Consider the following 113,188-nt stretch of genomic DNA (forward strand, 5'->3'; position numbering starts at 1 on the left):
ACACCACCGCCACCGCATCCGGACACACAGCCACCCGCGCCTCGAACAACTCATGCAGGCACACGTCCGGGAAATCCACCGACGTCGCGTTCCAGGCACTCATTTCCACGGGTACACCTCGTTCCGCATTGCCAGGAAACCCTCTTCGGCCGCCTTTCGGCGTTCCTCGGTGAAGTCGCGCCGACGGAAGTCCGGGCCGTGCCAGGGTGAAGGTGCCGGCGCGGTCCCGACCGGCACGGCGGGGTGCGATATGAAGCGGTCGGCTACGTCTATCAGCAGGTCGAAGGCGAGTTGGAACGAGCGTGCCTTGCATTCCCAGATGGAAGCGGAAGCGAAAGGATCCGCGACTCGGGAGGCCTGGATGATCGGCCCGGTGTCGACCCCCTCGTCCACGTAGTGGACGGTTGCCCCGAGGGATGCACGGAACCGCTCAATGTCCCTTTCGGCGCCGACGTTCTCGATGGCGAAGGTGCCGCGGGCGTGCGGGAGAACCGCGGAATGCGAATTCAGTACGGCTGAGGCGGATTTCATCCACCATGGGGCAAGCATGCGGTCCAGGAAAACGAAGATGAGCGGCTTCTCGTCCGCCGCGACGGTGCTCAGCCAGGAGGCAGCGCGCGGGCCGTTGATCTGGGGACCCAGCCAGACGTGGTCCTCTCGAAAGTCGCCGTCGAGCGGCCCGAAGAGGCGTTCCATGGCGTCGTCGGTGGGCCCGTGGTCGAGCCAGCCGCTCGCGGGAGTGGAGTTGTCGACGGCGGAGGACCGGTCCGCGCGGACCGCGATCCCGCCGTATCCGGGACGATCGGCGAACGTCCTCTCCCAAGCGGCCCGGAGATGGGCAGCGTGATAGGTGGCCTCGGTCACCAGGAAAAAGCCAGCAGACATCAAGTCTCCACTTCGGCCGCGTCTGAGTACACAGATGTGCGAACGGTCACCCGAAATGCGAAAAACGGATTGCCGGAACGAGAAGGCGCGACGCGCCTGCGAAAGGGTGGATCAGACGGTTTCCGCGCGGGGGAACGGTCCTGATGTGCCGGATTCCTCGCGGTAACAGCGAGCGGGATGTCACGCTCGCCGCGGAACGGGGTGAACCCGCTAATGCCGGAAGAGAGACCTGGCAGCCATCACCGCACGAAGAGAACGCCCTTCGAGCGAACCGTACCGAGAACTGCACGCGACTCCCCCCGTCTGCGGCATCCGGCTCTGACGCCCGATACCCGAACAGCACTCGTCAAAGGCTCTGATCCGCCTCTGCGGGTGCTTCCAACGACAGACCCACAGGCACCGGCTACCCGTCGCACCCACGAGCCGAACCTATGAATTACTCACACCTATTCCGCAGCGGACAAGCGGCCAACTACCCCGGCACACGGGACAAATCATCAGTGCAGGATTCTCCGATGTACGGCGATTCCGGACAGCGGCAATGGTTGTGGGCGCGGATGGACCCGGTCCTGTCACGCGCCTCGTGGGGCCGGTGCGGAGAGGCGCGATAACTTCCGTGAGCTGAGGATGCGTCAGCGGTCGGTGCCCACCCGGCGCTTGCGTCGGCCCGCAGGCCTCGTTGAGTGTCCAGTCGGTGAGGTGGAGTCATGGGACTCCCTCGCCGTAGCCGGTAGGTGCCGACCGCGATCACCTGACGGGTGAACCGCCCCGACCGAGCGAGTATGAGCCCCTGAATTCGGGCACCGCCGAGCGAGCGGCACGTCACCATGTTCACGGGGGCGGTCCGTTGGTCTGCGCTTTGTGCGGCTGGGGCACCTAAGAGAGCATCTGATCAGTGTTCACGCTGATGTGAGTGGGATGTCCATTTCGATTCGCCAGGTTGGTGCGGATTCTCCGGTCAGTTCGCGGGACATTTTGTTAGCCATCGCCCAGTGGATCATCGCCCGCGATCTCTGGGGGAGGGCTTCGTAGTCCCGTGCCAGGCGGCGGTGCTGCATCAGCCAGCCGAAGGTCCGCTCGATCACCCACCGCTTGGGCAGAGGCTCGAACCCCTTCGTCCGCGGTCGCTGCACCACCTCGACATCGATGCCCAACCGGGCGCCGTGGTTGAAGATGCTGTTCTGGTAACCGCCGTCGGCCCAGACCTTGGTGACGCTGGGATGGGCCGCGGCCAGGTCGTCGAGCAGAAGCTTGCCGCCGGTGGTGTCGTGCACGTTCGCGGCGGTGACGAGGACGGCCAGCACCAGACCGAGCGTGTCCGTGATCAGATGGCGCTTGCGTCCTTTGATCTTCTTGCCGGCGTCGATGCCCTGACTGGCCTCGGCGACGTTTGCCGAGGTCTTCACGCTCTGCGCGTCGACCACCGCCGCGGTGGGCTCCCCACTGCGGCCATGGAATCGGCGGGTCTTGTCGCGTAACAGGTCGTGGACCTGCTGGGTGGTGCCGTCGGCTTCCCATTTCGCGTAATAGTCGTAGACGGTCTTGTAGGGCGGGAAGTCGTGCGGCAGGTACTCCCACGGGATGCCGGTGCGGTTGACGTAGAGGATCGCGTTGACGATCTCTCGCAAATCGTGCAGCCGGGCCGCCGTCCCGGGGCCTGTCCGGCTCGCCCGCCAAGCGGTGAAGACCGGTTCGATCAAGGCCCAGCGGGCGTCGGACACGTCACTGCGGTACGGACGACGAGCACTCACGCCTCATCCGACGACCGCCACCGACACCAGTCACAAAAACATCCCAGAACACCAACTACCTAGACCAGATGCCCTCTAAGCCCCAGCGGCAACCAACAGTGAGCTGCCTGCGCCCGGCCCCTAGCTACCCCAAGTGGGCCGCCGCCACCAGCGGGGGGTGGTGACCCGGGCCTCCGCCAGGACGGTGCGGTCGCCGGGTCGCGGTGCACCGGGACGTACAGGCCCCAGTCTGCGTCACCGGCCGTGAGCCAGCCTCCGGTCCACGGGGCATCGGCGATCGTGAATTCGCGACCGGCGAGCGGGCCGTCCAGGAGTCGGACGATCACAGCGGTACCTCCATCCGGCGGGACTCTCCCGCCTCACCCCTTGGTGGGGCTCGGCACGGGAAGGACAGCACCGGGACGCCGGCGACTTCCGTCCCGGCCTCCGCCGCCGGGCTGACGGCGGCGCGGCGCGGCGGCCCGGCCGACGCGCACGGGGCGGCGAACCCCACGCTCGTGCGTGCGGCGCTCGAAGCCGGCGGGGACGTGCCGGCCGAGGCCGAGGGGCCGGACTTCAGGAGCATGGTGCACGTGGCCGCCGCGATCTGCCTGGGAGCGCAGGAGGTCGGGGCGGACGCGCTGGCCGAGGGGCCGCCGGTGGACTGGGGGCTGCTCCAGCAGAACGCGGACATGGTGGCTCAGGTCCTGCGGGCGAGTGACGCTGAGCTGATGCGCGCACGAGAGGTGCTGGTCGGCCTGCGGATGTTCTACGGGCTGTACGTGCTGCACGGACTGCTCCTGCCGGACACCCCCGCGCAGGCCGCGCTACGGCAGCGGATCGACGAGTGGGGCATGTTCCCGTTCCTGGACCAGGTCATCGCCATCAACCCCTCCCCCAGGCAGTTCGCCGAGAACCCGGACACCTTCAGCATCCCCGGCGACGAGACGGGAGCCGTCGGCTTCGAGGAGAGGTGGATGCGCTCCATGGAGGAGCCGACGAAGGGCTGGCGCGGGGTGGGTGAAGATGCGGATGACGGCCCCGGTGGGTCTGTCTGAAGTTCTCGGCGTCCGCCAGGCACTGCCCGCCTGCCTCTGCGACGCCCTCACCTGACGTCGGGCCCACGACGACCACATCGCCCGTCCTGCCCGCTCGAATCACCCCTACCCGCCCTCAGAGGCTGGCGCGCCCACGCCGAGGCGCGGACTCCGGGGCAGTGACGGGGCTGGCCGCTGAAGGCCACGGCCCTGCGCGCCAGAAGGCATCACTCGTCGTCCATGATCGACCGGAGGTGTTCGGTGAATGCCTCGTCCTCTGCGACGTCCGGGGTGCGGATGTAGGTGCACACCAGGCACTGGCCGTACCCGACCCGGCCGAAGACAGGGGCAAGGCCCTCCACGCAGAACGTTTCGTGCCCGCAGACGGGGCAGGTGTCGAGGTCGCGTCCATCCGGGTTGCGCTTCGGGTGGTGGGCGTTGGGGTTGGCCACGTTCTCTGCGCGGCGCGCGGCTTCTTCCTCACCGATCCGTTCGAGGTACTCGGCAGCTCGTTTCTGGGAAGCCGCGTCCTGTGCCTGCGCGATCTGCTGGATCCGGTCCTGCTGTTCCTCTCCCATCGCTCCAAGGCTCCGGTGGCCGTCGAGGGCCAGCAGGGCCTCGATGTGGCGATGCTGCAGACCTCCGACACCGCGACCGTGACGGGCCGCCTGACTGGACTCGATCCCGTTCTGGAGCGTGCGCACATCAATGCGGGTGTGCGACGAGCGACGAGGTGCCTGGAAGAGCGAGTCCGTGTCGTCTTGCGGGATCTCCTGCATCGGGTGCTGGTCAGGAACAAGGACGACGCCGTCCGTAGCAGGGATGTGTTCCTCGATCACTTTGAGCAGCGTGCTGGCCGACTGGACTCGTCCGTTGCGATTCAACTCTTTGCCCGGCCACTCGGAAGCGACAATCGCAGCCAGTCCGTTGGACAGTGCCTGCTCGAAGACGCCCTCCCGGCCCGCCATGGACGGAGCAAAGGGGTCCTCGCCTGTTGGGGCAGGAACAGCGAAAGGGTCTGTTTGTTCCTCGGGGTCGGCGGCTACCGCGCCGTCTCGCCGTGTCTGGCGCAACTCCGCGGCCAGCACGACGGCACACCGGGCGAATTCTTCAGCTCTCTGCTTCCTCATGGACAGCATGGTGCCGTGCGCCATCCGACTCAGGTAGGCCACCTTCAGGGGGCGGAGCAGGCCCGTTCCCGGCGCCGAGCATCAGGTCGCCTCAAGCCACACGTCCGCGGTTGACGGACGCCTCCCGGCGGGATTGGCCGAAAGTGGCTGCACGAAGAGGATTGCCGTGCGTGTATAAGGGAGACATATTCAGTGATGCGCAAAGCGTGCAGCACTTGAAGTGAGATGAGGAATCAGCCTTGAGTCACGTTCTTCCGCTCGCCAACGGGCTGCGCACCGACCACCCGGTGCCGGGCCTGCCGTTCGTCGACGACTCCCACCTCCCGCTCGACGAGGGGCCGGAGGCCATCGAGGCCGTCGGCCGCAACAAGGGCGAGGGCATGTGGGGCCGCTTCGACAAGGACCGCTCCGACCAGAGCTGGCGGGCCTTCACCACCGATCCCCTCGACCACGCGCTCGGCTGGGCGGTGCGCTACCACCCCGAGCACGGCCGGACCGTACTGCTCGTGCGCGACGGCGAGACCTCCGGCCTGCACATGGAATGGGACGGCGAGGTGCTGCTGTTCCGCGCCGGCGGCTACTGGTGGAACGGCGAGACGTGGTTCCGGCCCGGCCAGGTCTGGGACCCCGTCGCGCAGGGCTACGAGCGTCGCAAGGCCCGCATGGCCGTCACCGTCACCGCCGTCGACCTGCTCGACGGCCGCGCCGACGCGGCCAGGGCGCACGTCGGCAAGGTGGCCTCCTTCGACCCGGACGCCGCCCGGCCGGACAACTGGCCCGACCACCTGGCGCGGTGGGCCGAGCACCACCAAGAGCAGCACGACGCCTTGCCGCTACAGCGGTGCGTGGTCGACGTCTCCTGCCCCGAGCTGACCGGGGCGCAGCTCATCGGCGCCCCGGAGATGGCGGAGCTCGGCGGCATCAGCGCCTCGACCCTGCGCGCCTACATCTCGCGCGGCAACAGCGAGGTTCCGCGCCCGCAGGCCGTCGTCGGCGGCCGTGACCAGTGGGCCCGCGCGGTGGCCGACGACTGGGTGGAGGCCCGCAAGCGCTCCTACACGGGCGTCGGGGAGGCGATGTCCGCCGGCGACCGCGACGCCCTCTCGCCGGGCGCGGCAGAGGTGCGCGACCGGTTCGCCGCCGACTTCCAGCACGCGCTGTTCGACCGGCCCGACGTGCGCAAGCGGTGGGTGCTGCGCCACCGCAACAAGGAGTCCGTCACCCAGATCGCGGGCGAGCTCGCCTGGTCGGTGGCGGCGGCCCTCGACCAGATCGTCCCCACCGAGCACCTCGGGCGCACCGTGCGGGCCGCGGTACTGCACGACTTCGCCGAGACCGTCGAGATGTTCGCCGGCACCGAGGACGGCCGCACGGACGCCGAACAGTCCCCGAAGTGGTGGCACTTCAACCTGACACCGTCGGTGGGCAAGGTGCTCGACTGGTACATCCGGTGCTTCCCCGGCGAGGCGTACGCCACGATCGGGGAGATTCAACGCCAGGTCCACGCGACGTGGCAGGCCCCGGCGGCGGACACGCTGGCCGCGCTGCGCTCGGCGCTGTCGCTCGACGGCGAGCTGACCGAGCAGCAGCGCGAGACGTACTTCGCGCTGCTCGAACCGCACACGGACACCGACTGACCGTCCGCGTCGCCGGGTGAGGGGGGCAGGAGCCAATGCCAGTGGCTCCGGCCCCTGTCGCATGGACTGTAACCGCAGCCACGCCCCGGGCTCGCCCTCGTCCGGGCGGCGTTCCACAGGAGCCGCCCGGCTCCTGTTCCGCACGGGATGTGCCGGCAGCAGGCGGAGTTCGTTCATAGGGTGGTGACGTGGGAGACCTTGAGACTGTGCGGGCGGCATTGCGCGCCAACGATCCGACGGCGCTGCTGGAGTTGCCGGAGGGGCAGTGGCTGGACGCCAAGAAGATGCCATACGAGCTGCGTGAGCCTGGTGCGGTCGAGGAGCTCGCCAAGGACGTCGCGGCGTTCGCCAACGGAGGCGGCGGCATCATCGTCGCCGGGATCGCCACGCGTCTTGAAGGAGGCGGAGAGATCCTGGACAAGGTCCACTCCGTCGAGCGGCCGTCCGTCGATCTCGACCAGTGGCGCAAGCTGATCCGCGAGCACATCACCCCGGCCCCGCGGCGGACGAGCGTGGAATGGTCCGACGACGGTCAGGGCGCGTGCGTGGTCTACATCGACGTCCCCGCGCAGGATCCCGGCTGCCTGTTCGTGGTGGCCGCGCCGAACGGCAGGCAAGGCAAGCCCCGTGCGGACACCGTCGCGGTGCCCGTGCGTGAGGCGGATGGCACGCACTGGCTGCCGCGCACCGAGCTCCAGCGGCTTCTGTCGAACGCCGTCGTTGCTTCGGGCATGCCCACAGCACAGGCCCTCGCCGAGCTTCTGCGCGAGGCCGTGACCAGGGCGCGGCCACAGTCCCCTGCGGGGCCGCAGGTCGGGCAGGGGCTGCCCAGTCGGCAGCAGGAGATGCGCGAGGCTTACGAGCAGCTCCGCGACGCGGGGCTGGGCCGGCCGCTCGGCGAGGCGTACGTCCACGACAGCGCTGCAATGCAGGAGTTCGCAGGCGAAGAGGGCAAGGCTGGGTGGGTGCTGTGTGCGGTGGAGGGCCGGGCGCCGGTCGCGATGGCCCAGCCTGTGTGGCAGGCCATCAGGGCCGCCGGGCGGGACGGTGCGGGCAGCGACCCGCTCGACCTGGTCGGCTTTCCCGTTGCGGGCGCTGACCGCGGCGACGGGCCGTGGGTGGTGCCGCCGGATGCCATGCGTGTCGATCTCGACGGCGGCAGGTGGGGGCCGGGCCGGCTCGTAGGCTCCGGGCGAGGTGAGTGGCGGTGGGAGCCCGCCGAGCGGTTCGGCTTCGCCCTGTCCCGGAGCTCCCGCAACTGGACGGCGCAGCAGCCGGCTCCGCAGCTGCGCCTGCGGGCACTCGTGACATGGCCCTGGGCGGACGGAGCCGACCTGCAGGTCACGCCGGGCCGGCGCCGGGACCTCGAGCGGGCTCTGCCCTACAGCGCACTGGCAGGTGCGGTGACCCTCCTGTCCCGGCGCCGGGACGCCGAACTCCCCGCCGGGCGTTGGGACGCGGGTGCCTGGCGCAACACCCCCACCGCCGTGAGCTATTCCAGCTCCATCCTCGCGCCGGGCGAGCGCCGGGCCCTGTCGGCGGCGGCCATGCTGGCGGTGCAGGACGGCACCGTGGTGACGTGTGCCGACGTCCTCCTGGAGGAGGCCGCCGCCTGGGCTGCCGTGCTCCCGGACAGCGCGAGCACCCAGCTGGGCCTCGATGAGGTGCAGGCGCTGCTGCTCGCCGCTTGGGAGACCGCCGCTGAGCTGTTGCCCGACGCGGTCGCGGACCCGGCCCGGATGCGGTGGTGCGCACCGCCCACCACGGAGCTGTGGCTGAGCGCTGAAGGCGCCCACGATCGGCCCTCGCCCGGCCTGGGGGCGCTGATCGATCTGGAGGCCCTGGGCCCCGGGGCGGACGGCATCCGGCCGGAGATGGCCATCACGATCGCTGGATCGCCCACCATGCAGCGCCAGAAGCGCAAGGCCGTCCTGCGCCGGGCACTGGTGCACATGGCACAGCACTTCGGCCACGTGTGGGCGGAGGAAGAGAGGCTGTAGGGGCGGGCGGGGGGCGTGGTGTCGTCCTCCTGTCCGGCGGCGCGCCGTGCGCGGTGCTTGTCGGTAGGGCCGGGGCCCCCGTGCGACCCGGGTGGCCACCGGGCTGCCTGCGCGTCAGGGAGCAGTCCCTGCCCCAGTCACCGCGGCCATTGCACCAAGCTGGCCACAGGACGCCAGCGCGGCCTACCGGGCCCGCTACGACGAAGCCGGATTCCTGCTTCCCTCCGAGGCCCCGCAGCCTGCCCCCGAACCGGCATACGCCGACCGGGCCGAGGACATCCGTGCCATGGCCGAACGGCTCCTGGACAGCCAGGCCGAGCGCTCCCGCCCCGCGCGCCCGCCGCGCCGCCCCCGCCGCGGCAACCGCAGCAGCAGACCTCGCCACCGCCCACGCCAGGCCAGGGCCTGCGGTAGCACGGGGCCGCCCGGCGCCGCCGGCCTGGGCTGGGCTGGATGGGCGCATGCTCGGCGCGGGGTTCACCGGGACGGCCCCCTCCGTGTGCCACGAACGGCGGCGCCGGTGCGGCGGCCGACCTGCCCAGAAGCACCGGCCGCGCCCTGACCTGCGGTTCGTTTGCGCAGGTCAGGGCACATGACAACGGTATTCACCGCCGCGTTGCCCGATGCCTCCCGCCCGTAGTTGACTGTGGTCCCGGGCGGAACACAGGAGGGCGGTCATTGCCATGGGGGCCGGTCACGACCACGGGCACGCACACGCACACGGCGCCGCCGGCACGGCGACGGCGCGGCACCGCGGCACCCTGCGCACAGCCCTGTGCATCACGCTGACCGTGATGGCGGTGGAGATCGTCGGCGGGGTGCTCGCGGACTCCCTCGCGCTGATCGCGGACGCCGCCCACATGGCGACGGACGCGCTCGGCCTCGGCATGGCGCTGCTCGCGATCCACTTCGCCAGCCGCCCGCCGAGCGACTCGCGCACCTTCGGCTACGCCCGCGCCGAGATCCTCGCCGCGCTCGCCAACTGCCTGCTGCTGCTCGGCGTCGGCGGCTACGTCCTGTACGAGGCCCTCCAGCGGTTCTTCACGCCCGAGGGCGCGCACGGCGGCCTGATGATCGTCTTCGGTCTGTTCGGCCTGGCGGCGAACTCGGTCTCGCTGACGCTGCTGATGCGCGGCCGGCAGGACAGTCTGAACGTCCGCGGCGCGTTCCTGGAGGTGGCCGCGGACGCGCTCGGCTCGCTGGCGGTGATGATCTCGGCGGCGGTGATCCTGCTCACCGGCTGGCGGGCCGCCGACCCGATCGCCTCCCTCGCCATCGCGCTGCTGATCGTGCCGCGCACCCTGAAGCTGCTGCGCGAGACGCTGGACGTGCTGCTGGAGGCGGCCCCGAAGAACGTCGACATGGCCGAGGTGCGGGCGCACATCCTCGCCCTGGACGGCGTCGAGGACGTGCACGACCTGCACGCCTGGACGATCACCTCCGGGCTTCCGGTGCTGTCCGCGCACGTGGTCGTCACCTCCGAGGTGCTCGGCGCGGTGGGCAACGAGAAGCTGCTGCACGAACTCCAGGGGTGTCTGGGCGACCACTTCGACGTGGAGCACTGCACGTTCCAGTTGGAGCCGGGCGGGCACGCCGAGCACGAGGCGCGCCTCTGCCACTGAGCCCGCGCCCGGGGCGCGGCCGCCTCCGCGGGCACAGTCGGCGGCCGGGACATGCGGGCGCCGGGTAGTGCCCGGAGTGCCGCTTTCGTGCGGCAGACTTGGGGCCCGAGGACCGATGCGAAGGATGGGTATGCCGATCACACCTGCCACCGCGGCGCACAGCTCGTCGAACGGGACCGCGGACGCGATCCTGCTGGAACTCGTCGACGAGGACGGCGTGACGATCGGCACAGCGGAGAAGCTGGCCGCCCACCAGCCGCCGGGGCGGCTGCACCGCGCCTTCTCGGTGTTCCTCTTCGACGCGCACGGCCGGCTGCTCCTCCAGCGGCGGGCGGCGGGCAAGTACCACTCCCCCGGTGTCTGGTCGAACACCTGCTGCGGGCACCCCTACCCCGGTGAGGCGCCTTTCGCGGCGGCGGCCCGGCGGACCTACGAGGAGCTGGACGTCTCGCCGTCCCTGCTGGCCGAGGCGGGCACGGTCCGCTACAACCACCCGGACCCCGCCTCGGGCCTGGTGGAGCAGGAGTACAACCACCTCTTCGTCGGCCTGGTGCAGTCGTCGCCGCGCCCGGACCCGCGGGAGGTCGGCGAGACGGCGTTCGTGTCGGCGGCGGAGCTGGCGGAGCGGCACGCCCGGGACCCGTTCTCGGCCTGGTTCATGACCGTGCTGGACGCGGCGCGCCCGGCGATCAGGGAGCTGACCGGCCCGGCGGGCTGGTGACCGGCCCCGCGGGCTGCTGACCGGCGGCCGCCGGGAGCGGCCGGTTCAGAAGGCGGGCTTGAGCGGCAGGGCGGCCCAGATCACCTTGCCGCCGCTCGCGGTGTGCGCCACCTCGCAGACCCCGCCCGCCTCCCGGGCGATCTCGCGGACCAGCAGCAGGCCGCGGCCGCCGGTGCGCCCGTGATCCGTCTCCAGCGCGGTCGGCCGGTAGGGGTGGTCGTCCTCGACCGACACCTGCAGCCACTCGGCGCCGACCGCGATCTCGACGGCCAGCGTCGGGGAGAGCACGGCCGCGTGCCGTACGGCGTTGGTGACCAGCTCGGACACGATGAGCAGCAGTCCGTGGACCAGATCGTCCGGGACCGGCACGCCCTGGCGGCGCAGCAGGTCCCGCACGGCGTGCCGGGCCTGCGGCACGGAGGCGTCGACGGCGGGCGCGGTGAAGCGCCAGACCTCCTCGTACGGCGGCGGATCCGGAGGAGCGGCGGCCGCGAGGGGCTCCGCGCACCCCGTCGGACGCGAGCCGTCGCCGCGCCCGTGGCCGTCCATCGTCCAGTCGCCGCCCTCGCGCTCGGTTGTCACCACACCACGAGTGTTCGCGCCGCGGGGCTCCGATCCGCGCACTGACCGCAAGTGACCTGGATTCCGGCGCTTTCCGGCTGTTTCCTTGTGCCTTCGCCCCGCGCAGGACCGCTTCCGCCCGGTCCGGACCCGCTTCGGCCCTCGCCCGGGACCGCCCGGTCCGCGGAAGGCCGCACGGGGCGCCGCAGGCGGCCGGTCCCCGGACCCGACCCGCCGGGCGGCGCGGCCGGGCGGATACCATCCGGCGCATGGAGCCGCAGTTGTCGCACCGGGTCGCCGACTCGGTCGCCACCGTCGTCATCCGTCACCCGGCGAAGCGCAACGCCATGACGGCCGCGATGTGGCGGGCGCTGCCGCCCCTGCTCGACACGCTGGCCGCGGACCGCTCGGTTCGGGTCCTCGTGCTGACCGGCGAGGGCGGCGCCTTCTGCGCGGGCGCGGACATCTCCACCCTCCAGGGATCGCCGCAGGAGGCGCAGGGGCTGGCGGTGGCGGCCGAGGAGGCGCTCGCCGCCTTCCCCAAGCCGACGCTGGCCGCCGTGCGGGGGCACTGCGTCGGCGGGGGCTGCCAGCTCGCGGCGGCCTGCGATCTGCGGCTGGCCGAGGAGGGGGCGCTGTTCGGGGTGACGCCCGCCCGGCTCGGCATCGTCTATCCGGCCTCCTCCACCCGGCGGCTGGTGTCGCTGGTCGGGCCGTCCGCCGCCAAGTACCTGCTGTTCTCCGGCGAGCTGATCGACACCGAGCGGGCGCTGCGCACCGGCCTCGTCGACGAGGCGCTGCCCGCGGGCGGCCTGGACGGGCGGGTGGCCGAGCTGGCCCGGATCCTGGTCTCCCGCTCCCAGCTCACCCAGGCCGCGGCGAAGGAGTTCGCGGGCGGCCGGACCGACCGGGACGCCCACTGGGCCGCGCAGGCGGCGGGCAGCGGCGACACCGCCGAGGGCGTCGCCGCGTTCCTGGAGCGCCGGCCGGCCCGATTCACCTGGAGCGCGCCCGCGTCGCCTAGCTCATGACGAAGCGGCTGGCGGAGCGGAGCCGGTCGACGACCTGCTCGGGGGCCTTCGCGGGAGAGCCGGCGTCGTAGGGCGGCTGCGGGTCGTACTCGGTGAGCAACTGGACGGCCTGGGCCTCTTCGTCTCCCGCGATGGCCCCGAGCAGCGTCAGGCCCATGTCGATGCCGGAGGAGACGCCCGCCGCGGTGACGTACTTGCCGTCCGTCACCACCCGCTGACCCGTCGGCTCGGCCCCGAAGCGCCGCAACTGCTCCAGCGTGAGCCAGTGCGAGGTGGCGCGCCGCCCCTGGAGCAGACCGGCGGCGGCCAGCAGCAGGGAGCCGGTGCACACCGACGTGGTCCAGGTCGTCGTGGCGTCGGCCGCGCGCAGCCAGTCCAGCAGGACGGTGTTCTCCATCTGCGCGATCTGGCCGGGGCCGCCGGGCACCACCGTGATGTCCGGCGACGGCACGTCGGCGAGCGTCCGGTCGGCGGTGAGCGCCAGCCTCCCGGTGTCCGCCCGCACGGGTCCGGTCCGCTCGGCGACGAACACGGTGTCCGCGCCGGGCAGCCGGCCCAGGGTCTCGTAGGGACCGACGGCGTCGAGGGCGGTGAAGCGGTCGTAGAGGACGATGGCGATCTGCATGACGGGTCCTTCCGTTCGGACGAGACTGCATGGGAGGGGCGGGCGAGGGCGGCGGACGGAACCGGCGGCGGTACTCGACCGGGGACGCGCTGAGCGCCCTGGCGCACGCGCGTCGCATGGCCTCCGGGGCGCCGTGACCGCCGGCACGGGAGACCGTCTCGATGCCGTCGGCGGTGTCCTCCTAGATTCTCAGCCGCCCCGCGGAAGGCCGCAACGACGCGCTTCCCGCGTTTCCTGCCGTGCGGCGGTGGGGGCGAGGACGCCGGTGCGGCGCCGCGCCGGGTCGTCCGCCCCGCCGGGGGCGCCGCCCTGTCCGCTGGTTGGGGGCTTCGCCTGCCACAATTGCCGCGCACCCCGAAGTGGAGAAGGCGGTACGGCAACGTGACGACACCCGGGTCCCTCGGAGCAGGGTCCATCGAAGGCAGGATCGCCGAAGAGCTCGGCGTACGGGAGCGGCAGGTAAAGGCCGCCGTGGAACTGCTCGACGGCGGTTCGACGGTGCCCTTCATCGCCCGCTACCGCAAGGAAGCGACCGAGATGCTCGACGACGCGCAACTGCGCACGCTCGAGGAGCGGCTGCGGTATCTGCGGGAGCTGGAGGACCGGCGGGCGGCGATCCTGGAGTCGGTGCGCGAGCAGGGCAAGCTCACCGACGAGTTGGAGGCGCGGATCCGGGGCGCGGAGACCAAGGCCCGCCTGGAGGACGTCTACCTGCCGTACAAGCAGAAGCGGCGCACCAAGGCGCAGATCGCGCGGGAGGCCGGCCTGGAGCCGCTGGCGGACGGCCTGCTGGGCGACCCGGGCGCCGAACCGCTCGCCGCGGCCGCCGCGTTCGTAGCGCCGGACAAGGGGGTGGCGCATGCGCAGGCCGCGCTGGACGGGGCGCGCGCGATCCTCACCGAGCGGTTCTCGGAGGACGCCGACCTGATCGGCGAGCTGCGTGAGCGCATGTGGGGGCGCGGGCGGCTGGTCGCGAAGGTCCGCGAGGGCAAGGAGGAGGCGGGCGCGAAGTTCGCCGACTACTTCGACTTCACGGAGCCGTTCACCCGGCTCCCCTCGCACCGGATCCTCGCGATGCTGCGCGGCGAGAAGGAGGAGGTCCTCGACCTCGTCCTGGAGCCCGAGGAGCCCACGGACGGTCCGTCCTCGTACGAGACGGCCGTGGCGCACCGCTTCGGCGTCGTCGACCGCGGCCGGCCCGCCGACGCCTGGCTGAAGGACACGGTCCGCTGGGCCTGGCGCACCCGGATCCTGGTGCATCTCGGCATCGACCTGCGGCTGCGGCTGCGCACGGCCGCCGAGGACGAGGCGGTGAACGTGTTCGCCGCCAACCTGCGCGACTTGCTGCTGGCCGCGCCGGCCGGCACCCGCGCGACGCTGGGCCTGGACCCCGGTTTCCGCACCGGCGTGAAGGTGGCCGTGGTCGACGCCACGGGCAAGGCGGTGGCCACCGACGTGATCCGTCCGCACGTCCCGGCCAACCGGTGGGACGAGGCGATCGAGACGCTGGCCCGGCTGGCGAAGGAGCACGCGGTCGACCTGGTCGCCGTCGGCAACGGCACGGCCTCCCGGGAGACCGACAAGCTCGCCGGTGAGCTGATCTCCCGCCACCCCGAGTTGCGGCTCACCAAAGTGATGGTGTCGGAGGCGGGCGCGTCGGTGTACTCGGCCTCGCCGTACGCCTCCCGGGAGTTCCCGGACATGGACGTGTCGCTGCGCGGCGCGGTGTCCATCGCGCGCCGGTTGCAGGACCCGCTGGCCGAACTGGTCAAGATCGACCCGAAGTCGATCGGGGTCGGGCAGTACCAGCACGACCTGTCCGAGGTGAAGCTGTCCCGCTCGCTCGACGCCGTGGTCGAGGACTGCGTGAACGGGGTGGGCGTCGACGTCAACACGGCTTCCGTGCCGCTGCTCGCCCGGGTCTCCGGCATCACGTCGGGGCTCGCGGAGAACATCGTGGCGCACCGGGACGCGAACGGGCCGTTCACCTCGCGCGTCCAGTTGAAGAAGGTCTCCCGGCTCGGTCCGAAGGCGTTCGAGCAGTGCGCGGGCTTCCTGCGCATCCGCGGCGGCGACGACCCGCTGGACGCGTCCAGCGTGCACCCCGAGGCGTATCCGGTGGTCCGGCGCATGGTGAAGACGACCGGCCAGGACGTGGCCGCGCTGATCGGCGACACCGCGGTGCTGCGCTCGCTGCGGCCGGGCGACTTCGTGGACGACGCCTTCGGTCTGCCGACGGTCACCGACATCCTCAAGGAGCTGGAGAAGCCGGGGCGCGACCCGCGGCCCGCGTTCAGGACGGCCGCCTTCAAGGAGGGCGTGGAGAGGATCTCCGACCTGGCCTCCGGGATGGTGCTGGAGGGCGTGGTGACGAACGTGGCCGCGTTCGGCGCGTTCGTGGACGTCGGCGTCCACCAGGACGGTCTGGTGCACGTGTCGGCGATGTCGCGGACGTTCGTCAAGGATCCGCGGGACGTGGTCAAGCCCGGCGACATCGTGCAGGTCAAGGTGCTGGACGTCGACATTCCGCGCAAGCGGATCTCGCTGACGCTGCGGCTGGAGGACGAGGCGGCGCCGCAGGAGCGGCAGAGCGGCGGCGGTGAGCGGGGCCGGCGCGGCGGACGGCCGCCGCAGCAGCGCCAGGGCCGAGGTGGCGGCGGTGGTGGCGGTGCGGGAGGAGCCGGCACCGGCGGTGCGCGTCCGGCCCCGGCGCCCGCGAACAGCGCGATGGCCGACGCCCTGCGCCGTGCGGGTCTGCTGGACACGGGCAACGGCCGCCGCTGACGGTCTCCGGCCTGCCGAGCGGGCCCGGACCCGCCGCTGTGCGCGGCGGGTCCGGGCCCGCTCGGTCGACGGGGACGCGCTGGGCCGGTTGGGCCTCAGCGCTGATGTGGGCCCGGACGGAGCGCGGAGTGGGGCCACTGGCCGTTGCCGGTCGCGGGACCGGGCGGGAAGGCGCCCGACGGCCGTCCCGTGCGCATCACCGCGTCCAGCTCCGTGCGTATGCTCGTGGCCGCGTCCCGCACGCGTGCGGGCACGTCGCCGCGCTCGGCGACGAGTTGGTGGTAGATCGGGGCGTCTTGGAACATGGGCAACCAGGCCTTTCGGTCGGGAATCTCGTTGCACCAGGCAACGGTTGCCGAGTGTAAAGCCCTGCCCGAAAAAAGCTGACGGCCGGTCCGGATGCCGGATCGGCCGTCAGGCTAACGCTCCGTCACTTTGCCGTCGGCGACGTCCAGATGGCGGTTGGTGCGCACCGCGCGGAGCATGCGCCGGTCGTGCGTGACCAGGAGCAGGGTGCCCTCGTAGGAGTCGAGGGCGGACTCCAACTGCTCGATGGCGGGCAGGTCGAGGTGGTTGGTGGGCTCGTCCAGGACCAGCAGGTTGACGCCCCGGCCCTGGAGCAGGGCGAGGGCGGCGCGGGTGCGTTCGCCCGGGGACAGGGTGGCCGCGGGACGCAGCACGTGGTCGCTCTTCAGCGCGAACTTGGCGAGCAGGGTGCGCACGTCGGCCGGTTCGCTGTCCGGCACGGCCGCGCGGAAGGCGTCCAGCAGGGTCTCGGGGCCGTGGAAGAGGCGGCGGGCCTGGTCGACCTCGCCGACCAGGACGCCGGCGCCGAGCGCCGCGTGGCCCGCGTCGAGCGGGACGCGGCCCAGCAGGGCGGCCAGCAGCGTGGACTTGCCCGCGCCGTTCGCGCCGGTGACCGCCACCCGGTCCGCCCAGTCGATCTGCGCGGACACCGGTCCGAGCACGAAGCCGGGACGGCGCACCTCGGCGTCGCGCAGGGTGGCGACGACCGCGCCGGAGCGCGGGGCGGCCGCGATCTCCATGCGCAGATCCCACTCCTTGCGGGGCTCCTCGACGACGTCCAGCCGCTCGATCATGCGCTGGGTCTGGCGGGCCTTCGCGGCCTGCTTCTCGCTGGCCTCGCTGCGGAACTTGCGGCCGATCTTGTCGTTGTCGTCGCCCGCCTTGCGCCGGGCGTTGCGCACGCCCTTGTCCATCCAGGCGCGCTGCGTCTGCGCCCGGTCCTGGAGGGCGGCCCGCTTGTCGGCGTACTCCTCGTAGTTCTCGCGGGCGTGCCGGCGGGACACCTCGCGCTCCTCCAGATAGGCCCCGTAGCCGCCGCCGTAGAGGGTGACCTGCCCCTGGGCGAGGTCGAGTTCGAGGACTTTCGTGACGGTGCGGACGAGGAACTCGCGGTCGTGGCTGACGACGACCGTGCCGGCGCGCAGGCCGGTGACGAAGCGTTCGAGGCGCTCCAGGCCGTCCAGGTCGAGGTCGTTGGTGGGCTCGTCGAGCAGGAAGACGTCGTAGCGGGACAGCAGCAGCGAGGCGAGGCCCGCGCGGGCGGCCTGGCCGCCGGACAGCGACGTCATGGGCCGGTCCAGGTCGACGGCCAGGCGGAGGGCGTCGGCGGTCTCCTCGGCGCGTTCGTCGAGGTCGGCGCCGCCGAGGGAGAGCCAGCGCTCCAGGGCGGTGGCGTAGGCGTCGTCCGCGCCGGGGGCGGAGTCGACGAGCGCCTGAGCGGCCTCGTCCATGGCGCGCTGGGCGTCGGCGACCCCGGTGCGGCGGGCCAGGAACTCCCGCACGGTCTCCCCCGGGCGCCGCTCCGGTTCCTGCGGCAGGTGCCCGACGGTCGCCGCGGGCGGGGAGAGGGAGAGTTCGCCCTGCTCCGGGGCGTTCAGCCCGGCGAGCAGCCGCAGCAGGGTGGACTTGCCCGCGCCGTTGGCGCCGACCAGCCCGATCACGTCCCCGGGCGCGACGACGAGGTCGAGTCCGGCGAACAGGGCGCGGTCGCCGTGTCCGGCGGCGAGGTTCTTGGCGACGAGGGTGGCAGTCATCTCGGGGCGATCCTAGCGGTGCGGCCTCAGAGGTCTGCCGTCGTCCGCTTTCCGGTCGGACGCGGGCGGCGCGGGGCGGCCCGGTACGGTCGTCGGATGGACGGTGCGGGGACGGGCGACGCGGTGGTGGCGGGCGGCGGCGTGATCGGGCTGACGACGGCTCTGGCGCTGGCCGAGGCGGGGCGCCGGGTGCGGGTGTGGACCCGGGAGCCGGCCGAGCGGACGACCTCGGCGGTGGCGGGCGGCCTGTGGTGGCCGTACCGGATCGAGCCGGAGGCGCTGGTCGGCGACTGGGCGCTCCAGACGCTGGACGTGTACCGGCGGTGGGCGGACCGGCCCGACGAGACGGGCGTGCGGCTGGTCGAGGGGATGCTCGGCGAGACGCGGCTGGACTCGCTGGGCCCGTGGGCCGCACGGGTTCCCGGGCTGCGCCCGGCGGGCCCGCAGGAGTACGCGGGGACGGCGCTGTGGGCGCGGCTGCCGCTGATCGACATGTCGACTCATCTCCCGTGGCTGCGGCGACGGCTGCTGGCGGCGGGAGGCGCGGTTGAGGAGCGGACGGTGACGGACCTGGCGGCCGTGGACGCGCCGGTGGTGGTGAACTGCACCGGCCTGGGCGCCCGCGAGCTGGTGCCCGATCCGGCGGTGCGCCCGGTGCGCGGTCAGCTCGTCGTCGTACGGAACCCGGGCATCACCACCTGGCTGACCTCGGTGGACACCGCCTCGGAGGAGTCGACCTACATCTTCCCGCAGCCGGGCGGTCTGGTGCTGGGCGGCACGGCCGAGGAGGGCGCCTGGTCGCTGGCGCCCGACCCGGCGACGGCCGAGCGGATCGTGGCCCGGTGCGCCGCCCTGCGACCGGAGATCGCCGGGGCGCGGGTGCTGGAGCACCGGGTCGGCCTGCGTCCGGCGCGGCACGCGGTGCGGCTGGAGCGGGAGGAGCTGCCCGGGGGACGGGTGCTCGTGCACAACTACGGGCACGGCGGCGCGGGGGTGACCGTGGCGTGGGGGTGCGCGCGGCAGGCGGCCGGGCTAGTGCGGTGACCGGAAGGGTTCACCGGCTCGCGACGCCCGGCACGACGCCTCGCCGCGTCGTCGCACCGCCCGCGTACGTCCCGTACGCGGGCAGTGCTCCGCCTTGCGAGGCGCCGCCTTGTGATGCACCGCACCGGACGCCACGAGCTTTCCGGCGAACCTCTCCGGCCACAGCACTGGCGTTCCCGGCCGCCCGAGCCGTCGCCGCGTCAGGTGCGCGGCGACGGCTGGCGCGTCACCTTCCGGGGAGCCGGTGCACGGCGTGCGGGGCCCGGACTCCGGCCGTGCGCCCGGCCGCCGGGGCGGCCGTCGCGGCGCCGGCCGTGGCCCGGACGAACGCCGCCGCGCCGCCGACCAGCGGGAGACTGGCCGAGGTGCGGGCCAGGTCCAGGGTGAGCGTCGGGGTGGTGGACGCGGGGTCGATGAGGTCCTTGTCGGTGCCCGCGACGATCAGCGCCAGCCGGTGCCCGCGCGGGACGACGTGGTCGGTCGCGGCCAGGTCCAGCGTCATCGTGTAGGCGCGGCCCGGGGTGAGCGCGACGCCCTCGCGGAGGGAGGCGTAGTGGCCGAGGTCGGCCCAGCCGCGGCTGACGACGGTCTGCCGCACCGCGGTGGTGTCGGCCTTCGTCTCCAGGTAGCAGGCGCTGTCCCCGGCGGTGCTCGCGCCCCAGCAGGTGCGGTCGGTGAGCGTGCTGATCCCCTCGCCGGCGCCTGCGTAGTCGCGGATGACGTCCGGACCGAGATCGACCAGCACGGCGGACAGGTGGGCCGAGGTCGTGGTGGGGGTCGCGGTGACGGTGACCCGCGAGGAGCCGGACAGCCGCAGGTCGTGGACGAGCGGCCGGGTGACGAAGCCGGCCTTGGCCGGGGTGGGCCGGTCGGCGTCGGCGGCCCAGTCGGTCTCGCTCAGCGTCGGGTCGTCGGTGAAGGTCTCGGCGCCGCGGGCGGTGCGCAGACCGAGGGTTCCCACGCCCGGCTGACCGCCCGGAGCCGGGTGCACGACGGTGGCCGCGGCGCCGGCCGGGGGCCAGAGCCGGGAGGTGACCCACTGGTCGGGGTGGCGCTCGACGTCCGCCATGGGCTCGCGGTCGACGCCGTTGCGGTACCCGAGCAGTTCGTGGTCGAACCAGCGGTGCAGGGTGTCGACCCAGGCGCCGCGGCGGTAGTCGAACGGGTCGACGTGGCCGGTCTGGGAGAGCCAGATCTTGCGCCGCACGTGGTTCTTGGCCAGGGCGTCCCACCACTGGCCGAAGTGCTTGGTGCGCACGTTGAGGTCCTGCATGCCGTGCACCAGGAAGACGCTGGCCCGCACCTGGTCGGCGTGCCTGACGTAGTCGCGCGCGGCCCACAGGCCGGTCCAGTCGCCGGTGCGCGGGGCGCCGTCGACGAGCTTCTTCTGCTCGGCGGCGCAGTGGGCGCGGGCGGCGTCGCTCTCGACGTAGTCGGACAGCCAGTCGGGCCCGGAGTCGTACAGCGCGGCGCCCTGGGCGAAGTAGTAGTCGTACCAGGAGGAGATGGCGCTGATCGGCACGACGGTCTTCAGGCCGCGGACGCCGGTGGCGGCGACGCCGTTGGCGATGGTCCCGTCCCAGCTCTTGCCGATCATGCCGGTGCGACCGTCGGTCCAGTCGGCCCTGACCCGGGCGCCGCCGGTGCGGCTGGTGTAGGCGCGTGCGCGGCCGTTCAGCCAGTCCACGACGGCCTTGGCGGACTGCACGTCGGAGCGGCCGCCGACGTCGACGCAGCCGTCGGAGCGGTTGGTACCGGCGAGGTCGACGCCGACGACGGCGTAGCCGCGGGGCACGAAGTAGTTGTCGTAGAACAGCGGCATCCCGACGAGGTCGCCGTGCGCGTCGTACGTCTTCTTCTGGCTCTCGTTGCCGCGCCCGCAGCAGGAGTAGTACGGGCTGGCGTCCATGATCACGGGCACCTTGCGGCCCTGCCGCGCGGGCTCGGCGGGCCGCACGATGTCGGCGGCGACGCGGTCGGTCCGCCCGTCGCCGTCGCCGTCGAGTCCGGTGTCGACCCAGACGGACTCGCGCACGGCGTGCGCGTAGGAGTAGACGGGGCGGCTTTCGGGAGGTCCCTGGGGCTCGCGTGGGACGGCGTGCGCCACCGGAGTCAGCAGGGCCGCCGCCAGAAGGGCGGTGACCGCCACGACCAACGATCTCCATGTCGTCATGCACATGCTTTTCGGCATGGGCGGGACGGTACAGGGGGGCGACGGCCGCGCAGAAGGGGGGAGCCGATGTGTCGCGAGACGACGCCCTCCGCCCCGGCCGCGGCCGCGCGCCCTGCGCCCCCTTACGGACTCGTGCGGCGGTCCTGAGCCGCTACTGCTGCTCGCTGAGCCGCCGCTGCTCGGCGTCGCCGTGCTGGGCGACCCGGCGGCGCACGCCGAACCAGCCCGCGACCAGCAGGATCGCGATCAGCGGGATCAGCAGCAGGGTCTTGCGGCCCACCGCGGGGTCGTCCCCCATCAGGCCCAGGCAGACCACCAGCGACAGCACGGTGACGAAGGGGCTCTGGTCGGCGGAGTAGACCGAGCCGGGCAGCAGCAGGGCGAGCAGCACGACCGAGCCGCCGTAGAACAGGCTCACCCGCTGCATGCGCAGACCAGACCAGCAGCCTCCTCAAGAGATCACTTCTCATGCGATGGCCCGTGTCACAAGGCGGCATTTCTCACACGATCCGTATGATCCGCACTTAACGCCCTTCCGCTTTCACAGTGCCGGTGAGACAGCGATACTGCTGCGCATGACGACGACCGACGCCGGCGGGCCGACCCTCACGATCGACGAGCTGGCCGCGCGGGCCGGCGTCACGGTGCGCACGGTCCGCTTCTACAGCAGCCGGGGCCTGCTGCCGCCGCCCGTGCTCGGCCCCCGCCGGGTGGGCCGCTACGGGCCCGATCACCTCGCGCGCCTGGCGCTGATCGAGGAGATGCAGCAGCAGGGCATGACGCTCGCGGCGATCGAGCGCCATCTGCGGCAGCTTCCGGACGACCTCAGCCCGCACGACCTGGCCGTGCATCGCGCGGTCGTCGCCTCCTGGGCGCCGGAGAGCGTGGAGAGCGTCTCCGGGCCGGAGCTGGCGCGGCGGGCAGGCCGGGCGCTGACGGACGAGGACGTGGAGCGGCTGGCCGCGATGAACGTGCTCTCCCGCGAGGGGGACTCCTTCCGGGTGGACACCGGGCTGTTCCGGCTCGGGGTGCGGCTGCTGGACGTGCCGCTGTCCCAGGAGACGATCCTCGCCGCGCGCACCGCGTTGATCGAGCACGCGCGCGCCGCGGCCCGCGAGCTGTCCGAGCTGCTGCGCGACGCCGTGGCCGAGCGGGACGCCGAGGCGGTGAAGTCCCTGTCGGCCCATATGCATCCGCTCGTGGTGCAGGCCCTGCTGACCACCTTCCAGCGCTCCCTGAAGGAGGAGCTGCGGGAGTGGGTGGACGCCGGCCGGGCGGAGGACGCGGACGCGGCGCCGTCCTCTTGACCGCCGTGCCGCCTGCCTGAGCGCGGCCCTCGGCGGCTGAGCCGGAGGCCCCGCTGCCCGATCCAGGGCCCCCCGACGCTTGAGCCGGAGCCCTTGGTGCCCGAGCCGGGGCCCTTGGTGCCCGAGCCTGGGGCCCCCGCTGCCCGAGCCGAGACCCCCGACGCCTGAGTCGGGGCCCTTGCCGCCCGAGCAGGGGCCCTCGCCGCCCGAGCAGGGGCCCTTGGTGCCTGAGCCTGGGGCCCTCGCTGCCCGAGCCGAGACCCCCGACGCCTGAGTCGGGGACCTCGGTACCCGCTCCAAGGCCCCCGACGCCTCAGCCGGGGCCTCGGCGCCCGAGCCGGGGGCCGGGGGCCGGGCCCCGGGGGCCGGGTGTCAGCGTGCGTCGGTGAAGGTCTCGCCCTTCTCGGCCTTCTCGATCAGCAGGGCGGGCGGCGTGAAGCGCTCGCCGTAACGCTCGGCGAGTTCCCGCGCGCGGGCGAGGAAGCCGGGCAGCCCGGTCCCCGTCCCGTCGCCGCCCTCGTAGCCGTTGACGTACTGGAGCACGCCGCCGGTCCAGCCCGGGAAGCCGATGCCGAGGATGGAGCCGATGTTGGCGTCGGCGACCGAGGTCAGCACGCCCTCCTCCAGCAGCCGGATCGTGTCGAGGGCCTCGGCGAAGAGCATGCGCTCCTGCATGTCCCGGAACGGGATCTCGTGGTCCGGCTTCGTGAAGTGCTCGCGCAGCCCCGGCCAGAGTCCCGTCCGGGCGCCGTCCTCCGCGTAGTCGTAGAAGCCCGCTCCGCCGCTGCGGCCGGTGCGGCCGAACTCGTCGATCATGCGGTCGATGACCGCCTCGGCGGGGTGCGCCGCCCAGGCGCCGCCGGCCTCCTCGACGGCCCGCTTCGACTCGTTGCGGATCTTCCGGGGCAGGGTGAGGGTCAGCTCGTCCATCAGGGACAGCACCTTGGCGGGGTAGCCCGCCTGGGCCGCCGCCTGCTCCACCGACGCGGGCTCGACGCCCTCGCCGACCATGGCGACGCCCTCGTTGATGAAGTGGGCGATCACCCGGGAGGTGAAGAAGCCGCGGCTGTCGTTGACGACGATCGGCGTCTTGTTGATCTGGCGGACCAGGTCGAAGGCGCGGGCCAGCGTCTCCTCGCCGGTGCGCTCGCCCTTGATGATCTCCACCAGCGGCATCTTGTCGACCGGCGAGAAGAAGTGCAGCCCGATGAAGTCGCCCTGGCGCTGCACGCCCTCGGCGAGCGCGGTGATGGGCAGGGTGGAGGTGTTGGAGCACAGCAGGGCGTCCGGCGCGACGACCTGCTCGACCTCCTGGAACACCTTTTGCTTGAGCGCCGGGTCCTCGAAGACGGCCTCGATCACCGCGTCGCAGCCGGCGAGGTCGGCCGCCTCCGCGGTGGGGGTGATCCGGGCGAGCAGGGCGTCGGCCTTCTCCTGGCTGACGCGGCCCCGGGCGACGGCCTTGGCGCACAGCTTCTCGGAGTAGGCCTTGCCCTTGACGGCGGCCTCCAGGGAGACGTCTTTGAGGACGACCTCGATCCCCGCGCGGGCGCAGGAGTAGGCGATGCCCGCGCCCATCATCCCGGCGCCGAGCACGGCGGCCCGGCGGACCGGGCGGGGCTCGACGCCCTGGGGCCGGTTGGCGCCCGAGTTGACGGCCTGGAGGTCGAAGAAGAACGCCTGGATCATGTTCTTCGCCGTCTGCCCGGCGGCCAGCTCCACGAAGTAGCGGGCCTCGATGACCTGCGCGGTCTCGAAGTCGACCTGGGCGCCCTCGACGGCGGCGGCCAGGATGTTGCGCGGGGCCGGGTAGGGAGCGCCGTTCGTCTGCTTGCGCAGGCTGGCCGGGAAGGCGGGCAGGTTGGCCGCGAACTTGGGGTTCGCCGGGGTGCCGCCGGGGATCCGGTAGCCGGGCTCGTCCCAGGGCTGGGCGGACTCGGGATGGGCGTCGATGAACGCGCGGGCCTTGGCCAGCAGCTCCTCCGGGGTCGCGGCGACCTCGTGGACGAGGCCGTTCTCCTGGGCGCGGCGGGCGTCGTACTGGGTCCCCTGGAGGAGGACCTTCAGCAGGGCGTCGGTGATCCCCAGCAGGCGCACGGTGCGCACGACGCCGCCGCCCCCGGGGAGCAGGCCGAGGGTCACCTCGGGGCAGCCGATCTTCGTGCCGCGGGCGTCGAGGGCCACGCGGTGGTGGCAGGCGAGGGCGAGTTCGAAGCCGCCGCCCAGCGCGGCGCCGTTGATCGCCGCGACGACCGGCTTGCCCAGGGTCTCGATGCGGCGCAGGTTCCGCTTGATCGCGAGGCCGCCGTCGAAGAGGTCCTGGGCGGTCTCGGGGGTGGTCCGGATGAGGTCGCGCAGGTCGCCGCCCGCGAAGAAGGTCTTCTTGGCGGAGGTGAAGACGACGCCGCGGACCGAGTCCTTCTCGGCCTCCAGCCGGTCGGCGACCGCGGCGAGGGACTCGCGGAACGCCTGGTTCATGGTGTTCGCGGACTGGCGGGGGTCGTCCAGGACGAGCGTGACGACGCCGGTGGCGTCCTGTTCCCAGCGGATGGCAGTGCTCTCGGTCATGTCAGGGGTCTCCGTAGAAGTCCGGTGTCCGGGGGGCCGCGGGAAGTCAGACGCGCTCGACGACGGTGGCGATGCCCATGCCGCCGCCGACGCAGAGGGTGGCGAGGCCGTAGCGCTTGTCCTGGCGTTCCAGCTCGTCGACGAGGGTGCCGAGGATCATCGCGCCGGTGGCGCCGAGCGGGTGGCCCAGCGCGATGGCGCCGCCGTTGACGTTGACCTTGTCCAGGGACAGACCCATGTCCTTGGCGAAGCGCAGCACGACGGCCGCGAACGCCTCGTTGATCTCGACGAGGTCGATGTCGTCGATGGTCAGGCCGGCCTTGGCGAGGGCCTTGCGGGTCGCGGGCGCGGGCCCGGTCAGCATGATGGTGGGCTCGGACCCGGAGACGGCCGCGGAGACGATCCGCGCGCGCGGGACGAGTCCGTGGCGCTCGCCGACCTCCCGGGAGCCGATGGCGACCAGCGAGGCGCCGTCGACGATGCCGGAGGAGTTGCCCGCGTGGTGGACGTGGTCGATCTTCTCCACCCAGTGGTACTTCTGGAGCGCGACGGCGTCGAAGCCGCCCAGGTCGCCGATGTCCGCGAAGGACGGCTTCAGCCCGGCCAGGGAGTCGGCGGTGGTGCCGGGGCGCAGGTGCTCGTCGTGGTCGAGGACGACGAGGCCGCTGCGGTCGCGGACCGGGACGACCGAGCGCTCGAAGCGGCCTTCCTTCCAGGCGGCGGCGGCGCGCTCCTGGGACAGGGCCGCGTACTCGTCGACGTCCCGCCGGGTGAAGCCCTCAAGGGTGGCGATGAGGTCGGCCCCGATGCCCTGCGGCACGAAGTTCGTGGCCAGGTTGGTCATCGGGTCGTTGAACCAGGCGCCGCCGTCGGAGGCCATGGGCACCCGGGACATCGACTCCACGCCGCCGGCGAGGACCAGGTCCTCCCAGCCGGAGCGCACCTTGGCCGCCGCCATGTTGACGGCTTCCAGACCCGAGGCGCAGAAGCGGTTCTCCTGCACGCCGGCCACGGTGTCCGGCAGTCCGGCCGCCACGGCGGCGATGCGGGCGATGTCGGAGCCCTGGTCGCCGACGGGGCCGACGACGCCGAGCACGACGTCGTCGATCGCGGCCGGGTCCAGGCCGGGGAAGCGGTCGCGGATCTCGTGGATGAGGCCGACGACCAGGTCGACGGGCTTCGTGCCGTGCAGGGAGCCGTTGGCCTTGCCGCGCCCGCGCGGGGTGCGGATCGCGTCGTATACGTACGCTTCGGTGCTCACTGACAAGCCTTTCGATGAGGGTGGCGTCCTGGGGGCGGGGCGGGGCGGATCGGCGGCTGGGCGGGGACTGGAGCGCGGTCCGTGTCGGCGTAGGCGCCGGTGCAGGCGTCGGTGTCGGTGTCGGTGTCGGTGTCGGTCAGGCGCCGTCCTCCAGGAGGGCGGGCAGGTCCCAGTCGCGGGCCACGTCCGCCGTGTCGGCGCCCGGCTGCGCGGGACCGGTGCGGACGGCGGAGGGGGTGGCGGAGAAGCGGGGAGCGGGGGCGGGCTGGGTGAGGCCGCCGTGGTCGGTGAAGACGCCCCGGGCCGCGAGGTGGGGGTGGCGCGGGGCCTCGCGCAGCGAGAGCACGGGGGCCACGCAGGCGTCGGAGCCCTCGAAGACGGCCGTCCACTCCGCTTGGGTGCGGGACTTGAAGCGGGCGGCGACGGCTTGGCGAAGGTCGTCCCAGCGGGTGATGTCCCGGTGCGCCCCGGCGTGCTCGGGCAGGCCGAGCAGGCGCAGGAACTCGTCGTAGAAGCGCTGCTCCAGGGCGCCGACCGCCATGTGCCTGCCGTCGGCGGTCTCGTAGGCGCCGTAATAGGGGCAGCCGCCGTCCAGGAGGTTGGCGCCGCGGCGGTCCTGCCAGGCGCCCGCCGCGAGCATGCCGTGGATCATGGCGGTCAGATGGGCGGCGCCGTCGACGATGGCGGCGTCCACGACCTGGCCGGCCCCGGTCGCGCGGGCGTGGTGCAGGGCGGCGAGGACGCCGACGACGAGGTAGAGGGCGCCGCCCGCGTAGTCGCCGAGGAGGTTGGCGGGGACGGCCGGGGGCCGGTCGGGGTCGCCGATCATGCCGAGGGCGCCGGTCACGGCGAGGTAGGCGATGTCGTGTCCGGCGGTCGGGGCGAGCGGGCCGTCCTGGCCCCAGCCGGTCATCCGGCCGTAGACGAGCCGGGGGTTGCGGGCGTGGCAGGCGTCGGGGCCGACGCCGAGGCGCTCGGCGACGCCGGGGCGGTAGCCCTCGATGAGGACGTCGGCGCGGGCGGCGAGGTCGAGCACCCGCGCGGTCCCGTCGGCGGACTTCAGGTCGACGAGCACCGAGCGCTTGTTGCGGTTGGTGACGTCGCGGGCGGGGTCGATGCCGAGTCCGGCGCCTCCGGGGCGGTCCACCCGCACCACGTCGGCCCCGAGGTCGGCCAGGAGCATGGCGGCGAACGGTCCGGGTCCGATGCCCGCCAGCTCCACCGCGCGCACGCCGGTCAGCGGTCCGTGCGCGCCTGCCGCCTGTGCCGTTGCCATCGGGCCCCCTCGCTGCGACCGCTGTGACACCACTGATGTGACACCGACGATGCTATGAACGTCCTCCGCCGGGCACAAGCCCGAACGAGCAAGCGCTTAGCCGCGTCGCGGTGGCAATGTACCCGCCGCGGCGACGGCCGTACCGCTCGCGGTCCTGCGGAGTCGGCGGCGCCGCTGACAGCCCCTCGGCTCCGCCCTCTCACGCTCGGGTCCGCCCTCTCACGCTAGCCTCGGCCGTCGACGGCGGCGCGGGCTGCGACGACGGAAGCCAGGGGTGCCATGAGCAAGCTGAAGCCAGAGCACGAACGTCCGTACGACATCGTCCTCTTCGGAGCCACCGGCTTCGTGGGGGCGCTCACCGCCCGGTATCTGGCCGCGCACGCCCCGGAGGGCCTGCGCTGGGCCGTCGCCGGGCGCGACGGACAGCGGCTGGAGAAGCTGCGCGAGGGCCTGCCGGGCGGTGCGTCCGTCGGAGTGCTGCGGGCGGACGTCTCCGATCCGGCCTCGCTGCGGGAACTGGCCCGGCAAGCCCGGGTGGTGGCCACCACGGTGGGCCCGTACGTGACCTACGGGGAGGAACTGGTCGCGGCCTGCGCGGCGAGCGGCACGGACTACCTGGACCTGACCGGCGAGCCCGAGTTCGTCGACCTGATGTACGTGCGCCACGACGCCCGCGCTCGGGAGAGCGGGGCGCGGCTGGTGCACGCGTGCGGCTTCGACTCGGTGCCGCAGGACCTCGGCGCGTACTTCACCGTGCGGCAGTTGCCGAAGGGGGCGCCGCTGACGGTGGACGCGTTCGTCCGGGTGGACGCGGCCTTCTCCGGCGGCACGCTGGCCTCGGCGCTGAACCAGTTCGCGCGGCCGCGGCGGATGCGGGCCGCCGCCCGTGACCGGGCGGGGCACGAGCCGCGACTGGTGGGGCGGCGCGCGTACGCGCCGGTGGCGGCGCCTCGGTTCGCCGGGGAGGTCGGGGCGTGGGCGCTGCCGCTGCCGACCGTCGATCCGCAGATCGTGGTGCGCTCCGCGCGGGCGCTGGAGTGCTACGGCCCCGACTTCCGCTACCGCCCCTACGCGGCCGTCCGCCGCCTGCCGGTGGCGCTGGGCGCGGTGGCCGGCGTCGGCGCGCTCGCGGCGGCCGCCCAGGCGCCGCCCGTCCGGCGGTGGCTGTCCGACCGGGTCAGGCCCGGGGAGGGGCCGAGCGAGGAGAAGCGGGCGCGGAGCTGGTTCTCGGTGCGCTTCGTGGGCGAGGGCGGCGGGCGGCGCGTGCTGACCGAGGTGTCCGGCGGCGACCCCGGGTACGACGAGACGGCGAAGATGTTCGCCGAGTCGGCGCTGTCCCTCGCCCTCGACGACCTGCCCGAGACGGCCGGACAGGTGACGACGGCCGTGGCGATGGGCGACGCGCTGACCGACCGTCTGCGCGCGGCGGGGCTGGTGTTCCGGACGGTGGCGATCCGCTGAGACGGGGGGATCCGCTGGAGCGCGGAGATCCGCCGGGGCGGGGAGACCCGCTGGGGCGGGAGGATCCGCCGGGGCGGGGGGACCCGCTGGGGCGGGGGGACCCGCCGGGGCGGGGGGACCCGCCGGGGCGGGGGGACCCGCCGGGGCGGGGGGACCCGCCGGGGCGGGGGGACCCGCCGGGGCGGGGAGATCCGCCGGGGCAGGGGGATCCGCCGAGGCGGGAGGATCCGCTGAGGCGGGGAGATCCGCCAGGGCGGGGAGACCCGCTGGGCGAGGGGGCGGGGCGCGGCGCCCGGGGCGGTCCGCGACGAGGGGCGGCTGCCTGGGGCGAGGAAAGGCGGCGCGTGGCGGCCAGGGCGCTTCCCCGAGGGCTGGCGGCGGCCTGCGGCAGGGGGCGACGGCAGGGGCGGGTCACCCGGGCCCCGTCGCCTCGCTGAGCGCGCGTCGGCAAAGGGCGTCGGCTCCGCGGATCGTCCCGCCGGTCGTCCCGCCGGAGGGCCGAACGGGGGCGCCTGGGGGCCGGGCGGGGTGCGGGGCGGGCTCGCGGACGGTGCGGGCGGGCCCGTCCCGCGCGGGCGGGGTCAGTTCTGGCCCAGGGCCTGCTCGAGCTGCTGCTTGTTCATGTCCGAGCGGCCGTGGATGTTGCGCCGCTTGGCCTCTTCGTAGAGCTGGTCGTAGGTGGGGCTCCCGGAGCCGCGGTCCGACCGCTGCCCGCCGCGGCGGCCCGAGGACATGTCCTGGGTCGAGGCGCGGCTCGCCGTCTTCGACTCGCCCGAGCGGGCGCGCTCCTTGTTCACCGTGCGCGCGGCGATCTCCTCCGCGCGGCCGGCGCTCTCACCCCGGTCCTCGGCGCTCTTCTTGATGTGCTCGTACTGGCGTTCCCGCTTAGGACTGGAACCGCGTGGCATGCCGTTCACTTCCTCTCTGTCACGGAACGGATACACGCATCCTGCAACGTATCGCCCTATCAGGCGATTTCACTCCGCCAGTCGAGCGAACCCTGACCCGCCCCCATCAAGCACGCGGGGCCGCGCGATGCGCCGGGGCGCCTTCGGCCGCCGCGCCGACGCGGCGGCCGACGCGTTCGCCGCCCGCGAGCGACCGACGCGCGACGCGTGTCACGCCTGTGAAGCACGCGGTGACAGAGGTCACTCCTCCCTCACGGGCACGGAGTGGCGGATTCCGTCGTCTCCTCAAGTGCCCGGTCTCGTTCGCCCGGACGTGCGTTCAGTCGTCATATGTGATCGTCATACGTCGTAAGGGAGCAAGGCGTTGTCCACCGACATCGAGCAGCCTGTGGAGGCGCGCCTGGTCGCCGCCGCTCCGCGGGTGCCCAGCATTCCCGCCACGCTGCACTACGACCGGAGCGACCCGTTCGCCGTCCGCATGACCTTCCCCGGCCCGGCCACCCTCGAAGGCGTGGAGGTCTGCTGGACCTTCGCCCGCGACCTGCTCGCGGCGGGCCTGCGGGAGCCGCGGGGAGACGGCGACGTCCGGGTGCGGCCGTACGGGTACGACCGCACCGTGATGGAGTTCCACGCGCCGGAGGGCATCGCCGTGGTGCATGTCCGCAGCGGCGAGATCCGGCGGTTCCTGCGGGACGCGAGCGCGCTGGTGCCCGTGGGGCGGGAGCATCTGCAACTGGACCTGGACCACGACCTCGCGGAGCTGATGCGCGACGCCCGCTGAGCCGGGAGCGGGACACCGGACCCGGGCCGCCGCGCCGCGCGACTCAGCCGGCCGCCGGGGCCGAGGCGGCCGCCGCCGCCACGACCACCGCCGTGCGGACCTCGCGGACCACGCCGTGCAGGGCGGGCGCCGCCGCCCCGCTGCGCTCGGTCAGCTCCTCGATCCGCCGCCGGTGGCGTCGGCGGTCCCGGGCGGACGCCAGGGTGCGCAGTTCGGCGGCGGCCGCGAGGGCCACGACCGCCGCGTCCAGCTCGGCGACCTCCGCCGCGGGCTGCGGGCCCTCGAGAACCCGCCGTGCCCGCGCGCGCAGCGCGTCCGCCGCGGCGACGCGCTCCAGGACGTACTCGACCGAGGGGAACACCCCGAGCACCCGCCGCTTCTCCGCGCGCAGGAACCCCTCGGCGGCCAACTGCTCGCGTACGGCCACGAGGGTGTACCGGGCCCGCAGGGTCACCCAGGTCTTCCAGCGGCGGGGCCGGGACTCCCGCACGAGGTCCAGGAGGCCGTCGAGCACCGGGTCGCCGGTGCGGGCGTCGAGGTCGACGGGGGCGGCGATCCCGTCGTCGTCGACGAGCAGTCCGCGCTGGGCCAGTTCGGTGAGGGCGCCGGCCCGCACCAGGTGGTGCAGGTGGCCGGCGCCGGTGAGACGCGGGCGGCCGGTGTCCCAGGCCAGCAGGTACAGCCGGGCGGGCAGCGACAGGCGGCCCGGCGGCGGCACGGCCGGGGACGGGAGCGGATCGTCGGGCACGGGCGGACCTCCCTCGCGGTGGGCCGGGGCCCACACCGGCGTGCGCCAGGCGTCAGCGGCCGCACCGGCCTCCCCCTCGGCGGGCGGCGGTCGTGTCGCCTCGGCGGGAGAGGAGCGCTGCTCGTCTGACGGCTCGGAGACACCGGGTCGCCCCGAGCGGGTGGGCGCGTCGCGTGCGCCCTCGGCGCCCGAGCCGCCCGCCGGGACGTCCGGACGTCCGGCTCAGGGATGTCCTCTTGCCCCGGCGGCCCGTTCCTACACGGCGGCCCCCGCCCTCACGGCGCGTCGGGGCCCCGGCGCCGCGTCACGGCGCGGGGAGCGGCGGGCTGCTGATGGCGGCCAGCGCGCCGAGAACGGCGGAACTGCTGGGCGGGCTCGGCTTCGAGCCGGTCGTGGTCGACATCGGCGAGTTCGAGAAGCTGGAGGGGTGTGTGACGTGCCTCTCGGTACGGCTGCGGGAGCTGTACGCCTGACGGAGCGTCCGGCCCTTGCCGTCCGCCCCGGGACCTGCGGGCTCTACGGCGGACGCGCGCCCGGTCGGCGGCAGATCCGCAAGCCTGATCAGTGATCTTTACGACGGTCTTAACCTACGGTTTCGTAACCTACGGCTTCGTAGCCTACGATCCCGTAGGTTCTCGGGGTCGGACCGTCGTCCGGTTCCTCCGCCCCGCCCCGCTGGTCCCTGCTCGCGCGTTTCCTGGAGTTCCCGTGACGATCACCTCTCCGCACCTCGGCAGCCCGTCCGCATGGACCGACGCGCGGCTGCTGTACGCACTGGAGGAGGTGGTCGAGAAAGAGCTCGACCGGCATCTGAAGGTAGCCAAGGACTGGATGCCGCACGAGTACGTGCCCTGGGGCGACGGCCGCAACTTCCCCGGCCTGTTCGAGGACGGCGAGCCCTGGGCCAAGGAGCAGTCGAAGGTCACCGAGGTGGGGCGGACCGCCCTCGTCGTCAACCTGCTGACCGAGGACAACCTGCCCAGCTACCACCACGAGATCGCCACCCTGTTCGGCCGCGACGGCGCCTGGGGGACCTGGGTGCACCGCTGGACCGCCGAGGAGGGCCGGCATGGCATCGTGATGCGCGACTACCTGCTCGCCTCGCGCGCGGTCGACCCGGACCAGCTCGAACGGTTCCGCATGGCGCACATGAGCGAGGGCTTCGAGTCCGACAACCGGCACTCGATGCTGCACTCGGTCGCCTACGTCGCCTTCCAGGAGCTGGCCACCCGCATCTCGCACCGCAACACCGGCCACCAGTCGGGCGATCCGGTCTGCGACCGGATGCTGGCGCGCATCGCCACCGACGAGAACCTGCACATGGTCTTCTACCGCAACCTGCTGAAGGCCGCCTTCTCCCTCGCCCCCGACCTCACCATGCGGGCGGTGCGGGACGTGGTGGTCGAGTTCCGCATGCCGGGCCACAGCATCCCCGGCTTCGAGCGGGCGGCCGCCCAGATGGCCATCGGCGAGGTCTACAACCTGCGCATCCACCACGACGACGTGCTCCAGCCGGTGCTGCGCTTCCTGAAGGTCATGGAGATCGACGGACTCGGCCCCGAGGGCCGCCAGGCGCAGGAGGAACTGGGCCTGTTCCTGGGGGGCTTGGACGACGAGGCGAGCAGGTTCGACGAGAAGCTGGCGGCACGCAAGGCCCGGATGGCGGCCCGACGCGCATAGGGGCCCGCTGCCGCTACGGGCGCTCCGGGCAGGCGGATGCCCCTCCCCCGGGGGGGCCGATGACCTCCCCGGGCGCCCCGGGCGGCTGGAGTGCGTGTTCGCGCTAGTGGGCGGTGGGGCGCAGGCTCTGGCGTTCTTTTTCGGACAGGCCGCCCCAGACGCCGAAGCGTTCGTCGTGCGCGAGCGCGTACTCCAGGCAGGCGGAGCGCGTTTCGCACAGGGCGCAGATGCGCTTGGCCTCGCGCACGGAACCGCCCGGCTCGGGGAAGAAGAAGTCGGCGCCCGTCTGCGCGCAGAGGGCCTGCGCCTGCCAGGCGGGGCCGTCCGGCGTGATGGTCTCGGTGTGCATGGGCGCGATCATGCCGGGCGGCGGAAAACGTTCGATCAACGCGACGTCAACGCCGCGGCGGGCCGGGCGCGGCGGCGTCGGCACACCCGATGATGGACCCGCGCCCGGGGCCCGCGCACGGCGGCGCGCCCGCTGGCGCGTCTCGGCGGCGGATGTCAGTGGGCGGTGCGAGACTCGGCGCAGCGGACATGGGCCCCTGTGAAGGAGGGCGAGGATGCTCACCACCCGATTCGTCGACGGCGCTCCGAACTGGATCGACGTCGGCGCCCCGGACCTCGACCGCGCCCGTGCCTTCTACGGCGGCCTCTTCGGCTGGCAGTTCCAGTCGGCCGGCCCGGAAGCCGGCGGCTACGGGTTCTTCCAACTGGACGGCAGGACGGTCGCCGGCGGGATGCCGACCGCGCCCGAGCAGGGACCGCCCTCGTGGACCGTGTACTTCCAGAGCGCGGACGCGGCGGCGACCGCGCGCGCCGCCGAACAGGCGCACGGCGCCGTGGTGGTCCCGCCCCAGGACGTGATGGACGCGGGCCGCATGGCGGTCCTCGCGGACCGGGCGGGCGCGCCGTTCGGGATCTGGGAGCCGGGGCGGGTCAAGGGCGTGGACGCGGCCAACGAGCCGGGCACGCTGTGCTGGGTCGAGCTGTACACGCCGGACATCGCGTCCGCCGCCGCGTTCTATCACAGGACGCTGGGGCTGGAGACCTCGGCGGCGGCCTTCCCCGGAGGCGCCTACACGTGCGTCAACCCCGCGGACGGCGGCGAGGACGCGATGTTCGGCGGCTTCGTCCCGCTGGCGAGCTGCCCGACCGAGGCGGACGCCGGCCCGTACTGGCTGCCGTACTTCGAAGTCCCGGACACCGACGCCGCGGTCTCCGCCGCCCTGGACCTCGGCGGTGACGTGCGCATGGACGCCACCGACCTTCCGGGCGTCGGGCGCGTCGCCCGCCTCGCCGACCCCTCCGGCGCCCGGTTCACGGTGATCACCAGCGTCGCGCCGCAGCAGCCCTGAGCGTCCCGCGCCGGACGTCGGCACGGGGCGGAGGCGGGCGCCGAGCGCACTCCACCCGTCAGGCGGAGGCCCGGCGGACCAGGGTGGTCGGCAGGACGACGGCGGCCAGCGCGTCGGCGTCCCGGTCGGCGCCGGAGGAGCGGCGGTCGAGGTCGCGGAGCAGCAGCCGGGTCATCAGGCGGCCCATCTCCTCTATGTTCTGACGGACGGTGGTCAGCGGCGGATCGGTCTGCTCGGCGACGGGCAGCATGTCGTCGAAGCCGACCACGGCGACGTCCTCGGGCACCCGCAGCGCACGCTCGCGCAGCGCCCGCAGGGCGCCCGCGGCGGCCAGGTCGTTGGCGGCGAACACCGCGTCGAGGGCGGGGCAGCGGTCGAGGAGCGCGTGCATGGCGCGCTCGCCGCCCGCCGGGGTGAAGTCGCCCTCCACGATCAGCCGCGGATCGCCGTCGGCCATGGCGTCGCGGAAGCCGTCGAGCCGGTCCGCCGCCGAGGTCTGGTCCAGCGGGCCGGCGATGTGCCCGATGCGGGTGCGGCCCAGGTCCATGAGGTGGCGTACGGCGTCGCGGGCGCCGCCCCGGTTGTCGCTGTCGACGTACACGACGTCCCGGATGCTCTCGCCCCAGCCGGGGCGGCCGCCGAACACGGTCGGCACGTCCGCGCGCCGGATGAGGCCCGGCAGCGGGTCGTCCAGGTGGAGGGAGAAGACGAGCGCGCCGTCGACGTGGCCGCTCGCCAGGTAGCGGCCGACCCGCGCGTGGTCGTCGCGCCCCTCGGTCAGCAGCAGTACCAGTTGGGAGTCGTGGGCGGTCAGCTCCTTGCTGATGCCGCGCAGTTGGAGGGCGAAGAAGGGGTCGGCGAAGACGCGGGTCTCCGGTTCGGCGATGACCACGGCGACCGCGTCGTGCCGCCGGGTCACCAGGCTGCGGGCGGCCCGGTTGGGCACGTAGCCCAGTTCGTCCACGGCCTGCCGGACCCGCTCGGCCAGCGGCTCCCGGACGCCCGCCGCGCCGTTCACCACCCGGGAGACGGTGGCCCGGGACACACCCGCCCGCGCGGCCACGGCCTCCAGGGTCGGGCGCGGCGCTGTCTGGGTCACGTCGGAACTCCTCTGGGACGGGCGGGTGCGGCTCACAATAGCCGCCGCTATGGGCGGAAAACACGCCGCACCCGGCGAGCGCCGCCGACGGCCCCTGGCGGGCGCGGAGGCGCGGCGGGCGGCGCCCGCGGCAGGGGTCCGCAGCCGGACGTCGCGGAGCCGGGCACCGGTCCCCGGCCGTCCCGGGCGCCATGCCCCGGCCGTCCCAGGTGCTGGTCCCCGGCCGTCCCGAGCGCCATGCCCCGGCCGTCCCGAGCACCGTGCCCGGCCGTCCCGAGCGCCATGCCCCGGCCGTCCCGAGCGCCGTGCCCGGCCGTCCGGCGATGTGGCCCGCACCCGCCGCGCGGTCACCCGTCCGGGGCCCTCATCCTCCGTACGGACGCCCGTCCCGGGGCCCCGCCCTGCGCACTGACACCCGTTCCGGGGGCACCCCCTGCGTGCGGACTCCCGTTCTGCAACCCGTACATCCGACACGGTCGCCGCCTCGCGACCCGTATCCCTCCGCAGGGCGGCCCATTCGGCGCACCCCGCTCCCCCGCTCGCCGCACGGCGGCTCGCTCCGGCGCCGAACACCGCTCCTCAGAGCACGGATACGACGTACGTCAGGGAGCCGCCGGACCCTCCCTCTCCTTCGGCCTTCTCGCCCGGCTCGGCTGCACCCGTTTGGGCTCGCCCGGCATCTTCGGGTATTCGGGCGGGTAGGGCAGATCGCCGAGTTCGTGCTCGCGCTCGTCCCGCGCGGCGAGGTCCAGCAGGGCGTCCAGCGAGTAGGCGTGGTCGTCCATGTCGGCGTGCACGTCGCCTGCTTCGGCGAACCGGGCGGGCATGGTGGCGATGGTGAAGTCCTGCGGGCGCACGTCGCCTGCCTCGTCCCAGCGCAGCGGCGCCGAGACAGGGGCGTCGGGGCGCGGGCGCACGGAGTACGCGGAGGCGATGGTGCGGTCCCGGGCGGTCTGGTTGTAGTCCACGAAGATCCGGGCGCCGCGCTCCTCCTTCCACCACTTGATCGTCACCTGCTCCGGCATCCGGCGCTCCAGCTCCCGGCCCGCGGCGATGGCGGCCCGCCGCACCTGGGTGAAGGTCCAGCGGGGCTCGATGGGCACGAAGACGTGCAGACCGCGTCCGCCGGAGGTCTTGGGCCAGCCGCGCAACCCGCCGAACTCCTCCAGCACCGCCCGCAGTTCGTAGGCGGCGCGGACCGCGTCGGCGTAACCGGTGCCGGGCTGGGGGTCGAGGTCGAGGCGCAGTTCGTCGGGGTGGTCGACGTCGTCGCGCCGTACCGGCCAGGGATGGAAGGTGAGCGTGCCGTACTGGGCCGCCCACACCACGGCGGCCTCCTCGGTCGGGCACATCTCGTCGGCGCTGCGGCCGCTGGGGAAGGTGATGTGCGCGGTGGGGATCCAGTCGGGCATGCCCTTGGGGGCCCGCTTCTGGTAGAACCACTCGCCGGTGACGCCGTCCGGGTAGCGCTCCAGCGTGGTGGGGCGGTTGCGCAGGGCGCGCAGGATGCCGGGGGCGACCGCCTGGTAGTAGCGGGCGACGTCCAGCTTGGTGTATCCGTGCTCCGGAAAGAAGACCTTGTCCGGACTGGACAGCCGCACGGTCCGGCCCGCCACGTCCAGCTCCACCGCATCGCCCATGCGAGCCACGGTAAGCGTCCCCCGCACACCTCGCATACCGGGCGAACCCGGGCGTGCACGCGCACAATCACAGGCATGGATCTGCCGGTGATGCCGCCCGTGAAGCCGATGCTCGCCAAGTCGGCCCCGACCATCCCGCCGGGCATGCAGTACGAGGCGAAGTGGGACGGCTTCCGGGCGATCGTGTTCCGCGACGGCGAGGAAGTCGAACTGGGCAGCCGTACCGGCAAGCCGCTCACCCGGTACTTCCCCGAGCTGGTCGAGGCGCTGAAGGAGCGGCTGCCCGAGCGGTGCGTGCTGGACGGGGAGATCGTGATCGCCCGGGAGGGCCGGCTGGACTTCGACGCGCTGACCGAGCGGATCCACCCGGCCGCGTCGCGGGTGCGGACGCTCGCCGAGCGGACCCCGGCGTCGTTCGTGGCCTTCGACCTGCTCGCGCTGGACGACGAATCGCTGCTGGACGTGCCGCAGTCGGATCGCCGGGCGCTGCTGGAGCGTGCGCTGGCGGCGGTGACCGCGCCGGTGCACGTGGCCCCGGCGACGACCGACGCCGACGTGGCGCGGCACTGGTTCGAGCAGTACGAGGGCGCGGGCCTGGACGGCGTGATCGCCAAGCCGCTGGGGCTGCCCTATCTCCAGGACCAGCGGGCCATGGTCAAGGTGAAGCACGAGCGGACGGCGGACGTGGTGGTCGCCGGGTACCGGCTGCACAAGAGCGGCCCGGTCGTCGGCTCGCTGCTGCTCGGCCTGTACGACGACCGGGGCGGGCTCCAGCACGTGGGCGTGTCGGCCGCGTTCCCGATGAAGCGGCGGGCCGAGCTGATCGAGGAGTTGGCCCCGCTGCGGATGGACGACGTCTCCGCGCATCCGTGGGCGGCCTGGGGGGACGAGGCGGCGCACGCGTCGGCCCGGCTGCCGGGCGGGCCGAGCCGCTGGACGGGCGGCAAGGACCTGTCGTGGGTGCCGGTGCGGCCCGAGCGGGTGGCGGAGGTGGCGTACGACCATATGGAGAACGGGGCGCGGTTCCGGCACACGGCGCGCTTCCGCCGCTGGCGCCCCGACCGCACCCCAGAGAGCTGCACCTACGCCCAGTTGGAGGAGCCGGTGCGCTACGACCTGGACGAGATCCTGGGCCAAGCGCCCTGAACGGGGTTCCTCTTCCCGCTGGCTGAGCGTCAGCGGGCGCGCGCCGGGGGGTGAGGGCGCCCGTTCAGCGAGCGGTGGGCGCTGCCGGGTCAGGGGGTCATCAGGATCTTGATCGCGCCGTCCTGCTTGTGCTGGAACATGTCGTAGGCGTGCGGCGCGTCCGCCAGCGGCACCCGGTGGGTGGCGAAGTCGTCGACGCCCAGCGGATCCGCGTCGGTGAGGTAGGGCATGATCGCGCCGGCCCAGCGGCGGACGTTGGCCTGGCCCATCCGGATCTGGAGCTGCTTGTCGAACAGGGTGAGCATCGGCAGCGGGTCGGCCGCGCCGCCGTAGACCCCGGACAGGGAGAGGGTGCCTCCGCGGCGCACCAGGTCGATGGCGGTGTGCAGGGCGGTGAGCCGGTCCACGCTGAAGCGCTCCGCGAGGGGCCCGCTCAGGGCGCGCGGCATCGACGCGGCGGCCTGCTGGACGAAGCGGGCGACGTGGCTGCCGTGCGCCTCGGTGCCGACCGCGTCGATCACGGCGTCCGGGCCGCGTCCATGGGTCACGTCATGGATCGCGGCGACCAGCGCCTTCTCGTCGTCGAAGTCGCGCAGGTCGTACGTCTCCACGCCGCGCAGACGGGCCCGTTCCAGCCGTTCCGGCACCAGGTCGACGCCGATCACCCGTCCGGCGCCGCGGGCCAGGGCGATCCGGCAGGCCATCTCGCCGATCGGGCCGAGGCCCAGCACGGCGACGGCGCCCCCCTGGGGCACGTCCGCGTAGGCGACGGCCTGCCAGGCGGTGGGGAGCACGTCGGAGAGGTAGACGAAGCGGTCGTCGGCCGGTCCCTCGGGGACCTTGATCGGGCCGTACTGCGCCTGGGGGACGCGCAGGTACTCGGCCTGGGCGCCGGGCACCGCCCCGTAGAGGCGGGTGTAGCCGAACAGCGCGGCGCCCATGTGCTCGCCGGTGACCTGGGTGGTCTCACACTGTGTCTGCAGGCCCTCGGAGCACATGAAGCAGCGGCCGCAGGAGATCTGGAACGGCACCACGACCCGGTCGCCCGGCCTGAGGTTGCGCACCTCGGGGCCGACCTCCTCGACGATGCCCATCGGTTCGTGGCCGAGGATGTCGCCCGGCGTCATGAACGGGGTGAGCACCTCGTACAGATGCAGGTCGGAGCCGCACAGGCCGGTCGAGGTGATGCGGATGACGGCGTCCGTCGGTTCCTGGATCGTCGGATCCGGTACCTCCTCCACCCGGACGTCGCGTTTCCCCTGCCAGGTGACTGCCTTCATCAGCCGCGCTCCTTCCCTCGCGCACGGTCGCGCCGCGTCGTGATGGCGCTCAGCCGGGTACCCGGGGCCGAACGGGTGAATCACGCGCGCCGGCCGCGAGCGAGCGGTCGTGTCCGCGGCGGCAGGGGTTCAGCGCAGCTCTCCGTCGGGGTCCAGTAGCTGTTGCGCCCGTGCCACCAGGCCGTCGGCGCCGCAGGAGCGGGCCAGGTCCAGGCCGCGCGCCAGTTCGACGGCCGAGCGGGAGACGATGCCGTACTCGACGCGGGCCGCCGCGTGTTCGTACTGGCAGGGCGACGCCTCCAGGTAGGTCACGGCCTGGGCGGCCAGTCGGACGGCGCGCTGGCCGGTCTCCAGAGCGGCGGCGCAGCGCAGGGCCTCCCCTATGGCGGTGTCGGTGCCGAACCGCTCGGCCTGGAGCCGGACGTCGGCGGCGAGACGCGCGGCCCGCGCCGGGTCCTCGGCGGCCAGGGCGCGCGCCAGGTCGGTCGCCCACGGCACCGTGACCGGGTTGTGGTGGCCGCGCGCGGCGGCCGCCTTCTCGGCGGCCTCCAACTCGTTGACGCCGTCCTTGACGCGGCCGGCGGCGAGCAGCAGCCGCCCGCGTACGCTGCGCGGGTCCGGGATCACGATGGTGGACGGGTAGGGCGGGGCGAAGCCGTAGCGCTCGGCGACCTCCCATGCCTGCGCGACGTGGCCGCGGGCGAGCAGCGTGTCGACGAGGTTGCAGGTCGCCGTCCAGTACAGGGGCAGTCCGCGGCCGACCCGCTCGGCCAGCCGCAGCGACTCGCGCAGTGACGCCTCCGCCTCCCGCAGCCGGCCGCGCCTGCGGTGGCCGAGACCGACGTAGGCGTGCGCGAGAGCGAGGTGGCCGCCGCTCCAGCCCGCGGTCTCGTAGGCGCGCAGCGCCTCGGTGTAGAGGGTCTCGGCCCGGTCGAGACGGTCGCAGTAGGCGTAGGCGCTGGCCAGCATCAGCAGCAGTTCGATGCCCCATTCGGGGTCGGTCCAGCCGAGTCCCGGAGCGAGGCGGCCGTTGACGAGGGCGCGGTCGCACAGTTCGACGACCTCTTCGGCGCTCTCGCCGCGGGTCATGGCGTCGAAGCCGCGCAGGATCAGCAGGGCCCGCTCGGCGTTGTCGCGTCCGGTGCAGCGGGCGGCGAGTCCGGCGAGCCGTTCGGAGCGGTCCGGCGAGATCGTCTCGCCCGCGTGCAGTCCCTCCCACATGTACTGCACGGCCTGCAACCGCAGCCGGATCGGCCCGGGTTCGTGCCGGGCCGCCTCGGCGCCGACCGTGCGGACCGCCTCTTCGAGCTGGTTGTTGTGCAACAGGGCCTGGGACAGCCGCCAGACGGCGTCCACCCGCTTCGCGCCGTCCAGACCGTCCATGCCCAGGGCGGTCTTGAGGTGCTCGATGGTGGTGGCGGGGGCGGTCAGGAGGGTGGCGCAGCCGAGTTCGTAGAGGACGCTCGCCCTGACCTCCGGGATGGGCGGCTCCAGCAGGGCGCGTTCGAGGCAGCGGCGGGCCGCTTCCGGGGCGCCGACGGCGAGGTGTTCGCGGGCGGCTTGGCGCAGTTGCTCGACGAGGTCCTCGTCTTCGTCCGGGTGGACCTTGAGCAGATGCCGGGAGGCGGCCGCGGGGCCGAAGCCGGAGTCGGCGACGACCTGTGCGGCGATGCCGTGCATGGCGGTGCGCAGGGCCTCCGGGATGGACTCGTAGACGGCGGTGGCGATCAGCGGGTGGACGAACTCCAGCTCCGCCTCGCCGCCGCGCGCCGTCGCCGGGTCGGGCTCGGTGAGGATGCGTGCGCCGCGCAGCATTTCGGCGCAGCGCGCGGCCTCCTCGACCCGCATGGTGGCGAGCCGGGCCACGAGCCGGACGGAGATCCCGGCGCCCAGGATGGCGGCGGCCCACGCGAACCGGGTGGCGTCGACGCCGAGTTCCTCCAGGCGGGCGACGAGGCCGCCGCCGCGGGCCGCGCGGTTCAGGTCGCGCAGCTCCCCGGCGCGGGCCTCGACCGGTTCGAGTCCGCTCTCGCGGACGCGGGCGAGCAGTTCGACGGTCTCGTAGGGGTTGCCGCCGGTGACCGCCCAGACCTCGCGGCAGAACGGGTCGTCGGCGAGCGGGCCGAGGGAGCCGCGGGTGAGGTCGGCGGTGGCCTGCGGGGACAGGCCGGCGAGGTCGCTGACGCCGGCGGCCGCGGCGACCGCGTCCAGCAGCCGGGCGCCCTCGCCGCTCGCCTCGCCGGGCCTGCGGGTCACCACCACGAGCACCGAGAGGTCCGCGAGGTGCTCGGCGAAGGCGGCGAGCCAGCGCACGCTCTCGTCGTCGGCCCAGTGGACGTCGTCGATGAGCAGGACCAGCGGCCACTCCCGCTCCGCCAGCCTGTGCACGGCGTGCACCAGGCCGTCGCACACGCCCTGCGGGTCGGCCTGGCGGTCGCCGGGCTCCGCGATGCCGAGCGCGGGTCCGGCGATGCCGTACCAGTCGCCGAGGTAGTCGCGGGCCTCGTCCGGCAGCATCGACAGGAGCGCGGGCTGAAGCAACTGCCGTACCACGTGGAACGGGACGGAGCGCAGGATCTCGCCGCCGCGGGCCGCCCACACGGTGCAGCCGCGTTCCTCGGCGATCCGGCGGGTCTCGGTCAGCAGGGCCGTCTTGCCGAGTCCCGCGTCGCCCTGGAGGACCAGCAGTCCTCCGGGGGAGGCGACGTCGGCGCGCAGCGCGTCCACCGCTCGCACGACGGCGGTGATCTCCTCGTCGCGCTCCCGCAGGGAAGCCGAGGCGGCCGCATCCGGCCGTCCCTCCGTCATCCCGCTCCTCCCCAAGTCGCCCGAACGACGCATGGATACGAGCCTAGTCCCCGCGCAGGCGCGACGGGGCCCGGTCCCGGCGGCTCGCACCGTGCCGCACGGCGCGCGCCGAGAAAGGGCGACATGTCAACAGACGTGTCGCCGACGGGTGTTCGGGCACGGGTCCGCTCCTCTCATCCGCCTTTCACGGACTGCTCCTAGGGTGGGGGCATGACGCAGGCGACTCCTCCCGGGTGGTACCCCGATCCGGGGCAGACAAGTGACGGCCCCGCCACCGAGCGCTGGTGGGACGGCGGGGCGTGGACGGACCGGACCCGTCCGGCGGGTTCGGGCGCCGTGTGGGGTCCGCCGGGACCGCCGCCGTCCGCCGGCGCGCCCGCCGACGCGCGGGGAGGCACGGGGGCGCAGGCGCCCGCGGGGACTTTCGGCGGCCCCGCGGGCGAGTCCGTGTACGAATACGGCGCCGCCGCTTCGGAGCAGCCGTGGCGGGCCGGAGGCCCGGATGTGCCGCCGGGCGGCGCGCGGCGCGGACTGCGCACCGGCGTCGCCGTCGCGCTGGCCGCCGCGGTGCTGGCGAGCATCGGCGTGGGGGTGTACGCGCTGACCGCGGGCGACGGCGGGAAAGGCGCACGCGCGGACGCCCGGCAGGGGCAGGCGCGGGGCGGACCCGGCGGCCGGAACGGGACCGGCGGGCAGGGCGGCCCGTTCGGCGGCCGGGGCGGCGGCGGCCAGGGGTCGGGGGGCGCGGGCGGCGACGACAGCCCTCCCGGATCCGGGGGTTCGGACGGTTCCGGCGGCGCCGAGGGCGGCGGGCAGTCGCCGGAGATCCGCAGCGGGTCGGTTCCCGACTCGCTGGACGGGATCAGCCTGCCGATACCGAAGGGCTGGCACGGCCAGCGGGGCGCCATGGGGGCCCAAGTCACCTCGGACGAGGGCTACAAGTGCCCCGGCGCCCCTTCCCAGTCATGCTCCAAGGGCGGCGCGTACTCGGCGCCCGCCTGGGCGCTCGGCACGAAGGGCGAGACCCCCGAGGAGGTCGCGAAGGCCGACATCGCGGCGAACGCCGAGGAGTCCTACGGCGGCGCGTCCTACGGCGGGATCACCTCGCACCGAGTGCGGCTCTCCGGGGCGGTGACCGTGGCCGGCCAGCGGGGCTACCGGGTGCTCTGGACGGTGGCGACGCGCAAGGGCGCCGAGGCGTCGTCGAGTCGCTGGTCTTCCCGTCCCCGGCGGACCCCCGGCGGCTGACCGTGGTCCGCTTCGGAGTGGACGTCGACTACTACCAGTCCGTGATCGACGACATCACCCGGGGCATCGCGGTCGCCTCGGGCGGCGACAGCGGGCAGAACGCCTGATCCGCCTCTACACGGTCCGGCCGGGCGGGGTCCCTCTCCGCTCCAGAGGGGCCCCGTCCAGCCGGGGTGCGCGCCGCGCCCGTCCCCACGGTGCGGCGCGAGCAGGCCCCCGTCCCGTCATCCCGGGGACGGCGGCCTGAGTCGTCGGCGCGGTGCGTTACCGAGCGAGGCCGAGCGCGGGCAGCACCGCGGCCTCCACGAAGCGGACCATGTACGCCGGGTCGGCGTACTCCCCCTCCACCACGGGCCGGATGCGCAGGACGCCGAACATCTGCGCGGGCACGTACTCCAGCGCCGGGTTGCCGGCGGCGACCTCGCCGCGCTCCACCCCGCGGCGCAGGATCTCCCGCAGCGCGGCGATCTCCGGCTCGACGAGCGTCTCGCGCAGCGCCTGCCGCAGTTCCACGTCCTGCGTCATCGCGTGCCCGAGCGCCTGGAGCAGCCGGGTGTCCATGCCCGCCCACTCGCCCGCGGCCCGCGCGGTCCGCCGCAGGTCCTCGGCGAGCGACCCGGTGTCGATGCCGGCGAACCGCGCACGGCTGTTGGCGCGCAGGGCGGCGACCACGAACTGCGGCTTGGTCTTCCACTGCCGGTAGAGCGTGGACTTGCTGCACCGCGCGCTGGCGGCGACGCCGTCCATGGTGACGGACTCGTAGCCGCACTCGCGGATCTGGTCGAGGACGGCGTCGAAGAACTCCCGCTCACGCTCTGGCGTGATCTTGGAGCGGCGCGCGGCGGCGACCGTCTCCGGTCCGTCCGTGTCCTGCGACGTCATCGCTGTCATCGCTCTTCTCCTCGCTCGTGCGTCCGGCGCCCAGCGTCCGCCGATGCTCCGTCCGCCTCCAGTGTGGCGCGGAGGGCGGCGCTCCAGCGCCCCTCGAGCGGCATTCTAGCGGTACTGGACCGTATCGGTACCCAATCGTATCGGTACATTGGCGTATCGGTACGCTACCGTATCGATGACTGCCGACGCCGTGGGGCGAGCCGCCCGCTCAGTTCAGGGCCGGCAGGCGCACGCACACCGAGAGGGAGGGGGCCGGGCATGACATCCCGCACCGAGGCCGCCGCCGGTACGGACCGGTCGGTCCGGCCGCCGCTCCTGCGCGAGCTGCTGCTCGTCGCGGGACTGTTCCTCGTCTACAAGGCGGGGCGGCAGCTCGCCGCGCACCACACCGGCGAGGCCTTCCGCAACGCCCACCGCGTGTGGGACCTGGAGCGGGCGGCCCATCTCCCGGGCGAGGGGGCGGTGCAGTCCCCGCTGCTGCACCACGACCTCCTGGCGCACACCGCCGACGCCTACTACGCGACCGTGCACTTCCCGGCCACCGTCGGCCTGCTGGTCTGGCTCTACCTGCGCCGTCCGGCGCACTACGTGTGGACCCGCCGCGTGCTGGCCGCGCTGACCGCGGCGGCCCTGCTGCTGCACCTGGTCTTCCCGCTCGCCCCGCCCCGGATGCTCGGCGAGGCCCATCTCATCGACACCGGGCGCGTGTTCGGGCCGTCGGTCTACGGACCGCCCCGGACCGACCACCTCTCGAACCAGTTCGCGGCGATGCCCTCGCTGCACTTCGGCTGGGCCCTCATGGCGGCCGTCGCCCTGATCGCCGCCACCCGGTCGCGTCTGCGCTGGCTGTGGCTGCTGCACCCGCTGCTCACCCTGACGGTGATCATCGGCACCGCCAACCACTACTGGCTGGACGCGGCAGCGGCGACGGCACTGCTCGGGCTGGCCCTCGCGGTGACGCCGCGGCCGCACCGGCCCGCGGCGGTCGCAGCCGTCCGGCCGCGGGAGACGCCCCGACCGGCCGAGCGGCCCGCGCTGGCGCACGTCTCCGCGGCGGGAGCGGGCCGATGAGCGCCGCCGCCCTCGCCGTGGTCCTGTCGCTGTTCTCGGCCGTCGCCTACGCCGCCGCGGCGGTCGCCCAGGAACGACTGGCCTCCCGCGAGGCGGGCGGTGCGCGGCGGCTGCTGCGCAACGGCGCGTGGTGGGGAGCGGTCGGGCTGAACGGGTCGGCGGCCCTGCTGCACACGGTGGCCCTGCGCTTCGGACCGCTCGCCCTCGTCCAGCCGCTCGGCGCGCTCACGCTGGTGGCCGCCGTGCCGATGGGCGCGCGGATGGCGGGCCGACGGGTCAGGGCGGCCGAGTGGCGGGGCACGGCGTGCACGCTGCTGGGCCTGGGCGTGCTGCTCGCGGCGGCGTCGGGGCCCGCGCCCCGGCAGGTGCTGAGCCCCGCGCAGGCGCTGGCCGTGGCGGGGATCACTGCCGCCCTCATCGGGGCGCTGTCCCGGCCGGGGGCGCGTCCGGGGCTGCGGCACGCGACCGCCTCGGGGGTCGCCTCCGGCGTGGCCTCCGCGCTCACCCAGACCGTCACGGTGGCCGCGACGGACCACTCCGGACCGCTGCTCAGCGCCCGGGTGATCGTCGTGACGCTGCTGGTCGCCGCCCTGGCGACGGGCGGGCTGCTGCTGTCGCAGACCGCCTACCGGGGCGGCCTGGGCGCCCCGCTCGCGGTGGTGACGCTGGCAAACCCGATGGCGGCGGCGGTGATCGGGCTGACCCTGCTCGGGCAGGGACTCCAGGGCGGCGCCCTGGGCGCGGTCCTGGCGCTGACGGGCGCGGCGCTCGCCGCCGGCGGCGTCGTGGAGCTGACGCGGGCGGCGCCCCGCCCGGCGGGGGCGGACGCGGGACGCTCGACGCCTGCCGCTTCGGCGCACGCTGCGAACCCCGTGACCGCGCACGGCGCCCTGAACGCTGCGGATCCCATCGACGCGCACGCCGTCCTGCACGCCGAGGGCCCCACGGCCGCATACGGCGCCCTGCACGCTGAGGGCCCCGTGGCCGCGCACGCCGCCCTGGACGCCGAGGGTCTCGCGAACGCGCACGCCGCCCCGCACGCCGAGGGTCCCGTGGAGGCGCACGCCGCCGTGCTCGCCGTGAGCCGCACGGATGCCGGAGGCGCCAGGCTTATGGGGACCCCCGAGGCGCCGGAGGAATCCGGCGGGGAGACGCACCCCGTGGCCGCCGTGCTGGCGCTGGGAGCGGGGTCGGCGGCCCCGGAGCCCGCGCTTGTCCCCCAGCGCTCGGGGCCGGGGCGGCTCACCCCGCTGTGACGCCCCGGCCCGACGCGGGGCCGCCCGGGGAGCGCCCCCGCGAGCGGTCCGCGCGGGCCGCCGCCCGGCCGTCAGGCGGTCGCGACGACCGGGTCCCTCAAGCCGAGGCATGGGTGCGCCGGTCGCGCGGGGCGGACGAGCCCCCGCGCGACCGGCGCGGCCGGTGGGGTCACGGCGCCAGATATGCCTCCACCTCACTGAACTGTCCCGCCGGCCAACCCGTGTTGGCGCTGACGGAGAGCCGCAGCCAGCGCAGGTTCGCGCCGGACGGGAGCGGCACGGTGACGGTGTTGCCGGTCGCCGGGTCGAAGCGGTAGCCCGTCGCGCCGACCACCGTCGAGTAGTTCGCGCCGTCGGTGCTGCCGAGCACCGTGACCGTCTGGGTGCGCGCGCCCCAGGCCGAGGAGGGCGGCAGCTTCAGCACCAGCCTGCGCACGGCCTGGCTGGCGCCGAGGTCGACCGTCCAGGACTGCGGGAAGGCGTTGTTGGTGGACTCCCAGTAGCTGTTCGGGTCGCCGTCGGCCGCCTTGCCGGGGGTGTAGACGTCCTGCGAGCCGGTGGCGGTGGCCGGTTGCCCCTTGGCGAGGTTGCGGGTCGGATCGGGGGCCGGGTTGCCCTTGCCGGGCTGGGGCCAGGTCGAGCAGTCGGACCAGGTGCTGTTCCAGCCGGAGTTGCCGCCGCCGTCGGTCAGCGTGAAGCTTCCCGAGCCGGACGGGTAGGGGCAGTTGTAGATCCCGGCGGAGCCCACGCCGGTGGCGGTGACGTTGCGGAACGTGGCCGCGCCCTGGGCTTCGGCCTGGACGACGACGGTGCCGGTGTTCTTCACGGTGGCGCCGGTGACGTTGACGCCCTGGACCGGGTAGCCCTTGCCGCCGCCGGAGACGAACTCGAAGGCGCTGTACGGGCTGTCGGTGATCGTGGTGTTGGTGATGTTGACGGTGGCGTTGATCGCGCTGTCGTAGGAGTCGACGCGCAGGGCGCCCATCGGGTGGTTCCAGTTGGGGTTCATCGCGCCCGCGCGCACCAGCGTGTTGCCGTCGACCGTGATGGTGCCGGCCAGCGGGAAGAAGGGGTCGAGGAACTTCTGGTTGGAGATCGCGATGCCGCTGCCGAGGGCGTTGGTGTCGGAGACCAGGTTGTTCGTCACCGCGATGTCCGTGCCGCCGTAGATCGCGATGCCGTTGGCGAGGTTGGGCTGCGAGATGGTGTTGCCGTCGAAGCTGCTGTTGCTGTCCGCCGCGTTGAGCGACCACATGGCCAGGGAGTCGTCGCCCTGGTTGCGCAGGAAGTTGTTGCGGACGCGGACGCCCCTGGCGTTGCCGTTGAGGTTGATGCCGTCGGCGGTGGTGTCGAGGATGCGGTTGTTCTCCACGACGAGGTTGTCGTTGTTCCCCGTCAGCCACAGGCCGACCTTGAGGTGCTGGATCCACATCCCGGAGACCGAGGAGTTCGGTCCGAGGGAGCCGTTGACGAAGTTGTCGGGGTTGGAGTCGACGCGCTCGGTGACCTCGCCGATCACCGCGAAGTCCTTGAGGTGGACGCCGCCGGAGGAGCTGGACTGGTCGATGAAGCGGGAGGTGTGCAGGACCGAGTACCAGCCGCCCGCGCCCTGGAGGGTGACGTTCTGCACGCCGCTGAGGGACGAGGTGAGCCGGTAGTCGCCCGGCGGGATCCACACCGTCCCGCCCTGGGCCGCGGCGATGGCGTCGCGGAACGCCTGGGTGGAGTCGCCCTGGCCGCTGGGGTCGGCGCCCCTGGAGGTGACGGACACCGATCCGGCGGGCTGCGCGGCGGCGGCCGCGACCTGCTCGAAGTCGGCCACGTCCACGGTGACCTGCACGTTGGCCGCCTCCACGGCGACCTTGTCGCCCGCCTGGACGGTGCGGCCGAGCAGCAGCCGGGCGTTGTCGTAGAAGTGGTGGGTCTTGGCGCCGGCGATCCAGCCGGTGTCGACGTAGGAGTACTTGGAGGTGACGGCGATGGTCTGGGCGAGCTTGGCGCCGTTGACGTAGACGTTGAGGGCGCCGGACTGGCCGTCGGGGACGCTGTAGGAGACGTTCAGCGCGTTGGCGGCACGCGGCGCGGTGAACTCCACGCGCTGGCCGGGGGCGAGCTGGACGGCCTGGCGGCCGGACGCCTCGGAGGCGAGGGTTCCCTGCGTGTAGTCGGGGCCGATCTTCGTGCCGGTCGTGGCGCCGGACTCGGCCTCGACGGAGGTGAAGGGCAGGCTGGCGCCCGCGGCGGCGTGCGCCGCGGGCGCGCTGAGCGTGACGAGCATGCCGGCCGCGAGGGCGACGGTCGCGCCGATGGCCGGGAGGCGCCGGACGGGTCTGGCGTTGCTGGTGCCGTGCATGTGCTGATCCCTTCGAGTGGGGGTGCGGGGATAGCCGGTGCGGGGAGAGCGGGTGCGGTCGGCGGGCTGACGGGGCGGGCTCAGCCGCGCAGCCAGACCGCCGTGTCCTGCGGGAGGCGGCCGTCGTCGTCCAGGGGGCCGCTGGCCAGCAGGAGCCGGGTGTGGTGGGGCAGTTCGGCGGGCTGCGCGCGGAGGTTGACCACGCAGCACACGCCGTCGGCGCGGGTGAACGCGAGGACGCCGTCGGGGGCGGGCAGCCAGTTCAGCGGCGCGTCGCCGAACACCGGCCGCATGCGGACGGCGCGGCGGTAGAGGGAGAGCATGGAGTCCGGGTCCCGCTCTTGGCGGTCGACGGCGTGGCTCGCCCAGTCGGCGGGCTGCGGCAGCCACGGCGCCGCGGTCCCGAAGCCCGCGTGCGGGGCGGTGGACGACCAGGGCAGCGGGACCCGGCAGCCGTCGCGGCCCGGGTCGGCGCCGCCGGAGCGGAAGTGCATCGGGTCCTCGATGCGGTCGACGGGGATGTCGGCCTCGGGGAGCCCGAGTTCCTCCCCCTGGTAGAGGTAGACGGCGCCGGGCAGGGCGAGGGAGAGCAGGGCGGCGGCGCGCGCGCGGCGGGCGCCGAGGGCGAGGTCGGTGGGGGTGCCGAATGCCTTGGCGGCGAAGTCGAAGCCGGTGTCGGCGCGCCCGTAGCGGGTGACCGTGCGGGTCACGTCGTGGTTGCTCAGCACCCAGGTGGCGGGGGCGCCCACCGGGGCGTGCTCGGCGAGGGTGTCGTCGATCGACTGGCGCAGCCGTTGGGCGTCCCAGGGGCAGGACAGGAAGGCGAAGTTGAAGGCGGTGTGCAGTTCGTCGGGGCGCAGGTAGCGGGCGAAGCGCTCGCTGTCCGGGAGCCACACCTCGCCGACGAAGACGCCGCCGTACTCGTCGGCGAGGCGGCGCCAGGAGCGGTAGACGTCGTGGAGTTCGTCGAGGTCGACGTAAGGGTGCGGGTCGCGGTCCGGGGTGAAGTCGGGCAGCAGCGGGTCCTTGACGAGGAGGGCGGCGGAGTCGATGCGGATGCCGGCGACGCCGCGCTCGAACCAGAACCGCAGGACGTCCTCGTGCTCCTGGCGGACCGCCGGGTGGGCCCAGTTGAGGTCGGGCTGCTCGGGGGCGAACAGGTGCAGGTACCAGTCGCCGTCGGGCAGCCGGGTCCAGGCGGGGCCGCCGAACTCCGACGTCCAGTCGTTGGGCGGCAGTTCGCCGTGCGCGCCGCGTCCGGCCCGGAGGTGGAACAGCTCCCGTTCGGCTCCGCCGGCGAGGGCGGCGCGGAACCACGGGTGCTGGTCGGAGACGTGGTTGGGCACGATGTCGACGATGGTGCGGATGCCCAGCTCGCGGGCCTCGGCGATCAGTTTCTCCGCCTCGGCGAGGGTGCCGAAGGCGGGGTCGATCGCGCGGTAGTCGGCGACGTCGTAGCCGCCGTCCTTCATCGGGGAGAGGTACCAGGGGCTGAACCACAGGGCGTCGACGCCGAGTTCGGCCAGGTAGGGCAGCCGGGAGCGGACTCCGGCGAGGTCGCCGGTGCCGTCGCCGTCGGCGTCGGCGAAGCTGCGGACGTACACCTGGTAGATGACGGCGGAGCGCCACCAGTCGGCGCCGTCGCGGCCGTTTCGGGCAGGGGTGGGCTGTCCCACGGTGCGTGCCTTTCTGTCTCGGTGCCGAAGGGCCGGGGTCAGCCCTTGGTGCTGCCCGCGCTGATCCCGGCGATGATGTGCCGCTGGAAGACGAGGAAGAGCGCGACCATGGGAATGCTGGCGATCACCATGGCGGCGACGAGCACGGTCAGTTGGATGTTCTGCGACAGTTGGACCAGGGCGACGCTGATCGGCTGCTTGTCGGTGTCGGAGAAGACCATCAGCGGCCACAGGAAGTCCTGCCACACGGCGACCAGCGCGAAGATCGACACCACGCCGAGCACGGGCCGCGACATCGGCAGCACGATCGACCACAGGACGCGCAGCTTCCCGGCGCCGTCGATCTCGGCGGCCTCCAGCACGTCCCTCGGCATCTGGTCGAAGAACCGCTTGAGCAGGTAGAGGTTGAAGGCGTTGGCGACGGCCGGCAGCCAGATCGCGAGAGGGTCGTTGAGCAGGCTGGTGTGCAGCAGCGGCAGGTCGGCGACGGTCAGGTACTTCGGGACGACCAGGGCCTGCGCGGGGACCATCAGGGTGGCGAGGATGCCGCCGAGGATCACCTTGCCGAAGACGGGCCTCAGTTTGGACAGGGCGTAGGCGGCGGCGGTGCAGAACACGAGCTGGCAGGCCCAGGCGCCGGCCGCCTGGACGACGGTGTTCCACAGGTGCTCGGGGAGCTGCATCAGGTCCCAGGCGTCGGTGTAGGCGGACAGCCGCCAGTGGGCCGGGACGAGGGTGGGCGGAGTCTGGGCCACCTCGTCCGGGGACTTCATGGCGCCGGTGGCCATCCAGTAGACGGGGAAGAGGAAGGCGAGGGTGAACAGCAGCAGCACGCCGGTGAAGACGGTCCAGTAGGCGGCCTTGCCGCGCGGGCGGCCCAGCGCCGCCGGGGAGAGCAGGGTGCGGGCGTCGCTCATGCGTCCTCCTCGCCGGCGCCGGACCGGGTCAGCCGCAGGTATCCGGCGGAGAAGAGCCCGAGCAGCACGAGCAGCATGACGCTGAGCGCGCAGGCGCCGCCGAAGTCGTTGTAGAGGAAGGCGTACTTGTAGATCAGGTACAGCACGGTGACGGTGGCGTCCTCCGGGCCGCCGCCGGTGATGACGAACGGCTCGGTGAAGACCTGCATGGTGGCGATCACCTGGAGCAGCATCAGCATGAGGATCGCGAACCGGGTCTGCGGCACGGTGACGTGCCGGACCCGTTGCAGCAGGTTCGCTCCGTCGAGTTCGGCGGCCTCGTACAGCTCGCCGGGGATGGACTGGAGAGCGGCCAGGTAGATCAGGACGGTGCCGCCCATGTTGGCCCAGGTGGCGACGAGGACCAGGGAGACGAGGGCGGTGTCGGCGCCGTTGGTCCAGTCGGAGGTGGGCAGGTGCAGGGCGCGCAGGGTCTCGTTGGCGAGGCCCGCGCCGGGGTCGTAGAACCACTTCCACAGCAGGGCGCTGACCACGGGCGGGATCATCACCGGCAGGTAGACCACGACCCGGAAGAAGGCTTTGGCGTGCCGGAGTTCGTTGAGCACCAGGGCCAGGACGAAGGGGACGGCGAAGCCGATGAGCAGGGCGAGCAGGGTGAAGACGAGGGTGTTGCGCCAGGCGTCGGCGAACTCGGGGTCGTGCAGGACGTGGGTGAAGTTGGCGGCGCCGACCCACTGGGGCGGGTTGCCGGGCGTGTACTTCTGGAAGGCGATCACGACGGCGCGGATCGCCGGGTACCAGGAGAACAGCGCGAAGCAGATCAGGCCGCCGAGGAGGAAGGCGTAGGCGCGGGCCTGTTCGGCCAGGCGGCGCCGTCTGCGGTCCGCTGCCGGGGGCGGGGCCGGCGCCGGATGGACGGCGACCGCCTGGGCGGGCCGCCGTTCGGCCGTCTCGGTCATCGGTCAGCTCCGGGCGAGGATGCCGTCGATCTTGCCGTCGGCGTCCTTGAGGAGCTGGTCGATGTCCGCGTCCTTCTTGGTGAGGACGGCGGAGACCACGCCGTCGAGGACGGAGTAGATCTGCTGGGCGTTCGGCGGCTCGATCCTCATCTGGAGCTTCTGGTTGCCGTCCAGGAACGACTGGTAGTTCTGCACCGGGACGTTGGCGTTGGCCTTCTTGGCCTGCTGGTCCGCGGCGTCGGCGGCGCCGGTGAACAGGCGGGGCTCGGGCAGGCCGACCGGGGCGTTGTTCTGCTTGGCGCGGGCGTAGTCGCCGAGGAAGCCCTTGCCGGGGGTGAGGAACATGTGGTCGAGCCACTTGAGGCCGGCCCGGATCTGGGCGGGCGAGTCCTTCTTGCTGAACATGTAGCCGTCGCCGCCGACGAGCGTGCCCTTGCCGCCCGGCATCGGGGCGAGCGCCAGGTCGTTGTAGTCGCCGCCCTTCTCCTTGACCAGGATCGGGATGTTGTCGGGGGCGGAGAGGTACATGCCGAGCTTGCCCGAACCCATCATCTGCTGCACGTCGTTGATGACGAGGAGCTGCTTGCTGCCCATGGAGTCGTCGCTCCAGCGCATGTCGTGCAGGTTCTGGAGGACGGCGCGGCCCTCGGAGGTGTCGACGGCGGCCTTCTTGCCGTCGGGGCCGACGACGTCGCCGCCTTGGGAGTACAGCTCGGCGGTGAAGTGCCAACCGCCCTGGTTCTGGGCGCTGTAGTCGGCGTAGCCGACCGTGCCGCCGCCGAGCGCCGCGATCCGCTTCGCGTCGGCGCGCACCTCGTCCCAGGTGGCGGGCGGCTTCTCCGGGTCGAGGCCGGCCTTCTGGAACAGCTTCTTGTTGTAGATCAGGCCCATCGAGTAGCCGGTGCGCGGCACTCCGTAGACCTTGCCGTCCACGGTGTAGATGTCGCGCAACTGCTTCTGGAGGGTGCCGTAGCTCTTCAACTCCTTGACGTACGGGGTGAGGTCGGCCGCCTGGCCGGTGCCGACGACGTGGTGGACGTCGGTGAAGTAGGTGTAGAAGACGTTCTCCATCTGGCCGCCGGCGAGCTTGGCGTCGAACGTCTTGGGGTCCTCGCAGGGGAAGGCGTCGTGCGTGACGACGTCGACGCCCGGGTTCTGCTTCTCGAAGGCGGCCACGTCCTGGTCGAAGAACCGCCGGTCGACCTTGGCGCTCTTGGGCGGCTCGCAGTTGACCGTGATGCGGGTCTTGCCGTTCGCCGAGTCGTCGTCGTTCGACCCGCACGACGTCACGGCGAGGGCAAGGGAGCAGACGCCGATCGCGGCGACGGTGTGGCGGAACCCGGTGCTTCTCATCGGTGGACCCCTCTGGACAACAGCGGTGGGCGCCGCATACTCAAGCACCGGGAACGGCTGGCCGCAATATCTCGCGCAGAATCTGCAATTATTTGACAGACCAAGGGATCTGTTGGACTTCAGTCGCGCGGGGCTTGCGCGGTGGAACCGCGGACCACCAGCTCCGGCTCGAACAGCAGTTCGTCGGCCGGCACCGCGCTGCCGGCGATCTGCGCGCTGAGCAGTTCCACGGCCGCCTTGCCCATGGACTCGATGGGCTGGCGCACGGTGGTCAGCGGCGGCTCGGTGCAGTTCATCAGCGCCGAGTCGTCGTAGCCGACGACCGAGATCCGGGACGGGACGTCCAGACCGCGCCGGCGCGCGGCCCGGACGACGCCCAGCGCGAGCGGGTCGCTGGCGCAGATGAAGCCGGTGACCCCCCGGTCGATGAGCTTGCTCGCCGCCGCCTGACCGCCCTCGATGGAGAAGATGGCGCGTGCCGCGAACTCCTCGGGCAGGCCGCCGGCGACCGCGCGCGCCGCCGCGAGCTTGCGGGCGGAGGGCACGTGGTCGGACGGCCCGAGGACGAGGCCGATCCGCTCGTGCCCGAGGGAGGCCAGATGCCGCCACGCCTGCTCCATCGCGACCGCGTCGTCGCAGGAGACGCTCGGGAACCCCAGGTGCGCGATGCCCGCGTTGACCAGCACGACCGGGATGTTGCGGTCGGCCAGTCGCCGGTAGTGTTCGTGCGGCGCGTCCGCCTGAGCGTAGAGGCCGCCCGCGAAGACGACCCCGGAGACCTGCTGCTGGAGCAGCAGCTCCACGTAGTCCGCCTCGGACACCCCGCCCTTGGTCTGGGTGCACAGCACGGAGGTGAGGCCGAGCTGGGCCAGGGCCCCGCCGATCACCTCGGCGAAGGCGGGGAAGATGGGGTTCTGCAGCTCGGGCAGGACCAGGCCGACCAGCCGGGCGCGCTCTCCGCGGAGCTGCGTGGGCCGCTCGTAGCCGAGGACGTCCAGCGCGGACAGCACGGCCTGGCGAGTGGCTTCGGAGACTCCGGGCTTGCCGTTGAGCACCCGGCTGACCGTGGCCTCGCTGACCCCGACCTTCTTCGCCACTTCCGCAAGTCGTCGCGTCATACGCGCAAGAATAGCGCAATTGATGCAAGCTGTTTGCGTAAAGGTGAGCCGGTCGCGGCGGTCGCCCCGCCGGCGCCGGCACAGCCGGGCGGGCGGGCGGTCGGGCGGTCGGGCGGTCGGGCGGTCGGGCGGTCGGGCGGTCGGGCGGTCGGGCGGTCGGGCGGTCGGGCGGTCGGCTACACCCTGCTCGACGTCGCCGTGTCCGCGGACAGCCGCTGAGCCGCGTAGATCGGCACGACCGACAGCAGGACGAGGACGGCCGCCACCACGTTGACGACCGGGGCCTGTTGCGGCCGGGTCATGTTGCCGAAGATCCACACGGGCAGCGTCTCGACGCCGGGCCCGGCGGTGAAGGTGGTCACCACGATCTCGTCGAAGGACAGGGCGAAGGCGAGCAGACCGCCCGCGACCAGGGCCGGGCGCACCAGCGGGAAGGTGATGTCGGCGAAGGCGCGGAAGGTGTGCGCACCGAGGTCGGCCGCCGCATCCTCCAAGGCGCCCGAGGTGCGCCGCAGCCGGGCGGCGACGTTGTTGAAGACGACCACGATGCAGAAGGTGGCGTGCCCGACGATCACGGTGAACAGGCCGAGCCCGACGCCGAGGGGAGCCAGCACCGCGGAGAACGCGGAGTTGAGGGCGATGCCGGTGACGATGCCGGGCAGCGCGATCGGCAGCACGACCACGAAGGAGACCGCGTCGCGGCCGAAGAAGCGGCGCCGGGCCACCGCGAACGCGATGAGCGTGCCGAGCACCAGGGCGACGGCGGTGGCGCCCAGGCCCGCCTTCACCGACACCCACAGCGCCGCACGGGCGCCGGAGTTGTGCCAGGCCACGGTCCACCAGTGGGCGGTCAGACCGGGCGGCGGCCAGCTCGCGCTGCGGTCCGGGTTGAGGGAATTGACGACGACCAGCACCAGCGGGACGTAGATCACCGCGAAGCCGGTCGCGGCGGCGACGCGCAGCCAGAGACGCGCGGAACGGGTGAGATGCACGGCCGGGCTCCTCTAGAGGTTGCTCAGGGCGCCGGTGCGGCGCATCGCCAGCAGGTACAGCACGATCACCGCGACCGGCACGGTGCCCAGCGCGGCGGCCATGGGCTGGTTGAGTGCGATGTCGGCGTAGACGAGGTTCCCGATCAACTGGGTCTTCCCGCCGACGATCTGCACGGTGATGTAGTCGCCCAGGCTGAGCGAGAAGGTGAAGACCGACCCGGCGGCCACGGACGGCAGCACCAGCGGCAGCACCACGGAGCGGAAGGTGCGCCCGGGGCGCGCGCCGAGGTCGGCGGAGGCGTCGAGGAGGCCCTCGGGCAGCCGTTCCAGGGCGGTGTGGATCGGCAGGATCATGTACGGCAGCCACAGGTAGGTCAGGGTGAGCACGGCGGCCGGGAGTCCGAACCCGGGGCCGCTCAGCCCGAAGGGCCGCAACATCCAGTCGGCGAGGCCGCCCTGGGACAAGATCAGCCGCCAGGCGTACACCTTGACCAGGTAACTCGCCCACAGCGGGGTGAGGACGGCGACGACGAGCAGCGGACGGCGCCGGGGGCGGGCGACCCGGGCGGTGTAGAAGGCGAGCGGGAAGGCGATCACAGCGCACAGGACGGTGACCGCGAGGGCCACGGCGACGCTGCGCAGGGCCACTTGCCGGTACACGGGCACGGTGAGCAGTTCGCGGAAGTTGTCGGTGGACCAGACCCGCACCACCTGGGAGGTGAAGGAGTCCGTCGTCCAGAACGCGGACACGAACAGCGCGGCCAGGGAGCCGAGGTAGAGCACGGTCAGCCACAGCAGCGGCGCGGTGAGGAGCAGGGCGAGCCGGAGGCGGGGGCGGCGGTGCAGCGCTCCGGCGAGCCGCCGGGCGGCGCCGCCGCCGGTCGACCGCCCGGGACGCCGCACGAGGGCGGTCATCGCCTCAGCCCTTGATCTCGGTCCACGCCCGCACCCAGGCGGCGTAGGGCACGCACTTGACGTCGGTGCGGCCGTCCAGGCACTGCTGGATGGGCGTGTTCCAGAAGGCGATCCGCTTCCAGTAGGCGGTGTCCGCGGCGTGGTAGGCGGCGCAGAAGCCCTTGTCGGCGGTCTGCTCGCAAGCCTCGGCGTTGGCGGGCGCCTCGCCGAAGTACTCGGCGACCTGGGCGTTGACCTTCGGCGAGACGATCCAGTTCAGCCACTTGTAGGCGCAGGCGGGGTGCTTGGCCTTGGCCGAGACCATCCAGGTGTCGGACCAGCCGGTCGAGCCCTCCTTCGGCACGAACGCCTTGACGTCGGCGCCCTCGGAAGCGGCGAGGCTGGCGATCACCTGCCAGGTGGTGCCGATCACGGAGTCGCCGCTCTTGAAGGCGGAGACCTCCTTGAGGTAGTCGCTCCAGTACTCGCCGACGTCCGCGTTCTGCTTCTTCAGCAGGGCCACGGCGGCGTCGAACTGCCTCTGGTCCAGCGCGTAGGGATCCTTGATCTTCAACTCCGGCCGGGCGGACCTGAGATACAGGGCCGCGTCGGCGATGTAGATGGGCGAGTCGTAGGCCGTGACGTGGCCCTTGTACCGTGCCGCGCCGTCGAAGACGGCTGACCAGGAGGTGGGCGCGGGCTTCACCGTCTTCGCGTTGTACATCAGCAGGTTGGCGCCGCGGCCGTGCGGGATGCCGTAGGGCGTGCCCTTGACGGAGTTCCAGGGCTGCTTCTTCAGGTCGGGGAAGACGTCCTTGTAGTTCGGTACGAGGCCGGTGTTGACGGGGGCGGCGTCGCCGGAGGCGATCAGCCGCAGGGACGCGTCCCCGGAGGCGGACACGGCGTCGTACTCGCCGGTCTTCATGAGTGTGACCATCTCGTCGGAGCTGGCGGCGACTTTGGAGCGCACCTGGCATCCGGTCTGCTTCTCGAAGGCGCTGACCCAGTCGGCCTTCGGGTCGTTGGAGCCGTCCTCGACGTAGCCGGCCCAGGCGATCAGGTCGACCTCGCCCTCGGGCCGCCCGAGCCGGGAAGGCGCCGTCAGATGGGGCGGGTTGAGGCCGCCGGCCCGGGAGTCGCCGCCGTCGCCGGAGGATCCGCAGGCGGTGGCGGCCAGGAGCAGTGCGGCGGCGGCTGCCGCCTTGAGGGCTACGGGAAGGCGCACGGCGTGACTCCTGAGAGGCGGGGGCGGTTCAGCGGGCGTCGGGGACCTGGACGGCGTGGCGGCGGTGCCAGGTCAGGCGGACCCTGGCGCCGCGGTAGGCGGCGACGTCCTCGGCGGTGGCGTCGAGGTTCTGCTGGAGGGCGGTGAGCCGGCCGCCGGCGTCGAGGTCGACCAGGAAGCGCGTGGCGCCGCCGAGGTAGACGACCTCGGCGACGGTGCCCGTGGCGGAGGCGCAGCCGGTCTCGTCCGGGAGCGCGGACTCCTTCAGCACGCGGATCTTCTCCGGGCGGACGCTGTGGGCCCCGCCGACGCCGAGGACGCGCCGGGCGGTCTCGTCCCGCAGCAGGTTGGAGGCGCCGACGAAGGAGGCGACGAAGCCGGTGGCGGGGCGTTCGTAGATCTCGGCGGGAGCGCCCACCTGTTCGACGCGGCCCCGGTCGAAGACGGCGATCCGGTCGCTCATCGTCAGGGCCTCCTCCTGGTCGTGGGTGACGAAGACGAAGGTGATGCCCACCTCGCGCTGGATCGCCTTGAGTTCGAGCTGCATCTGCTCGCGCAGCCGCAGGTCGAGGGCGCCGAGCGGTTCGTCGAGCAGCAACAGGCGGGGGCGGCCGACGAGGGCGCGGGCGAGGGCGACTCGCTGGCGCTGGCCGCCGGAGAGCTGGTCGGGGCGGCGCCCGCCGTAGCCGTCGAGGCGGACGCCGGCGAGCGCCTCACGGGCACGGGCCAGCCGCTCGGCCCGGGGGACCTTGCGGATCTTCAGCGAGTAGGCGACGTTCTGCTCGACGGTCATGTGCGGGAAGAGGGCGTAGTCCTGGAAGACGGTGTGCACGTCGCGTTCGAAGGGCGGGCGGTCGGTGACGTCCCGCCCGGCGAGTTCGACGCGGCCCGCGTCAGGGGTCTCGAATCCGGCGATCAGGCGTAAGACGGTGGTCTTGCCCGACCCGGACGGGCCGAGCATCGAGAAGAACTCCCCGTCCCGGACCTCCAGATCGACCCCGTCGACCGCGGCGGTCTCTGCGAACGTCTTGCGCAGACCGCGCAGCCGGACCGCGATTCCCTCCATGCAGGCGCCTTCCCGACGATCAGAAACGTCGGACGGCAACATAGGGAGCCGCAGCCGGAAGCTCAAGACCGCCTGCGGGGGCGCGGGGACGGACGCGCAGGCCGGTCCGGCGGATTTGGCCGGATCCGGGCGGACGCCGCAGGGGGCGGTCGCCGCCGCAGGGCGCCGAGCGGGCGGTCGCACCTGGGCGGACGCTGAGGGCGTGGTCGTCGCAGGGCGGGTGCCTACGGAGTCACCGCCGCCGGGCGCACGCCGAGCGGACGCACGCCGACCGAGGGAACGCTGAGCGGGGGAACGCCGATTCAGCGCTCGCGCAGGCGCGGGCGGCGGGCGAGCGCGGCGCCGTCGGCGACCTGAACGCCGACGGTGCCGGCTCAGGTCTCGGTGACCGGCACCACGCTGAGGTGCCCCGCCGGACGGCGGGTGCCCCGCGGCCTGCGCGGGACCGGTGCGGGACGGCGTGCCTCGCGCAGCACCAGGGTGAGCCGGGTGTAGCCCAGCTCCTGGAGGACGGCCGGGGTCTCCTCGATGAGCCGGCAGTCGGTCGCGCCCCAGCGCGGGTCGGGGTGCACCAACGGCCGGACGGCGCCGTCGGACTGTACGGCCGACTCCCCGACCGCGCGGATCCAGTGCGGCAGCCCCTGCCGGTAAGCGGCGTCCATCAGGGGGTCTTGGGCGATGTCCCGGCGGATGGCCTGCAACTCGCGGTCGGGGCCGAAGCGCTCCACGGCGGCCGCGAACTGCGCCAGCATCGGCAGGCACCACCGGGCCTCGTGGTCCCCGAGGACCGTGCCCGCCTCGGGGTGGAACAGCACGAAGCGCAGGAAGTTCTCGTCCGGCATGGCCGTCGGGTGCGGGCCCACGTCCTGGAAGAGCGACGCGAAGGCGCTGTTGGCGAGGACGACGTCCCAGCGGTGGTCCAGGACGAGTGAGGGAAAGGAGACGGCCTCCAGAAGCGCGGCGTAGTCCTGTAGGTAGGCCTGCGCCTCGGTGCTGACGGGAACGGGCCGCGGCGCCGGCCGCTGCCCTCCTGCCTGAAATGCCATCGGGAGGTCACCCCTCTTGCCTATGCGGCCTTCACGCGGCTCGTTGATCCTCCTGCCCGGACGCGAGTCGTGTCAACTATCGTGGCATTTCGTGCCGGTCGACGGCTCAAATTGGCCACAGTTGTGGCGAGACCTGGATGCGGGTTCTCAGCACGGGCTACTCTCCGGGAAGTTCACGGCACCCGCCTTGTGAGAAGCGTGTGAGAGACGTAGGAGATCTGTCGGTGACGGACGGCATCGGGGATCCGGGCAGCACGGCGTCGGCTGTGCTGTCGGCGGCCGTCGCGCGGGTCACCACGCTCGCCGACCGCCTCGGCGTGCCCCACGCAGAGGTCTTCGACGCCGGCCGCCTCTCCGTCGCCTGCGGCGTGCCGGAATCCGTGGTCAGGGCGCTGCTCAGCGGCCGCCCCGCCGGAGAGCCGGACGTGCAGGCGCGGTTCCTCCAGCGGCTGGACCTGCTGCGCCGCACCCGGCTCAAACCGAACGGGCGCCGTCGCACCCAGCAGGAGATCGCAGACGGCGCGGGCATGTCCCGGCAGCAGGCGGGCGCCCTCATCAACGGCGACCGGCGCCCCACCATGGAGCACTGCGACGCCCTCCAGCGGTTCTTCCGAGTGCACGCCGGATTCCTGACCGCCGAGGACCCCGAGGCGGTCGCGAGCGCCCTGCAACGCACCGAGCAGGACCTGCTGCAACGGCTCGCCGACCGGGGGAGCGGGAGGCCGCCGCCGAGGCCGCCGACCCGCTGGACCGGCTGCTTCTGGACCACGGTGTGCGGGGCATCGCCTGGCGCGCGGCGCAACTGCCCACCGACCAGCACCGGGACAAGGTCGCCGAGTGGCTGGACATGCTCCTGGAAAGCGTCAAGCGCCCGGAGGCGTGAGGGCGCGCGGCCGGGTGGACCGCGGACTTCGCCAGGGTGCTGGGGCGCCGGATCGACAGGGCGCCGCGAAACGTTTCGCCCTCCCCTGAGCGGGCGAACCGGAGCGCGGAACGGGGGGATTGTCAGTGGGGGGCGGCAAGCTGGGGGTGCGTCGTCGCGGTGCGGGGGCGCGGCGCGCCGTCCGGGCGGACCGGGCCGGTGCGTGACCGTGTGACGCCGAAACCGGGGAGCGCACCATGCCGACCGCCGTACTGACCGACCGCGAGCGTAGCGCCGTCCAGGCTTACCTGCGGCTGCTGCACACCGTGCGCGCCGCCTTCGACGGCCCCCCGGGCGCCGGGCCGCCGCGCGTGGCCCCGGCGGTCCTGGCAGAGGCGGACCAGGCCCTGACCGGGGCGGGGCTGGCGGGCAACGAACAGGCGTTCTTCCGGCTCGTCGGCGCGTGGCAGTCCCGGCCGTGACGCGGGGCCGAGCGCTCCGGGCTCGGCAGTGCGGAACCGGCGCCGCACTGCCCGGCCGGGGGTCGGACGCGCCCGGCGAGGCGGACAGCGCGGACGGCGCGGACGGCGCGGACGGCGGACGATGCGGCGGCGGTCTCGGACGACTCCGGGGCGCCTGCTCCCGGCTCAGGGGTGCGGGGACTGGCACCGCCGTGCCCGACGGACCGCGCGGCGGCTGCCTCGGACGACTCCGGAGCGGCCGACCCCGGCTCGGCGGCACGGGACTGGCGCCGCCGTGCCCGACGGACCGCGCGGCGGCTGTCTCGGGGGACTCCGGGGCGCCCGCCGCCGGCTCAGGGGTGCGGGATCGACACCGCCGTGGCGACCAGGCCGTCGGCGACGCGCCAGCGGCCCTCGAAGCGGGTGATCCGGCGGCCGCCCAGCAGGGGCCCGGGGACGAGGAGTTCGGCCTCGAAGGTCCCGGCGCGCGGGTCGCCGGAACCGGTGTCGGCCCGGACGTAGATGTCCGCCTCCAGGAAGTCGAGCCACCGGCCGGTCAGCGGGAACCACGCCTTGTAGACGGACTCCTTCGCGCTGAACAGCAGCCGGTCCCAGTGGACGGCCGGGCGCCGCGCCGCCAGTTCCGCGAGCCGTCGCCGTTCGGCGGGCAGGGCGACGGCGTCGATGACGTCGTCGGGCAGGGCGCCGTGGGGTTCGGCGTCGATGCCGAGCGAGGCCAGGTCGACGCTGCGGACCAGCGCGGCGGCGCAGTAGCCGTCGCAGTGCGTCATGCTGCCGGTCAGGCCCTCGGGCCAGCGCGGCGCCCCGCGCTCCCCCGGCAGGACGGGCTGCGGCGGCACGCCGAGCTTCTCCATGGCGCGGCGCGCGCAGGCCCGCACCGCGGCGAACTCGCGGCGCCGCTTGGCGATGGCCCGCGCCACGATCGCCTCCTCCTCCGGGTGGAGCGGGGCGTGGCCGAGCCCGTCGCGCTCGTACGCCTCGACGGTCACCACGGTGGCCGGAAGCAGCTCATCGATCACCGGTCTCGCCCTTCCACGGCAGGATGCGGCGCGGGCCGCCCGGCGGCTGCGGGCGCTTTCGCCATTCGCGGGGGTAGCCCACGGACACCTCCTCGAAGCGGACGCCTTCGTGCCAGGTGGTCCGCGGGATGTGGAGATGGCCGTAGACCACGGCGGCGGCCCGGAACCTGCGGTGCCAGTCGGCGGTCAGCCGCGTGCCGCACCACATGGCGAACTCGGGGTACCACAGGACCTCGGTCGGGTGCCGGTCCAGCGGGTAGTGGTTGACGAGCACGGTCGGCAGGTCGGCGGGCAGTTCGGCGAGCCGCCGCCCGGTCTCCTCCACCCTGGCCCGGCACCACGCGTCGCGGCTCGGATAGGGGTCGGGGTGCAGCAGGTACTCGTCGTTGCAGACGATGCCGGTGCCGTGCGCGTAGGCCAGGCCCTCGTCCTTGGACGCGCAGCCGGGCGGCAGGAAGGAGTAGTCGTAGAGGAGGAACAGCGGGGCGACCGCCACCGGGCCGCCGGGGCCGTGCCAGACCGGGTAGGGGTCCTCGGGCGTGCTGACGCCCAGTTCGCGGCACAGCTCGACCAGGTGGGCGTAGCGGGCGGCGCCGCGCAAGGTGACGGTGTCGCGCGGGTGCGTCCACAGTTCGTGGTTGCCGGGCGCCCAGAGCACCTTGCGGAACCGGCCCGCCAGGGTCTTCAGCGCCCAGCGGATGTCGGCCGCGGTCTCCGCGACGTCGCCCGCCACGATCAGCCAGTCGTCCTCGGAGCCGGGGGCCATCGCCTCCACCAGGGCCCGGTTCTCGCTGTAGCCGATGTGCAGGTCGCTGATGGCCAGCAGCGCTCCGGCCCCGCCGGCCGTCCCCGTCACCTCTCGCCCCCCGTCGCGCGCACGATGGTCTCCACAAGACCACAACCGACGGCGCGCCGACAAGGGCGGCCCGGGAAGTCGCCCGCCGCGTGGCCCCATCCGTCGCACCGCGCAGGATGACGCGGTCCGGAGAAGCTTTTCGCCCCGGGGTGTATCAGGTCCGGGGTCAGCGACTCTCAGGAGTGGGGGACGCGGGCAGACGGGGGCCCGCGGCACGGGGGAAGCGGGGGGCGGGGCGGCCGGTCGCTTTACGGGGGAGCGACCGGCCGCCCCGGCGACGGCCTCCCGGCAGCAGTCGCCCTGACGAGATGGGGCGCCCACGGTCGCGTCAAGCGGATCGGACGGTGCTCACAGATCTGCCGGATGGCGCTCACAGAGTCGGATGGCGCTCACAGATCTGACGGATCGGACGACTGCCGGGCATCCGCCGTCGCGTCAGCCGGTCGGACGACTGCCGCGCGCCGCGCTCACACCGGGCGGGTCGGACAGCAGCCGGGCTGCCCGTGACCGCCCCGAGCACAGCCGAACCGCTCGCCACGCCGTCACCTCAGATAGGCCAGGCCGGGGTGCACCTGGAGATACCCGTCCACCAGCCTGCGGGCCACGTTCACCGAGTCCACCAGCGGATGCAGAGCGAAGGCCCTGACCGCGGCAGCCCGGGTGCTGGACGCCGCGGCGTCCAGCACCTCGCGGTCGACCGCCTTGACCGCGCGCACCAGCGCCTCGGCGTGGCCCGGCAGCGGGTCGGCCGCCACCGGGTGCGCGCCGCTGGCGCCGACCAGGCAGGGGACCTCCACGACGGCCTCCGCGTCCAGAGCCGAAAGGGCCCCGCGATTGCGGACGTTGAGGATGAGCGTGGTGCGCTCGTCGCGGGCGATGGCCCGCATCAGGGCGAGCGCCACCTCCTCGTAGCCGCCCGAGAGGTCGTCGGCCTCGCGTTCGCCCGCTCCGGCCGTCTCGCGATTCTCGGCCATGTAGGTGGCCTCGCGTTCGGCGCGGGTGCGGTTCCAGGCGTCGAGCGCCGACGCGTCCGGGTTCCGCAGCTCCCGGTAGAAGCGGGCCTGCTGGTCGCGCAGGAACGCGCCGCGGGTCTGCTCGACCTGCTGATACGCCCGCACGGTCTCGCGGTTGAAGTAGTAGTAGTGCAAGTACTCGTTGGGCACCGCGCCCAGCGAGCGCAGCCAGTCGGCGCCGAAGAGCCTGCCCTCCTCGAACGAGCCGAGCAGCGCGGGATCGTCGAGCAGCCGGGGCAGCAGGTCGCGCCCGCCGACGCGCACCGCGCGCACCCAGCCCAGGTGGTTGAGCCCGGCGTAGTCGATCCACGCCTCCCGCGGGTCGGCGCCGAGCACACGGGCGATGCGGCGGCCGAGGCCGACCGGCGAGTCGCAGATGCCGATCACACGGTCGCCCAGGTGCCGGGCCATGGCCTCGGTGACCAGCCCGGCGGGGTTGGTGAAGTTGATGACCCAGGCGCCGGGTGCGAGCCGGGCCGTGCGCCGGGCGATGTCGTCGGCGACCGGCACCGTGCGCAGCCCGTAGGCGATGCCGCCGGCGCCGACCGTCTCCTGACCGAGCACGCCCTCCGCGAGCGCCACCCGCTCGTCCTCCGCGCGCCCTTCCAGACCGCCCACCCGGATCGCGGAGAACACGAAGTCCGCGCCGCGCAGCGCCTCGTCGAGGTCGGTCGTGGTCCGCACCCGGGGGGCGTCCGGCGCCGCGGCGGCCTGTTCGGCGAGCACGCGGTGCACGGCGGAGAGCCGGGCGGCGTCGAGGTCGTGCAGGACGACCTCGGTGACCCGCCCCTCGCCGCGGTCGCCCAGCAGCGCCCCGTACACGAGCGGCACCCGGAAGCCGCCACCGCCCAGAATCGTCAGCCTCACACCCGCACCTCTTCCGCCCTCTCACCGCACGTCACGCACCCTACTCGTCCCGAGCGACGGGCCTTGGAACGCCGTTCCGCGGCGCCGTCCCGCGCGCCGCTCCGCCCGGCCGGTTTCCGCCGTACCCGCGCCGGAGAGCGGTGACCGGACGGCCCCGCCCGTGCTTCCATGCGAACGCCCCTTCTCGGCCTCGTGGATTCGGCGGTGCCTGATGAGACGTCACCTGTTGGCCTCGGTCGCCGTGGCGGCGGCCGTCCCGCTCGGCGCCGCCGCCTTCCCGGCGTCGGCGGCCGCACCGGTCTGGCAGCAGACCGGCGTCGCGCGCGTCGACTCGCTGACCGGCGGCGAGGGCCTGGCGAGCCGCGCGGACGGCTCGCTGCTGTACCGCGGGCTCGGCGCCATTCCGCTGGACCTGCGCGTCGAGGGCTGGAACCACGTCGGCGACCCGGACATCGCGCGGGGGTACGTCGTCGACGCCTACCAGGGCGCGGACACGGCGACGTCCAAGATGTTCGCGGTGACCGCCCCGGACGGCCGGCGCTTCGATTACGTCCATCCGCTCGATCCGGGCGAGAAGGTGAACAACTCCTTCGCGGCCGTCTCACCGGACGCGCAGTGGCTGGTGTCGGGCGAGTGGGGCGACCAGAACCGGCTCCAGGTCTTCCCCGCCCCGCTGCTCAACCCGAGCACCCCGCGCATGGGCGGCACGCTGCCCCAGGGGCGCCGCAGATCACCCTCGACCGGCCGGTGCGCGACATCCAGGGCTGCGACTTCGTGAACGACACCCGCCTGCTGTGCGCCTCGGACGACGGTTCGCGCACGCTGTTCCCCGAGGACCGGCCGCTGCTCCAGGTGGACTTGCCGCACCGGCTGGACGGCGGCGCGGTGACCGCCCACGTCTCCAGCCTGTTCGCGCTGCCCCAACACAGCGTGTGCTCGGGGACGTTCGAGACGGAGGGCGTGGACTACGACACGGCGAGCGGCACGCTGCGCGCAGAGGTCATCTCGCCGGGCGTGTGCAAGGCCGCGACCACCGTGTACGCGTACCAGTCGCGTTAAGAGCGCACCCCCCGTCCACGCACTCCCACCGGAACCAACCCGGGCCTCTCTCCCTTCATCAGATGAACTCTTCTACCTGGTACGGACTTTCCCTGCTTCAACTCTTGACGACCCGGGCATCCGGGAGCACATGGGCGGCGCATCCCCGCACGAGAGTGCTCTCACAGCACGTCGGACACGTGTCAGGGGCTCCGCACACGCGGGGTCCTTCGCCGTGTGCGGGCCCTTCCCGTGCCCGTCACAAGGACCGCTCAGCGCAGCTCCGCGCGGAAGAGCACCGGCGTCTGACCGGTGTGCAGATGGAAGTACTTCGAGAAATTGGCGGCGTCCGGGAAGCCCACCGCCGCGCCGACCCGGCCGATCGGCAGGTCGGTGTGGGCGAGCAGCCGCTTGGCCTCCAGCACGACCCGCTTGTCGATGAAGCCCTTGGGGGTCTCCCCGGTGGCGGCGCGGACCGCGCGGACCAGGGTGCGGCGGGAGTAGCCGAGGGCGTCGGCGTAGGCGCTGACGCTGTGGTTGGCGGTGAAGCCCTTCTCGACCGCCTCGCGGAACAGGGTGAACGGGGTGTCGCCCGGCCGCCGCGTCGCCTCCGCGGAACGGGCGGCGAGGTGGGCCAGGCGCAGCAGGAACGCGCTGAGCGAGTGGCGCAGCACCGCGGTGTGCAGACTGAGCGGCAGCGTCTGGGTGTCCTCGTACTCGCGGCGCAGTTGGGCGAGCGCGGACGCCAGGGCGGCGCGCTGGGCCGGGTCGGGGCGGAGCCGGGGCGGCAGGTCGTAGCGGTACAGGCCGGCCGCCTCGACCGTGGCGCGGGGCAGGAAGCCGGGCTGCATGGTCAGGACGGTTCCGCGGTACTCGTCGACCCGGGAGAAGCGGTGGACCTGGCCGGGGCGGATCCACAGCAGGTCTCCGGCGGCGGCCTCGTACTCGGCGAAGTCGACCATGTGCCGTACGGGGCCTTCGCTGAACAGCATGATCACATGGAAGTCGATGCGGTGGACGCGGTGCAGCGGCGCCTCGGCGTGCCAGGTGTGCTCCGTGCCCATGGGCCCGACCTGAAGCCCGACTCCGCGCAGGCTGAGATCGACCGGGAAGGGGAAGGTGCGGATCGTGCCCGTCCCGTCGCCGCCGCTCGCCGCGCCGCTCCGGTCGCCGCGCGCGTCCTGGATGACTGCGCCCGCCATGTCCTTCTCCTTCTCGGACCGCCTCGCTCACCCGCCGGAAGCCCTCGCCCGCCTGGGTTGTGTCCCACTTTCACCACAGACTGACACACCGAGACCTTCCGAGAAAAAAGTCAGACTTTTAAGTTCGAACGCGCCAGGCAGAATCTCCGCTTCCCGCAAGGACTTCTTGAAGATGAGCGCGCGGAACTCGGACCGCTTCGAGGGGACGGACCCCGACCGGAGTGCCGTCGACCGCCGCGCCCCTCTTCGCCGAGTCCGGCTTCACCCCCGAGAACCTCGTCGCGGCCCGCGCCTCACTGGCCGCCGCGCGCGCATGATCCGCCCCCGACAAGGAAGATGATCACTGTGACCGAAGCAACCGCGACCGCCGGAGCGCTCCAGCGCCTGTCCGAGGAGGGCGTGTCGATCTGGCTGGACGACCTGTCGCGGCGCCGCATCGACTCGGGGAACCTGGCCGAGCTGGTGCGCACCCAGCACGTCGTGGGCGTCACCACGAACCCCTCGATCTTCCAGGCCGCCATCGGCTCCGGCGAGGGCTACGAGGAGCAGCTCGCCGACCTGGCGGTGCGCGGCGTCACGGTCGAGGAGGCCGTGCGCATGATGACCACCGCCGACGTGCGCGCCGCCGCCGACGTGCTGCGCCCGGTGCACGAGGCGACGGGCGGCCGGGACGGCCGGGTCTCCATCGAGGTCGACCCCCGCCTGGCGCACCGCACCGAGGCGACGGTCGCCGAGGCCCGGCAGCTCGCCTGGCTGGTGGACCGCCCCAACACGATGATCAAGATCCCGGCCACCCGGGCGGGCCTGCCGGCGATCACGGAGGTCGTCGGAGCGGGTATCAGTGTCAACGTGACGCTGATCTTCTCCCTGGAGCGCTACCGCGAGGTGACGGACGCCTACCTGGCCGGCTTGGAGAAGGCGCGCGCCGCGGGCCTGGACCTGTCGACGATCCAGTCCGTGGCCTCCTTCTTCGTCTCCCGGGTGGACGGCGAGATCGACAAGCGGCTGACCGCGCTGGGCACGGACGAGGCCCTGGCGCTCAAGGGCCGGGCGGCCCTCGCGAACGCGCGGCTGGCCTACGCGGCCTACGAGCAGGTGTTCGGCGCCGCGGACGGCTCGACCGCCCCCGGCGAGCGGTTCGCCGCGCTGGCGGCGGCGGGCGCGACCCCGCAGCGCCCCCTGTGGGCGTCGACCGGGGTGAAGGATCCGGCGTACAAGGACACCCTGTACGTGGACGAGCTGGTCGCGCCCGGCACGGTGAACACCATGCCGGAGGGCACGCTGAAGGCCGCCGCCGACCACGGTGACGTCACCGGCGACACGGTGACCGGCGGCTATGCACAGGCCCGCGCCGACCTGGCGGCCGTCGAGCGGCTGGGGATCTCGTACGACGAGGTCGTGCGGCAGCTCGAGGACGAGGGCGTCGCCAAGTTCGAGGCGGCCTGGCAGGAACTGCTCGACGCGGTCACGAAGTCGCTGAACAGCAAGGGAGTTGACGCGGAATGAGCAAGAAGCCCGCTGAGCCGGCGGCCGAGGAAGCCCCGGGTCCGGTCTCGGACGCCGCCTCCCCGGAGGCCCCGGCCGCCAAAGCCGCCTCCCCGGAGGCCCCGGCCGCCAAAGAGGCGCGGACCGGGGACGCGCCCGCCCTGGCCGCGCTGTCCGACGTGCAGGCCCCGGGCGGCCCCGCCGCCGAATGGGTGAATCCGCTGCGGGACGCCATGGACCGCCGGCTGCCGCGGATCGCGGGCCCGTCCGGGCTCGTCATCTTTGGCGTCACCGGCGACCTGTCCCGCAAGAAGCTGATGCCGGCCGTGTACGACCTGGCCAACCGCGGCCTGCTGCCGCCGGGCTTCTCCCTCGTCGGCTTCGCCCGGCGGGACTGGGAGGACCAGGACTTCGCGCAGGTCGTGCACGACGCCGTCAGGGAGCACGCGCGCACGCCGTTCCGCGAGGAGGTCTGGCAGCAGCTCGCCGAGGGCATGCGGTTCGTCCCCGGCGACTTCGACGACGACACGGCCTTCAAGCAGCTCCGCGCGGCCGTGGACGAGCTGGACTCCTCCCGCGGCACCGGCGGCAACTTCGCCTTCTACCTCTCCGTGCCGCCGAAGTTCTTCCCCAAGGTCGTGCAGCAGCTCAAGAAGCACGGCCTGGCGGAGGGCCCGGAGGGGGCCTGGCGGCGCGGGGTCATCGAGAAGCCGTTCGGCCACGACCTGGCCAGCGCCCGGGAGCTGAACCGGATCGTGCACGAGGTGTTCGCCCCGGACCAGGTCTTCCGCATCGACCACTACCTGGGCAAGGAGACCGTCCAGAACATCCTGGCGCTGCGCTTCGCCAACACGATGTACGAGCCGATCTGGAACCGGTCCTACGTCGACCACGTGCAGATCACGATGGCCGAGGACATCGGCATCGGCGGCCGGGCCGGGTACTACGACGGCATCGGCGCCGCCCGGGACGTCATCCAGAACCACCTGCTCCAGCTCATGGCGCTCACCGCGATGGAGGAACCCCTCGCCTTCGACGCCGAGGCGCTGCTCACCGAGAAGCTGAAGGTCCTGAAGTCGGTGCGGCTTCCCGCGGACCTGGGCGCCCACACCGTGCGCGGGCAGTACGCGGAGGGCTGGCAGGGCGGCGAGCGGGTGCCCGGCTACCTCCAGGAGGAGGGCATCGACGCCGCGTCCAAGACGGACACCTACGCGGCCGTGAAGCTGGAGATCGACAACCGCCGCTGGGCGGGCGTCCCCTTCTACCTGCGCACCGGCAAGCGGCTGGGCCGCCGGGTCACCGAGATCGCGGTGGTCTTCAAGCGGGCCCCGCACTCGCCCTTCGACGCCACGGCGACGGAGGAGCTGGGCGAGAACGCCATCGTGATCCGCGTCCAGCCCGACGAGGGCATGACGGTCCGGTTCGGCTCCAAGGTGCCGGGCACCTCGATGGAGATCCGGGACGTCTCGATGGACTTCGCCTACGGCGAGTCCTTCACCGAGTCCAGCCCGGAGGCGTACGAGCGGCTCATCCTGGACGTGCTGCTCGGCGACGCCAACCTGTTCCCCCGCCACCAGGAAGTGGAAGAGTCCTGGAAGATCCTCGACCCGATCGAGGGCTACTGGGACGAGCACGGCAGACCCGCCCAGTACCCGTCGGGCACCTGGGGTCCGAGGGAAGCCGACGAGATGCTCGCACGAGACGGACGGAGCTGGCGCAGGCCATGAAGATCGACCTGACCGACACCACGGCAAGCAAGATCAACAAGGCGCTGGTGGAGGGCCGCCGCGCCATCGGCACGCCCGCCGTGGGCATGGTCCTGACGATGGTCATCGTCACGGACGAGGAGAACGCCTACGACGCGCTCAAGGCGGCCGAGGACGCCTCGCGCGAGCACCCCTCGCGCACCCTGGTCGTGATCAAGCGGCATGTGCGCACCCTGCGCGACCGCACCCACTCGCGCCTGGACGCGGAGATCCGCGTCGGCTCCGAGGCCGGCACCGGCGAGACGGTCGTGCTGCGCACCTACGGCGACGTCTCCGACCACGCCGACTCGGTGGTGCTGCCGCTGCTGCTGCCGGACGCGCCGGTCGTCGTGTGGTGGCCGGTGGACGCGCCGGACGATCCCGCCGCCGACCCGCTCGGCGCGCTGGCCCAGCGCCGGATCACCGACCTGTACGCCTTCGACCGCCCGCTGGAGGTCCTGGAGAGCCGCGCCCGGCACTACGCGCCCGGGGACACCGACCTCGCCTGGACCCGGCTCACCCTGTGGCGCTCGATGCTCGCCGCGGCCCTGGACCAGGCCCGGGTGGAGGTGACCTCGGCGGCCGTGGAGGCGGAGCCGGAGAACCCGAGCGCGGAGCTGCTGGCCCGCTGGCTCCACGCCCGGCTGGGCGTCGACGTCGACCGGGTGGCCAGCCCGGGGCCGTTCGTGACCGCCGTACGGCTGGGCACCGCCGGCGGCGAGATCGTCATCGAACGGCCCGAGGGCCCGATGGCCACGCTGACCCTGCCCGGCCAGCCGTCCCGCACCCTCGCGCTCAAGATCCGTCCCACCTCCGAACTCATCGCCGAGGAGCTGCGCCGCCTCGACGCCGACGAGATGTACGCCGTCGCCCTGCGCGGCGAGCCCATCAAGGAGACCGTCTGACATGTCCGACACCCCCCTGCTCACCCGACGGCCGCAGTGGACCGCCCTGGAGGACCACCGCGCCCACTGGAAGTCGACCCTGCGTGAGCTGTTCGCGCAGGACCCCGCCCGCGCGGAGCGCTACACGGTGCGCGTCGGCGATCTGCGCATCGACTACTCCAAGCAGCTCATCACCGACGACACGATGGCCCTGCTGCGCGAACTCGCGGAGGCCACCGACGTGTTCGGGCTGCGGGACGCGATGTTCCGCGGCGAGAAGATCAACGTCACCGAGGACCGCGCGGTGCTGCACACCGCGCTGCGCGCCCCGAGGGACGCGGTGATCGAGGTCGACGGGGAGAACGTCGTCCCCCAGGTGCACGAAGTCCTCGACCGGATGAGCGAGTTCGCCGACCGGGTCCGCTCGGGCGAGTGGACCGGGCACACCGGCAAGCGGATCCGCAACGTCGTCAACATCGGCATCGGCGGCTCCGACCTCGGCCCGGCGATGGCCTTCGAGGCGCTGCGCGCCTTCACCGACCGCGACCTGACCGTGCGGTTCGTCTCCAACGTCGACGGCGCCGACCTGCACGAGGCGACCCGTGACCTGGACCCGGCCGAGACCCTGTTCATCGTCGCGTCCAAGACGTTCACCACGATCGAGACGATCACGAACGCGACCTCGGCCCGCGACTGGCTGCTGGCAGGTCTGGGCGGCGACGACAAGGCGGTCGCCCGGCACTTCGTGGCGCTGTCCACGAACTCCGAGAAGGTCTCCGAGTTCGGCATCGACACGGCGAACATGTTCGGGTTCTGGGACTGGGTCGGCGGCCGGTACTCCTACGACTCCGCGATCGGCCTGTCGCTGATGATCGCGATCGGCCCGGACCGCTTCCGGGAGATGCTGGACGGCTTCCGCATCGTCGACGACCACTTCCGCAACGCCCCCGCCGAGGCCAACGCCCCGTTGATCCTGGGCCTGCTGGGCATCTGGTACGGCGACTTCTTCGACGCGCAGACGCACGCGGTGCTGCCGTACTCGCACTACCTGTCGAAGTTCACCGCCTATCTCCAGCAGTTGGACATGGAGTCCAACGGCAAGTCGGTGCAGCGCGACGGCGAGCCCGTGCGCTGGCAGACCGGTCCGGTGGTGTGGGGCACGCCCGGCACCAACGGGCAGCACGCCTACTACCAGCTCATCCACCAGGGCACCAAGCTGATCCCGGCGGACTTCGTCGGGTTCGTCAACCCGGTGGCCGAGCTGAGCGGCGACCTCAAGGACCAGCACGACCTGCTGATGGCCAACTTCTTCGCGCAGACGCAGGCGCTGGCCTTCGGCAAGACGCCCGAGGAGGTGCGCGCCGAGGGCGTGCCCGAGGAGCAGGTCCCGCACCGCACCTTCCTGGGCGACCACCCCACCACCACCGTCCTGGCGACCGAGCTGACCCCTTCGGTGCTCGGCCAGTTGGTCGCCTTGTACGAGCACAAGGTGTTCGTCCAAGGGGCGGTCTGGAACATCGACTCCTTCGACCAGTGGGGCGTGGAACTCGGCAAAGTGCTGGCCAAGCGGCTCGAACCCGCCCTGACCGAGGGCGCCGAGGCGCCCGGTCTCGACTCGTCCACCGCCGCCCTCGTGGCCGCGTACCGCACACTCAGGAAGTGAACTGACATGGCAGCGACGCAGATGGGCCTGATCGGCCTCGGCAAGATGGGCGGCAACATGCGGGAGCGCCTCCGCAACGCCGGCCATGAAGTCGTCGGCTACGACCGCAATCCCGAGGTCTCCGACGTGCCCAGCATGGTCGATCTCGTCGACCGGCTCCAGGGCCCGCGGGTGATCTGGGTGATGGTCCCGGCGGGCGGCCCCACGCAGCACGTCATCGACCAGCTCGCGACCCTGCTCAAGCCGGGCGACCTCGTCGTGGACGGCGGCAACTCCCGCTGGACGGACGACGAGAGGCACGCCAAGCAGTTGCACGCGCGGGGCGTCGGCTTCGTCGACGCGGGCGTCTCCGGCGGCGTGTGGGGCCTGGAGAACGGCTACGCGCTCATGGTCGGCGGCGACGAGGAGCACGTGGAGCAGCTCAAGCCGATCTTCGACGCGCTCAAGCCGGAGGGCCCGTACGGGTTCGTGCACGCGGGCAAGGTGGGCGCCGGGCACTTCGCGAAGATGGTCCACAACGGCATCGAGTACGCGATGATGCAGGCGTACGCCGAGGGCTGGGAGCTGCTGGAGAAGGTCGACTTCGTGGACAACGTCCGCGAGGTCTTCCGCTCCTGGCAGGAGGGCACCGTCATCCGCTCCTGGCTGCTCGACCTCGCCGTCAACGCGCTCGACGACGACGAGCACCTGGACAAGCTGCGCGGCTACGCGGAGGACTCGGGCGAGGGCCGCTGGACGGTGGAGGCGGCGATCGACAACGCGGTGCCGCTGCCCGCGATCACGGCCTCGCTGTTCGCGCGGTTCGCCTCCCGTCAGGAGGACTCGCCGCAGATGAAGATGGTCGCCGCGCTGCGCAACCAGTTCGGCGGCCACGCCGTCGAGTCGGCGAAGGGGGTCTGAGCCGCCGTGGGGGACCTTCTCCTGGTCCGCCACGGCGAGACGGAGTGGAGCCTGTCCGGGCAGCACACCGGGTTCACCGACCTGCCCCTCACCCGGCACGGCGAGGAGCAGGCCAAGGCGCTCGCTCCCCTGCTGTCCGGCCGGACCTACGCGCGGGTGCTCACCAGCCCGCTCGGCCGCGCCGTGCGCACCGCCGAGCTGGCGGGACTGCACGGCGCCGAGCAGGACCCCGACCTGCACGAGTGGGACTACGGCGGCTACGAGGGCGTGACCACCGACGAGATACACCGCAGCCGCCCCGACTGGGACCTGTGGACCGACGGGACGCCGCCGGGCCGGGACGGACTGCCCGGCGAGTCGCCGGAGCAGGTCGGCCGGCGCGCGGACCGGGTGCTCGACCGGCTCGGCGCGACGCTCGCGCACGACGAGGACGACGTCGTGCTGGTGGCGCACGGCCACTTCCTCCGGGTCCTCACCGCCCGCCGGCTGGGCCTGCCGCCCGCGCACGGACGCCTGTTCCAGCTCGCCACCGGCACGGTCAGCCGGCTGTCGACGGAGCACGGCAGCCCGGTGATCGCGCAGTGGAACGCGCGGTCCTGACCCCGCCTCCCGGCCCGGAGCGCCGCGACGGCGCTCCGGGCCGCCGCCGTGCCGGGGCGCCGTCCGCCCCGCCGCGGCCGTGGAACCTCGCCGTGTGCTCCGGCGGCCACTGAGGGCGGCCTTCGGAGGCGGAGGTCACTTCTTCTCGGCCGCCTTGGGGATGCCGTACGCCCGCTCCACCCTCAGCCGCAGCACCAGCCGCCCATCGCTGACCATGGCGGCGCGGTACTCCTCCCAGTCCGGGTGCTCGCCCAGGACGTCGCGGTAGAGGCGGACCAGTTCGTCCACGGTCGCGTCGTGCGGGTCGCGGGCGACCGGGGAGAGTTCCGCGGCGCCCTCGGCGACCGTGTAGGCCCAGCGGTCCGGCGTGGTGACGTGGTAGGAGGCCCTCGGGTCCCTGCGCAGGTTCCGGGTCTTGGCGCGGTCGTCGGTGATGGAGACGCGGATGACGCGCGCGTCCGGGTCGTAGGCGTGGCTGACGTTGGAGAGCTGCGGCCGGCCGTCGCGCTTGAGGGTGACCAGGGTCCCGTCGTGCCCCTCGGCGAGCAGGGCGAGCAGTGCTTCCGGCGCCGGATCGCCCGGTGTGATCTCAGTCATAGTCGCGTCAACCGTCGCGAAGGCGCCGGGCATTCCCCCGGCCGTCCGCCGCCCGTACGGTCCTGGTGCGCGGGCCGGGACGTCGCGTCACCGGGCGGGCGCCCTCCGCGCGGGGCGTCCGCACCGCAGCCTTCGCCCGGCCCCGCCCCCGGCGGTCCCCGCGGCGCCGCCGGCAGTCCCCGCGGCGCCGCCCGGAGCCGAGACGGCCGAGACGGCCAGCGCGGCTGACGCGGTCGGCGCGGCCGCCGCACGAGCCGTCGCGGGCTGGTGCCGCGGCCGGGCCCCGTCGGCTCAGGACAGATGGGCCACCGCGTCCAGGTGGGGCAGGTGGTGGTCCATCCGCTCCCGCTTGGTGCGCAGATAGGTGATGTTGCTCTCGCACGGCGGGATCAGCAGCGGCACCTGCTCGGCCACCTGCACGCCGTGGCTCACCAACGCCTCGCGTTTGCGCGGGTTGTTGGACATCAGGCGCACCGAGCGCACCCCCAGGTCCCGCAGGATGCCCGCGGCGGCGCCGTAGTCGCGGGCGTCGACGGGCAGACCGAGGGCGAGGTTGGCCTCCACCGTGTCCAGGCCCTCCGCCTGGAGCGCCATCGCGCGCAGCTTGGCGAGCAGTCCGATGCCCCGGCCCTCGTGCCCCCTCAAGTACACGACCACGCCGCTGCCTTCGGCGACCACCGCACGCAGCGCCGCGGCGAGCTGGTCGCCGCACTCGCAGTGCTGGGAGCCGAAGGCGTCGCCGGTCAGGCATTCCGAGTGCAGTCGCACCAGCACACGCTCGGCACCGATGTCCCCGTGCACCAGGGCCACTTGCTCGTCGCCGCGGTCGTGGTCCAGGTAGCCGATCGCCTGGAACGCGCCGTACACGGTGGGCAGCGGCGCGTTCACGACGCGTTCCACACCGATGCGCCGAGGGGACTTCTCGCCGAGTGCGCCGAGGTCTTCTGTCATGATCTGGATCCTAAGCAGAGACGAAAGGCCGGGAAACGATGAACGGTTCGGAAGATCTGCCGACGGCGCCCGGTCCGGGCGATCTGCTGCCGCCGGACACCACGGAGGACGTGCGTGACCGGGCGGCGGACCGCCCGGTGCGAGTCGCGGTGCTGCCGGTGGGGAGTTTCGAACAGCACGGTCCGTACATGCCGTTGGCCACCGACACGATGGTCGCCTGCGCCCTCGCCCGCCGGATCGCGGACGCGTACCCGGTGCAGTTGCTTCCGCCGGTGACGATCTCCTGCTCGCACGAGCACGCGGCCTGGCCGGGGACGGTCAGCATCTCTTCCGTGACCCTTCATTCGATGGTGCGGGACATCGCGGACTCGCTGCGCCGGTCCGGCGTCGAGGCGTTGGCGCTCGTCAACGGCCACGGCGGCAACTACGTGCTCGGCAACGCGGTGCAGGAGTCCTCCGCGCGCGGTGAGCGCATGGCGCTGTTCCCGGCCGCGGAGGACTGGGAGACGGCCCGGCAACGGGCCGGGGTGCGCACCTCGTTGCTCACCGACATGCACGCGGGGGAAATCGAGACCTCCATTCTGCTGCGAGTGCGGCCCGAATGGGTCAGAGACGGATACGCCTCCGCGGACTTCGTCGCGGACGACCGCCGCCATCTGCTGACCTCCGGGATGTCCGCCTATACCGAGTCGGGTGTCATCGGGCGCCCTTCCCTGGGGTCCCCGGAGAAGGGGGAGGAACTGCTGGCGAGCCTCACGGACTCCTTCGCGGCGTGTTTCTCGCTGCTCACGGCGGAAGACCCGGCCGGCGGGCGCGCGCCGGGGCGGTGACCGGGTTCCTCGCCCCGGCCCGTGCGGGTCCCGGCGCGGTCGCCGGGGCCCCGGGCGGCCAGGACGAGTGCGCCGGGCAGGCTCGCGGCGAGCGCGAGCACGCCGTAGACCACCGCGACGGACACGCCGGTGCTCGCGCCGATCCCGGCGGCGCCGAACGCCCACGCGGTCACCCCTTCCCGGGGCCCGAAGCCGCCGACGTTCAGCGGCAGGCCCATGGCGGCCAGCGCCAGCACCGCCAGCGGCAGCAGCGCGGTCGCGGAGGCGGGGGCGCCCACAGTACGGGCGGCGAGCACGAACGTCGCGACGTGTCCGGCGAGCACGACGGCGCTGGAGAGGGCGACGCCCGGCCCGTTGCGCCGCGACAGCAGCCCTTCGCGCGCCTCGCCGAGCGCCCGGCGCAGAGCGCGCCCCCGGGGGGAGGACGCCGTGCCGTTCATATGCAGCGCGAGCACGACGGCGAGCGCGCCGACGGCCGACAGCGCGGCGAGCGGCGCGAGATGCCGCACCTGGGCGCGGACGGGAGAGGGCAGGGTCAGCAGGACGGCGGCGCCGGTGACCGTGAGCGCGATCTGCCCGGCGACCCGTTCCAGGACCACGGCTCGCACGCCCCGGCTCATGTCTCCGGTGCTCCGCCCGTGGCGCACCGCCCGGTGCACGTCGCCCAGGACTCCGCCGGGCAGGGCCGCGTTCAGGAACAGCGCCCGGTAGTAGTCGGCCACGGCCGGCGCGAGCGGCAGGCGGACGCCCAGGCCGCGGGCGACGAGCTGCCAGCGCCAGGCGCTGCACACGGTGGTGAGGACCCCGATCGCGACGGCCGCGGCGAGGGTGGGCGCGTCGATCCGGCGCAGCCCGTCGAGGAAGACCCCGGTGCCCAGCCGCCACAGCAGCACGGCGAGGATCAGGGCCCCGGCGGCGGTTCCCGCGTGGGCCCGCAGCGCGCCGGAACGGCGGGGGACGCGCGGTGAGGCCGGTGCGGCGGCCCCGGAGGCGCCGCCGGCGCGCGCGGCCAGGCCGCCGACCCCGGCGCCGCCCACCGCGCACCCGTCCACGGCCTGCGCCTCCACGGCCCGTACGGCGAACTCCTCGGCGTCCAGCACCCGAGCGTCCACCGTCTCGACGTCCACGGCCCGAGCGTCCACCGCCCGCACGTCCACCGCCCGCACGCCCACGGCCCGCGCGTCCACCGCCGGGGCGTCCAGCGCCCGCGTGTCCATCGTCGGCACGCTCATACGGCGTCACCCGCGTCCTCGATCGGGGGCAGCGCCAGCAGGTCGTCGTGGTGGACGACCGCGTGCAACTCGCCCGCCGCACAGGCCGCCAGGCGCTCGGCGAGCCAGCGGTCGGCGCGCGGCCCGAGGCCGGGGCGCTGCTCGACGGCCGCTGCGACCCGGCCGCGCAGCCACTGAGCGGTCAGTTCGCGCTCGTCAGGGCCGAGGCGCCAGGGGCTCGGGTGCACCTCGACGACGACGCCGTGCGCGGCGAACTCCTCGGCGGCCACGGCCGCCGCGTCCGGACCGAGCAGCCCGTTGCGGCGCTGATGGGCGTTGAACGCCTCGGTGATCTCGGCGTCCAGCGGATCGGCCGGGGCGAGGTCGACGCGGCCCGCCACCGACAGGGTCAGCAGCGCCGGGCAGCGCGCTCCGGCGCAGGCGGCGGCGAGGGCGGCGACGTCGGCGCGGGTGAGCACGTCCAGCAGCGCGGACGCCGTCACCAGGGAGGCGCCGGACAGGGCGTCCGGGGTCAGCCGGGCCAGGTCGCCGCGCCGGGTCTCCACCGTGACGCCGCTGCCGTCCGCGGCCGTGCGGGCGGCGCCCGCGGCGGCGAAGTGGAGCAGGTAGGGGTCGCGGTCGTGCAGGATCCAGTGCTGGGGCCCGTCCAGGCGAGGAGCGAGCCAGCGGCCCATCGAGCCGGTGCCGCAGCCGAGGTCGTGCACGACGAGCCCGCCGTGCGGCGGCGCCGAGGCCAGCCGGGCGCGCAGCGCGCTGAGCGCGTCCACGGCCCGTGCCGCCGCGTCGGCCGACTCGCGCAGTCGCAGCCACTCCGGCGCGTACCGGAGCGGCTCCTCGGGGGCGTCCGCCCGCAGGCGCACGGTGGCCCGCTCCCCCGGTCCGGCGGCGGGACCGGCGCCGGGGATCACGGCGCCGGCGCGTTCGGCCGGGCCGGGCGCCGGGCGCGGGCCCGAGGCGGCTGAGTCGCCCTGCCCGGCGCGGCGCGCGGCCAAGGCGGGTGCGGACGAGGCGGGTTCCGTCATGGCCTGGCCGTCCTTTCCTGAGAGCTGCTGGTCGCGTCCTGAGAGCCGCTGGTCGCGGTCGTCATGCCGCCCTCCTCGGTTCCCCCGGCAGGCGGCCGAGGACGACGGCCAGGCTGCGGGCCGTGGCCGCCCAGCCGCCGAGGGCGGCGCGTCGGCCGCGGGCGGCCGCCTTCAGGCGGCGGCGCGCCTCCGGCTCGCCGAACCAGCCGCGCAGTGCGGCGGTCAGGGCGGCCGGGTCGTGCGGCGGGACGAGGATGCCGGGCACGTCTCCGCCGGGGGCGCGGCCGACCGCCTCGGGGACGCCCCCGACGTCCGAGGCCAGTACGGGAACGCCGCACGCCAGGGCCTCGGTGACCGCCATGCCGTAGGTCTCGGCGCTGGAGGCGAGGACCATCAGGTCGGCGGCGGCGTAGCTGGCGTCGAGGTCGGCCCCGGCCTGCGGCCCGGCGAGGCGGAAGCGGTCCCGCAGGCCGTGCCGGGCGATCAGGTCGCGGACCTCGGAGACGTAGGCGGGGTCCTGGGTCAAGCCGCCGACGCAGACGCAGCTCCACGGCAGGTCGGCGGCCGCGGCCAGCGCCTCCACCAGCCGGTGCTGCCCCTTGCGCGGGGTCACGGCGGCGACGCACAGCAGCCGGGAGACGCCGTCGGTGCCCGGGGCGAGGGGCGCGATGTCGGCGCCGGGAGCGGCGGTGTGCACGCGGTCGGGACGCAGCCCGTGGTGGGAGACGAGGCGGCGGGCGGCCCAGTCGCTGGTGGCGACGACGGCGGGGACCGCGCGCAGCACCTCCCGCTCCCGGGCGTCCAGTTCGGCGGCGACGGCGGCGTCGAGGCCGGTCTCGTCGGCGAGCGGGAGGTGCACCAGGACGGCCATGCGCAGCCGTTCGGCCTCGGGCACGACGATCTCGGGCACGCCGCAGGCGACAAGGCCGTCCAGCAGGACCACCGCGCCGTCGGACGACTCCCGCAGGACGCGGGCCAGTTCGGCGCGGGCGGCCTTCCCGGGCCGGGGCCAGTCGCCGGGCACGGCGTGCGGTCGCACCTGCCAGCCGAAGGCCGGCAGGTCGAAGCCGACCCGCCGGTCGTAGGCGTTGCCGCCGCTGGGGACGGCCGGGTCGTCGACGCCGCCCGGCAGGACGAAGTGCACGGTGCGCAGGGACATGGGGGCGATCCCGACGTGGTGGGGACTCGTGCGACGCGCGGGCAGATACGGGAGAGCGGGGTCGGCGGTGCGCGCGGCGCCGGTCACAGGGCGCGCTCGTAACTCGCCCAGGCCACGTGCGACTCGTGCAGGGTGACGGTGAGGCCCGCCAGTCCCTTGGCGCCCTCGCCCAGGGCGCCCTTGTGGACGCGCTCGGCGAGCCGGTCGGCGATGACCTTGGCGAGGTACTCCGTGGAGGTGTTGATCCCGGCGAAGTCGGGTTCGCTGTCGAGGTTGCGGTAGTTCAGCTCGCTGACGACGGCGCCCAGCTCCTGGGCGGCCAGTCCGATGTCGACGACGATGTTGTCCTCGTCGAGCTGCTCGCGCCGGAAGGCGGCGTCCACGAGGAACGTGGCCCCGTGCAGCCGCTGTGCGGGGCCGAACACCTCGCCGTGGAAACTGTGGGCGATCATGATGTGATCACGGACGGTGACACTGAACAACGGACGGTCCTCCGGGTGCGGCGCCTCACGGTCCCCCGCCGGTGTCCGCCGGGGGATGCCGGATAGTACGGCTCATCGGTTCCCGTCGTTCAGCCGTCCCTCACTCTTTTCTCAGGTCAGGCAGCCCCCGTGCCGTCGTACCGGATGCGGTGGCACAGGGCCGGGGTCGCTCCGGAGGCGAGGCGCGGCATGAGGCCGGGCAGCTCCTCGAAGGCGGACTCCCCGGTGATCAGGGCGTCCAGTCGGGGGTCAGCGAGCAAGTCGAGGGCGAGGGCGAGGCGTTGGGCGTGCGTCCGGTGGCCGCGTGCCGGGGAGACCGTGCCGACCTGGCTGCCGCGGATGGCCAGCCGGCGGGAGTGGAAGACCTCGCCGAGCGGGAGGGACACCGGGCGGTCGCCGTACCAGCTCAGTTCGCAGACGGCGCCTTCGGGGCGGAGCAGTTCCAGGGAGCGGGCCAGGCCCTGCTCGGTGGCGCTGGCGTGGACGACGAGGTCGCATCCGCCCAGCGCCTCGTCCGGACGGGCGAAGTCGGCGCCGAGCGCGCCGGCCACCTCGGCGCGGCGGGGATCGGTGTCCACGAGCTGGACGCGCACGCCGGGGAAGCGGGCGAGCAGCGCGGTCACCGAGCAGCCGATCATGCCGCCGCCGACCACGGCGATCCGGTCCCCGACCAGGGGCCCCGCGTCCCACAGGGCGTTCACGGCGGTCTCCACGGCGCCGGCGAGCACGGCCCGCCCGGCGGGCACCGCCTCCGGCACGGGGGTGACGGCGGCGGCGGGGACGACGTAGCGGGTCTGGTGCGGGTAGAGGCAGAACACCGTCCGCCCCGTCAGCTCCCGGGGGCCCTCCTCGACCACTCCCACGTTGAGGTAGCCGTACTTCACCGGTCCGGGGAAGTCGCCGTCCTGGAACGGCGCCCGCATGGCGGCGTGCTGGCTGACGGGCACCGCGCCGCCGAACACGAGGGTCTCCGTGCCCCGGCTGACCCCCGAGTACAGGGTGCGGACGACGACCTCCCCCTCGCCGGGTTCCGTCAGGCTCACGTCGCGGATCTCGCCCTGGCCGGGCGTACGGAGCCAGAAGGCGCGGGCGGAGCTGTTCATCGGGCGTCCTCCTGAACGATCGGGAAGCTGTCTGCGTACGGAGATGTGCACAGGCCGCGCAGCAAGGTACGCGGCGTTGATCGACTCTGTCACTCGGCCGGAGGCTGAACGGTGGCCCTGAACGACATGTACGACGCCGGGGAGTTGCTCCCCCGGACCCTTCGGCGCATCAGCGGCGCGGGCGGCAGTCCGGCCGCGGGACCTGGGCCGGTCCAGCAGGAGATCGCCGTCGGGACGGCCGTTCAGATCCTGTTGCTGGCCGTGCTCGGCCCGGCGACGGGCATGGGGCCGGCGGGCTGGACGGCCGGTTCGGTCTTCGCGGTCGTCTCCTGGGCGCTGCTCTCCCGGGCGCTGCACCGGTCGGGGCTTCGCTCCCTCGGCGCGGCCAACCGGGTGACCCTGGGCCGGGCCGCCGTCGTGGGCGCGGTGACGGCGTTGGTCGCGGACTCGTTCCAGAACGCGGCGCCGGTCCCGGTGCTGGTGGGCCTGACAGCCCTCGCACTGGTCCTGGACGGCGTCGACGGCAAGGTGGCGCGCCGCACCGGCACGTCCACGGAGCTGGGCGCCCGCTTCGACATGGAGGTCGACGCGTTCCTGATCCTGGTGCTCAGCGTGTATGTGGCGGTGCACCTGGGGCCGTGGGTGCTGCTGATCGGCGGCATGCGCTACGGCTTCGTCGCGGCGGCGCGGCTCTGGCCGTGGCTGACCGCGGCGCTGCCGCCGAGCACGGCCCGCAAGACGGTGGCCGCCTTCCAGGGCGTCCTGCTCCTGCTGGCGGCCGCCGGTCTGCTGCCGCACGCGGGCAGCCTGGGCGTGGTGCTGCTGGCGCTGGCGCTGCTGGTGTGGTCGTTCGGGCGGGACGTGCTGTGGCTGCGGCGCAGCGCGCGGGCTCGCGTCGCCGCGGCCGAGCGGGCGGCGCTCCCCCGGGCGCCGGTGCGCGAGACGGTCCGCGCCGAGGAGCGCGTGGCCGCGGCGCGGGCGGCCTGACGGCAGCGGTCCTGGCGGCCCCAGCGCGCGGCGTACGAGCTATGCCTGACGGGCTGTCAGTCCCGTCGGGACGGTGGCCGCCCGGCGGGACCGCGGTGAGGCACCCGGTGAGGCCGGGGCGAGATACCCGGTGAGGCCGCGGAGGGGCGCCCGGTGAGGCCGGGATGAGGCGCCCGGCGGGGGCGCGGAGAGTCGCCCAGCGGGGCCGCCCGAGGTGGAACCGCGGCGGGCGCGGGCTCCTGCACTCGCGCCCACCGCGGGTCGGAGAGGTCAGGCGGCCTTGCGCCCCTGCTCCCGGTGCTCGCGGACGATCTCCGCGTACCGGCGCCCGCTGCCCTTGATCGTGCGGACCTGGGTCGGGTAGTCGACGTGGACCAGGCCGAAGCGCTTGTCGTAGCCGTACGCCCACTCGAAGTTGTCCAGCAGCGACCAGGCGAAGTAGCCGGCCAGCGGGGCGCCCTGGCGGGCGGCGGAGGCGCAGGCGGCCAGGTGCCGGACCAGGTAGTCCTGGCGCTCGGGGTCGTCGACCGTGCCGTCGGGGCGGACCGCGTCCGGGAAGGCGGAGCCGTTCTCGGTGACATGGATCTTGCGGGCGCCGTACTCGTGGGTGAGGCGCAGCAGCAGCGTCTCGATGCCGCTCGCGTCGATCTCCCAGTCCATGCCGGTGCGCGGCACGCCGTCCTTGCGCACGAAGCGGGCGTAGGGCGCCGGGCCCGTGGGGTCGTCGGCGACGGTGGCGGGGAAGTAGTAGTTCAGTCCCAGCCAGTCCAGCGGGGCGGCGATGGCCTCGGCGTCGCCGGGCCGCTCGGGCAGGTCGACGCCGTAGACCTCGCGCATGTCGGCGGGGAAGCCGCGGCCGTGGATCGGGTCCAGCCACCAGCGGTTGACGTGGCCGTCGTGACGGCGGGCCGCCGCCGCGTCCTCGGGGCGGTCGCTGGCGGGGGTCACCGTGGAGAGGTTGTTGACGAGGCCGATCTGCGCGCCGGGGGCGGCGGCGCGGACCGCCTCGACGGTGAGGCCATGACCGAGCAGCAGATGGTAGGAGGCGCGGACCGCGGCGGTCAGGTCGGTCAGGCCGGGGGCCATCTTGCCCTCCAGATGGCCGATCCAGGCCGAGCACGAGGGCTCGTTGAGGGTGGTCCAGTAGCCGACCCGGTCTCCCAGGCGCTCGGCGACCACCGAGGCGTAGTCGGCGAGCAGTTCGGCGGTGTCCCGCTCGGGCCAGCCGCCCCGGTCCTGGAGCGCCTGCGGCAGGTCCCAGTGGTAGAGGGTGACCGAGGGGGTGATGCCCGCCTCCAGCAGACGGTCGACCAACTCGTCGTAGAAGGCGAGGCCCTTGGCGTTGACCGGGCCGTCGCCGCCGGGCTTGACGCGCGGCCAGGCGACCGACATGCGGTAGGCGTTCACGCCCAGTCGGCGCATCAGCTCGATGTCCTCGGGCCAGCGGTGGTAGTGGTCGCAGGCCGTGTCGCCGTGGTCGTCGTTGTCGATCTTCCCCGGGGTGTGGGAGAAGGTGTCCCAGATGGACGGCGAGCGGCCGTCCTCGGCGACGGCGCCCTCGATCTGGTACGCCGAGGTGGCGGTGCCCCACAGGAAGTCGTGCGGGAGCGCGGCGAGGTCGATGGTCACGGGGGTCCCTTCGGAGTGGGGGCGGCCGGTCACTTGACGGCTCCCGCCGTCAGCCCGGCGACGAGATAGCGCTGGAGCAGCAGGAAGCCGGCGACCACGGGCACGCTGACGACGAGCGAGGCGGCCATGATCTGGTTCCAGTAGACGTTGTTGAGCGTGGAGTAGCCCTGGAGGCCCACCGCGAGCGTGCGGGTGGCGTCGTTGGTCATGACGGAGGCGAAGAGCACCTCGCCCCAGGCGGTCATGAAGGCGTACACGGCGACGGCGACGATGCCGGGGACCGCGGCGGGCACGACGACGCGCAGCAGCGCGCCGAGCGGCCCGCACCCGTCGACCAGGGCGGCCTCGTCCAGGTCGCGCGGCACCGAGTCGAAGTAGCCGATCAGCATCCAGATCGAGAACGGCAGCGAGAACGTGAGGTACGTCAGGATCAGACCGCCGCGGCTGCCGAACAGGGCGATGCCGGTGGCGTTGCCGATGTTGACGTAGAGCAGGAACAGCGGGAGCAGGAAGAGGATGCCGGGGAACATCTGGGTGGACAGCACGGTGACGGTGAAGACCCGCTTGCCGCGGAAGGAGTAACGGCTGACGGCGTACGCCGCGAAGACCGCGATGACCACCGAGCAGACCGTCGCCGCGCCCGCCACGATCAGCGAGTTCACGAAGTACGTCGCGAGCGGGACGGTCGACCAGATGTCGATGTACGGGCGGACGGTCAGGCCGCTGGGCAGCCAGCGGAAGCTGCCGCTGACGTCGGCCAGCGGCTTCAGCGAGCTGGAGACCATCACGTAGACGGGCACCAGGACGAAGCCGGCGAGCAGGGTGAGGAAGATCCGCCGGGTCCACAGGAAGGAGCGCGGCGGCGCGGTCGGGGACGCCGGGACGGTGCGCGGCCCCAGGCGGGGGCGGAGCGTGCTGGACATCAGGCGGCCCTCCGTCCGCGCGAGGTGAGCGCCAGATAGCCGCCGGTGACGACCAGCAGGAACAGCAGCAGCAGGACGGACATCGCCGAGCCGGCGCCGAAGTTCCAGCTCACGAAGGACGCTTGGTAGATGTGGACGGAGATGAGGTCCGCGGACTCCGGCGCGGCCCGGCCGAACAGGACGTACGGCGTGTTGAAGTCGTTGAACGTCCACAGGAACAGCACCAGCACCAGCACCTGGTTGACCGGGCGCAGCGACGGCAGGGTGATCCGGCGGATCTGCTGCCACATGCCGGCGCCGTCGAGCGCGGCGGCCTCGTACAGCTCGCTGGGGATGTTCTGCAGTCCGGCCATCACGATGAGGAAGGCGAACGGCCAGCCCTTCCACACCGAGACGGTCAGCAGCGCGACGAAGCTGTTGTCGCCGATGAGCCAGAACGAGGGCTGGTCGGTGAGGTGCAACTGGTCGTGCAGGACGTGGTTCACCAGGCCGTTGTCGTGCTGGAACATGAACACCCAGGTGATGACGGCCGCGTAGACGGGCAGCGCGTACGGCACCAGGAACAGGGCGCGCAGCAGGCCGCGTCCGCGGAAGGCGTCCTGCATGCAGACCGCGGCGGCGGTGCCGATCAGCCAGCACAGCGCCACGGAGAACAGGGTGAAGCCGACGGTGACGAAGAAGGAGTGCAGCAGGGCCTCGCCGACGGGCGCGTGGAAGTCCACCGCCACGCGGTAGTTGTCGAAGCCGGACCAGGGCGCGCTGCTCCAGTCGCGGAGGTAGAACTGGGTCAGCTCCTTGAAGCTCGCCACCACGCCGATCACCATCGGCACGAGGTGGACCAGGAGTTCGAGGAGGAGTGCGGGCAGGAGCAGCAGGTACGGCAGGGAGGCGCGGCGCAGCCGCCCGGGGCGGCGGCGCGGCGCCGGCGCCGCCCCGGGGGGCTGCGCGGACGCGGGCCGTGCGCCCGCGTCCGTGGGAACGGTGCTGGTCACTGCGCTCACTTCGCCGGCATCTGCTGCTGGGCCTTCTGGAGCTTCGCCTTCACCGACGCGTCGGTCACCGGGCGGCCGGCCGCGGCGTCGGCGAACAGCTCCTTGACGGCGGTGCCGACGGTCGTCTCGAACTCGGACTCCGCGGCGACCTGCGGCAGCGCGGCCGCGCTGGTGGCGAGGGTGTGCTTGAGGACGGCGGTGGCCTGGCCGTTGAAGGCGGGGTCGCTCTGCGCGGCCTGGACCGGCGGGATGGTGCTGTACGCCTTGTTGAGGATGCGCTGCTCGTCGTCGCCGGTCATGAACTTCACGAAGGACGTGGCGCCGTCGATGTTGTGGCTGTTCTTGAAGACGGCCATGTTGATGCCCGCGACCATCGAGTCGACCTGGTTTCCGGTGCCGGGGGCGCCGGACTGCACGGGCACGGGCGCGACTCCGTAGGCGTCCTCGCTCATGCCCTGGGACGCGAGGTTGGCGGAGGCGGTCTGCCACATCAGCATCGCCGTCTTCCCCTTGGCGAAGTCGCTGACGGACTGGTTCTGCGCGTACTCGGCGTTGCCCTGCGGGATGACCTTGTCCTTGGCCATCAGGTCGACGTACTGCTTGACGGCGGCGACCGCGCCGTCGTTGGCGAAGTCGGGCTTGCCGTCGGCGGTGAAGAAGTCGGCGCCGTGCTGCTTGGCGAAGACGAAGGTGTGGTGGATGTTCTCCGAGACGTTGGCGCCCTCGGCGCCCAGCGCCTGCTTGCCCTTGGCCTGGATCTTCTTGCCGTCGGCGACCAGTTCGGCCCAGGTGGCCGGGGGCTGGGAGATGCCCGCGTCGGCGAAGATCTTCTTGTTGTAGTAGAGCGCGTACGCCATCGAGTACAGCGGCACGGCCGCCGGGTCCTGGCCCTGCACGCCGGTGGAGCCGAGGGCGGAGTCGACGAACCGGCTTCTGCCGCCGATCTTGCCGAAGTTCTCCGCGTCCCACGGCAGCAGCGCGCCGGTGGCCTGGAGCGACGCGCTCCAGGTGTTGCCGATGTTGAGGACGTCAGGTCCCTGCCCGGAGGTGGTCGCGGTCAGGATCCGGTTCAGCAGATCCGACCACGGCACGACCTCCAGCTTCACCTTGATCCCGGACTGCTTCTGGAACTTGTCCAGTTCGGGCTGGAGGACCTTCTTGTCGGCCTCGATGCTGGCGCCCTGGTTGGAGGCCCAGTAAGTGAGCGTCTTCGGGGAGTCGTTGGACCCGCCACCGGTCGACGAACCGCCTCCGCAGGCCGAGGCGGCAAGGGCGAGAGACATGGTGACGGCGCCTACGGCTGCGGCTCGGATGCTGCGCATGGCTCCTGGTGTCCCTTTCCGGGAGTCGAGAAGTCCGAGGAGTACCGCCCTGACGTCGGTGCGCACGGAATGCGTTCGACTTTCGAAGGACTACCTCATGACTTAATTTAGGACGTGAGTTAAACGCTGGCGCGGGGGTTCGTCAAGGGATCCGGCACGGCGGAATCGGGCGCCGGCAGCGAGCGGCGCCGTGGCGGTGCGAGAGGTCCGCCGAGGGAAGGCGGCTGACCTGGGGCGGGGCGGGAGGGGACGGCGGCGGTCCGGGGCGCGCGGGCTGTGCAACGGTTGGGTCTCGGCGGGCAGGCAGGGGGTGGGTGAGGATGCGATGCCCAACGGGGTTTGTGACAAGAGGGGTTGACGCGGCGGGAGGGTGTGTGAGGGTGTGCGGGCGGGGAGTGCGTTCACCTCTTGGAGACGGGTGTCCGCCGAACGTCGGTGTGCGGGAGGGGCGGAGGCGACCGGCGAGGCAGCCGCAGCCTCAGCCTCAGCCTCAGCCGAGTGTTTATGACGGCCAGTCAGCGAGGACGGTGAAGCGGCGCCGTGTGCTGTGCATCCCCTTCACTGTGCGGCCGTGCGCGCGACCCTCAACTCGTCCTCCCCCATCGCCAGGAGGCTGGGCACCTCGGTGTTCCAGTTCGCGGCCAGGTCGTCCAGGGCGCGGACGAAGGAGCGGCGTATCCACCGGCCGGCCACGCCGAGCAGGACCGCCGCCAGCGGTCGCGCGAGCCCGCGACCGCGCAGGGAGACGGTGACGCGCACCTCCCAGCCGACGGCGGCGCCGTCATGGCTCGGCCGGGGCGCCGCGCGCGCCGTCGCCCGAGCCCAGCGGTGGTCCACACGTGCCGTGGCCGGGGAGAGACGGGTGGCGCGACCGGCGTCCGCCGCGGCCCACCAGTCGTCGAGCCGCAGCCGGGCGCTCCCCTTCAGCCGGGAGAACCCGAGGGGCGCCTCGTCGATCCGCGACCGCCAGTCGACTTCGGCCAGTCGGGGACGGTCGGGGCTTTTCAGAACGGCGTCCACTTCCACGCCTCCGCCGTCCGAGGCGACGGAGACCGCGAGCCGGACGGCACGTCGGCGGTCCCACTCCTCGATCCGCACGTCGACCGTGTCCGCGACGGGGGCGGCGTCGGCGACGCTCACCGTACTTGCCGTACTCACCCTGGAGATGTTGCCCACGCGGCCTGGGCGACCGGCGTGGCCTGCGCGCTCTCCGTGATCCACGTGATCCGCGTAGCCCGCGTGCTCCGCGTCCTTGGGCCGCTCGCCGGGCTCCGCCTCGTCGCCTGCCGCGTCGTCGGCTGCCGAGTCGTCGGCTGCCGAGTCCGAGAGCCGGTAGACGGCGCCGGGCCGGAGGTGCCGTCCACGGCGCAGCAGGATCCCGGGAACCGCCTGGCCGTCCGGCAGGACCAGCCGCTCCCCCTCCGCCCGGCTCTCCTCGACCACGGAGCGGACCACGGCGAGGGTGTCGACGAGCCAGGCGAACGGGACGGGTGCGACGACCACCGTGTGCGTGAGCGAAACCATGCGGACAGCATGTCCGCCTGGCGTCCGCCCACGCGTCAACGGGAGTGGGGCCAAGTCGTCGGCGACGGCCGGGACCACCGGACGACCGACCGTGTGCGTGGCGTGCCGGCACGGTTCTGCCGACACGCCACGGAGCACCCGACTCGGCGTACGGGGGCGGCGACGGCTCAGGCGGTGTGCAGCCTGAGCCCGTACCGGTTCAGGATCTCGTTCACCGGCTGGTACCACGTCTCGCCGCCGGAGGAGCAGTTGCCCCAACCGCCGGACGTGACGCCCTGGGCCTGGTCACCGCTGATGAACGAGCCGCCGGAGTCGCCGGGTTCGGCGCACACGTTGGTGTGGGTCAGCTCGTGCACCGCGCCCTGGCTGTAGTTGACGGTCTCGTTCTTGCCGACGACCGTGCCGCAGTGCCAGTGCGAGGTCGAGCCCGAGCGGCAGATCGACGCGCCGATGGGCGCCTCGCCCGAGCCGCGCACCAGTTGGTCGGAGACGGTCCCCCAGCCGAGCACGACCGGCACGGTCCACCAGCCGCTGCCCACGTTGACCCACGCGTAGTCGTTGTCGGGGAACGAGGAGCCCTGGAAGTTGCCGATGTACGAGTGGTCCCAGCCGCTCACGCCCATGCCCGGCTGACCGCAGTGCCCGGCGGTGACGAAGCCGCCGTACACCGAGAAGCCGATGGAGCAGCGGACGTTGCCGGTGTAGTACGGGTCTCCGCCGACGGTCCCGGCGGCGAGGGTGCTCGGCGCCCGGTTCGTCTCGCGCACGGAGACCGGACCGAGGCTGCGGGCGCGGTCCAGGAAGCGCTTGACGTCGTTATCGCTCTTGCGCGCGGCGACCACCGTGACGGTGAGCGAACTGGAGCGCGGGTCGACGGCCCAGCCGCCGATGCCCCGGGGCGCCGACCCGGCGTCCAGCTTGGCCTTGGCGGAGTCGAGTTGGCGCTCGGAGTGGGCCACACGGGTGACCGTGGCGCCCGTGGCCTCGACGGCGGCGCGCCGCGCCTCGCCGGTGAGCCCGACGACCAGCGTGCCGCGCTTGGCGTCGAACCAGGAACCGCCGTACGCGGCGCCCGCGGCCTTGCGGGCGGCCTTGTCCACGGACCGCGCCGCCGTCTCCGCCCGAAGACGCGTGGCGGCCTGGGCGGGCGTCAGGTGCAGGTCGCGCTGGAGGGCCGCGAGCAGAGGTGCGGACGCCTGGGCCTTGGCGGCGGAGTGCGAACCGTCGGCGCCCGGGGTGGCGGCGGTGGCCTGACCGCCGCTCAGGCCCGCGACGGCGGAGCCGAGCAACAGCGCCGCCGACAGGCCGGCAGGCAGAACTGTCCTGCGTCTCATGAGCGTTGCCTTTCTTCGTTCCGATGACAGTGGGGGGATGGAGCGGAAGGGCACACATGGTGAGAGCGCTCTCACAAGAGAGCGCGTGAAAACCGTAGCGGCGTCAACCGCGTCAGGTCCATGCCAATGCAGCGAGGAATCCGGCTTCTCTCCGAAGGGACGCGAGAACGCGCGCGAGTTGGGGCCTGCCCCGTACGTTGGATGCGGCCCCCTCTCGCCGGGAAGGATCACCGCATGTCATTGGCTGAGTCCTGGGACAGGTACGCGGTCGGAAGCACGCCGCGCCGAACTGTCAACGCCAGGGGCGAGACGACCTGGCTGAACTGGACTCAGTACGCCGATCACGGACCGGACGAGACGCTTCTAGGTTCCGTGGTCGGACGCCGAGTGCTGGAGCTCGGCTCGGGGAGCGGGAGCAACCTGGCCCACCTGGTGAGCCTGGGCGCGACGGGTCTGGGAGTGGACGTCGCCCCCGCCCGCGAGACGGTGGCGCGGGAGCGCTGGGGTGAGCTGCCGGGCCTTGAGTTCCGGACGGCGGAGGCCACCGCGTTCCTCGACGAGACGGCCGAGATGTTCGATGTCGTGCTCTCGATCTTCGGCGCCGTGTGGTTCATCGAACCGGACGTCCTGCTTCCGCTGATCCGTTCCCGCATGCCCCTCGGCGGGGTCCTGGCCTTCTCGCACCTGCCCCCGGGCGGCCAGGAACCCAAGGCCGCCCAAGCCGGCCTGCGGCACGACCGTGCCCCGGGTGAGTGGAGGCGCATCCTGGCGGAGCACGGTTTCTCGGACGTGACCACTTCTGTGATCGGCCCGCCAGAGGGCGAGAGTGTGAGCACGATGCTCGTCCGCGCGTCGGCGGCCTGACCCCCGCGCGGCCGCCGTCCGACCTGCGCATGACAGCAGCCCTGACGCCTCAGCGGCAGCGGCAGCGGCAGCGGCAGGACGCGGAGCGGGAACGTCACGGCCCCCTGCGAGCGGACAGTGATCTCGCGTTCGCCCGGGACGGCTCGACTACCGGGACGGCGCGGTGATCGCGGTCAGGGGGCTGTCGTTGCGGCGGCGCCGGCGATGATCATTGAGGTCATCCGGTCCAGGACCGCTTCGTCGACCGGCTCGCCGGAGATCACCAAGCGCAGGACGAGCGGGGAGATCATCAGATCGACCGCGAGTGAGATGTCGATCCCTGCGGGGAGTTCGCCCCGTTCCACGGCGCGATTCAAGATCGTCGCGGCTGCCTCGCGGCGAGGTTGAGCCACCGTGCGGCGCAGCTCCTCGGAGAAGGCGGGATTGCGGACGTACTCCGCGAGCAGGTCAAGGCCGATGCGCGGCATCCGCGGATCGGCGACCTGGGCGACCGTCAAGTCGAGGAACGCCCGGACGTCGCGGCGCAGATCACCGGAGTCGGGCAGGTCCGGAAGGTTCCGTGCCACCGCCTCGCCGATGAGGTCCATGAGCATGGCGTCCTTGGACGGCCAGCGCCGGTAGAGCGCCGCTTTGCCGACGCCCGCCCGGCGCGCCACCGCGTCCATGGACAGTCCCTGCCAGCCGTTCTCGGCCAGCTCGTCGAAGGCGGCGGAGGCGATCGCGGCGGTGACGGGGGTCTGGAGCGCGGGTCCTCGGCGGCCGCGGCGCTGTGGGGTGTCCATGGGACGAATCTACCAAAAACACGAGACGGAACGGTTGCGTTCCGCGTTTTGACGGAGTTACGCTCGGCCCCGCAAACGCGGAACAAGCCAGTTCCGTGTTTTCCGTTCACAGCACGCTGAAGGGCTCAGGGCGCATGAAGATCCTCCCGCTCCGCATCGGCCGCACCAAGGTTCCCTACGGCCAGTTCTACGGTGGTCACGACGGGTACTCGGTGCTCGACCTGGCCAGTGACAAGTCGGCCTTCATCTGGGTGCCGATCCACGCTTTCCTCATCGAGCACCCCACCGCGGGGCCGGTGCTGCTGGACACCGGGATCTCTCCCGCACAGGCCGAGGGCCATGACGCGTACTACGGCGACACGATCATGCAGTACTTCACCGACGAGGACGAGTACGACCTTCCCGCCGAGCAGCGCATCGAAGAGCAGTTGGCCCGGCACGGTCGTCGGCCGGAGGACATAGGTCACGTCATCGTCACGCACTTCCACGAGGACCACATCGGGGCGCTCCCCCTGTTCTCGTCCGCGAAGGTCGTCCTGTCGCGCGACGAGTACGACGCCCGCGACTCGCTGATCGCCGGGCTCGTACCGCTCGCCTTCTCCAAGTCAGTGGCGAACGTGCGCACATGGCATCCCGTCGACTTCACCGGCCCGGCGATCGGCGGCTTCGACGGCTCGCACGACCTGTTCGGCGACGGCTCGGTCCTGCTGCTGCCCACTCCCGGCCACAGCCCGGGATCCACCAGTGCTCTGGTCGATCTGGGCGGCGGAAGGCGGGCGTTGCTCGCCGGGGACGCCCTCTACACCATCCGCCACTTGGCGGTGGACGACGTGATGCAGATGCAGACCGGTGCAGCCCCGACGTTCACCGACACGATCCGGCGCGTCCAGTGGCTGCACCGGCTGCTGCCCGACCTCGTCCTGCTGCCCGCGCACGACCACACCCACTACGGCGCCGCGCTCGTCCAGGCGCTCCTCGACGCGGACGGCGAGTTGACGGACGCCGCGTACACCGCGGCGAAGGCATACGAGGCGGAGACCCTCGATTCCGCCTACCGGCTCAACCCGGCCCGCCGCCCCCGCTTCGTACCGGACCCGGCGGGCAGCACGGTCGGCGCCGTGACCGGCACGATCGACGCCTGACACCGGCAGTGGGCCCGGACGTCGGCTGAGGGGAGCGCTCCGGCCTCGACGTGCATGCGTCGAAGCCCCCGGCCTGACGACCTGGCGCCCACACCGGTCACGCCCCACCAGGCCCTCCCGGCGAGATCGTGTGACGAGTTCCCCATGCGTCACACGATCACCACGGACCGCGTGAACGCCTCGTGGCGCCGTCCCCATTGCCGCAACTGCCCGCACGCGGGCGGGTGCCGCGGAGACCGATCAAGGAACTTCCCATGAGCCACACCGCCCCCGCTGGGGCCGCCAGCCGTCCCGGGCTGATCATCACTGCTCTCGCGATCGTCGCTGCCGTCAGCGCCCTGCAACAAGCCGTGGTCGTCCCGATCCTCCCCCGCCTGCAAGTCGCCTTCGACACCTCCCTCGCCTCTGTCTCGTGGGCGCTGACGGTCAGCCTTCTCGTCGGTGCGATCGCCACTCCCATCGCCGGGCGGCTGGGCGACATGCTGGGCCACAAGAAAGTCCTCGTCGGGGTCGTCGCCCTGCTCGTACTCGGGTCCGTGGTGGGCGCCGTCGGCACCTCGTTGCCGATGTTCCTGGTCGCCCGCGTACTGCAAGGCTGCTCCGCGGCCGTCGTGCCCCTCAGCATCGGGCTGCTGCGCGGCACCGTGCCGGCATCCCGGTTGGGCTTCGGCATCGGCGTGGTGGCCGCCATGGTCGGCGCCGGCAACGGTCTTGGCCTGCTGCTCGCAGGCGTCGTCTCCCAGATGGGCCTCGGCTACCAGCCGCTGTTCTGGATCATGGTCGCTGTCGCCGCGATCGGCCTGCTGCTCGCCGGTGTCTGCGTCCCAGCAGGAGACAAGCGCAGCGACGGCAAGCTAGACCTCGGGGGCGCCGGCCTGCTCAGCGGCGCTCTCCTCTCGCTCTTGCTCGCCGTCGGCCAGGGCTCCGCCTGGGGCTGGGACTCCCCTGTGACCCTCGGCCTCTTCGCTGCGGCGGTCGTGCTGGGAACGGCTCTGGCCGTCTTCGAAAGCCGGGTGGGCAATCCGCTCGTCGACATCGCGATGCTCCGGGACCGGCGTACCGTCGGAGCCACCTCGGCCTCGCTCTTCCTCGGCTTCGGGCTGTTCGGCGCCTTCTTTCTGGTCCCCTCCTTCGTGCAGCACCCGGCCGCACTCGGTTACGGGTTCGGCGCCTCCGCCCTCGGCGCCGCCGTCTATCTGCTGCCCACCACCGTCCTCATGCTCGTGATCTCTCTGGTCTCGGGCCGCGTCGTCAAGAAGCTCTCGGCGGCGTGGACCGTCGCCCTCGGCAGCACGCTCACCTCTGGCGCCCTGGTGATGCTGGCCCTTTTCCACAGCGACTCGGTGGAGATCTACATCGCCACCTCGGTCATGGGGCTGGGCATCGGCCTGTCGTTCGCCGCTCTGGGCACCATGTCCGTCGAACACGTCAGCCCCGACCAGACCGCGGCGGCGAACGGTGTCAACAGCCTCGCCCGCATGATCGGCGGGTCCATCGCGGCACCGGTCATCACCGCGATCCTGGCTGCCGGCAGTGCGTCGGACTCCGCGAGCCCCAGGGTCGGCGGTTACGCCGCCGGGTTTGCCGTGGCGGCGGTCGGAGCGGCCGTGGCAGCCGTGACCGCCGCGGTCGCGGTCCGGGCGAACCGCACCGTCGATCCCCGGAAACCAGTCGATCACAGCGCCGCACTCGCACCGTCCGCGGAGCGGGGAACAGTGTAGGAGCCCGCACCGGAACGCCGGTCGGCTTTCCGGTGCGGCGTCGGGCGGGGGTCGCGGTGATGGCAGGGCGGGGCGGGGAGGCTAGCGAGGTGTCGCGAGTACGTCCCGGAGCACGTTCGCGAGCGTGACGCGGGCCAGCTCGTGTCTCAGGGTCTCCTCGACGCCCTCGTAGATGCTCCGCATCGCCGGCTGGATGCCGTGGCCCACCACGCATCCCTGGTCCGGGGCAGTGCGGTGCATCGCGAACAGCGGGCCGGGTTCCACCGCCTCGTACACGTCGAGCAGGGTCATCGACTCCAGCTCGCGTGCCAGCGACCAGCCCGCGCCCACGCCCCGTCGGGACTCCACGAGCCCGGCCCTGCGCAGCTCGCCGAGCAGCCGTCTGATCACCACGGGGTTGGTGTTCGCGCTGCTCGCGATCTGCTCGGAGGTGGCGACCTCATGGCCCTGGCGCTGGTAGAGGCCGATCCAGGCCAGCGCGTGGGCGGCGATGGTCAGCCTGCTGTTGGCGCTCATGGACTCCTCCTCTCGGTCGCAACGATGCATGGTACGACAGCGGAGTCGTAACGGTGAAGGTTGCCACAGTATGTCGTCACGCTTAACGCTGCGACTACAGCAGGGGTCGATCCCCGAGGCGAGAAGAACGAGCAAGCCACTCATAGGCGAGGTCGCCCTGGTCACCCGGAAACGCAAAAACCCCAGATCGACTGGGGTTTCCGCTGGTATGCCGGTGTCCGAGGGGGGACTTGAACTCTCACCTCGGGCACCAGCCCATTAGTTCGCTGACCTGCGGAAACGCGCCCTTCTGAGCCCCTTCGAGGCTGTGAGGGTTGATCATGCTTACCTGCTGTTTTTGTCCGTTCCGGGCCGCTGCTGGTCATGCGTTGGTCACGTGACCAACCCGCTGCGACGCCCTGTCACCCCCACCGCTTCGCATGGCCGATACTCGCCCCTCCTAGCACGTATGACCATCCGCTCACCCTTGACGCTGATGAGCCGTCACGGCGAAGCTCGTGCAAGTTGGCGTAAGCCCCCCGACGCCGGAGGCAGGCATGGCACTACTTTTAACGAGCTGCTGGCGGCGGCCAGGCACTCGGCCGTGCACCTGGAGATGCGCGACTCGTACGGCGTGGGAGATGAGGCCGGGGACTTCGAGCACTGGAAGCGCACGGCAGAACGCGACGTAGACCCCAGCTCCGCTTACTGGACACCCTGGGTTGAATTGATTCGTGGCACCGTCGCCCGGGGTGTCGTCGTGCGTCGCGCCCGGATCGTCTCCGAGCCTGTCACCGACTACATCCGGTACGAGCACGCGGGGACGGTCGTCAACATCCACGCAGGGGAACAGGTCCGTTGGCTGCCGAGGCGCGAGGCGTCCGACATCGCGCTTCCCGGTAACGACTGCTGGGTGATCGACAATGAGACGGTGCTCTTCAACCACTTCTCTGGGTCCGGTGACTGGTCCGAGCCCGGCTGGGAAGTACGCACCGAACCGGCCGTAGCGCGGCTGGCGTCGTCAGCGTTCGAGGTTGTCTGGGAGCGCGGCATCCCGCACGAGAAGTACACGGTCTGATCCAGCGAAGCACCGAAGAGCCAACTCATGCCTGCGTCTCCTTCCTCAAGCGCTCAGGCCGCCCGCGAAGTCATCGCCGCTCGACTCGGGGAGCTACGCAAAGACGCGGAGCTGACCGGTCATGAGCTGGCGCTTCGGTGTGGCTGGAGTCCCGCGAAGTCATCGCGCATCGAACGCGCCAGAACACCCGCCTCCGATGCCGACATCCGTGCGTGGTGCAAGGCATGCGGTGCGGAAGGTCAGACGGCTGATCTGGTCGCCGCGAACCGTCAAGCCGATCACATGTACGTGCACTGGAAGAAGCTCCACAGGCACGGAATGCGCCGGGCACAAGAGGAAGTCGTCCCCTTGTACGAGGGCACGCGACACTTCCGCGTCTACTGCTCCAACGTGATTCCCGGCATGCTCCAGACGGAGGCTTACGCGGCTGCGCTGCTCTCCACCATCGCCACCTTCCAAGGCACCCCGGATGACTCGCCCGAGGCCGCAGCATCGCGGGTCGAGCGCTCTCACGTCCTCCATGAAGGCGGCCACCGTTTCGCGTTGCTCATGGAAGAGACCGTGCTTCGGTACCGCATTAGAGACGCGGACACGATGGCCGGCCAACTGGGCTACCTACTGGCAGTGATGGCGCTCCCGAACGTCAGCCTCGGCGTCATCCCGTTCACCGCTGAGCGGCGCGTGTGGCCCCTGGAAGCGTTCTATCTGTTCGACGACCACCGTGCGAGCGTCGAACTGCTGACAGCCGCCGTGAACGTGTCCGCACCCAGCGAGATCGCTGTCTACGCCAAGGCGTTCGCCCAACTGGCAGAAATGGCCGTCTACGGCTCGGATGCCCGCGCCCTCATCACGGAGGCGATTAGCTCGCTCGGGTAATCTGTATGCAAGCTCGTGCAAGAAAGTGGACCAGCATCTTCCCGCCTCCCTACCGTCCTTGACATAGCGGAGTCACCGGAGAGGGCGGGCCATGGCGAGCGACAGCAGAGCGCACGGGACCGAATCGGCTGATCATCTGGGCGGCAGTGAAGCCCGACAGTTCCTCTCCCGTCTCTTCGGAGCGTTCGGCATAGACGGTGTGCTCACGGTGCAGAAAAGCAACCCTGGCCCCGAGGGCGCCGACCTGGTTCCCAACTCGGCTTTGCGCTGGCCCCGGTGCGAGTGTGGAAGCTCGAAGTGTCCCGATTACAAGGCCCCGCCGGGGGGCCAGACAGAGGGACTGAGCGGCAAGGTTGCTGAGGCCAACGCGCGGAGCCGTAGGGCCGGGCTGTGAGTCCTCGGACAGCAACGCGTCCAGGTGGTCGAGTTCACGGCCGACGAGTGGACCGACTTCCTGAGCGGTGCCAAGCTGGGTGAGTTCGACGTAGCCGCGTAGGGAGCCACCATGCAGCAGTGTCCACAGTGCGGCGGCAGCGCGGAGTCCGACCTGGAACACTCCGGGGTGATGCGCTGCATGGTGTGCTGGGAAGTGTGGACGCTGCCAACTGAGCGGCACTGTCCCGGATCCCGGCCGACGTTCATGTCTGCACTGCGGGTGCTGGACTCATACCGGGAACTGCGACGCTGACCAAGCAAAAGAACGCCCCCACCAAATCGGTGGGGGCGTTCTTGGGTTTGTTCGAGCAGACCGCGCCGCGCCCAAGCTGAACCCCGCCAACCCGGCAGCGACGGCACACCCGCCCACGGCGCGGCAGATACGGGCACAGGAACAGAAGTACCCGACCCTGGACGACAGCAATACGGGCCGGTTCCTGGCCTCTGTGTGGGAGCCGTGCGGCAACCGGGCGTGTGACGGTGGCCTGACCCATCACTGCCTTCGGGACGCTCCGCTGTGGACCGTCTATGCCGCTACCGGTGTCCGGCGCAGTGAGGCGCTGGGGATGAAGTGGTCTCTCATTCGCTGGGCCGAGGGGCTATCGAACTGTGCTGGGTGGTGGTCGAGGAGGGGACACGTACCGGCTGCGGAAGCTGACCGAGGACGGCGACGACAACGCCGTCATCTATGTGGATCAGTCCGTGATGAACGTCCTCAAGTGGCAGAAGCAGCGCCAGGACGCCGAACGGGAACGGCTCGGCTCCGCCTGGGTGGATCACGACCTCGTGTTCGCCCGCGACGGCTTCAAGCTGTACCGGGGTGAGGCGGGCGGACCGCAGGACCCGAGAAGGTGTCGGCGCGGTGGCGCACCCGGCTACACCATGGCCCGGTACGGCCACTCTCGTAAGGACGGAGCGCGCCGACTGGCTGTCTCCGGTGCTGGCCGACTCGACCTGTTCATCCCTGGTCTGACCAGGAGATTCGCTCGGCTGTTGGTCATGTGGTCGGTCACGCCACAGCCCGAGAAACAGAAAAACCCCACGTGAAGTGGGGTCTCTGCTGGTGTCCGAGGGGGGACTTGAACCCCCACGCCCGATAAAGGGCACTAGCACCTCAAGCTAGCGCGTCTGCCATTCCGCCACCCGGACTAGGTGCGCGTCGCTCAGCGGGGTGGTTCCCGCGGCGACATGGACAACCATACCAAGGTTTCGCAGCGCCTTTCACCTGCGTATCCGTGCCTGGCGGGCACATTGGAACCGGTGCTTCCGCTGTCCCGCACCGGCGTGCGCCATGCGTGGCGCGCCGGTCACCCTTCGCGCCGACCGGTCGATCCGTCGTCATCGTCGCTCTCGTCGACTCCGCCGGACGTACGGTCGTCCAGCGGTCGCCCGGCGGGTTCAGGGGCAGCGCACGACCTGGCCCGCGTAGGAGAGGTTGCCGCCGAAGCCGAACAGGAGCACCGGGTCGCCGGCGGTCACCTCGCCGCGTTCCACCAGCTTGGACAGGGCGATCGGGATGCTCGCCGCCGAGGTGTTGCCCGACTCGGTGACGTCGCGGGCGATCACCGCGCGCGTCGCGCCGAGCCGTGCGGCCAGCGGCTCGATGATGCGCAGGTTCGCCTGGTGCAGCACGACCGCGGCGAGGTCCTCGGGCGCGATGCCCGCCCGCTCGCAGGTCTGCCGGGCCAGTCGCGGCAGCCGGGTGGTGGCCCACCGGTAGACGCTCTGGCCCTCCTGCGCGAACCGCGGGGGTGTGCCCTCGATCCGGACGGCGTTGCCCATCTCCGGCGCCGAGCCCCACAGGACCGGTCCGATCTCGGCGCTCCTGCCCGGCGGGCACGCCTCGACCAGGGCGGCGCCCGCGCCGTCGCCGACGAGCACGCACGTCGTCCGGTCGCTCCAGTCGGTGACGGCGGACATCTTGTCGGCCCCGACGACCAGGGCACGGGTCGCCGCCCCGGCGCGCACGGCGTGGTCGGCGGTGGCCAGGGCGTGGGTGAAGCCGGCGCACACCACGTTGACGTCCATCGCGGCGGGCTGCGGGATGCCGAGGCGGGCCGCGACCCGTGCGGCGGTGTTCGGGGAGCGGTCCTCGGCCGTGGAGGTGGCCACCACGACCAGGTCGACGTCGTCGGGGGCGAGCCCCGCCTGCGCGAGGGCCTTGCCGGCCGCGTGGGCGGCCAGTTCGTCGACCGGTTCGTCCGGCCCGGCGATGCGCCGGGTGCGGATGCCGACCCGGCTGCGGATCCACTCGTCGCTGGTGTCGACCAGGTCCGCCAGTTCGTCGTTGGTGAGCACCCTGGCGGGCTGGTGGTGGCCGACGGCGGCGATGCGCGAGCCGTTCATCAGAGGTCTCCCTCGGGCTGGGGGCGCGGACGCACCAGTGTCGTGAGTGACTCGCGGGTAGCACGGCAGGCGAGGACACAGGAAACCCGGCCGCGGCTTGTCGGCTTCGGTCAGTTCGGTCAGATCGCAGGCCCGGCGACCGGCCCGGCGCGCGGCGCCCGGGAGGCGTTGTCAGTGGTCGGGCGTACTGTGGCGGCGATGTGGGGCATTGTGACGGAGAGGCGTTGAGCATGGCCACGAGGACGGACGCGCAGGCACGGGACGAGGCGCCCCAGGCCGCCGACAGCCATGGTCTGATCCGCGTGCACGGGGCGCGGGAGAACAACCTCAAGGACGTCAGCGTCGAGATCCCCAAGCGTCGGCTGACGGTGTTCACCGGCGTCTCCGGCTCGGGCAAGAGCTCGCTGGTGTTCGACACGATCGCCGCCGAGTCGCAACGGCTGATCAACGAGACGTACAGCTCGTTCGTGCAGGGCTTCATGCCGAACCTGGGCCGGCCCGAGGTCGACGTCCTCGACGGGCTGACGACCGCGATCATCGTCGACCAGCAGCGGATGGGCGGGGACCCCCGCTCGACCGTCGGCACCGCCACCGACGCCAACGCGATGCTGCGCATCCTGTTCAGCCGGCTCGGCACGCCGCACATCGGCTCGGCCAAGGCGTACTCCTTCAACGTCGCCTCGATCAGCGGCGCCGGCGCGGTCACCATGGAGCGCGGCGGGCGCACCGTGAAGGAGCAGCGCGAGTTCAGCATCACCGGCGGCATGTGCGCGCGCTGCGAGGGCCGGGGCTCGGTCACCGACATCGACCTCGGCCAACTGTTCGACGACTCCAAGTCGCTCAACGAGGGCGCGCTCACCATCCCCGGCTACAAGACGGGCGGCTGGAACTACCGCATGTACACCGAGTCGGGCCTGTACGACGCGGACGAGCCGATCCGCGCGTTCACCGAGCGGCAGTTGCAGGACTTCCTGTACCGCGAGCCGACCAGGATGAAGATCGCGGGCATCAACATGACCTACGAAGGCATCGTCCCGCGGATCCAGAAGTCGATGCTCGCCAAGGACCGCGAGTCGATGCAGCCGCACATCCGGGAGTTCGTGGACCGGGCGGTCGCCTTCACCACGTGCCCGGAGTGCGAGGGCACCCGGCTGAGCGCGGCGGCGCGGTCCTCGAAGATCGACGGGCTCAGCATCGCCGACGCCTGCGCGATGCAGATCAGCGATCTCGCCGCGTGGGTGCGCGGCCTGGACGAACCCTCGGTGGCGCCGCTGCTCACCGCGCTCGGCGGCGTCCTGGACTCGTTCGTGGAGATCGGCCTCGGCTACCTCTCGCTGGACCGGCCCTCGGGCACGCTGTCCGGCGGCGAGGCGCAGCGCGTGAAGATGATCCGCCACCTCGGCTCCTCGCTCACCGACGTCACCTACGTCTTCGACGAGCCCACCATCGGCCTGCACCCGCACGACATCCAGCGGATGAACGGCCTGCTGCTGCGCCTGCGCGACAAGGGCAACACCGTGCTGGTAGTGGAGCACAAGCCGGAGGCCATCGCGGTCGCCGACCATGTCGTCGATCTCGGTCCCGGCGCCGGGACGGCGGGCGGCGCCGTCTGCTTCGAGGGCACCGTGGAGGGCCTGCGCGCCAGCGGCACCCTCACCGGCCGGCATCTCGACGACCGGGCCGCCCTGAAGGAGACGGTGCGCGAGCCGTCCGGCGCGCTGGAGATCCGCGGCGCGGACACGCACAACCTGCGCGGCGTCGACGTCGACATCCCGCTGGGCGTGCTCGTCGTCGTCACCGGCGTCGCCGGATCCGGCAAAAGCTCGCTGGTGCACGGGTCGATGCCGTCCGGCGAAGAGGTCGTGTCCATCGACCAGACCCCGATCCGCGGCTCGCGCCGCAGCAACCCGGCGACGTACACCGGGCTCCTGGAACCGATCCGCAAGGCGTTCGCCAAGGCCAACGGCGTGAAGCCCGCGCTGTTCAGCGCCAACTCCGAGGGCGCCTGCCCCACCTGCAACGGCGCGGGTGTCGTCTACACGGACCTGGTGGTGATGGCGGGCGTCGCCACGACCTGCGAGCAGTGCGAGGGCAAGCGGTTCGGGGCGGCGGTGCTGGAGTACCGCTTCGGCGGCCGGGACATCAGCGAGGTGCTGGCGATGTCGGTGACGGAGGCCGAGGAGTTCTTCGGCGCCGGCGAGGCGCGCACCCCGGCCGCCCACAGGATCCTGCGGAACATGGCGGACGTCGGCCTGGGCTATCTCACCCTCGGCCAGCCGCTCACCACCCTCTCCGGCGGCGAGCGGCAGCGGCTGAAGCTGGCCACGCGCATGACGGAGAAGGGCGGCGTCTACATCCTCGACGAGCCCACCACCGGCCTGCACCTCGCCGACGTCGAACAGCTTCTGGGCCTGCTCGACCGCCTGGTGGACTCCGGGAAGTCGGTCATCGTCGTCGAACACCACCAGGCGGTCATGGCGCACGCCGACTGGATCGTCGACCTGGGGCCCGGCGCGGGCCACGACGGCGGCCGGATCGTGTTCGAGGGCACGCCCGCCGATCTCGTCGCCGCTCGCTCCACCCTCACCGGAGAGCACCTGGCGGCCTACGTGGGCGCCTGACCGGACGGGCGACGAAGGCCGCGGTCTCCCCCGGCGTGTGCGCGGGCGCGGGGGCGGGAGAAAATGAGAACCGCGGCCGTTCGGCCGCAGGGCGGTGCGGGGCGCTCCCCACGGGGGCCGGGCCGTCGGCCGCCCGCACGGAGAGAACCGGGGCTGATCAGGACATGGGACGAGTCACGGAACGACGCAAGGTGCTCCGCATCCGGGACGGCGCGGTCACCTCCCGGCCGGACACGCTGGTGGCCGAGGAGCCGCTGGAGATCCGGCTGAACGGCAAGCCGCTCGCCATCACCATGCGCACTCCGGGCGACGACTTCGCGCTGGCCGCGGGCTTCCTGGTCAGCGAGGGCGTGCTCGGCTCGGCCTCGGACCTGCTGAACATCGTCTACTGCGCGGGGGCTGCGGCGGACGGTTCCAACACGTTCAACGTGGTGGACGTGAAGACCGCCCCGGACGTGGTGCTGCCGGACATCACGCTGGAGCGCAACGTGTACACCACCTCCTCCTGCGGGCTGTGCGGCAAGGCCAGCCTGGACGCGGTGCGGACCACGGCCCGCTGGCCGATCGCCGACACGCCCCCGCTGCGGGTCGCGCCGGAACTGCTCGCGACCCTGCCCGACCGGCTGCGCGCGGCCCAGCGGGTCTTCGACCGCACCGGCGGCCTGCACGCCGCGGCCCTGTTCACCGAGAGCGGCGAGCTGCTGGACGTGCGGGAGGACGTCGGCCGGCACAACGCGGTCGACAAGCTCGTCGGCCGCGCCCTCCAGGACGGCGGTCTGCCGCTGTCCCGGACGATTCTGCTGGTCTCCGGCCGGGCCTCCTTCGAGCTGGCGCAGAAGGCGGTGATGGCGGGCATCCCCATGCTGGCGGCGGTCTCGGCGCCGTCGTCGCTGGCGGTCGACCTGGCCGCCGAGACGGGACTGACCCTGGTGGGCTTCCTGCGGGGCGCCTCGATGAACGTGTACGCGGGCGAGGAACGCGTCGCCCTGCACGCCTCGACGCGCCAGGACTGACCCGGCGCGGCGACGCGTCCGCAGCCGACCGCCGCCGCACGCGAGGCGCCGTGGCCGCACCGGCCCTGTCCGGCGCTCAGACGAGCGCTCGGAGGTACGGCGCGAGCTGGGCGCGGCGCGTCCGGCACGCCTCCCCGGACCCTTGAGCCGGAACACGGTCCTGCGTCCCCGTGCCCCCGTCAGCCCGGTCGTCCCGCCGTGTCGGCCGCCGCCGCGCGGGGCGGGCCGGGCGGGTCGGCCGGGTCGGGCGCGGGCGCCTCCCGCTGGGCCTCGGGGTCGTGGGACCGGCGTTTGGCGATCACCGCGCACACCATGAGCTGCATCTGGTGGAACAGCATCAGCGGCAGCACGGCCAGGGAGGCGTGGGCGCCGAACAGGACGCTCGCCATGGGCAGCCCGGAGGCGAGGGACTTCTTGGAGCCCGCGAACTGGACGGCGATGCGGTCGGCCCGGCCGAACCCCAGCGCCCTGGCGCCGTACCAGGTCAGGATCAGCATGACGGCGAGCACCACGGCCTCCACGGCGAGCAGCGCGCCCAGGCGCGCGGCGCTGACCTGATGCCAGATGCCGCGGACCATGCCCTCGCTGAACGCGGCGTAGACCACGAGGAGGATCGAGCCGCGGTCGACGAGGCCGAGGATCTTCTTGTGCCGGGCGACGAAGGCGCCGATCCAGCGCCGCAGCACCTGACCGGCGACGAACGGCACGAGCAGTTGCAGCACGATCGTCACCAGCGAGTGCGCGGAGAAGCCGCCGCCGCTGCTGCCGAGGAGCCCGGCGGCGAGCAGCGGGGTGAAGACGATCCCGACGAGGGAGGAGAAGGACCCGGCGCAGATCGCGGCGGGCACATTGCCGCGGGCGATCGAGGTGAAGGCGATCGACGACTGGATGGTCGAGGGGACCAGGGTGAGGAAGAGCAGGCCCTCGTAGAGCGGCTGCGTCAGCAGTGCCGGGACCAGGCCGCGGGCGGCCAGGCCGAGCGCCGGGAAGACGACGAAGGTGCAGGCCAGCACGGTGACGTGCAGGCGCCAGTGGCGCAGCCCGTCCAGCGCCTCGCGGGTGGAGAGCCGGGCCCCGTAGAGGAAGAACAGGAACGCGATGGCGGCGGTGGAGGCGCCGGACGCCATGTGCGCGGCCGCGCCCCGGGCCGGCAGCAGCGCGGCGAGGCCCACCGTGCCCAGCAGGAGCAGGATGTACGGGTCGATCGGTAGCCGGCTCGGCCGGCGCAGGCGTGTCACGGTGCTCCACTCGCTCGCGTTGTCACGTCGTCGCGTCCCCGGGCGGCCGTGCGGGCGCCGCGCGCCGCCGGGGGGCCTGTCGGGCCCCCTCCATCCTGCGCCAGGGCCGCGGCGATCGGGAATCCGGTGCACCGCGCCGACCGCTCTCGCGCGTCGCGGCGGCAGGGCGCGCCGGAACGGACCGGCGCCGGCATACCGCGCGGGCGAACGGGAAGGGTCTTGTCACCACCGGCCGTACGCGTGCGCGCGGGCCGTGCGAGCCCCTGCCGCGGTCGGCGACCGGGGCCGCTGGCGGCTGCCCGGCTGTCGGGGGCTCGTACAGATTCGGTGGAGATTGCGGCGCCGAAACTTACTGATCCGTAAGGCTTTCTGTCCGACCCTTCCCCTTGTGAGCGCATTTTCCGGCCCTGACCAGTGCGGATACGAGTCTTCCCGGCGAGTGGACCCCTCCCGCCCCGGTGACCCGTGGGGTAGCTTTCACCGCGCTGTGCGGAGCGTCACGAAGAGCGGGAGCGGGGATTGCGCGAATTCACCAGCCCTCCGACGTCATCGGCGTCGCCGGTGGGCGGCCTTGCCGACGTCGTGTTCCAGCATGCCCAGGAGGATCCGGGGCACGTCGCGCTCGGACGCAAGGACGACGCCGGCCAGTGGCGGGACGTGACCGCCGCCGAGTTCCGCGACGAGGTCCTGGCCCTCGCCAAGGGCCTGCTCGCGGAGGGCATCCGCTTCGGCGACCGCGTCGCGATCATGTCCCGCACCCGCTACGAGTGGACGCTGTTCGACTTCGCGCTGTGGACCATCGGCGCCCAGGTCGTGCCGGTCTACCCCACGTCCTCGGCGGAGCAGTGCTTCTGGATGCTCTACGACGCCGAGGTGTCGGCGGCGATCGTGGAGCACGAGGACCACGCGATGACGATCGCCACCGTCGTCAACCGGCTGCCGAACCTGCGCCGCCTGTGGCAGCTCGACTCGGGCGCGGTGCGGGAGCTGTACGACGCGGGCGCGCACCTGGAGGACGAGGTGGTGCACCGGCACCGGGAGGCGGTGACGCCCGACACGGTGGCCACCGTCATCTACACCTCGGGCACCACCGGCCGCCCCAAGGGCTGCGTCCTGACCCACGGCAACTTCATGGTCGAGGCCGACGCGGTCGTGGGGCGCTGGGCGCCGGTCTTCCACTCCCGCAAGGACGACCACGCCTCGACGCTGCTGTTCCTGCCGCTGGCGCACGTCTTCGGGCGGATGGTGGAGGTGGCCACGATCCGCGGCAAGGTGCGCCTGGGCCACCAGCCGCAGATGAACGCCGCCGCCCTGCTGCCGGACCTCCAGGCGTTCCAGCCGACGTTCATCCTGGCGGTGCCATACATCTTCGAGAAGGTGTTCAATGCGGCCCGCCGCAAGGCGGAGGCGGAGGGGCGGGACGGGCCGTTCGAGAAGGCCGTCGACGTGGCCGTGAAGTACGCCGACGCGATGGAGGCGAAGGCGTGGGGCGTCGGCCCCGGTCCGTCGGCCGGGCTGCGCATGCAGCACCAGTTCTTCGACAAGCTCGTGTATGCGAAGGTGCGCGCGGCGATGGGCGGCCGCATCCGCAACGCGATGTCCGGCGGTTCGGGCATGGACCGGCGGCTCGGCCTCTTCTTCGCGGGCGCCGGCGTGCAGGTCTACGAGGGGTACGGCCTGACCGAGTCCACGGCCGCCGCCACCGCCAACCCGCCCGAGCGCACGCGCTACGGCACGGTCGGGCAGCCCGTCCCGGGCGTCACCGTGCACATCGCCGACGACGGGGAGGTGTGGCTGCACGGCGGCAACGTCTTCCACGGCTATCTCAACGACCAGAAGGCGACCGACACGACGCTGCACGACGGCTGGCTGGCCACCGGCGACCTCGGCGCCCTCGACCAGGACGGCTATCTCACCATCACCGGCCGCAAGAAGGAGATCCTGGTGACCTCCGGCGGCAAGAGCGTGGCGCCGGGCGTGCTGGAGGAGCGGGTGCGCTACCACCCGCTGGTCGCCCAGTGCCTCGTCGTCGGCAACGACCGCCCGTACATCGCCGCGCTGGTCACCCTGGACGGGGAGGCCGTCGAGCACTGGCTCGCGATGCACGGCAAGCCGCCGCTGCGCAGCGCCGAGCTGGTGCGCGACACGGATCTGGAGACCGAGGTGCGGCGCGCGGTGGTCGCCGCGAACACCCTGGTCTCCCAGGCGGAGTCGATCCGCACCTTCCGCATCCTCGCCCAGCCGTTCACCGAGGAGCACGGCCTGCTGACCCCGTCGCTGAAGCTGAAGCGCAGGGCCATCGAGGACGCGTACGGCGCCGAGGTGGAGGCGCTGTACCAGGGCTGAGCCCGGCGACCGGACGAAGAAGGACCGGCAGGTCAGGAATGCGTCGGGACTCCTGATCGTTGACCATGGAGGCAGCATCCGACGACAACCGAAGGATCACAAGCTAGTGAGCAGCAAGCTCTCCCCGATCATCCTCAACAACGGCGTCGAGATGCCGCAGCTCGGCTACGGCGTCTGGCAGGTGCCGGACGACGAGGCCGAGCGCACGGTCGCCCTCGCCCTGGAGGCCGGGTACCGCAGCATCGACACAGCGGCGATCTACGGCAACGAACGGGGCGTGGGCAAGGGCGTCGCCGCCTCCGGCCTCCCCCGCGAGGACGTCTTCGTCACCACCAAGCTCTGGAACAGCGAGCAGGGGTACGACTCCACCCTGCGCGCTTTCGACGCCTCGCTGGACAAGCTCGGCCTGGACTACGTCGACCTGTACCTCATCCACTGGCCGCTGCCGGCCGCGGGCCGCTACGTCGACACCTACAAGGCGTTCGAGAAGCTGCTCTCGGACGGCCGCGTCCGGGCGATCGGCGTGTCGAACTTCCTCCCCGAGCACCTGCGGCGTCTGGCCGACGAGACCTCGGTGGTCCCGGCGGTCAACCAGATCGAGCTGCACCCGCAGCTTCAGCAGGAGGCGGCCCGCGCGTTCCACGCGGAGCGGGGCATCGCCACCGAGGCGTGGTCGCCGCTCGGCCAGGGCAAGGGGCTGCTGGACGTCCCGGCCGTCGTGGCCATCGCCCAGAAGCACGGCCGCACCCCGGCCCAGGTCGTGCTGCGCTGGCACCTCCAGCTCGGCAACGTCGTGATCCCGAAGTCCGTGACGCCGTCCCGGATCAAGGAGAACATCGACGTCTTCGACTTCAGCCTGGACGACGAGGACCTCTCGGCGATCAGCGCCCTGAACGAGGACCGCCGGCTGGGCCCGGACCCGGCGACGTTCGACGTGGCCTGAGCGGCAGGCGGCGCACCGCCCGGCTGACCGCTGCGGACCCCTTCCGACGGCGCCGGGCGGCCCGGTCCGGGCGCGCAGCCCCCGCTCCATGACGGGAGGAACGGTCCTGCCCGGACCGCGCGCGCCCGCCGGGGTCCGACCGGGCGGGAGCGCCCCGGGCGGGCCCCGGCGGATCGTCTACGCGGCGCCGGTCACGGAAGCGGCGGGTAGGCGTTCTGCATGAGCTGCTGGAACTGGGCGGAGAACCAGTGCCCGGCCAGCGGCGCGTTCGCCAGCGCGCCCGTGGGGTTGTTGCCGTTGCGCGAGTTACCCCCGTACGTCGGGTCGCACATCCGGTCGAAGCCCTTGCCCTCGCCGTTGGAGACGGCGGAGCTGGACCCGTCCGACTCGCCCGGGGGCTTCACCCAGACGTAGGCGTCGATCCCGGCGGCCGGGGCCGCGGTCGGACGGGCGCCCAGGCCGGCGCCGCTCTGGTTGCACCAGTTGCCGGCGTGGATGCGCCGGTCGATGCGGCCGCCGTTGACGTAGGCGTCGACCGAGGTCGTCGGGCCGGGGCCGATCGGCCGGGCGGATCCGCCCCAGCCGTTGCGGGAGGTGTCGATCAGCATGCCGACGCCGGAGTTGAACCCGGCCGCGACCAGCTTGCCGCGCAGCGCCTGGGCGTAGGACTGCTCGTCGACGTACTGGTTCCAGTCCACCCACTTGGACTGGCGCACGGTCTGCCCGCCGACGCTGTCGGTGACCTTGAAGTAGGGCTCCGTGGTGGGGCTGTAGTTGGCGGTGTTGACGATGAAGCCGGCCACGTCGTTCACGCTCGCGCCGTTGCTGGTCGCGACCTTGTGGAACTCCTGCACCGACGGGTCCAGGTTGCTGTCCCAGCCGAGCCAGCCGTGGTGGGCGGCGTCGATGTAGTTGTACACGTTCTTGAGGGCGCCGAGCTTGGCGAGGGCGTAGCCGACGCCCTTCTCGTAGTTGCCGTTGGACTTCATGGTCACGCAGGCGTCGGTGCTGGTGTTGGTGCCGCCGGCGTTGGTGACCAGGTTGGGCAGCGAGTCGGGCTCGATGACGGCGGCGATCCGCAGCGACGCGTACTTGGGGTCGGCCAGGATCGAGGCGATCGGGTCGATGTACTGGCTCTGGTACTTGGCGAGGTCGTTCGGGCCGAGTTCGCCGTTGGAGGCGAGGGCGGCGCAGTCGCGTCCGGGCAGGTCGTAGACGACGAGCTGGACGACCAGGTCGCCGGCGCCCTTCTGCTTCAGGGCCGCGTCGAGGTGGTCGCGCAGGCTCATGCCGCCGTTCACGCCCTGGATGGCCGCGATGCGGTCGAGCCAGACGGCGGTGGGCTGGTTGGAGATGCGGCTGCCGCCCGGTTCGGCGGCGGCGAGCTTCGCCCACTCGGGGTTCACGTAGACCTTGGCGCCGGCGTAGGGGTTGTCGGCGCGGCCGGTGGGGTCGGGGGTCCCGCCGCCGCCGGGGTCGGTCGGGCCGCCGCCACCGCCCGGGTCGGTGCCGCCGTCGACGTTGCAGGTCACGCCGTCGAGTGTGAAGGCGGCCGGGACGGCGTTGGCGCCGCTGTACGTGCCCTGGAAGCCGAAGCTCGCCGAGGCGCCGGTGGCGAGGGCGCCGTTGTAGGTCTCGTTGGCGGCGGTGACGGCGGCGCCGCTCTGGGTGATCTTCGCGTTCCAGCCGCTGGTGATCTGCTGGGCGCCGGCGTAGGACCACTTCAGGGTCCAACCGGTCTTCGCGGCGCTGTTGTTGGTGACGGTGACGGCGGCGGTGAAGCCGGTGTCCCACTGGTTCTGGATCGTGTAGTCGACGGTGCAGGGCGCGGCCTGGGCGCCGGCGGTGGCGGGCACGGCGGCGAGCGCCGCGCCGGTGCCTCCGGCGACGAGGGAGAGGGCGGCGAGCATCGCTGATCTTCTGCGGGTCATGAGTGCGGTTTCCTCCTGTCGGACGTGCGGTGCTGCGGTGCGGTGTCGCTGACGCGCGGCCCTGCGGACGTGCCGAGCCGCGGACTGGGACAGGTGCGCAGGTAGGGAGGCGCGAATGTGCTGCGGTGCGGACGTGCTGACGTGCTGCGGTGCCGACGTGCGGTCTCAGGGGGCGAGGGCGCGCAGGTGGTCGCGCAGCCCGGCGCCGTATGCCGTGGGCGTGCCGTCGTAGGCGGAGACGAGGGACGGTCCGGAGGAGCAGTCCCAGGTGTTCCAGGTCCAGCCCAGGTAGGACAGGCCGTGGCCGTCCAGCCACTTCATGACCCGGTCGATGAAGCCGTGCGCGCAGGTGTTCTCACCGATCTCGCCCGCCACCAGCGGCACTTGGGCGGCGACGGGCTGGAGCGTGGCGTTCCAGCATTTCTCGTCGGCGCAGCCGTTGAAGTTGTAGACGTGGACGGCGGCGGCGAGATCGCCGGCCGGGTCGGACGGCCGGTGCGCCAGCCACTGGCCAAGGTCGTTGGAGTAGGCGAGTCCGCCGGCGAGGAGGACGTTCCGCGCACCGGCGTGGCGCACCGCGTCGACGAGGCTCTGCATCCCGGCGACCTGGTAGCCGATGCCGGGGCAGGCGCCGCCGTTGCGCCAGCATGTCCAGGCGGCGGCGGAGTCGGACGTCGCCCGGTCCGGGTAGGGCTCGTTGAACAGGTCGAAGACGACGGCCTGGTCGGCCTTGAAGGTCCCGGCGACCGAGGACCAGAACGACGGCGCGTACTGGGCGTCGGGCATCGGTTTCTGGCAGGTGGCGTGCACGTCGGAGCAGCCGGAGGAGTTGCCCGTGTACTGGCCGTGGGTCCAGTGGAGTTCGAGGACCGGGGTCATGCCGTGCGCCTCGACGCGGGCCACCAGGCTCTTGACGGCGCCGATGTAGCGGTCGCCCCCGTACTCGGGCCGGACATTGGAAAGGCCCAGCCAGCACTCCTCGTTGAGGGGGATGCGGACGGCGTTCGCCTTCCAGTCGGCGATGGCCTTGATCGCGGGGTCGTCGACGGGCCCGTCGAAGATCCCGCGGCCCTGGACGCACATGAACTCGCCGCCGGAGCGGTTGACGCCGAGCAGCCTGCGCGTCTTGCCGCCGGCGTCGACGAGCCGGTTGCCCGACACGTGCAGGGCGGGCGCCGCCGCGCCGGCCGGCGGGTGGGTCGGCGGCGGCGGCGTCGGCGGCTTCGGCACGGAAGCGACGTCGCACAGCGTGCCGTTCAGCCGGAAGGCGGTCGGCGCGGCGGCGGGCCCCGAGGACGAGCCGAGGAATCCGGCGTCGACGCTCGCGCCCTTGCCGACGGCGCCGTTCCAGCTCTCGTTGACCGCGGTGACGGTCGTACCGGACTGGGACCACTGGGCGTTCCAGCCCGAGGTGACCCGGCGGCCGCCGCTGAGGTCGAAGGTCAGGCGCCAGCCGTCGAGCGGCGCACTGTGGGCGGTGATCCGCACGGACGCCTGGAATCCGGTGTTCCACTGGTTGGTGACGGCGTAGTTCACCGTGCACGTGGGGGTGGCGCCCTCGGCCGTGACCGCGGGCGCCGTCACGCTCCCTAAGAGCGCGACGGCTCCGGCCAAGGCCGAGAGCAATGAACGCGGGGGGTGTCGCATGAGCGACTCCTTGCAGCTCGGGCGCGTCGGGACGGACGCGTCGACTGATGGAACCGCTCCCACTGGTGCGAGTGAAGGTAGCGCCAAGCGCCGGAGAGGAACAGGGGGCGCACAGACTTTCGAGCACTTTCACGGACTTTTCCCGGGTGCGCGGCGCCGCCCGGGGCGCGGTCTGCACTGCGCCACCGGGGTTCCTGGTTTTTTCGCCGCGTCCGGTACTTGACCGCCTCGCGGCCCGTGCGCACTATGGGAGCGCTCCCACTGGTGCACGGCTCGTCGCACTCCCCCCACCGCGCTTCCTCACCCGCGTCACCGGATCCGGGCCCGGACGCACGTCACCCCACCCCGGGCTCGTGCGCGGAACCGCTCGCACGTCCCCGTCGCCGTTCCGCGCACCGGCGGGTGGGTCCCGCACGCGCCGGGACCCACCCGTCGCGCCCGTCTCCGCCCCGCGCGCACCGTCGCGGTCAGCGGTCTCGGCCGTCACCGCGGCCCGCGGAGGTCCATTGCTCGCCGTCATCGCGTCTCGCGGAAGCGGACTCCCTGGGCCGTCATCGCGTCTCGCGGAAGCGGATTCCCTC

At 72.8% G+C, this 113,188-nt stretch carries 86 protein-coding genes, 1 tRNA gene and 7 pseudogenes; 39 read left to right on the forward strand and 55 right to left on the reverse strand.

The genetic code is table 11. From position 1 onward, the window contains the following. Window positions 1-99: 99 nt before the first annotated feature. Window positions 100-885 (reverse strand): formyltransferase family protein, encoded by a 786-nt coding sequence (locus ABZ861_RS06180; RefSeq protein ID WP_361624511.1) that lies wholly within the window; start codon window positions 883-885, stop codon window positions 100-102. 899 nt (window positions 886-1,784) lie between these two features. Beyond that, window positions 1,785-2,636, reverse strand: a complete 852-nt coding sequence (locus tag ABZ861_RS06185) for an IS5 family transposase (RefSeq protein ID WP_361624514.1) — start codon at window positions 2,634-2,636, stop codon at window positions 1,785-1,787. Window positions 2,637-3,133: 497 nt separating this feature from the next. Here ABZ861_RS06185 and ABZ861_RS06190 point away from each other — a divergent pair, with 497 nt between their 5' ends. Continuing rightward, a complete protein-coding gene (locus tag ABZ861_RS06190) occupies window positions 3,134-3,673 on the forward strand; it encodes a hypothetical protein (RefSeq protein ID WP_361624517.1) in 540 nt (179 codons plus the stop codon). A 206-nt stretch (window positions 3,674-3,879) separates the two neighbouring features. Here ABZ861_RS06190 and ABZ861_RS06195 read toward each other — a convergent pair whose 3' ends face one another. Further along, on the reverse strand, window positions 3,880-4,782 hold the full coding sequence (locus tag ABZ861_RS06195) for a hypothetical protein (RefSeq protein ID WP_361624520.1): 903 nt from the start codon (window positions 4,780-4,782) through the stop codon (window positions 3,880-3,882). A gap of 239 nt (window positions 4,783-5,021) precedes the next feature. On the opposite strand from ABZ861_RS06195, the gene ABZ861_RS06200 reads away from it, so the two are divergent. The 4 genes from ABZ861_RS06200 (at window position 5,022) to idi (ending at window position 10,762) form a co-directional block, all read left to right on the forward strand. Then, window positions 5,022-6,419: a hypothetical protein gene (locus ABZ861_RS06200; protein ID WP_361624523.1), complete on the forward strand. Its 1,398-nt coding sequence runs from the start codon at window positions 5,022-5,024 to the stop codon at window positions 6,417-6,419. 188 nt (window positions 6,420-6,607) lie between these two features. Beyond that, on the forward strand, window positions 6,608-8,419 hold the full coding sequence (locus tag ABZ861_RS06205) for an RNA-binding domain-containing protein (RefSeq protein ID WP_361624526.1): 1,812 nt from the start codon (window positions 6,608-6,610) through the stop codon (window positions 8,417-8,419). 683 nt (window positions 8,420-9,102) lie between these two features. Next, the gene (locus tag ABZ861_RS06210) at window positions 9,103-10,041 is read left to right on the forward strand and encodes a cation diffusion facilitator family transporter (RefSeq protein ID WP_361624529.1); all 939 of its coding nucleotides are present in this window, start codon (window positions 9,103-9,105) and stop codon (window positions 10,039-10,041) included. A gap of 130 nt (window positions 10,042-10,171) precedes the next feature. After that, window positions 10,172-10,762 (forward strand): isopentenyl-diphosphate Delta-isomerase, encoded by a 591-nt coding sequence (gene idi / locus ABZ861_RS06215; RefSeq protein ID WP_361624532.1) that lies wholly within the window; start codon window positions 10,172-10,174, stop codon window positions 10,760-10,762. Window positions 10,763-10,807: 45 nt separating this feature from the next. Here idi and ABZ861_RS06220 read toward each other — a convergent pair whose 3' ends face one another. Then, a complete protein-coding gene (locus tag ABZ861_RS06220; RefSeq protein ID WP_361625317.1) occupies window positions 10,808-11,311 on the reverse strand; it encodes an ATP-binding protein in 504 nt (167 codons plus the stop codon). A 281-nt stretch (window positions 11,312-11,592) separates the two neighbouring features. Between ABZ861_RS06220 and ABZ861_RS06225 the strand changes: the two genes are divergently transcribed. Next, window positions 11,593-12,354 (forward strand): enoyl-CoA hydratase/isomerase family protein, encoded by a 762-nt coding sequence (locus ABZ861_RS06225; protein WP_361624535.1) that lies wholly within the window; start codon window positions 11,593-11,595, stop codon window positions 12,352-12,354. Here ABZ861_RS06225 and ABZ861_RS06230 read toward each other — a convergent pair. Beyond that, window positions 12,344-12,979 (reverse strand): DJ-1/PfpI family protein, encoded by a 636-nt coding sequence (locus tag ABZ861_RS06230; RefSeq protein WP_361624538.1) that lies wholly within the window; start codon window positions 12,977-12,979, stop codon window positions 12,344-12,346. The two genes, ABZ861_RS06225 and ABZ861_RS06230, sit on opposite strands and share 11 nt — an antisense overlap. Before the next feature lie 381 nt (window positions 12,980-13,360). Between ABZ861_RS06230 and ABZ861_RS06235 the strand changes: the two genes are divergently transcribed. Then, window positions 13,361-15,763 carry a Tex family protein gene (locus ABZ861_RS06235; protein WP_361624540.1) on the forward strand — a complete coding sequence of 801 codons (2,403 nt, stop codon included), beginning with the start codon at window positions 13,361-13,363 and terminating at the stop codon, window positions 15,761-15,763. 95 nt (window positions 15,764-15,858) lie between these two features. Here ABZ861_RS06235 and ABZ861_RS06240 read toward each other — a convergent pair whose 3' ends face one another. Further along, window positions 15,859-16,068 carry a hypothetical protein gene (locus ABZ861_RS06240; protein ID WP_361624543.1) on the reverse strand — a complete coding sequence of 70 codons (210 nt, stop codon included), beginning with the start codon at window positions 16,066-16,068 and terminating at the stop codon, window positions 15,859-15,861. A 114-nt stretch (window positions 16,069-16,182) separates the two neighbouring features. Next, window positions 16,183-17,823 carry an ABC-F family ATP-binding cassette domain-containing protein gene (locus tag ABZ861_RS06245; protein WP_361624546.1) on the reverse strand — a complete coding sequence of 547 codons (1,641 nt, stop codon included), beginning with the start codon at window positions 17,821-17,823 and terminating at the stop codon, window positions 16,183-16,185. 96 nt (window positions 17,824-17,919) lie between these two features. Here ABZ861_RS06245 and ABZ861_RS06250 point away from each other — a divergent pair, with 96 nt between their 5' ends. Continuing rightward, window positions 17,920-18,867 (forward strand): FAD-dependent oxidoreductase, encoded by a 948-nt coding sequence (locus ABZ861_RS06250; protein ID WP_361624549.1) that lies wholly within the window; start codon window positions 17,920-17,922, stop codon window positions 18,865-18,867. A gap of 226 nt (window positions 18,868-19,093) precedes the next feature. Here ABZ861_RS06250 and ABZ861_RS06255 read toward each other — a convergent pair whose 3' ends face one another. Both ABZ861_RS06255 and ABZ861_RS06260 read right to left on the reverse strand, forming a co-directional pair. Next, window positions 19,094-21,058 (reverse strand): Xaa-Pro dipeptidyl-peptidase, encoded by a 1,965-nt coding sequence (locus ABZ861_RS06255; protein ID WP_361624552.1) that lies wholly within the window; start codon window positions 21,056-21,058, stop codon window positions 19,094-19,096. A gap of 133 nt (window positions 21,059-21,191) precedes the next feature. Beyond that, window positions 21,192-21,467, reverse strand: a pseudogene (locus tag ABZ861_RS06260) (hypothetical protein); the annotation flags it as partial. Between the two features lie 148 nt (window positions 21,468-21,615). On the opposite strand from ABZ861_RS06260, the gene ABZ861_RS06265 reads away from it, so the two are divergent. Beyond that, window positions 21,616-22,347 carry a MerR family transcriptional regulator gene (locus ABZ861_RS06265; RefSeq protein WP_361624555.1) on the forward strand — a complete coding sequence of 244 codons (732 nt, stop codon included), beginning with the start codon at window positions 21,616-21,618 and terminating at the stop codon, window positions 22,345-22,347. 372 nt (window positions 22,348-22,719) lie between these two features. Here ABZ861_RS06265 and ABZ861_RS06270 read toward each other — a convergent pair whose 3' ends face one another. From ABZ861_RS06270 to ABZ861_RS06280, 3 genes are all read right to left on the reverse strand, one after another. After that, entirely contained in the window at window positions 22,720-24,915 is a 2,196-nt protein-coding gene (locus tag ABZ861_RS06270) for a 3-hydroxyacyl-CoA dehydrogenase NAD-binding domain-containing protein (RefSeq protein ID WP_361624558.1), read from the reverse strand. A 46-nt stretch (window positions 24,916-24,961) separates the two neighbouring features. Then, window positions 24,962-26,176, reverse strand: coding sequence for an acetyl-CoA C-acetyltransferase (locus ABZ861_RS06275; RefSeq protein WP_361624561.1), 1,215 nt, complete (start codon window positions 26,174-26,176; stop codon window positions 24,962-24,964). 136 nt (window positions 26,177-26,312) lie between these two features. Further along, complete coding sequence (locus ABZ861_RS06280) at window positions 26,313-27,452, reverse strand: CaiB/BaiF CoA-transferase family protein (protein ID WP_361624564.1); 1,140 nt, start codon at window positions 27,450-27,452, stop codon at window positions 26,313-26,315. Between the two features lie 279 nt (window positions 27,453-27,731). Here ABZ861_RS06280 and ABZ861_RS06285 point away from each other — a divergent pair, with 279 nt between their 5' ends. Beyond that, window positions 27,732-28,913, forward strand: a complete 1,182-nt coding sequence (locus tag ABZ861_RS06285; protein WP_361624567.1) for a saccharopine dehydrogenase NADP-binding domain-containing protein — start codon at window positions 27,732-27,734, stop codon at window positions 28,911-28,913. A 581-nt stretch (window positions 28,914-29,494) separates the two neighbouring features. Here the strand turns inward: ABZ861_RS06285 and ABZ861_RS06290 are convergent. Further along, window positions 29,495-29,821, reverse strand: coding sequence for a plasmid stabilization protein (locus tag ABZ861_RS06290; RefSeq protein WP_361624570.1), 327 nt, complete (start codon window positions 29,819-29,821; stop codon window positions 29,495-29,497). A 364-nt stretch (window positions 29,822-30,185) separates the two neighbouring features. Here ABZ861_RS06290 and ABZ861_RS06295 point away from each other — a divergent pair, with 364 nt between their 5' ends. Continuing rightward, on the forward strand, window positions 30,186-30,602 hold the full coding sequence (locus tag ABZ861_RS06295; protein ID WP_361624573.1) for an SsgA family sporulation/cell division regulator: 417 nt from the start codon (window positions 30,186-30,188) through the stop codon (window positions 30,600-30,602). 43 nt (window positions 30,603-30,645) lie between these two features. Here the strand turns inward: ABZ861_RS06295 and ABZ861_RS06300 are convergent, their stop codons facing one another. Then, the gene (locus tag ABZ861_RS06300; protein ID WP_361624576.1) at window positions 30,646-31,350 is read right to left on the reverse strand and encodes a GPP34 family phosphoprotein; all 705 of its coding nucleotides are present in this window, start codon (window positions 31,348-31,350) and stop codon (window positions 30,646-30,648) included. 215 nt (window positions 31,351-31,565) lie between these two features. On the opposite strand from ABZ861_RS06300, the pseudogene ABZ861_RS06305 reads away from it, so the two are divergent. After that, a pseudogene (locus ABZ861_RS06305) lies at window positions 31,566-31,823 on the forward strand (hypothetical protein); the annotation flags it as partial. 235 nt (window positions 31,824-32,058) lie between these two features. Further along, window positions 32,059-33,030: an acyl-ACP desaturase gene (locus ABZ861_RS06310; RefSeq protein WP_361624579.1), complete on the forward strand. Its 972-nt coding sequence runs from the start codon at window positions 32,059-32,061 to the stop codon at window positions 33,028-33,030. Between the two features lie 103 nt (window positions 33,031-33,133). Here ABZ861_RS06310 and ABZ861_RS06315 read toward each other — a convergent pair whose 3' ends face one another. Then, the gene (locus ABZ861_RS06315; RefSeq protein WP_361624582.1) at window positions 33,134-33,379 is read right to left on the reverse strand and encodes a WhiB family transcriptional regulator; all 246 of its coding nucleotides are present in this window, start codon (window positions 33,377-33,379) and stop codon (window positions 33,134-33,136) included. A 214-nt stretch (window positions 33,380-33,593) separates the two neighbouring features. Here ABZ861_RS06315 and ABZ861_RS06320 point away from each other — a divergent pair, with 214 nt between their 5' ends. Beyond that, window positions 33,594-34,388 carry a VOC family protein gene (locus tag ABZ861_RS06320; RefSeq protein WP_361624585.1) on the forward strand — a complete coding sequence of 265 codons (795 nt, stop codon included), beginning with the start codon at window positions 33,594-33,596 and terminating at the stop codon, window positions 34,386-34,388. Between the two features lie 58 nt (window positions 34,389-34,446). On the opposite strand, the gene ABZ861_RS06325 is transcribed toward ABZ861_RS06320, so the two are convergent. Further along, on the reverse strand, window positions 34,447-35,487 hold the full coding sequence (locus ABZ861_RS06325; protein WP_361624588.1) for a LacI family DNA-binding transcriptional regulator: 1,041 nt from the start codon (window positions 35,485-35,487) through the stop codon (window positions 34,447-34,449). A gap of 602 nt (window positions 35,488-36,089) precedes the next feature. Then, window positions 36,090-37,127: a non-homologous end-joining DNA ligase gene (ligD, locus tag ABZ861_RS06330; RefSeq protein WP_361624591.1), complete on the reverse strand. Its 1,038-nt coding sequence runs from the start codon at window positions 37,125-37,127 to the stop codon at window positions 36,090-36,092. 75 nt (window positions 37,128-37,202) lie between these two features. Here ligD and ABZ861_RS06335 point away from each other — a divergent pair, with 75 nt between their 5' ends. Continuing rightward, the gene (locus ABZ861_RS06335) at window positions 37,203-38,273 is read left to right on the forward strand and encodes an ATP-dependent DNA ligase (protein WP_361624594.1); all 1,071 of its coding nucleotides are present in this window, start codon (window positions 37,203-37,205) and stop codon (window positions 38,271-38,273) included. A gap of 89 nt (window positions 38,274-38,362) precedes the next feature. Here ABZ861_RS06335 and ABZ861_RS06340 read toward each other — a convergent pair whose 3' ends face one another. Beyond that, on the reverse strand, window positions 38,363-39,553 hold the full coding sequence (locus ABZ861_RS06340) for a zinc-dependent alcohol dehydrogenase (RefSeq protein WP_361624597.1): 1,191 nt from the start codon (window positions 39,551-39,553) through the stop codon (window positions 38,363-38,365). A gap of 129 nt (window positions 39,554-39,682) precedes the next feature. After that, window positions 39,683-42,361 carry an AAA family ATPase gene (locus tag ABZ861_RS06345; protein ID WP_361624600.1) on the reverse strand — a complete coding sequence of 893 codons (2,679 nt, stop codon included), beginning with the start codon at window positions 42,359-42,361 and terminating at the stop codon, window positions 39,683-39,685. Window positions 42,362-42,571: 210 nt separating this feature from the next. Here ABZ861_RS06345 and ABZ861_RS06350 point away from each other — a divergent pair. After that, a pseudogene (locus ABZ861_RS06350) lies at window positions 42,572-43,716 on the forward strand (DUF2510 domain-containing protein). Window positions 43,717-43,873: 157 nt separating this feature from the next. Here the strand turns inward: ABZ861_RS06350 and ABZ861_RS06355 are convergent. After that, a complete protein-coding gene (locus tag ABZ861_RS06355) occupies window positions 43,874-44,491 on the reverse strand; it encodes a TetR/AcrR family transcriptional regulator C-terminal ligand-binding domain-containing protein (protein WP_361625320.1) in 618 nt (205 codons plus the stop codon). A 267-nt stretch (window positions 44,492-44,758) separates the two neighbouring features. On the opposite strand from ABZ861_RS06355, the gene ABZ861_RS06360 reads away from it, so the two are divergent. Together ABZ861_RS06360 and ABZ861_RS06365 are read left to right on the forward strand one after the other, a co-directional pair. Continuing rightward, window positions 44,759-45,571, forward strand: a complete 813-nt coding sequence (locus ABZ861_RS06360) for a phosphatase PAP2 family protein (protein ID WP_361624603.1) — start codon at window positions 44,759-44,761, stop codon at window positions 45,569-45,571. Then, window positions 45,568-46,389 (forward strand): annotated as a pseudogene (locus ABZ861_RS06365) (hypothetical protein); the annotation flags it as partial. The gene ABZ861_RS06360 and the pseudogene ABZ861_RS06365, both read left to right, overlap by 4 nt. 607 nt (window positions 46,390-46,996) lie before the next feature. Here the strand turns inward: ABZ861_RS06365 and ABZ861_RS06370 are convergent. The 11 genes from ABZ861_RS06370 to ABZ861_RS06420 form a co-directional block, all read right to left on the reverse strand. Further along, window positions 46,997-49,180 (reverse strand): discoidin domain-containing protein, encoded by a 2,184-nt coding sequence (locus ABZ861_RS06370; protein WP_361624606.1) that lies wholly within the window; start codon window positions 49,178-49,180, stop codon window positions 46,997-46,999. A gap of 80 nt (window positions 49,181-49,260) precedes the next feature. After that, on the reverse strand, window positions 49,261-50,856 hold the full coding sequence (locus tag ABZ861_RS06375; RefSeq protein WP_361624609.1) for an alpha-amylase family glycosyl hydrolase: 1,596 nt from the start codon (window positions 50,854-50,856) through the stop codon (window positions 49,261-49,263). A gap of 38 nt (window positions 50,857-50,894) precedes the next feature. Further along, complete coding sequence (locus ABZ861_RS06380; RefSeq protein ID WP_361624612.1) at window positions 50,895-51,773, reverse strand: carbohydrate ABC transporter permease; 879 nt, start codon at window positions 51,771-51,773, stop codon at window positions 50,895-50,897. Continuing rightward, complete coding sequence (locus ABZ861_RS06385) at window positions 51,770-52,732, reverse strand: sugar ABC transporter permease (protein ID WP_361624615.1); 963 nt, start codon at window positions 52,730-52,732, stop codon at window positions 51,770-51,772. Before ABZ861_RS06385 ends, ABZ861_RS06380 begins: the two co-directional genes overlap by 4 nt. 3 nt (window positions 52,733-52,735) lie before the next feature. Beyond that, a complete protein-coding gene (locus ABZ861_RS06390; protein ID WP_361624618.1) occupies window positions 52,736-54,085 on the reverse strand; it encodes a sugar ABC transporter substrate-binding protein in 1,350 nt (449 codons plus the stop codon). Window positions 54,086-54,204: 119 nt separating this feature from the next. Further along, window positions 54,205-55,203, reverse strand: coding sequence for a LacI family DNA-binding transcriptional regulator (locus ABZ861_RS06395; protein ID WP_361624621.1), 999 nt, complete (start codon window positions 55,201-55,203; stop codon window positions 54,205-54,207). Between the two features lie 176 nt (window positions 55,204-55,379). Further along, window positions 55,380-56,195: an ABC transporter permease gene (locus ABZ861_RS06400; protein ID WP_361624624.1), complete on the reverse strand. Its 816-nt coding sequence runs from the start codon at window positions 56,193-56,195 to the stop codon at window positions 55,380-55,382. Window positions 56,196-56,207: 12 nt separating this feature from the next. Then, complete coding sequence (locus tag ABZ861_RS06405; protein ID WP_361624627.1) at window positions 56,208-57,110, reverse strand: ABC transporter permease; 903 nt, start codon at window positions 57,108-57,110, stop codon at window positions 56,208-56,210. Window positions 57,111-57,114: 4 nt separating this feature from the next. Continuing rightward, window positions 57,115-58,314, reverse strand: a complete 1,200-nt coding sequence (locus tag ABZ861_RS06410) for an ABC transporter substrate-binding protein (protein WP_361624630.1) — start codon at window positions 58,312-58,314, stop codon at window positions 57,115-57,117. A gap of 28 nt (window positions 58,315-58,342) precedes the next feature. After that, window positions 58,343-59,380, reverse strand: coding sequence for an ABC transporter ATP-binding protein (locus ABZ861_RS06415; protein ID WP_361624633.1), 1,038 nt, complete (start codon window positions 59,378-59,380; stop codon window positions 58,343-58,345). Between the two features lie 374 nt (window positions 59,381-59,754). Then, window positions 59,755-60,426 (reverse strand): hypothetical protein, encoded by a 672-nt coding sequence (locus ABZ861_RS06420; protein ID WP_361624636.1) that lies wholly within the window; start codon window positions 60,424-60,426, stop codon window positions 59,755-59,757. A 224-nt stretch (window positions 60,427-60,650) separates the two neighbouring features. On the opposite strand from ABZ861_RS06420, the pseudogene ABZ861_RS06425 reads away from it, so the two are divergent. Together ABZ861_RS06425 and ABZ861_RS06430 are read left to right on the forward strand one after the other, a co-directional pair. Next, window positions 60,651-61,309, forward strand: a pseudogene (locus ABZ861_RS06425) (helix-turn-helix transcriptional regulator). A gap of 236 nt (window positions 61,310-61,545) precedes the next feature. Then, window positions 61,546-61,770 (forward strand): hypothetical protein, encoded by a 225-nt coding sequence (locus tag ABZ861_RS06430; RefSeq protein WP_361624639.1) that lies wholly within the window; start codon window positions 61,546-61,548, stop codon window positions 61,768-61,770. 332 nt (window positions 61,771-62,102) lie between these two features. Here the strand turns inward: ABZ861_RS06430 and ABZ861_RS06435 are convergent, their stop codons facing one another. From ABZ861_RS06435 to ABZ861_RS06445, 3 genes are all read right to left on the reverse strand, one after another. Further along, entirely contained in the window at window positions 62,103-62,789 is a 687-nt protein-coding gene (locus ABZ861_RS06435; protein ID WP_361624642.1) for a 4'-phosphopantetheinyl transferase superfamily protein, read from the reverse strand. Further along, window positions 62,779-63,645 (reverse strand): metallophosphoesterase, encoded by an 867-nt coding sequence (locus ABZ861_RS06440; protein ID WP_361624645.1) that lies wholly within the window; start codon window positions 63,643-63,645, stop codon window positions 62,779-62,781. Before ABZ861_RS06440 ends, ABZ861_RS06435 begins: the two co-directional genes overlap by 11 nt. Before the next feature lie 542 nt (window positions 63,646-64,187). After that, on the reverse strand, window positions 64,188-65,525 hold the full coding sequence (locus ABZ861_RS06445) for a 6-phospho-beta-glucosidase (protein WP_361624648.1): 1,338 nt from the start codon (window positions 65,523-65,525) through the stop codon (window positions 64,188-64,190). Between the two features lie 211 nt (window positions 65,526-65,736). Here ABZ861_RS06445 and ABZ861_RS06450 point away from each other — a divergent pair. After that, window positions 65,737-66,584: pseudogene (locus tag ABZ861_RS06450) on the forward strand (hypothetical protein). A gap of 251 nt (window positions 66,585-66,835) precedes the next feature. On the opposite strand, the gene ABZ861_RS06455 reads toward ABZ861_RS06450, so the two are convergent. Further along, on the reverse strand, window positions 66,836-67,765 hold the full coding sequence (locus tag ABZ861_RS06455; RefSeq protein ID WP_361624651.1) for an AraC family transcriptional regulator: 930 nt from the start codon (window positions 67,763-67,765) through the stop codon (window positions 66,836-66,838). Between the two features lie 336 nt (window positions 67,766-68,101). Here ABZ861_RS06455 and tal point away from each other — a divergent pair, with 336 nt between their 5' ends. The 6 genes from tal to ABZ861_RS06485 are packed head-to-tail and all read left to right on the forward strand — an operon-like array spanning window position 68,102 to window position 75,042. Then, complete coding sequence (gene tal, locus ABZ861_RS06460) at window positions 68,102-69,271, forward strand: transaldolase (RefSeq protein ID WP_361624654.1); 1,170 nt, start codon at window positions 68,102-68,104, stop codon at window positions 69,269-69,271. Further along, complete coding sequence (gene zwf / locus ABZ861_RS06465) at window positions 69,268-70,977, forward strand: glucose-6-phosphate dehydrogenase (RefSeq protein ID WP_361624657.1); 1,710 nt, start codon at window positions 69,268-69,270, stop codon at window positions 70,975-70,977. Before tal ends, zwf begins: the two co-directional genes overlap by 4 nt. Next, window positions 70,974-71,900 (forward strand): glucose-6-phosphate dehydrogenase assembly protein OpcA, encoded by a 927-nt coding sequence (gene opcA / locus ABZ861_RS06470; protein ID WP_361624660.1) that lies wholly within the window; start codon window positions 70,974-70,976, stop codon window positions 71,898-71,900. The genes zwf and opcA overlap by 4 nt, the downstream gene beginning before the upstream one ends. A 1-nt stretch (window position 71,901) precedes the next feature. Further along, the gene (gene pgi, locus ABZ861_RS06475) at window positions 71,902-73,542 is read left to right on the forward strand and encodes a glucose-6-phosphate isomerase (RefSeq protein WP_361624663.1); all 1,641 of its coding nucleotides are present in this window, start codon (window positions 71,902-71,904) and stop codon (window positions 73,540-73,542) included. A 6-nt stretch (window positions 73,543-73,548) separates the two neighbouring features. After that, on the forward strand, window positions 73,549-74,442 hold the full coding sequence (gene gnd, locus ABZ861_RS06480; RefSeq protein WP_361624666.1) for a phosphogluconate dehydrogenase (NAD(+)-dependent, decarboxylating): 894 nt from the start codon (window positions 73,549-73,551) through the stop codon (window positions 74,440-74,442). Between the two features lie 6 nt (window positions 74,443-74,448). Beyond that, a complete protein-coding gene (locus ABZ861_RS06485) occupies window positions 74,449-75,042 on the forward strand; it encodes a histidine phosphatase family protein (RefSeq protein WP_361624669.1) in 594 nt (197 codons plus the stop codon). A 135-nt stretch (window positions 75,043-75,177) separates the two neighbouring features. On the opposite strand, the gene ABZ861_RS06490 is transcribed toward ABZ861_RS06485, so the two are convergent. Together ABZ861_RS06490 and ribA are read right to left on the reverse strand one after the other, a co-directional pair. Next, a complete protein-coding gene (locus ABZ861_RS06490) occupies window positions 75,178-75,639 on the reverse strand; it encodes a PPOX class F420-dependent oxidoreductase (RefSeq protein ID WP_361624672.1) in 462 nt (153 codons plus the stop codon). A 291-nt stretch (window positions 75,640-75,930) separates the two neighbouring features. Further along, complete coding sequence (ribA, locus tag ABZ861_RS06495) at window positions 75,931-76,590, reverse strand: GTP cyclohydrolase II (protein ID WP_361624675.1); 660 nt, start codon at window positions 76,588-76,590, stop codon at window positions 75,931-75,933. A gap of 38 nt (window positions 76,591-76,628) precedes the next feature. Between ribA and ABZ861_RS06500 the strand changes: the two are divergent. Beyond that, window positions 76,629-77,387: pseudogene (locus ABZ861_RS06500) on the forward strand (creatininase family protein); the annotation flags it as partial. On the opposite strand, the gene ABZ861_RS06505 reads toward ABZ861_RS06500, so the two are convergent. From ABZ861_RS06505 to ABZ861_RS06525, 5 genes are all read right to left on the reverse strand, one after another. After that, complete coding sequence (locus ABZ861_RS06505) at window positions 77,270-78,652, reverse strand: lysylphosphatidylglycerol synthase transmembrane domain-containing protein (protein WP_361624678.1); 1,383 nt, start codon at window positions 78,650-78,652, stop codon at window positions 77,270-77,272. The pseudogene ABZ861_RS06500 and the gene ABZ861_RS06505 sit on opposite strands and share 118 nt — an antisense overlap. Next, a complete protein-coding gene (locus ABZ861_RS06510; protein ID WP_361624681.1) occupies window positions 78,649-79,674 on the reverse strand; it encodes a methyltransferase domain-containing protein in 1,026 nt (341 codons plus the stop codon). Before ABZ861_RS06510 ends, ABZ861_RS06505 begins: the two co-directional genes overlap by 4 nt. Before the next feature lie 61 nt (window positions 79,675-79,735). Further along, entirely contained in the window at window positions 79,736-80,878 is a 1,143-nt protein-coding gene (locus ABZ861_RS06515; protein ID WP_361625323.1) for a glycosyltransferase family 4 protein, read from the reverse strand. A 38-nt stretch (window positions 80,879-80,916) separates the two neighbouring features. After that, window positions 80,917-81,315 carry a 6-carboxytetrahydropterin synthase gene (locus ABZ861_RS06520; RefSeq protein ID WP_361624684.1) on the reverse strand — a complete coding sequence of 133 codons (399 nt, stop codon included), beginning with the start codon at window positions 81,313-81,315 and terminating at the stop codon, window positions 80,917-80,919. A 116-nt stretch (window positions 81,316-81,431) separates the two neighbouring features. Continuing rightward, entirely contained in the window at window positions 81,432-82,418 is a 987-nt protein-coding gene (locus ABZ861_RS06525) for a zinc-binding alcohol dehydrogenase (protein WP_361624687.1), read from the reverse strand. A gap of 111 nt (window positions 82,419-82,529) precedes the next feature. Here ABZ861_RS06525 and ABZ861_RS06530 point away from each other — a divergent pair, with 111 nt between their 5' ends. Next, window positions 82,530-83,405, forward strand: coding sequence for a CDP-alcohol phosphatidyltransferase family protein (locus tag ABZ861_RS06530; RefSeq protein WP_361624690.1), 876 nt, complete (start codon window positions 82,530-82,532; stop codon window positions 83,403-83,405). A 270-nt stretch (window positions 83,406-83,675) separates the two neighbouring features. Here the strand turns inward: ABZ861_RS06530 and ABZ861_RS06535 are convergent, their stop codons facing one another. The 6 genes from ABZ861_RS06535 to ABZ861_RS06560 all read right to left on the reverse strand — a co-directional run bounded on the left by ABZ861_RS06535 (window position 83,676) and on the right by ABZ861_RS06560 (window position 91,129). Beyond that, the gene (locus ABZ861_RS06535) at window positions 83,676-85,034 is read right to left on the reverse strand and encodes a GH1 family beta-glucosidase (RefSeq protein ID WP_361624693.1); all 1,359 of its coding nucleotides are present in this window, start codon (window positions 85,032-85,034) and stop codon (window positions 83,676-83,678) included. A gap of 29 nt (window positions 85,035-85,063) precedes the next feature. Next, window positions 85,064-85,957, reverse strand: coding sequence for a carbohydrate ABC transporter permease (locus ABZ861_RS06540; protein ID WP_361624696.1), 894 nt, complete (start codon window positions 85,955-85,957; stop codon window positions 85,064-85,066). After that, the gene (locus tag ABZ861_RS06545) at window positions 85,957-86,949 is read right to left on the reverse strand and encodes a sugar ABC transporter permease (RefSeq protein WP_361624699.1); all 993 of its coding nucleotides are present in this window, start codon (window positions 86,947-86,949) and stop codon (window positions 85,957-85,959) included. Before ABZ861_RS06545 ends, ABZ861_RS06540 begins: the two co-directional genes overlap by 1 nt. A gap of 5 nt (window positions 86,950-86,954) precedes the next feature. Next, a complete protein-coding gene (locus ABZ861_RS06550; RefSeq protein ID WP_361624702.1) occupies window positions 86,955-88,271 on the reverse strand; it encodes a sugar ABC transporter substrate-binding protein in 1,317 nt (438 codons plus the stop codon). Window positions 88,272-88,829: 558 nt separating this feature from the next. Further along, window positions 88,830-89,795: a hypothetical protein gene (locus tag ABZ861_RS06555; RefSeq protein ID WP_361624705.1), complete on the reverse strand. Its 966-nt coding sequence runs from the start codon at window positions 89,793-89,795 to the stop codon at window positions 88,830-88,832. A 167-nt stretch (window positions 89,796-89,962) separates the two neighbouring features. After that, a complete protein-coding gene (locus tag ABZ861_RS06560; protein WP_361624708.1) occupies window positions 89,963-91,129 on the reverse strand; it encodes a S1 family peptidase in 1,167 nt (388 codons plus the stop codon). 234 nt (window positions 91,130-91,363) lie between these two features. Here ABZ861_RS06560 and ABZ861_RS06565 point away from each other — a divergent pair, with 234 nt between their 5' ends. Continuing rightward, window positions 91,364-91,993 carry a class I SAM-dependent methyltransferase gene (locus tag ABZ861_RS06565; protein ID WP_361624711.1) on the forward strand — a complete coding sequence of 210 codons (630 nt, stop codon included), beginning with the start codon at window positions 91,364-91,366 and terminating at the stop codon, window positions 91,991-91,993. Between the two features lie 173 nt (window positions 91,994-92,166). Here ABZ861_RS06565 and ABZ861_RS06570 read toward each other — a convergent pair whose 3' ends face one another. Continuing rightward, window positions 92,167-92,775, reverse strand: a complete 609-nt coding sequence (locus tag ABZ861_RS06570) for a TetR/AcrR family transcriptional regulator (RefSeq protein WP_361624714.1) — start codon at window positions 92,773-92,775, stop codon at window positions 92,167-92,169. A gap of 134 nt (window positions 92,776-92,909) precedes the next feature. On the opposite strand from ABZ861_RS06570, the gene ABZ861_RS06575 reads away from it, so the two are divergent. After that, on the forward strand, window positions 92,910-93,917 hold the full coding sequence (locus tag ABZ861_RS06575) for an N-acyl homoserine lactonase family protein (RefSeq protein ID WP_361624717.1): 1,008 nt from the start codon (window positions 92,910-92,912) through the stop codon (window positions 93,915-93,917). Between the two features lie 254 nt (window positions 93,918-94,171). Further along, a complete protein-coding gene (locus ABZ861_RS06580) occupies window positions 94,172-95,638 on the forward strand; it encodes an MFS transporter (RefSeq protein WP_361624720.1) in 1,467 nt (488 codons plus the stop codon). An 81-nt stretch (window positions 95,639-95,719) separates the two neighbouring features. Here the strand turns inward: ABZ861_RS06580 and ABZ861_RS06585 are convergent, their stop codons facing one another. Continuing rightward, window positions 95,720-96,154, reverse strand: coding sequence for an Rrf2 family transcriptional regulator (locus tag ABZ861_RS06585; RefSeq protein ID WP_361624723.1), 435 nt, complete (start codon window positions 96,152-96,154; stop codon window positions 95,720-95,722). Window positions 96,155-96,602: 448 nt separating this feature from the next. Between ABZ861_RS06585 and ABZ861_RS06590 the strand changes: the two genes are divergently transcribed. The 3 genes from ABZ861_RS06590 to ABZ861_RS06600 all read left to right on the forward strand — a co-directional run bounded on the left by ABZ861_RS06590 (window position 96,603) and on the right by ABZ861_RS06600 (window position 99,569). Next, window positions 96,603-97,211, forward strand: coding sequence for a DUF6879 family protein (locus ABZ861_RS06590; protein ID WP_361624726.1), 609 nt, complete (start codon window positions 96,603-96,605; stop codon window positions 97,209-97,211). A 27-nt stretch (window positions 97,212-97,238) separates the two neighbouring features. Then, complete coding sequence (locus ABZ861_RS06595) at window positions 97,239-98,087, forward strand: helix-turn-helix transcriptional regulator (protein ID WP_361624729.1); 849 nt, start codon at window positions 97,239-97,241, stop codon at window positions 98,085-98,087. A gap of 1,044 nt (window positions 98,088-99,131) precedes the next feature. After that, the gene (locus tag ABZ861_RS06600) at window positions 99,132-99,569 is read left to right on the forward strand and encodes a hypothetical protein (protein WP_361624732.1); all 438 of its coding nucleotides are present in this window, start codon (window positions 99,132-99,134) and stop codon (window positions 99,567-99,569) included. 14 nt (window positions 99,570-99,583) lie between these two features. On the opposite strand, the gene ABZ861_RS06605 is transcribed toward ABZ861_RS06600, so the two are convergent. After that, window positions 99,584-99,671, reverse strand: a tRNA-Leu gene (locus ABZ861_RS06605). Between the two features lie 249 nt (window positions 99,672-99,920). After that, window positions 99,921-100,868, reverse strand: a complete 948-nt coding sequence (locus ABZ861_RS06610) for a beta-ketoacyl-ACP synthase III (RefSeq protein WP_361624735.1) — start codon at window positions 100,866-100,868, stop codon at window positions 99,921-99,923. A 230-nt stretch (window positions 100,869-101,098) separates the two neighbouring features. On the opposite strand from ABZ861_RS06610, the gene ABZ861_RS06615 reads away from it, so the two are divergent. Further along, window positions 101,099-103,489, forward strand: a complete 2,391-nt coding sequence (locus tag ABZ861_RS06615; RefSeq protein ID WP_361624738.1) for an excinuclease ABC subunit UvrA — start codon at window positions 101,099-101,101, stop codon at window positions 103,487-103,489. A gap of 164 nt (window positions 103,490-103,653) precedes the next feature. Beyond that, window positions 103,654-104,502, forward strand: coding sequence for a formate dehydrogenase accessory sulfurtransferase FdhD (gene fdhD / locus ABZ861_RS06620; protein ID WP_361624741.1), 849 nt, complete (start codon window positions 103,654-103,656; stop codon window positions 104,500-104,502). A gap of 179 nt (window positions 104,503-104,681) precedes the next feature. Here fdhD and ABZ861_RS06625 read toward each other — a convergent pair whose 3' ends face one another. Beyond that, window positions 104,682-105,740, reverse strand: coding sequence for a bile acid:sodium symporter family protein (locus ABZ861_RS06625; RefSeq protein ID WP_361624744.1), 1,059 nt, complete (start codon window positions 105,738-105,740; stop codon window positions 104,682-104,684). 519 nt (window positions 105,741-106,259) lie between these two features. On the opposite strand from ABZ861_RS06625, the gene ABZ861_RS06630 reads away from it, so the two are divergent. Further along, the gene (locus ABZ861_RS06630; protein ID WP_361624747.1) at window positions 106,260-108,086 is read left to right on the forward strand and encodes an AMP-dependent synthetase/ligase; all 1,827 of its coding nucleotides are present in this window, start codon (window positions 106,260-106,262) and stop codon (window positions 108,084-108,086) included. 106 nt (window positions 108,087-108,192) lie between these two features. Then, window positions 108,193-109,029: an aldo/keto reductase gene (locus ABZ861_RS06635; protein WP_361624750.1), complete on the forward strand. Its 837-nt coding sequence runs from the start codon at window positions 108,193-108,195 to the stop codon at window positions 109,027-109,029. A gap of 191 nt (window positions 109,030-109,220) precedes the next feature. Here the strand turns inward: ABZ861_RS06635 and ABZ861_RS06640 are convergent, their stop codons facing one another. Together ABZ861_RS06640 and ABZ861_RS06645 are read right to left on the reverse strand one after the other, a co-directional pair. Beyond that, the gene (locus ABZ861_RS06640; RefSeq protein ID WP_361624753.1) at window positions 109,221-110,960 is read right to left on the reverse strand and encodes a glycoside hydrolase family 6 protein; all 1,740 of its coding nucleotides are present in this window, start codon (window positions 110,958-110,960) and stop codon (window positions 109,221-109,223) included. Window positions 110,961-111,125: 165 nt separating this feature from the next. Next, window positions 111,126-112,607, reverse strand: a complete 1,482-nt coding sequence (locus ABZ861_RS06645) for a cellulose binding domain-containing protein (RefSeq protein WP_361624756.1) — start codon at window positions 112,605-112,607, stop codon at window positions 111,126-111,128. Window positions 112,608-113,188: the final 581 nt, after the last annotated feature.

The organism is Streptomyces sp. NPDC046985, assembly GCF_040644415.1.
In the GTDB taxonomy this organism is placed as follows: Bacteria; Actinomycetota; Actinomycetes; order Streptomycetales; family Streptomycetaceae; genus Streptomyces.

What these genes read in the sequence shown, in the direction of transcription:
- ABZ861_RS06570 (WP_361624714.1), bottom strand. Translation starts at nt 92,775, where the DNA reads ATGGACACCCCACAGCGCCGCGGCCGCCGAGGACCCGCGCTCCAGACC.
- ABZ861_RS06270 (WP_361624558.1), bottom strand. Translation starts at nt 24,915, where the DNA reads ATGACCGAGAGCACTGCCATCCGCTGGGAACAGGACGCCACCGGCGTC.
- ABZ861_RS06595 (WP_361624729.1), top strand. Translation starts at nt 97,239, where the DNA reads ATGCCTGCGTCTCCTTCCTCAAGCGCTCAGGCCGCCCGCGAAGTCATC.
- ABZ861_RS06285 (WP_361624567.1), top strand. Translation starts at nt 27,732, where the DNA reads ATGAGCAAGCTGAAGCCAGAGCACGAACGTCCGTACGACATCGTCCTC.
- ABZ861_RS06575 (WP_361624717.1), top strand. Translation starts at nt 92,910, where the DNA reads ATGAAGATCCTCCCGCTCCGCATCGGCCGCACCAAGGTTCCCTACGGC.
- ABZ861_RS06180 (WP_361624511.1), bottom strand. Translation starts at nt 885, where the DNA reads ATGTCTGCTGGCTTTTTCCTGGTGACCGAGGCCACCTATCACGCTGCC.
- ABZ861_RS06430 (WP_361624639.1), top strand. Translation starts at nt 61,546, where the DNA reads ATGCCGACCGCCGTACTGACCGACCGCGAGCGTAGCGCCGTCCAGGCT.
- ABZ861_RS06265 (WP_361624555.1), top strand. Translation starts at nt 21,616, where the DNA reads ATGACGACGACCGACGCCGGCGGGCCGACCCTCACGATCGACGAGCTG.
- ABZ861_RS06395 (WP_361624621.1), bottom strand. Translation starts at nt 55,203, where the DNA reads ATGACGCGACGACTTGCGGAAGTGGCGAAGAAGGTCGGGGTCAGCGAG.
- ABZ861_RS06240 (WP_361624543.1), bottom strand. Translation starts at nt 16,068, where the DNA reads ATGTTCCAAGACGCCCCGATCTACCACCAACTCGTCGCCGAGCGCGGC.
- ABZ861_RS06405 (WP_361624627.1), bottom strand. Translation starts at nt 57,110, where the DNA reads ATGACCGCCCTCGTGCGGCGTCCCGGGCGGTCGACCGGCGGCGGCGCC.
- ligD (WP_361624591.1), bottom strand. Translation starts at nt 37,127, where the DNA reads ATGGGCGATGCGGTGGAGCTGGACGTGGCGGGCCGGACCGTGCGGCTG.
- ABZ861_RS06560 (WP_361624708.1), bottom strand. Translation starts at nt 91,129, where the DNA reads ATGAGACGCAGGACAGTTCTGCCTGCCGGCCTGTCGGCGGCGCTGTTG.
- ABZ861_RS06525 (WP_361624687.1), bottom strand. Translation starts at nt 82,418, where the DNA reads ATGAACAGCTCCGCCCGCGCCTTCTGGCTCCGTACGCCCGGCCAGGGC.
- ABZ861_RS06220 (WP_361625317.1), bottom strand. Translation starts at nt 11,311, where the DNA reads ATGGACGGCCACGGGCGCGGCGACGGCTCGCGTCCGACGGGGTGCGCG.
- ABZ861_RS06415 (WP_361624633.1), bottom strand. Translation starts at nt 59,380, where the DNA reads ATGGAGGGAATCGCGGTCCGGCTGCGCGGTCTGCGCAAGACGTTCGCA.
- ABZ861_RS06345 (WP_361624600.1), bottom strand. Translation starts at nt 42,361, where the DNA reads ATGACGGAGGGACGGCCGGATGCGGCCGCCTCGGCTTCCCTGCGGGAG.
- opcA (WP_361624660.1), top strand. Translation starts at nt 70,974, where the DNA reads ATGAAGATCGACCTGACCGACACCACGGCAAGCAAGATCAACAAGGCG.
- ABZ861_RS06550 (WP_361624702.1), bottom strand. Translation starts at nt 88,271, where the DNA reads ATGCGCAGCATCCGAGCCGCAGCCGTAGGCGCCGTCACCATGTCTCTC.
- ABZ861_RS06355 (WP_361625320.1), bottom strand. Translation starts at nt 44,491, where the DNA reads ATGACGTCGCAGGACACGGACGGACCGGAGACGGTCGCCGCCGCGCGC.
- ABZ861_RS06645 (WP_361624756.1), bottom strand. Translation starts at nt 112,607, where the DNA reads ATGCGACACCCCCCGCGTTCATTGCTCTCGGCCTTGGCCGGAGCCGTC.
- pgi (WP_361624663.1), top strand. Translation starts at nt 71,902, where the DNA reads ATGTCCGACACCCCCCTGCTCACCCGACGGCCGCAGTGGACCGCCCTG.
- ABZ861_RS06210 (WP_361624529.1), top strand. Translation starts at nt 9,103, where the DNA reads ATGGGGGCCGGTCACGACCACGGGCACGCACACGCACACGGCGCCGCC.
- ABZ861_RS06385 (WP_361624615.1), bottom strand. Translation starts at nt 52,732, where the DNA reads ATGACCGAGACGGCCGAACGGCGGCCCGCCCAGGCGGTCGCCGTCCAT.
- ABZ861_RS06290 (WP_361624570.1), bottom strand. Translation starts at nt 29,821, where the DNA reads ATGCCACGCGGTTCCAGTCCTAAGCGGGAACGCCAGTACGAGCACATC.
- ABZ861_RS06455 (WP_361624651.1), bottom strand. Translation starts at nt 67,765, where the DNA reads ATGGCGGGCGCAGTCATCCAGGACGCGCGCGGCGACCGGAGCGGCGCG.
- ABZ861_RS06280 (WP_361624564.1), bottom strand. Translation starts at nt 27,452, where the DNA reads ATGGCAACGGCACAGGCGGCAGGCGCGCACGGACCGCTGACCGGCGTG.
- ABZ861_RS06585 (WP_361624723.1), bottom strand. Translation starts at nt 96,154, where the DNA reads ATGAGCGCCAACAGCAGGCTGACCATCGCCGCCCACGCGCTGGCCTGG.
- ABZ861_RS06590 (WP_361624726.1), top strand. Translation starts at nt 96,603, where the DNA reads ATGACCATCCGCTCACCCTTGACGCTGATGAGCCGTCACGGCGAAGCT.
- idi (WP_361624532.1), top strand. Translation starts at nt 10,172, where the DNA reads ATGCCGATCACACCTGCCACCGCGGCGCACAGCTCGTCGAACGGGACC.
- zwf (WP_361624657.1), top strand. Translation starts at nt 69,268, where the DNA reads ATGAGCAAGAAGCCCGCTGAGCCGGCGGCCGAGGAAGCCCCGGGTCCG.
- ABZ861_RS06315 (WP_361624582.1), bottom strand. Translation starts at nt 33,379, where the DNA reads ATGCACACCGAGACCATCACGCCGGACGGCCCCGCCTGGCAGGCGCAG.
- ABZ861_RS06615 (WP_361624738.1), top strand. Translation starts at nt 101,099, where the DNA reads ATGGCCACGAGGACGGACGCGCAGGCACGGGACGAGGCGCCCCAGGCC.
- ABZ861_RS06225 (WP_361624535.1), top strand. Translation starts at nt 11,593, where the DNA reads ATGGAGCCGCAGTTGTCGCACCGGGTCGCCGACTCGGTCGCCACCGTC.
- ABZ861_RS06195 (WP_361624520.1), bottom strand. Translation starts at nt 4,782, where the DNA reads ATGAGGAAGCAGAGAGCTGAAGAATTCGCCCGGTGTGCCGTCGTGCTG.
- tal (WP_361624654.1), top strand. Translation starts at nt 68,102, where the DNA reads ATGATCACTGTGACCGAAGCAACCGCGACCGCCGGAGCGCTCCAGCGC.
- ABZ861_RS06555 (WP_361624705.1), bottom strand. Translation starts at nt 89,795, where the DNA reads ATGGTTTCGCTCACGCACACGGTGGTCGTCGCACCCGTCCCGTTCGCC.
- ABZ861_RS06230 (WP_361624538.1), bottom strand. Translation starts at nt 12,979, where the DNA reads ATGCAGATCGCCATCGTCCTCTACGACCGCTTCACCGCCCTCGACGCC.
- ABZ861_RS06320 (WP_361624585.1), top strand. Translation starts at nt 33,594, where the DNA reads ATGCTCACCACCCGATTCGTCGACGGCGCTCCGAACTGGATCGACGTC.
- gnd (WP_361624666.1), top strand. Translation starts at nt 73,549, where the DNA reads ATGGCAGCGACGCAGATGGGCCTGATCGGCCTCGGCAAGATGGGCGGC.
- ABZ861_RS06505 (WP_361624678.1), bottom strand. Translation starts at nt 78,652, where the DNA reads ATGAGCGTGCCGACGATGGACACGCGGGCGCTGGACGCCCCGGCGGTG.
- ABZ861_RS06490 (WP_361624672.1), bottom strand. Translation starts at nt 75,639, where the DNA reads ATGACTGAGATCACACCGGGCGATCCGGCGCCGGAAGCACTGCTCGCC.
- ABZ861_RS06340 (WP_361624597.1), bottom strand. Translation starts at nt 39,553, where the DNA reads ATGAAGGCAGTCACCTGGCAGGGGAAACGCGACGTCCGGGTGGAGGAG.
- ABZ861_RS06510 (WP_361624681.1), bottom strand. Translation starts at nt 79,674, where the DNA reads ATGACGGAACCCGCCTCGTCCGCACCCGCCTTGGCCGCGCGCCGCGCC.
- ABZ861_RS06610 (WP_361624735.1), bottom strand. Translation starts at nt 100,868, where the DNA reads ATGAACGGCTCGCGCATCGCCGCCGTCGGCCACCACCAGCCCGCCAGG.
- ABZ861_RS06250 (WP_361624549.1), top strand. Translation starts at nt 17,920, where the DNA reads ATGGACGGTGCGGGGACGGGCGACGCGGTGGTGGCGGGCGGCGGCGTG.
- ABZ861_RS06390 (WP_361624618.1), bottom strand. Translation starts at nt 54,085, where the DNA reads ATGAGAAGCACCGGGTTCCGCCACACCGTCGCCGCGATCGGCGTCTGC.
- ABZ861_RS06640 (WP_361624753.1), bottom strand. Translation starts at nt 110,960, where the DNA reads ATGACCCGCAGAAGATCAGCGATGCTCGCCGCCCTCTCCCTCGTCGCC.
- ribA (WP_361624675.1), bottom strand. Translation starts at nt 76,590, where the DNA reads ATGACAGAAGACCTCGGCGCACTCGGCGAGAAGTCCCCTCGGCGCATC.
- ABZ861_RS06565 (WP_361624711.1), top strand. Translation starts at nt 91,364, where the DNA reads ATGTCATTGGCTGAGTCCTGGGACAGGTACGCGGTCGGAAGCACGCCG.
- ABZ861_RS06255 (WP_361624552.1), bottom strand. Translation starts at nt 21,058, where the DNA reads ATGCCGAAAAGCATGTGCATGACGACATGGAGATCGTTGGTCGTGGCG.
- ABZ861_RS06580 (WP_361624720.1), top strand. Translation starts at nt 94,172, where the DNA reads ATGAGCCACACCGCCCCCGCTGGGGCCGCCAGCCGTCCCGGGCTGATC.
- fdhD (WP_361624741.1), top strand. Translation starts at nt 103,654, where the DNA reads ATGGGACGAGTCACGGAACGACGCAAGGTGCTCCGCATCCGGGACGGC.
- ABZ861_RS06335 (WP_361624594.1), top strand. Translation starts at nt 37,203, where the DNA reads ATGGATCTGCCGGTGATGCCGCCCGTGAAGCCGATGCTCGCCAAGTCG.
- ABZ861_RS06370 (WP_361624606.1), bottom strand. Translation starts at nt 49,180, where the DNA reads ATGCACGGCACCAGCAACGCCAGACCCGTCCGGCGCCTCCCGGCCATC.
- ABZ861_RS06540 (WP_361624696.1), bottom strand. Translation starts at nt 85,957, where the DNA reads ATGTCCAGCACGCTCCGCCCCCGCCTGGGGCCGCGCACCGTCCCGGCG.
- ABZ861_RS06360 (WP_361624603.1), top strand. Translation starts at nt 44,759, where the DNA reads ATGACATCCCGCACCGAGGCCGCCGCCGGTACGGACCGGTCGGTCCGG.
- ABZ861_RS06245 (WP_361624546.1), bottom strand. Translation starts at nt 17,823, where the DNA reads ATGACTGCCACCCTCGTCGCCAAGAACCTCGCCGCCGGACACGGCGAC.
- ABZ861_RS06420 (WP_361624636.1), bottom strand. Translation starts at nt 60,426, where the DNA reads ATGGCATTTCAGGCAGGAGGGCAGCGGCCGGCGCCGCGGCCCGTTCCC.
- ABZ861_RS06380 (WP_361624612.1), bottom strand. Translation starts at nt 51,773, where the DNA reads ATGAGCGACGCCCGCACCCTGCTCTCCCCGGCGGCGCTGGGCCGCCCG.